This is a genomic window from Pseudonocardia adelaidensis, assembly GCF_039543345.1.
Taxonomy (GTDB): Bacteria; Actinomycetota; Actinomycetes; order Mycobacteriales; family Pseudonocardiaceae; genus Pseudonocardia; species Pseudonocardia adelaidensis.
Genome location: NZ_BAABJO010000015.1, coordinates 55645 through 167593, shown reverse-complemented (window position 1 = coordinate 167593; position 111949 = coordinate 55645). Strand labels below are relative to the sequence as shown.

114 protein-coding genes (2 of these 114 running past the window's edge) are annotated in these 111949 nt (G+C 73.3%); 49 read left to right on the top strand and 65 right to left on the bottom strand.

Annotated features, from left to right (window positions below; all coding sequences use genetic code 11):
• The 7 genes from ABEA81_RS21340 to ABEA81_RS21310 form a co-directional block, all read right to left on the bottom strand.
• Window positions 1–1996, bottom strand: the 5' portion of a protein-coding gene (locus ABEA81_RS21340) for an excinuclease ABC subunit UvrA (RefSeq protein ID WP_345607033.1). It extends 398 nt beyond the left edge of the window; only the first 1996 of its 2394 coding nucleotides appear in the window; it begins with the start codon at window positions 1994–1996; its stop codon lies beyond the left edge, outside the window.
• 83 nt (window positions 1997–2079) lie between these two features.
• Window positions 2080–2490 carry a VOC family protein gene (locus tag ABEA81_RS21335; RefSeq protein WP_345607011.1) on the bottom strand — a complete coding sequence of 137 codons (411 nt, stop codon included), beginning with the start codon at window positions 2488–2490 and terminating at the stop codon, window positions 2080–2082.
• A 5-nt stretch (window positions 2491–2495) separates the two neighbouring features.
• Window positions 2496–2945: a helix-turn-helix transcriptional regulator gene (locus ABEA81_RS21330; RefSeq protein WP_345607010.1), complete on the bottom strand. Its 450-nt coding sequence runs from the start codon at window positions 2943–2945 to the stop codon at window positions 2496–2498.
• Window positions 2946–2982: 37 nt separating this feature from the next.
• Window positions 2983–3864, bottom strand: a complete 882-nt coding sequence (locus ABEA81_RS21325) for an RNA polymerase sigma-70 factor (RefSeq protein WP_345607009.1) — start codon at window positions 3862–3864, stop codon at window positions 2983–2985.
• 18 nt (window positions 3865–3882) lie between these two features.
• A complete protein-coding gene (locus tag ABEA81_RS21320) occupies window positions 3883–4650 on the bottom strand; it encodes an isocitrate lyase/PEP mutase family protein (RefSeq protein WP_345607008.1) in 768 nt (255 codons plus the stop codon).
• Window positions 4651–4693: 43 nt separating this feature from the next.
• Window positions 4694–5563, bottom strand: coding sequence for an alpha/beta fold hydrolase (locus tag ABEA81_RS21315; protein WP_345607006.1), 870 nt, complete (start codon window positions 5561–5563; stop codon window positions 4694–4696).
• Window positions 5564–5607: 44 nt separating this feature from the next.
• Window positions 5608–6351, bottom strand: coding sequence for an SDR family oxidoreductase (locus tag ABEA81_RS21310; RefSeq protein ID WP_345607005.1), 744 nt, complete (start codon window positions 6349–6351; stop codon window positions 5608–5610).
• A gap of 57 nt (window positions 6352–6408) precedes the next feature.
• On the opposite strand from ABEA81_RS21310, the gene ABEA81_RS21305 reads away from it, so the two are divergent.
• Window positions 6409–6888 carry an RrF2 family transcriptional regulator gene (locus ABEA81_RS21305; protein WP_345607004.1) on the top strand — a complete coding sequence of 160 codons (480 nt, stop codon included), beginning with the start codon at window positions 6409–6411 and terminating at the stop codon, window positions 6886–6888.
• 108 nt (window positions 6889–6996) lie between these two features.
• Here the strand turns inward: ABEA81_RS21305 and ABEA81_RS21300 are convergent, their stop codons facing one another.
• Entirely contained in the window at window positions 6997–7779 is a 783-nt protein-coding gene (locus ABEA81_RS21300; protein WP_345607003.1) for an Fpg/Nei family DNA glycosylase, read from the bottom strand.
• A 9-nt stretch (window positions 7780–7788) separates the two neighbouring features.
• Complete coding sequence (locus ABEA81_RS21295; protein ID WP_345607002.1) at window positions 7789–8736, bottom strand: nucleoside hydrolase; 948 nt, start codon at window positions 8734–8736, stop codon at window positions 7789–7791.
• A 103-nt stretch (window positions 8737–8839) separates the two neighbouring features.
• Between ABEA81_RS21295 and ABEA81_RS21290 the strand changes: the two genes are divergently transcribed.
• A complete protein-coding gene (locus ABEA81_RS21290) occupies window positions 8840–10054 on the top strand; it encodes a cytochrome P450 (RefSeq protein WP_345607032.1) in 1215 nt (404 codons plus the stop codon).
• Complete coding sequence (locus ABEA81_RS21285; RefSeq protein ID WP_425570623.1) at window positions 10051–10722, top strand: TetR/AcrR family transcriptional regulator; 672 nt, start codon at window positions 10051–10053, stop codon at window positions 10720–10722. Before ABEA81_RS21290 ends, ABEA81_RS21285 begins: the two co-directional genes overlap by 4 nt.
• Here the strand turns inward: ABEA81_RS21285 and ABEA81_RS21280 are convergent.
• From ABEA81_RS21280 to ABEA81_RS21255, 6 genes are all read right to left on the bottom strand, one after another.
• On the bottom strand, window positions 10712–12469 hold the full coding sequence (locus ABEA81_RS21280) for a glycosyl transferase (protein ID WP_345607001.1): 1758 nt from the start codon (window positions 12467–12469) through the stop codon (window positions 10712–10714). The two genes, ABEA81_RS21285 and ABEA81_RS21280, sit on opposite strands and share 11 nt — an antisense overlap.
• 86 nt (window positions 12470–12555) lie before the next feature.
• Window positions 12556–13236 carry a GntR family transcriptional regulator gene (locus ABEA81_RS21275; protein ID WP_345607000.1) on the bottom strand — a complete coding sequence of 227 codons (681 nt, stop codon included), beginning with the start codon at window positions 13234–13236 and terminating at the stop codon, window positions 12556–12558.
• Window positions 13237–13268: 32 nt separating this feature from the next.
• Entirely contained in the window at window positions 13269–14252 is a 984-nt protein-coding gene (locus ABEA81_RS21270) for a VOC family protein (protein ID WP_345606998.1), read from the bottom strand.
• A 20-nt stretch (window positions 14253–14272) separates the two neighbouring features.
• A complete protein-coding gene (locus ABEA81_RS21265; RefSeq protein ID WP_345606997.1) occupies window positions 14273–15334 on the bottom strand; it encodes a PrpF domain-containing protein in 1062 nt (353 codons plus the stop codon).
• Window positions 15331–16017 carry a 4-carboxy-4-hydroxy-2-oxoadipate aldolase/oxaloacetate decarboxylase gene (locus ABEA81_RS21260; RefSeq protein ID WP_345606996.1) on the bottom strand — a complete coding sequence of 229 codons (687 nt, stop codon included), beginning with the start codon at window positions 16015–16017 and terminating at the stop codon, window positions 15331–15333. The genes ABEA81_RS21265 and ABEA81_RS21260 overlap by 4 nt, the downstream gene beginning before the upstream one ends.
• A complete protein-coding gene (locus ABEA81_RS21255; protein WP_345606995.1) occupies window positions 16014–16202 on the bottom strand; it encodes a PIG-L deacetylase family protein in 189 nt (62 codons plus the stop codon). The genes ABEA81_RS21260 and ABEA81_RS21255 overlap by 4 nt, the downstream gene beginning before the upstream one ends.
• Before the next feature lie 122 nt (window positions 16203–16324).
• Between ABEA81_RS21255 and ABEA81_RS21250 the strand changes: the two genes are divergently transcribed.
• Genes ABEA81_RS21250 through ABEA81_RS21240 form a run of 3 tightly spaced genes read left to right on the top strand, consistent with a single transcriptional unit; the run spans window position 16325 to window position 19420 of the window.
• Window positions 16325–17152: a methylenetetrahydrofolate reductase gene (locus ABEA81_RS21250; RefSeq protein WP_345606994.1), complete on the top strand. Its 828-nt coding sequence runs from the start codon at window positions 16325–16327 to the stop codon at window positions 17150–17152.
• A gap of 58 nt (window positions 17153–17210) precedes the next feature.
• Window positions 17211–18704, top strand: a complete 1494-nt coding sequence (locus ABEA81_RS21245; protein ID WP_345606993.1) for a hypothetical protein — start codon at window positions 17211–17213, stop codon at window positions 18702–18704.
• Window positions 18705–18736: 32 nt separating this feature from the next.
• A complete protein-coding gene (locus tag ABEA81_RS21240) occupies window positions 18737–19420 on the top strand; it encodes a hypothetical protein (protein WP_345606992.1) in 684 nt (227 codons plus the stop codon).
• Window positions 19421–19429: 9 nt separating this feature from the next.
• Here ABEA81_RS21240 and ABEA81_RS21235 read toward each other — a convergent pair whose 3' ends face one another.
• The 4 genes from ABEA81_RS21235 to ABEA81_RS21220 all read right to left on the bottom strand — a co-directional run bounded on the left by ABEA81_RS21235 (window position 19430) and on the right by ABEA81_RS21220 (window position 22762).
• The gene (locus tag ABEA81_RS21235) at window positions 19430–20530 is read right to left on the bottom strand and encodes a hypothetical protein (RefSeq protein WP_345606991.1); all 1101 of its coding nucleotides are present in this window, start codon (window positions 20528–20530) and stop codon (window positions 19430–19432) included.
• Window positions 20527–21402 carry an ABC transporter ATP-binding protein gene (locus tag ABEA81_RS21230; protein WP_345606990.1) on the bottom strand — a complete coding sequence of 292 codons (876 nt, stop codon included), beginning with the start codon at window positions 21400–21402 and terminating at the stop codon, window positions 20527–20529. Before ABEA81_RS21230 ends, ABEA81_RS21235 begins: the two co-directional genes overlap by 4 nt.
• Complete coding sequence (locus ABEA81_RS21225; RefSeq protein ID WP_345606989.1) at window positions 21396–22136, bottom strand: MBL fold metallo-hydrolase; 741 nt, start codon at window positions 22134–22136, stop codon at window positions 21396–21398. Before ABEA81_RS21225 ends, ABEA81_RS21230 begins: the two co-directional genes overlap by 7 nt.
• A 68-nt stretch (window positions 22137–22204) precedes the next feature.
• Window positions 22205–22762, bottom strand: coding sequence for a helix-turn-helix domain-containing protein (locus ABEA81_RS21220; protein ID WP_345606988.1), 558 nt, complete (start codon window positions 22760–22762; stop codon window positions 22205–22207).
• 40 nt (window positions 22763–22802) lie between these two features.
• Between ABEA81_RS21220 and ABEA81_RS21215 the strand changes: the two genes are divergently transcribed.
• Window positions 22803–23330, top strand: coding sequence for a GNAT family N-acetyltransferase (locus ABEA81_RS21215; RefSeq protein ID WP_345606987.1), 528 nt, complete (start codon window positions 22803–22805; stop codon window positions 23328–23330).
• 105 nt (window positions 23331–23435) lie between these two features.
• Here ABEA81_RS21215 and ABEA81_RS21210 read toward each other — a convergent pair whose 3' ends face one another.
• The gene (locus ABEA81_RS21210) at window positions 23436–23753 is read right to left on the bottom strand and encodes a hypothetical protein (protein WP_345606986.1); all 318 of its coding nucleotides are present in this window, start codon (window positions 23751–23753) and stop codon (window positions 23436–23438) included.
• 231 nt (window positions 23754–23984) lie between these two features.
• Between ABEA81_RS21210 and ABEA81_RS21205 the strand changes: the two genes are divergently transcribed.
• Window positions 23985–24254, top strand: coding sequence for a hypothetical protein (locus ABEA81_RS21205; RefSeq protein ID WP_345606985.1), 270 nt, complete (start codon window positions 23985–23987; stop codon window positions 24252–24254).
• 120 nt (window positions 24255–24374) lie between these two features.
• Window positions 24375–25187: a mechanosensitive ion channel family protein gene (locus ABEA81_RS21200; protein ID WP_345606984.1), complete on the top strand. Its 813-nt coding sequence runs from the start codon at window positions 24375–24377 to the stop codon at window positions 25185–25187.
• A 126-nt stretch (window positions 25188–25313) separates the two neighbouring features.
• Here the strand turns inward: ABEA81_RS21200 and ABEA81_RS21195 are convergent, their stop codons facing one another.
• The 3 genes from ABEA81_RS21195 to ABEA81_RS21185 are packed head-to-tail and all read right to left on the bottom strand — an operon-like array spanning window position 25314 to window position 29166.
• Entirely contained in the window at window positions 25314–27614 is a 2301-nt protein-coding gene (locus ABEA81_RS21195; protein ID WP_345606983.1) for a xanthine dehydrogenase family protein molybdopterin-binding subunit, read from the bottom strand.
• Entirely contained in the window at window positions 27611–28666 is a 1056-nt protein-coding gene (locus tag ABEA81_RS21190; RefSeq protein WP_345606982.1) for an FAD binding domain-containing protein, read from the bottom strand. The genes ABEA81_RS21195 and ABEA81_RS21190 overlap by 4 nt, the downstream gene beginning before the upstream one ends.
• On the bottom strand, window positions 28663–29166 hold the full coding sequence (locus ABEA81_RS21185) for a 2Fe-2S iron-sulfur cluster-binding protein (protein ID WP_345606981.1): 504 nt from the start codon (window positions 29164–29166) through the stop codon (window positions 28663–28665). The genes ABEA81_RS21190 and ABEA81_RS21185 overlap by 4 nt, the downstream gene beginning before the upstream one ends.
• Before the next feature lie 75 nt (window positions 29167–29241).
• On the opposite strand from ABEA81_RS21185, the gene ABEA81_RS21180 reads away from it, so the two are divergent.
• Complete coding sequence (locus tag ABEA81_RS21180) at window positions 29242–29895, top strand: TetR/AcrR family transcriptional regulator (protein WP_345606980.1); 654 nt, start codon at window positions 29242–29244, stop codon at window positions 29893–29895.
• Window positions 29896–29901: 6 nt separating this feature from the next.
• On the opposite strand, the gene ABEA81_RS21175 is transcribed toward ABEA81_RS21180, so the two are convergent.
• From ABEA81_RS21175 to ABEA81_RS21155, 5 genes are all read right to left on the bottom strand, one after another.
• Window positions 29902–30285: a DUF6401 family natural product biosynthesis protein gene (locus ABEA81_RS21175; protein ID WP_345606979.1), complete on the bottom strand. Its 384-nt coding sequence runs from the start codon at window positions 30283–30285 to the stop codon at window positions 29902–29904.
• A 97-nt stretch (window positions 30286–30382) separates the two neighbouring features.
• Window positions 30383–30673, bottom strand: a complete 291-nt coding sequence (locus tag ABEA81_RS21170; protein WP_345606978.1) for a hypothetical protein — start codon at window positions 30671–30673, stop codon at window positions 30383–30385.
• Between the two features lie 103 nt (window positions 30674–30776).
• Window positions 30777–31547 carry an IclR family transcriptional regulator gene (locus ABEA81_RS21165; protein ID WP_345606977.1) on the bottom strand — a complete coding sequence of 257 codons (771 nt, stop codon included), beginning with the start codon at window positions 31545–31547 and terminating at the stop codon, window positions 30777–30779.
• A 55-nt stretch (window positions 31548–31602) separates the two neighbouring features.
• Window positions 31603–32373: an enoyl-CoA hydratase gene (locus tag ABEA81_RS21160; RefSeq protein WP_345606976.1), complete on the bottom strand. Its 771-nt coding sequence runs from the start codon at window positions 32371–32373 to the stop codon at window positions 31603–31605.
• 2 nt (window positions 32374–32375) lie between these two features.
• On the bottom strand, window positions 32376–33725 hold the full coding sequence (locus tag ABEA81_RS21155) for an SLC13 family permease (RefSeq protein ID WP_345606975.1): 1350 nt from the start codon (window positions 33723–33725) through the stop codon (window positions 32376–32378).
• 119 nt (window positions 33726–33844) lie between these two features.
• Here ABEA81_RS21155 and ABEA81_RS21150 point away from each other — a divergent pair, with 119 nt between their 5' ends.
• Together ABEA81_RS21150 and ABEA81_RS21145 are read left to right on the top strand one after the other, a co-directional pair.
• A complete protein-coding gene (locus tag ABEA81_RS21150) occupies window positions 33845–35017 on the top strand; it encodes a pyridoxal-phosphate-dependent aminotransferase family protein (RefSeq protein ID WP_345606974.1) in 1173 nt (390 codons plus the stop codon).
• On the top strand, window positions 35014–37974 hold the full coding sequence (locus tag ABEA81_RS21145; RefSeq protein ID WP_345606973.1) for an FAD-binding and (Fe-S)-binding domain-containing protein: 2961 nt from the start codon (window positions 35014–35016) through the stop codon (window positions 37972–37974). Before ABEA81_RS21150 ends, ABEA81_RS21145 begins: the two co-directional genes overlap by 4 nt.
• 106 nt (window positions 37975–38080) lie before the next feature.
• On the opposite strand, the gene ABEA81_RS21140 is transcribed toward ABEA81_RS21145, so the two are convergent.
• On the bottom strand, window positions 38081–39028 hold the full coding sequence (locus ABEA81_RS21140; protein WP_345606972.1) for an asparaginase: 948 nt from the start codon (window positions 39026–39028) through the stop codon (window positions 38081–38083).
• Between the two features lie 108 nt (window positions 39029–39136).
• Here ABEA81_RS21140 and ABEA81_RS21135 point away from each other — a divergent pair, with 108 nt between their 5' ends.
• Window positions 39137–40288: a sensor histidine kinase gene (locus ABEA81_RS21135; protein ID WP_345606971.1), complete on the top strand. Its 1152-nt coding sequence runs from the start codon at window positions 39137–39139 to the stop codon at window positions 40286–40288.
• A complete protein-coding gene (locus ABEA81_RS21130; RefSeq protein ID WP_345606970.1) occupies window positions 40285–40962 on the top strand; it encodes a response regulator transcription factor in 678 nt (225 codons plus the stop codon). The genes ABEA81_RS21135 and ABEA81_RS21130 overlap by 4 nt, the downstream gene beginning before the upstream one ends.
• Before the next feature lie 9 nt (window positions 40963–40971).
• On the opposite strand, the gene ABEA81_RS21125 is transcribed toward ABEA81_RS21130, so the two are convergent.
• Window positions 40972–41634: a class I SAM-dependent methyltransferase gene (locus ABEA81_RS21125; protein WP_345606969.1), complete on the bottom strand. Its 663-nt coding sequence runs from the start codon at window positions 41632–41634 to the stop codon at window positions 40972–40974.
• 122 nt (window positions 41635–41756) lie between these two features.
• On the opposite strand from ABEA81_RS21125, the gene ABEA81_RS21120 reads away from it, so the two are divergent.
• Entirely contained in the window at window positions 41757–43046 is a 1290-nt protein-coding gene (locus ABEA81_RS21120) for an MFS transporter (RefSeq protein WP_345606968.1), read from the top strand.
• Here the strand turns inward: ABEA81_RS21120 and ABEA81_RS21115 are convergent.
• The 8 genes from ABEA81_RS21115 to ABEA81_RS21080 all read right to left on the bottom strand — a co-directional run bounded on the left by ABEA81_RS21115 (window position 43015) and on the right by ABEA81_RS21080 (window position 50917).
• On the bottom strand, window positions 43015–43908 hold the full coding sequence (locus ABEA81_RS21115) for a DMT family transporter (RefSeq protein ID WP_345606967.1): 894 nt from the start codon (window positions 43906–43908) through the stop codon (window positions 43015–43017). The two genes, ABEA81_RS21120 and ABEA81_RS21115, sit on opposite strands and share 32 nt — an antisense overlap.
• A gap of 53 nt (window positions 43909–43961) precedes the next feature.
• Entirely contained in the window at window positions 43962–44570 is a 609-nt protein-coding gene (locus ABEA81_RS21110; RefSeq protein WP_345606966.1) for a GNAT family N-acetyltransferase, read from the bottom strand.
• A 71-nt stretch (window positions 44571–44641) separates the two neighbouring features.
• Window positions 44642–45421 carry a creatininase family protein gene (locus ABEA81_RS21105; protein WP_345606965.1) on the bottom strand — a complete coding sequence of 260 codons (780 nt, stop codon included), beginning with the start codon at window positions 45419–45421 and terminating at the stop codon, window positions 44642–44644.
• Complete coding sequence (locus tag ABEA81_RS21100; RefSeq protein ID WP_345606964.1) at window positions 45421–46758, bottom strand: FAD-binding oxidoreductase; 1338 nt, start codon at window positions 46756–46758, stop codon at window positions 45421–45423. Before ABEA81_RS21100 ends, ABEA81_RS21105 begins: the two co-directional genes overlap by 1 nt.
• Window positions 46755–47930, bottom strand: coding sequence for an ABC transporter substrate-binding protein (locus ABEA81_RS21095; protein ID WP_345606963.1), 1176 nt, complete (start codon window positions 47928–47930; stop codon window positions 46755–46757). Before ABEA81_RS21095 ends, ABEA81_RS21100 begins: the two co-directional genes overlap by 4 nt.
• A gap of 25 nt (window positions 47931–47955) precedes the next feature.
• Window positions 47956–48804 carry an ABC transporter permease gene (locus ABEA81_RS21090; RefSeq protein ID WP_345606962.1) on the bottom strand — a complete coding sequence of 283 codons (849 nt, stop codon included), beginning with the start codon at window positions 48802–48804 and terminating at the stop codon, window positions 47956–47958.
• On the bottom strand, window positions 48801–49553 hold the full coding sequence (locus ABEA81_RS21085; protein WP_345606961.1) for an ABC transporter ATP-binding protein: 753 nt from the start codon (window positions 49551–49553) through the stop codon (window positions 48801–48803). Before ABEA81_RS21085 ends, ABEA81_RS21090 begins: the two co-directional genes overlap by 4 nt.
• Before the next feature lie 5 nt (window positions 49554–49558).
• Window positions 49559–50917: an amidohydrolase family protein gene (locus ABEA81_RS21080; RefSeq protein ID WP_345606960.1), complete on the bottom strand. Its 1359-nt coding sequence runs from the start codon at window positions 50915–50917 to the stop codon at window positions 49559–49561.
• Window positions 50918–51010: 93 nt separating this feature from the next.
• Here ABEA81_RS21080 and ABEA81_RS21075 point away from each other — a divergent pair, with 93 nt between their 5' ends.
• The gene (locus ABEA81_RS21075) at window positions 51011–51592 is read left to right on the top strand and encodes a helix-turn-helix domain-containing protein (protein WP_345606959.1); all 582 of its coding nucleotides are present in this window, start codon (window positions 51011–51013) and stop codon (window positions 51590–51592) included.
• A complete protein-coding gene (locus ABEA81_RS21070; RefSeq protein WP_345606958.1) occupies window positions 51585–52175 on the top strand; it encodes a pyridoxine/pyridoxamine 5'-phosphate oxidase in 591 nt (196 codons plus the stop codon). The genes ABEA81_RS21075 and ABEA81_RS21070 overlap by 8 nt, the downstream gene beginning before the upstream one ends.
• 276 nt (window positions 52176–52451) lie before the next feature.
• On the opposite strand, the gene ABEA81_RS21065 is transcribed toward ABEA81_RS21070, so the two are convergent.
• Both ABEA81_RS21065 and ABEA81_RS21060 read right to left on the bottom strand, forming a co-directional pair.
• The gene (locus ABEA81_RS21065) at window positions 52452–53726 is read right to left on the bottom strand and encodes an amidohydrolase family protein (protein WP_345606957.1); all 1275 of its coding nucleotides are present in this window, start codon (window positions 53724–53726) and stop codon (window positions 52452–52454) included.
• Between the two features lie 27 nt (window positions 53727–53753).
• Window positions 53754–55082: an aminotransferase-like domain-containing protein gene (locus ABEA81_RS21060; RefSeq protein WP_345606956.1), complete on the bottom strand. Its 1329-nt coding sequence runs from the start codon at window positions 55080–55082 to the stop codon at window positions 53754–53756.
• A gap of 94 nt (window positions 55083–55176) precedes the next feature.
• Between ABEA81_RS21060 and ABEA81_RS21055 the strand changes: the two genes are divergently transcribed.
• Entirely contained in the window at window positions 55177–55968 is a 792-nt protein-coding gene (locus tag ABEA81_RS21055; RefSeq protein ID WP_345606955.1) for an alpha/beta fold hydrolase, read from the top strand.
• A 296-nt stretch (window positions 55969–56264) separates the two neighbouring features.
• Here the strand turns inward: ABEA81_RS21055 and ABEA81_RS21050 are convergent, their stop codons facing one another.
• The 3 genes from ABEA81_RS21050 to ABEA81_RS21040 are packed head-to-tail and all read right to left on the bottom strand — an operon-like array spanning window position 56265 to window position 58346.
• A complete protein-coding gene (locus tag ABEA81_RS21050) occupies window positions 56265–56918 on the bottom strand; it encodes a hypothetical protein (protein ID WP_345606954.1) in 654 nt (217 codons plus the stop codon).
• Window positions 56915–57724, bottom strand: coding sequence for an ATP-binding cassette domain-containing protein (locus tag ABEA81_RS21045; protein ID WP_345606953.1), 810 nt, complete (start codon window positions 57722–57724; stop codon window positions 56915–56917). Before ABEA81_RS21045 ends, ABEA81_RS21050 begins: the two co-directional genes overlap by 4 nt.
• 4 nt (window positions 57725–57728) lie before the next feature.
• Window positions 57729–58346 (bottom strand): DedA family protein, encoded by a 618-nt coding sequence (locus ABEA81_RS21040; RefSeq protein ID WP_345606952.1) that lies wholly within the window; start codon window positions 58344–58346, stop codon window positions 57729–57731.
• 66 nt (window positions 58347–58412) lie between these two features.
• On the opposite strand from ABEA81_RS21040, the gene ABEA81_RS21035 reads away from it, so the two are divergent.
• Window positions 58413–59489: a carboxylate-amine ligase gene (locus ABEA81_RS21035; RefSeq protein WP_345606951.1), complete on the top strand. Its 1077-nt coding sequence runs from the start codon at window positions 58413–58415 to the stop codon at window positions 59487–59489.
• Between the two features lie 65 nt (window positions 59490–59554).
• Here the strand turns inward: ABEA81_RS21035 and ABEA81_RS21030 are convergent, their stop codons facing one another.
• Together ABEA81_RS21030 and ABEA81_RS21025 are read right to left on the bottom strand one after the other, a co-directional pair.
• Window positions 59555–61705 carry a 3-hydroxyacyl-CoA dehydrogenase NAD-binding domain-containing protein gene (locus tag ABEA81_RS21030; RefSeq protein WP_345607030.1) on the bottom strand — a complete coding sequence of 717 codons (2151 nt, stop codon included), beginning with the start codon at window positions 61703–61705 and terminating at the stop codon, window positions 59555–59557.
• 68 nt (window positions 61706–61773) lie between these two features.
• On the bottom strand, window positions 61774–62988 hold the full coding sequence (locus ABEA81_RS21025; protein WP_425570627.1) for an acetyl-CoA C-acetyltransferase: 1215 nt from the start codon (window positions 62986–62988) through the stop codon (window positions 61774–61776).
• A gap of 102 nt (window positions 62989–63090) precedes the next feature.
• On the opposite strand from ABEA81_RS21025, the gene ABEA81_RS21020 reads away from it, so the two are divergent.
• From ABEA81_RS21020 to ABEA81_RS21010, 3 genes are read left to right on the top strand one after another with little or no spacing between them, the layout of a single operon-like run.
• Window positions 63091–63822 (top strand): MerR family transcriptional regulator, encoded by a 732-nt coding sequence (locus tag ABEA81_RS21020; protein WP_345606949.1) that lies wholly within the window; start codon window positions 63091–63093, stop codon window positions 63820–63822.
• A gap of 17 nt (window positions 63823–63839) precedes the next feature.
• Window positions 63840–64643, top strand: coding sequence for an alpha/beta hydrolase (locus ABEA81_RS21015; protein WP_425570622.1), 804 nt, complete (start codon window positions 63840–63842; stop codon window positions 64641–64643).
• Between the two features lie 11 nt (window positions 64644–64654).
• Window positions 64655–65077: an acyl-CoA thioesterase gene (locus tag ABEA81_RS21010; RefSeq protein ID WP_345606946.1), complete on the top strand. Its 423-nt coding sequence runs from the start codon at window positions 64655–64657 to the stop codon at window positions 65075–65077.
• Between the two features lie 96 nt (window positions 65078–65173).
• On the opposite strand, the gene ABEA81_RS21005 is transcribed toward ABEA81_RS21010, so the two are convergent.
• Entirely contained in the window at window positions 65174–66106 is a 933-nt protein-coding gene (locus tag ABEA81_RS21005; protein ID WP_345606945.1) for a phosphotransferase family protein, read from the bottom strand.
• 9 nt (window positions 66107–66115) lie between these two features.
• The gene (locus ABEA81_RS21000) at window positions 66116–67081 is read right to left on the bottom strand and encodes a DUF2867 domain-containing protein (protein WP_345606944.1); all 966 of its coding nucleotides are present in this window, start codon (window positions 67079–67081) and stop codon (window positions 66116–66118) included.
• A 53-nt stretch (window positions 67082–67134) separates the two neighbouring features.
• On the opposite strand from ABEA81_RS21000, the gene ABEA81_RS20995 reads away from it, so the two are divergent.
• The 4 genes from ABEA81_RS20995 to ABEA81_RS20980 all read left to right on the top strand — a co-directional run bounded on the left by ABEA81_RS20995 (window position 67135) and on the right by ABEA81_RS20980 (window position 72032).
• On the top strand, window positions 67135–67707 hold the full coding sequence (locus tag ABEA81_RS20995) for a TetR/AcrR family transcriptional regulator (RefSeq protein WP_345606943.1): 573 nt from the start codon (window positions 67135–67137) through the stop codon (window positions 67705–67707).
• A 160-nt stretch (window positions 67708–67867) separates the two neighbouring features.
• Complete coding sequence (locus tag ABEA81_RS20990; RefSeq protein WP_345606942.1) at window positions 67868–68446, top strand: hypothetical protein; 579 nt, start codon at window positions 67868–67870, stop codon at window positions 68444–68446.
• A 105-nt stretch (window positions 68447–68551) separates the two neighbouring features.
• On the top strand, window positions 68552–71401 hold the full coding sequence (locus tag ABEA81_RS20985) for an AfsR/SARP family transcriptional regulator (protein WP_345606941.1): 2850 nt from the start codon (window positions 68552–68554) through the stop codon (window positions 71399–71401).
• 97 nt (window positions 71402–71498) lie between these two features.
• Window positions 71499–72032: a hypothetical protein gene (locus tag ABEA81_RS20980; RefSeq protein WP_345606940.1), complete on the top strand. Its 534-nt coding sequence runs from the start codon at window positions 71499–71501 to the stop codon at window positions 72030–72032.
• 65 nt (window positions 72033–72097) lie between these two features.
• Here the strand turns inward: ABEA81_RS20980 and ABEA81_RS20975 are convergent, their stop codons facing one another.
• The gene (locus ABEA81_RS20975; RefSeq protein ID WP_345606939.1) at window positions 72098–72886 is read right to left on the bottom strand and encodes an enoyl-CoA hydratase/isomerase family protein; all 789 of its coding nucleotides are present in this window, start codon (window positions 72884–72886) and stop codon (window positions 72098–72100) included.
• Window positions 72887–72965: 79 nt separating this feature from the next.
• Here ABEA81_RS20975 and ABEA81_RS20970 point away from each other — a divergent pair, with 79 nt between their 5' ends.
• Genes ABEA81_RS20970 through ABEA81_RS20955 form a run of 4 tightly spaced genes read left to right on the top strand, consistent with a single transcriptional unit; the run spans window position 72966 to window position 75474 of the window.
• Window positions 72966–74051, top strand: coding sequence for an S-(hydroxymethyl)mycothiol dehydrogenase (locus ABEA81_RS20970; RefSeq protein WP_345606938.1), 1086 nt, complete (start codon window positions 72966–72968; stop codon window positions 74049–74051).
• The gene (locus tag ABEA81_RS20965) at window positions 74051–74677 is read left to right on the top strand and encodes an MBL fold metallo-hydrolase (RefSeq protein WP_345606937.1); all 627 of its coding nucleotides are present in this window, start codon (window positions 74051–74053) and stop codon (window positions 74675–74677) included. Before ABEA81_RS20970 ends, ABEA81_RS20965 begins: the two co-directional genes overlap by 1 nt.
• A gap of 42 nt (window positions 74678–74719) precedes the next feature.
• Window positions 74720–75019, top strand: coding sequence for a type II toxin-antitoxin system Phd/YefM family antitoxin (locus ABEA81_RS20960; RefSeq protein WP_345606936.1), 300 nt, complete (start codon window positions 74720–74722; stop codon window positions 75017–75019).
• On the top strand, window positions 75016–75474 hold the full coding sequence (locus tag ABEA81_RS20955) for a type II toxin-antitoxin system VapC family toxin (protein ID WP_345606935.1): 459 nt from the start codon (window positions 75016–75018) through the stop codon (window positions 75472–75474). The genes ABEA81_RS20960 and ABEA81_RS20955 overlap by 4 nt, the downstream gene beginning before the upstream one ends.
• Here the strand turns inward: ABEA81_RS20955 and ABEA81_RS20950 are convergent.
• Window positions 75381–76553, bottom strand: a complete 1173-nt coding sequence (locus ABEA81_RS20950) for an MFS transporter (RefSeq protein WP_345606934.1) — start codon at window positions 76551–76553, stop codon at window positions 75381–75383. The two genes, ABEA81_RS20955 and ABEA81_RS20950, sit on opposite strands and share 94 nt — an antisense overlap.
• 89 nt (window positions 76554–76642) lie before the next feature.
• On the opposite strand from ABEA81_RS20950, the gene ABEA81_RS20945 reads away from it, so the two are divergent.
• The gene (locus ABEA81_RS20945) at window positions 76643–77683 is read left to right on the top strand and encodes a gamma-glutamylcyclotransferase family protein (RefSeq protein WP_345606933.1); all 1041 of its coding nucleotides are present in this window, start codon (window positions 76643–76645) and stop codon (window positions 77681–77683) included.
• On the opposite strand, the gene ABEA81_RS20940 is transcribed toward ABEA81_RS20945, so the two are convergent.
• Window positions 77680–79023: an MFS transporter gene (locus ABEA81_RS20940; protein WP_345606932.1), complete on the bottom strand. Its 1344-nt coding sequence runs from the start codon at window positions 79021–79023 to the stop codon at window positions 77680–77682. The genes ABEA81_RS20945 and ABEA81_RS20940 overlap by 4 nt on opposite strands.
• Before the next feature lie 86 nt (window positions 79024–79109).
• Between ABEA81_RS20940 and ABEA81_RS20935 the strand changes: the two genes are divergently transcribed.
• The gene (locus ABEA81_RS20935; RefSeq protein WP_345606930.1) at window positions 79110–80024 is read left to right on the top strand and encodes an ABC transporter ATP-binding protein; all 915 of its coding nucleotides are present in this window, start codon (window positions 79110–79112) and stop codon (window positions 80022–80024) included.
• Entirely contained in the window at window positions 80021–81211 is a 1191-nt protein-coding gene (locus ABEA81_RS20930; RefSeq protein WP_345606929.1) for an ABC transporter permease, read from the top strand. The genes ABEA81_RS20935 and ABEA81_RS20930 overlap by 4 nt, the downstream gene beginning before the upstream one ends.
• Before the next feature lie 15 nt (window positions 81212–81226).
• On the opposite strand, the gene ABEA81_RS20925 is transcribed toward ABEA81_RS20930, so the two are convergent.
• From ABEA81_RS20925 to pdxH, 4 genes are all read right to left on the bottom strand, one after another.
• Window positions 81227–81460, bottom strand: coding sequence for a hypothetical protein (locus tag ABEA81_RS20925; RefSeq protein ID WP_345606928.1), 234 nt, complete (start codon window positions 81458–81460; stop codon window positions 81227–81229).
• Window positions 81461–81552: 92 nt separating this feature from the next.
• The gene (locus tag ABEA81_RS20920) at window positions 81553–82854 is read right to left on the bottom strand and encodes a citrate synthase (RefSeq protein ID WP_345606927.1); all 1302 of its coding nucleotides are present in this window, start codon (window positions 82852–82854) and stop codon (window positions 81553–81555) included.
• A gap of 105 nt (window positions 82855–82959) precedes the next feature.
• Window positions 82960–84312: an MFS transporter gene (locus tag ABEA81_RS20915; RefSeq protein WP_345606926.1), complete on the bottom strand. Its 1353-nt coding sequence runs from the start codon at window positions 84310–84312 to the stop codon at window positions 82960–82962.
• A gap of 95 nt (window positions 84313–84407) precedes the next feature.
• The gene (pdxH, locus tag ABEA81_RS20910; RefSeq protein ID WP_345606925.1) at window positions 84408–85061 is read right to left on the bottom strand and encodes a pyridoxamine 5'-phosphate oxidase; all 654 of its coding nucleotides are present in this window, start codon (window positions 85059–85061) and stop codon (window positions 84408–84410) included.
• Window positions 85062–85311: 250 nt separating this feature from the next.
• Here pdxH and ABEA81_RS20905 point away from each other — a divergent pair, with 250 nt between their 5' ends.
• A complete protein-coding gene (locus tag ABEA81_RS20905) occupies window positions 85312–86394 on the top strand; it encodes a citrate synthase 2 (protein WP_345607029.1) in 1083 nt (360 codons plus the stop codon).
• A 24-nt stretch (window positions 86395–86418) separates the two neighbouring features.
• On the opposite strand, the gene ABEA81_RS20900 is transcribed toward ABEA81_RS20905, so the two are convergent.
• Entirely contained in the window at window positions 86419–87714 is a 1296-nt protein-coding gene (locus ABEA81_RS20900; protein ID WP_425570621.1) for an MFS transporter, read from the bottom strand.
• A 70-nt stretch (window positions 87715–87784) separates the two neighbouring features.
• On the opposite strand from ABEA81_RS20900, the gene ABEA81_RS20895 reads away from it, so the two are divergent.
• Window positions 87785–88747: a GlxA family transcriptional regulator gene (locus ABEA81_RS20895; RefSeq protein WP_345606924.1), complete on the top strand. Its 963-nt coding sequence runs from the start codon at window positions 87785–87787 to the stop codon at window positions 88745–88747.
• Here the strand turns inward: ABEA81_RS20895 and ABEA81_RS20890 are convergent.
• Entirely contained in the window at window positions 88726–90432 is a 1707-nt protein-coding gene (locus tag ABEA81_RS20890) for a hypothetical protein (RefSeq protein WP_345606923.1), read from the bottom strand. The genes ABEA81_RS20895 and ABEA81_RS20890 overlap by 22 nt on opposite strands.
• Before the next feature lie 248 nt (window positions 90433–90680).
• Here ABEA81_RS20890 and serC point away from each other — a divergent pair, with 248 nt between their 5' ends.
• Window positions 90681–91817, top strand: coding sequence for a phosphoserine transaminase (gene serC, locus ABEA81_RS20885; RefSeq protein ID WP_345606922.1), 1137 nt, complete (start codon window positions 90681–90683; stop codon window positions 91815–91817).
• A gap of 243 nt (window positions 91818–92060) precedes the next feature.
• Window positions 92061–93341, top strand: coding sequence for a septation protein SepH (sepH, locus tag ABEA81_RS20880; RefSeq protein WP_345606921.1), 1281 nt, complete (start codon window positions 92061–92063; stop codon window positions 93339–93341).
• A 28-nt stretch (window positions 93342–93369) separates the two neighbouring features.
• Here sepH and ABEA81_RS20875 read toward each other — a convergent pair whose 3' ends face one another.
• Together ABEA81_RS20875 and ABEA81_RS20870 are read right to left on the bottom strand one after the other, a co-directional pair.
• Entirely contained in the window at window positions 93370–93924 is a 555-nt protein-coding gene (locus ABEA81_RS20875; protein WP_345606920.1) for a DUF2537 domain-containing protein, read from the bottom strand.
• 55 nt (window positions 93925–93979) lie between these two features.
• The gene (locus ABEA81_RS20870) at window positions 93980–94792 is read right to left on the bottom strand and encodes a TrmH family RNA methyltransferase (protein WP_345606919.1); all 813 of its coding nucleotides are present in this window, start codon (window positions 94790–94792) and stop codon (window positions 93980–93982) included.
• A 185-nt stretch (window positions 94793–94977) separates the two neighbouring features.
• Here ABEA81_RS20870 and ABEA81_RS20865 point away from each other — a divergent pair, with 185 nt between their 5' ends.
• The 5 genes from ABEA81_RS20865 to ABEA81_RS20845 all read left to right on the top strand — a co-directional run bounded on the left by ABEA81_RS20865 (window position 94978) and on the right by ABEA81_RS20845 (window position 99207).
• Window positions 94978–96483, top strand: a complete 1506-nt coding sequence (locus ABEA81_RS20865) for a glutamate--cysteine ligase (RefSeq protein WP_345606918.1) — start codon at window positions 94978–94980, stop codon at window positions 96481–96483.
• A 220-nt stretch (window positions 96484–96703) separates the two neighbouring features.
• Window positions 96704–97501: a hypothetical protein gene (locus tag ABEA81_RS20860; protein ID WP_345606917.1), complete on the top strand. Its 798-nt coding sequence runs from the start codon at window positions 96704–96706 to the stop codon at window positions 97499–97501.
• 5 nt (window positions 97502–97506) lie between these two features.
• Entirely contained in the window at window positions 97507–98100 is a 594-nt protein-coding gene (locus ABEA81_RS20855) for a hypothetical protein (protein WP_345606916.1), read from the top strand.
• A 463-nt stretch (window positions 98101–98563) separates the two neighbouring features.
• A complete protein-coding gene (locus tag ABEA81_RS20850; protein WP_345606915.1) occupies window positions 98564–98704 on the top strand; it encodes a hypothetical protein in 141 nt (46 codons plus the stop codon).
• Complete coding sequence (locus ABEA81_RS20845; protein WP_345606914.1) at window positions 98701–99207, top strand: thioesterase family protein; 507 nt, start codon at window positions 98701–98703, stop codon at window positions 99205–99207. The genes ABEA81_RS20850 and ABEA81_RS20845 overlap by 4 nt, the downstream gene beginning before the upstream one ends.
• Window positions 99208–99389: 182 nt before the next feature.
• Here ABEA81_RS20845 and ABEA81_RS20840 read toward each other — a convergent pair whose 3' ends face one another.
• The gene (locus tag ABEA81_RS20840) at window positions 99390–100829 is read right to left on the bottom strand and encodes an NCS2 family permease (protein ID WP_345606913.1); all 1440 of its coding nucleotides are present in this window, start codon (window positions 100827–100829) and stop codon (window positions 99390–99392) included.
• A 53-nt stretch (window positions 100830–100882) separates the two neighbouring features.
• Between ABEA81_RS20840 and ABEA81_RS20835 the strand changes: the two genes are divergently transcribed.
• The 4 genes from ABEA81_RS20835 to ABEA81_RS20820 all read left to right on the top strand — a co-directional run bounded on the left by ABEA81_RS20835 (window position 100883) and on the right by ABEA81_RS20820 (window position 104212).
• Complete coding sequence (locus ABEA81_RS20835; RefSeq protein ID WP_345606912.1) at window positions 100883–101134, top strand: DUF2530 domain-containing protein; 252 nt, start codon at window positions 100883–100885, stop codon at window positions 101132–101134.
• Between the two features lie 19 nt (window positions 101135–101153).
• Window positions 101154–101891, top strand: coding sequence for an SDR family NAD(P)-dependent oxidoreductase (locus ABEA81_RS20830; protein WP_345606911.1), 738 nt, complete (start codon window positions 101154–101156; stop codon window positions 101889–101891).
• A gap of 89 nt (window positions 101892–101980) precedes the next feature.
• On the top strand, window positions 101981–103300 hold the full coding sequence (locus ABEA81_RS20825) for an MFS transporter (protein ID WP_345606909.1): 1320 nt from the start codon (window positions 101981–101983) through the stop codon (window positions 103298–103300).
• Window positions 103301–103303: 3 nt separating this feature from the next.
• The gene (locus tag ABEA81_RS20820) at window positions 103304–104212 is read left to right on the top strand and encodes an SMP-30/gluconolactonase/LRE family protein (protein ID WP_345606908.1); all 909 of its coding nucleotides are present in this window, start codon (window positions 103304–103306) and stop codon (window positions 104210–104212) included.
• Here the strand turns inward: ABEA81_RS20820 and ABEA81_RS20815 are convergent, their stop codons facing one another.
• The gene (locus ABEA81_RS20815) at window positions 104213–104425 is read right to left on the bottom strand and encodes a hypothetical protein (RefSeq protein WP_345606907.1); all 213 of its coding nucleotides are present in this window, start codon (window positions 104423–104425) and stop codon (window positions 104213–104215) included.
• Window positions 104426–104484: 59 nt separating this feature from the next.
• Here ABEA81_RS20815 and ABEA81_RS20810 point away from each other — a divergent pair, with 59 nt between their 5' ends.
• A complete protein-coding gene (locus ABEA81_RS20810; RefSeq protein WP_345606906.1) occupies window positions 104485–105438 on the top strand; it encodes an NAD-dependent epimerase/dehydratase family protein in 954 nt (317 codons plus the stop codon).
• A gap of 11 nt (window positions 105439–105449) precedes the next feature.
• Here the strand turns inward: ABEA81_RS20810 and ABEA81_RS20805 are convergent, their stop codons facing one another.
• Both ABEA81_RS20805 and ABEA81_RS20800 read right to left on the bottom strand, forming a co-directional pair.
• Window positions 105450–106628: a L,D-transpeptidase gene (locus tag ABEA81_RS20805; RefSeq protein WP_345606905.1), complete on the bottom strand. Its 1179-nt coding sequence runs from the start codon at window positions 106626–106628 to the stop codon at window positions 105450–105452.
• Window positions 106629–106724: 96 nt separating this feature from the next.
• Window positions 106725–107774, bottom strand: a complete 1050-nt coding sequence (locus ABEA81_RS20800; protein ID WP_345606904.1) for a UDP-N-acetylmuramate dehydrogenase — start codon at window positions 107772–107774, stop codon at window positions 106725–106727.
• Window positions 107775–107839: 65 nt separating this feature from the next.
• On the opposite strand from ABEA81_RS20800, the gene ABEA81_RS20795 reads away from it, so the two are divergent.
• Window positions 107840–108349, top strand: coding sequence for a DUF2505 domain-containing protein (locus ABEA81_RS20795; RefSeq protein WP_345606903.1), 510 nt, complete (start codon window positions 107840–107842; stop codon window positions 108347–108349).
• Between the two features lie 17 nt (window positions 108350–108366).
• Window positions 108367–109266 (top strand): formyltetrahydrofolate deformylase, encoded by a 900-nt coding sequence (purU, locus tag ABEA81_RS20790; RefSeq protein ID WP_345606902.1) that lies wholly within the window; start codon window positions 108367–108369, stop codon window positions 109264–109266.
• A gap of 55 nt (window positions 109267–109321) precedes the next feature.
• Here the strand turns inward: purU and ABEA81_RS20785 are convergent, their stop codons facing one another.
• The 3 genes from ABEA81_RS20785 to ABEA81_RS20775 all read right to left on the bottom strand — a co-directional run.
• The gene (locus ABEA81_RS20785; RefSeq protein WP_345606901.1) at window positions 109322–109744 is read right to left on the bottom strand and encodes a TIGR03667 family PPOX class F420-dependent oxidoreductase; all 423 of its coding nucleotides are present in this window, start codon (window positions 109742–109744) and stop codon (window positions 109322–109324) included.
• Between the two features lie 37 nt (window positions 109745–109781).
• Entirely contained in the window at window positions 109782–111170 is a 1389-nt protein-coding gene (locus ABEA81_RS20780; RefSeq protein ID WP_345606900.1) for an FAD-binding oxidoreductase, read from the bottom strand.
• Window positions 111171–111235: 65 nt separating this feature from the next.
• Window positions 111236–111949, bottom strand: partial view of an FAD-binding oxidoreductase gene (locus ABEA81_RS20775; protein WP_345606899.1) — the 3' portion only. 420 nt of this gene lie beyond the right edge of the window; 714 of the gene's 1134 nt are visible here — the last part of the coding sequence; its start codon lies beyond the right edge, outside the window; its stop codon occupies window positions 111236–111238.

Below are 111949 nucleotides of genomic sequence, written 5' to 3'. Positions count from 1 at the left end.
CGTGGGCGGCCGGCGTGCGGGCCTCGCCCGCGCCGAAGAACTCCTCGGCCTCGGCCACCGACATCGCGAGCACCTCGCTGATGTCCTTGCCGTTGTCCGGGCCCCCGAGGTGGTATTCCAGGACCGACGCCTGGAACCGCTTCCCCTCGCACTCCTCGCACGTGGTGGCGACCCCGGCCATCATCCCCAGGTCGGTGTAGATGACACCGGCGCCGTTGCAGTTGGGGCATGCGCCCTCGGAGTTGGCGCTGAAGAGGGCCGGCTTCACGCCGTTGGCCTTCGCGAACGCCTTGCGGATCGGGTCGAGCAGTCCCGTGTAGGTCGCGGGGTTGCTGCGCCGCGAGCCGCGGATCGGGGTCTGGTCGATCGCCACCACGCCGTCTCGCCCGGCCACCGAACCGTGGATGAGCGAGCTCTTGCCCGAGCCTGCCACCCCGGTGACGACGGTGAGCACGCCGAGTGGGATGTCCACGTCGACGCCCTGCAGGTTGTGGGTGCTTGCGCCGCGCACCTCCAACGCCCCCGACGGCGTGCGCACCGAGGGCTTGAGCGAGGCGCGGTCGTCCAGGTGCCGCCCGGTGAGCGTGCCGCTGGCCCGCAGCCCGTCGACGGTGCCCTCGAACACGACCTCGCCGCCCGCCGTTCCGGCGCCGGGGCCGAGGTCGACGACGTGGTCGGCGATCTCGATCGCCTCCGGCTCGTGCTCGACGACGAGCACGGTGTTGCCCTTGTCCCGCAGCTGCAGCAGCAGGTCGTTCATCCGCTGGACGTCGTGCGGGTGCAGGCCGGTGGTGGGCTCGTCGAAGACGTAGGTGACGTCGGTGAGCGACGAGCCGAGGTGCCGGATCATCTTGGTGCGCTGCGCCTCACCGCCGGAGAGGGTGCCCGACGGCCGGTCGAGCGAGAGGTAGCCCAGGCCGATCTCGACGAACGAGTCGAGCGTGTCCCCCAGCGCCGTGAGCAACGGCGCCACCGACGGCTCGTGCAGGCCCCGCACCCATCCGGCCAGGTCGCTGATCTGCATGGCGCACGCGTCGGCGATGCTGATCCCCGCGATCTTCGACGACCGCGCCGCCTCGGACAGGCGCGTGCCCTCGCACTCCGGGCACGTGCTGAAGACGACCGCGCGGTCGACGAACGCGCGGACGTGCGGCTGCATCGCCTCCCGGTCCTTGGAGAGGAACGACTTCTGGATCTGCGGGATCAGCCCCGCGTAGGTGAGGTTGACCCCCTCGACCTTGATCTTGGTGGGCTCCTTGTGGAGCAGGTCGTCGAGCTCACGCTTGCTGAACTCCCGGATCGGCTTGTCCGGGTCGAAGAACCCGCAGCCGCGGTAGATGCGGCCGTACCAGCCGTCCATGCTGTAGCCCGGCACCGTGATCGCGCCCTCGTTGAGCGACTTGGTGTCGTCGTACAGCGCGGTCAGGTCGAAGTCGGACACCGAACCCACGCCCTCGCAGCGCTGGCACATGCCGCCGATGCGGGAGAAGGTCACCTTCTCGGCCTTGCCCTCGCCCCGTTTGAACATCCCGCTCGCCGAGACCGAGGCCACGTTGAACGAGAACGCCTGCGGCGAGCCGATGTGCGGCTGCCCGAGCCGGCTGAACAGGATGCGCAACATCGCGTTGGAGTCGGTCACGGTGCCGACGGTCGAGCGGACGTTGGCCCCCAGCCGTTCCTGGTCGACGATGATCGCGGTCGTCAGCCCGTCGAGGACGTCGACATCGGGCCGCGCCAGCGTCGGCATGAAACCCTGCAGGAAGGCGCTGTAGGTCTCGTTGATCAGCCGCTGCGACTCCGCGGCGATCGTGCCGAACACCAGCGAGCTCTTGCCCGACCCGGAGACGCCCGTGAACACCGTCAGCCGGCGCTTCGGGAGCTCGACGCTGACGTCCTTGAGGTTGTTCTCGCGCGCGCCGTGCACGCGGATCAGGTCGTGGCTGTCGGCGGCGTGCAGCGCGGGCGACTGCATGCCGGTACTCGTGGCCGTGCTCATCATCTCTCCGTTGGTGTGGGTGGGGCGACGCCGTCAGCTCTCGAGAGCCGCGGGCCGTCCGCTGCGCCGCCTGGTGTTCGTGATCAGCGCACCTCGAAGATGCGGATCATGTTGCCCGCGGGGTCGCGGACGGCGCAGTCGCGGGTGCCCCACGGCTGCTCGGTGGGCTCCTGGACGACGTCAGCGTCGCCGGCCTGCAGCCGCTCGAAGGTGCCGTCGAGGTCCTTGGTGGCGAGGTTGATGCCGGCGTAGGTGCCCTTGGCCATCATCTCGGTGATGGTGCGGCGCTCGTCGTCGGTGATGCCGGGGTCGGCGGCAGGCGGGTGCAGGACGATCCCCGTGTCGGGCTGGCCGGGAGGGCCGACGGTGATCCAGTGCAGCCCGCCGTACTCGACCTCCTTGCGGACCTCGAACCCCAGCTTGTCGCGGTAGAAGGCCACAGCGGCCTCCGGGTCGTCGTGCGGGAGGTAGGCCTGGTGAATGGTGATGTCCATGGCGGTCACGTTAGGTGCGGCTCGGAGGCGCGTGCTTCTCGATTCCTGACCGGTCTGGTCACCTGCCTCGCCACGCAGGGCGACATCCCCGCCACCTCGCCCGCCGAGTCGCGCCGGTAGACGCTGGGCGGCACGCCGACCAGCTCGGTGAAGCGGGTGCTGAACGTGCCGAGCGACGAGCAGCCCACCGCGAAGCAGACCTCGGTGACGCTGACGTCGCCCCGGCGCAGCAGCGCCATCGCGCGCTCGATGCGCCGCGTCATCAGATAGGAGTAGGGCGACTCGCCGTACGCGAGCCGGAACTGGCGGCTGAGGTGGCCCGCCGACATGTTCACGCCGCGGGCGAGCGCCTCGACGTCGAGGGGCTGCGCGTACTCCCGGTCGATCCGGTCGCGGACCCGGCGCAGCCGTGCGAGGTCGCGCAGGCGCTCCACCTCGGCGGGTCTGCTGGTCACGCCCGCGATGGTGCCACGTCGCGCCCGTTTCGAGCAGCTACGGGGCGTCGGCCCGCACCGCGGCGGCGATCCGTTCCAGCTTCACCGGGTTCATGACCCAGTGGATCCGGTCGATGGCGTCCCCGGTACCGCTCACGGTGAGCCAGGCCACCGGCGCGCCGTGCCGGCTGACCAGCACCGACGAGCGGCCGTTGGCGTCGATCCAGTCGACCCGGACATCGGCCCAGAACCGCGTGGCGAACGCCGCAACGTACTTCGCGACCCGGACGCGGCCGAACACCGGGATGCGCGAGGCGCCCCGCACGGCACCTCCACCGTCCGTGTAGCTGGCGACGTCCGCGGCGAACAGCGACTCGAGCTCGGCGAGGTCACCGCCCCGGGCCGCGTCGAGGAACGCCGCGAGCAGCCGGCGCTGGTGGGTGGCGTCGACGGACCGCTGCCGCTGCGCCGCGACGGCCTGCCGCGCGCGGCTCAGCAGCTTGCGCGCGTTGCTCTCCCCGGTGTGCAGCACCTCGGCGATGCGGTCGTACGGGTAGTCGAACGCCTCCCGCAGTACGAACGCAGCGCGCTCGGTGGGAGTGAGCTTCTCCAGCAGCACGAGGACCGCGCTCTCGAGCGCCTCGCCCCGTTCCGCACCCAATGCCGGGTCGGCGCTGGTGTCGACGGGTTCCGGGAGCCACGGGCCCACATAGGTCTCCCGGCGCACGCGGGCGGTCTGGGTCGCGTTGATCGCCAGCCGGGTGGTCATCGTGACGAGGAAGCCGGTGGCGTCGCGGACCGAGGCGCGGTCCTGCCCCTGCCACTTCACCCAGGCGTCCTGCACGATGTCCTCGGCGTCGGCGATGCTGCCGAGCATCCGGTACGCGATCCCGAACAGGCGCGGCCGCACCTGGGCGAACTCGTCCGCGACCTGCGTCAACCCACCGCCCGGCATGGGTCAGGCGGCCGGGTAGGGGCTGCCACCGGCCGCGATCGCCTGGAGGGCGGCCTCGAAGTGGCCCTGCAGCAGCCGGAACAGCCCCGGCCCGAAGCTGATCCGGGCCACGCCCACCTCGGCGAGGTCGGCGAGCGACGGCCCGCCCGGCAGGAACGCGACGTTGACGGGGGCGCCGATCCCGTCGACGAACGTCCGCACGTCGGAGACGTCCAGCCGGTCGATGATGATCGGGTAGACGCAGTCGGCCCCGGCGTCCACGTACGCCCTGCCTCGGCGCACCGCCTCCTCGACCCGCTCCGGCCGTGCTCCCGAGCCCACCATGAACACGTCCACCCGGGCGTTGATCACCAGGTCGGGGCCGGCCGCCCGCACGGCTGCGATCAGCCGCGCCTGCTCCTCGACCGGCACCAGCTCACCGGTGCGGGCGTCGGAGTCCTCCAGGTTGCAGCCGACCGCGCCGGTGGCCGCCAGGCGCGCGTCGATCTCGTCGGGCGGCAGCCGGTAGCCCCGCTCGATGTCGGCGGTGACCGGTACGTCCACCGCACGGGCGATCCGGGCGACGGCCGCGAACATCTCGTCCGGCGGGGTGCCCTCGTGGTCGTCGTAGCCGAGCGCCGGGGCGATGGCCGCGCTCGCGGTGGCGACGGCCGGGAAACCGGCGGCCACCACCGCGCGTGCCCCGGCGGCATCCCACACGTTCGGCAGGACCAGCGGCGTCCCCGGCACGTGGAGCGCACGCAGCCGGGCCGCCGGGTTCTCGGTCGTCATGCCCCGACCCTAGGGCGGACGGCAACCTCGTTGCGGCGGTCGCCTACGACGTCGCGGCGAGCACCTCCCGCAGCCTGCGGGCGAACGCCTCGGGCTGACCGGCGTAGCCGAACTCGCCGCCCAGGAAGCCGCCGTGGTGGCTCGGGAAGACCGTGGCCTCCTGGCCGAGCAGCTCGGCCGTCGCCAGTGCGGTGCGCCCGGTGAAGGTGTCGCCGGTCTCCGCACCCACTGCGATCACCACCCTGGTCGGCGCGGCGGCGAGAGCGGCGACGTCGGGCCGGTAGCTGCTGACCGCCCAGGACCGGTCGGAGAGCAGCGGGTCGTCCCGGGTGCCGTCGTCCTCGGTGGGCAGGCCGAACGCGGCCGGGTCGGGCGCGGGCTGGGCGAAGAACTCGTCGGTGTACTCGCCCTGCCACGACGTCATCGCGATGAACGCCGCCATCCCGGCGCCGGATCCCTCGGCCTCGTACGCGTCCCGGAACCAGGCCCGGGCCCGCTCGGCAGCGGCGGCGTCGGGCAGGACCGGGATGAGTGGCGGCTCGTGCGCCACCAGCACCGTCACGTCCTCGGGGTGGGCCGCCACCAGCGCGAGCGCCGTCACGGCACCCCCGCTGCTCGCGAACACCTCGGCGGGGCCCGCGCCCAGGGCCTGGACGAGGGCGTGGATGTCGGCGGCCTGGACCTCCGGGGCGTGGTCGGTCCGGCCGTCCTTGCGGGTGCTGCGCCCGAGACCGCGGGGATCGTAGGTGATCACCGTGCGGTCCGGGAGGTGGGAGGCCAGCGTCGTGAAGCCGTCGGCCGTCATGGGCTGGCCGACCAGGACGAGCGGCCGGCGCCCGCCGGCGGGCGGGAGCGGGCCGCGGACGTCGTACACGAGGTCGACCTCGGGGGTTGCGAGCGTGTGGGTCGTCATGACCGGTGTGACTCGCCCGGGGCCGAGAACTCATCGACCGCCGCTCACGCCGACTTGGCGAGCCACTCCTCGAAGGTGGTGGGCGCGATGCGGGCGCCATCGCCGGGCAGCAGCACGTTGCCGGCCATCTCCGGCCCGAAGAGACCCGACCACGTCGGCACGAGCTTCACCACCCGGCCACTGGCCTCCAGGGTGCGCCGCGCCATGTCGACGAGGTCCTGCGGCTCGGGCCCCGCGACGTCGGCGTGGCGGCCCCGCGGCTCGCCCGTGACGACCTCGGCGAGGACGTCCGCCACGTCCGCGGGCGCGATCGGCTGCACGAGCAGCGGGGCGATCGTGGCGACGCCGTCCCGCTCGGTCCAGCTCGCGACCATCGCGGCGAAGTCGTGGAACTGCGTGGCCGGCACGATCGTCCACGGCATCGGGCCCGCGGAGACCAGGCGCTCCTGCTCACGCTTGCCGGCGTAGTGCGGGTTGCCCTTCACCCGGTGGAGCCCGGCGATCGAGAGCAGCACGTGGTGCCGCACGCCCGCCCGCTCCTCGGCGGCGAGCAGGTTCCGGGTGCTGGCGCCGAAGTACGCCACGGTCTCGGCCTCGTCGGTGGCGGGCCCGTTGCTGGCGTCGACGACGGCCTCGACGCCGGCCAGCGCCGCGTCGAGCCCCTCGCCGGTGGACAGGTCCACGCCGAGCGAGCGGCTGATCCGCACCACCTCGTGGCCGGCCCGTTCGAGGGCGGCGACGGTGAGTGCTCCGATGTTGCCGGTGGCACCGGCTACTGCGATCCGCATGCGGCCGAGATTATCTCGGACTTCATAGATCTGCAATATCTTCGATAAGCTGTGCGGGTGAAGCTGCCCGTGAGCACCGAGTGGGTCCTGCACTGCGCCACGACGCTGGCCCAGCTCGAGCCCGGCGACACCGCGTCGGCGAAACAGCTCGCGGAGTACTACGACCTGCCGGCGCCCTACCTCGCCAAGCAGCTCCAGGCGCTGGTCAAGGCCGGGCTGCTGGCCGCGACCACCGGCCCGCGCGGCGGGTTCCGCCTCGCCCGACCGACGTCCGAGATCACGTTGCTGCAGCTCGTGGAGGCCGTCGACGGCGCGGCCTCGCCCTACGAGTGCCGGGAGATCCGCCAGCAGGGGCGGGGCGCACTGCCGCCCGAGGACTGCCGCGACACCTGCATCCTCGCCCGCAAGATGGCCGAGGCCCACGACGCGTGGCGCCGGCAGCTCGACGCCACCACCCTCGCCGACATCCTCTCCGAGCTTCCCCCCACGGCACCGGCCCGCACCCGCTCCCGCATCGCGCCGCCTGCCGGGCGCTGAATGCCGTTCCGGCGGCATCTGATCACCGAGCTCGGGTGTTGGATCAAGCGGCCCGTTCGGAGGCATGCCTCGCCTGGCGGGCCGCGGATCGGCGCGGGCGCGACCGGGTCAGTCCGGCTGGCAGTGCGGGCACCACGTGGTGCCGCGCCCACCGGTCCGGCCGTGGGCCAGCGCCGCACCGCACCGCGGGCAGGAGCCGGGGCGGTCGTCGCGGTGCCCCGTCAGCCAGGAAGGCCGCGGTGGCACCCGTTCGGCCGCCACGGAGCGGCGGAGCACGCTGCGCATGCTGCGGTGCAGCCGCGCGAGATCGTCATCGGTGAGGACCGCGCAGGTCCGGCGCGGGTGGATCCGGGCGTGCCAGAGGATCTCGTCCGCGAGCAGGTTGCCCAGCCCGGCGAGCACCGACTGGTCCGCCAACGCCGGCTTGACCTGCCGCCGCCTCCCCCGGAGCAGCTCCCGCAACTGCGCACGGGTGACCGTCAACGCGTCGGGCCCCACGTCGCCCAGAACCTTCTCGACCTCGCCGTCGTCGGCGGCCAGCCGCAGTCCCTGCAGCTTGCGCATGTCCCGGTACCGCAGCTCGCCGCCGGGCAGCACGAACACCACGCGGTCGTGCCGATGCCGTTCCACGCCGTCGGGCGCCCATTCCAGCGAGCCCGTCATGCCGAAGTGCGCCAGCAGGACCGGCCCGTCCCGCACCGGGACGATGAGCCACTTCCCGTGCCGGCTCGGCTCCTCGAGCCGTCGCCCGCGCAACCGCTCGGCGAACGGCTTCGGGGCGATGCCGCGCAGCACGCCCCGGTCGAGGACGTCGACCCCCTGGACCGGCCGCCCGGCGCCGTGCTCGGCCAGCACCCGGCGGAAACCCTCGACGTCGGGCAGTTCGGGCACGAGCCCGGGCTACCCGCCCCCGCGGCGGCCATTCAGGCGGCCCAGCGCGGCCACGAGGCGGTCCCAGAACCGCGGGACGTCGAGCCCGACCGCCACCTTCGCGTTGGGGGCGTGGCCGAGGTAGCCGTGCAGGTCGACGACCGTTGCACCGCGGGTGTGCTCGCCCGCCACCTCGATCGCGACGTGCGCGTCGACGCACTCCACGAGCGCCGGGTCGATCACGCGCGCCACCGCGACCGGGTCGTGCAGCGGCGGCGCCTCGAAACCCCACAGCTCCCGGTAGGTGGAGGCGAAGAACGTCATGAGCTCCGCGCACACCGGGCCGAGCTCACCGCCGAGCGCCTCCAGCCGCGCCACGACATCGGGAGTGACGAGCGCCTGGTGCGTGACGTTGAGCCCGCACATCGTGACCGGCACCCCGCTGCCGAACACGATCGCCGCGGCCTCCGGGTCGACGAAGATGTTGAACTCCGCGTACGGGCCGACGTTGCCCCGCTCGGTCGAGCCACCCATCAGCACGATCTCGCGGATCCTCGCCGCGTCACCCGGGTAGCGGGTGAGCAGCAGGGCGATGTTCGTGAGCGGTCCGGTCGGGACGACGGTCACCGGCTCCGGGTGCTCATGCAGGACGCGGTGCACCAGGTCGACGGCGTGCTCGCCGACCGCCCGGACGGTGGGTTCCGCGAACCGCGGGCCGTCCAGCCCGGAGGCGCCGTGCACGTCCGCGGCGACCCGCAACGGCCTGGTCAGCGGGCGGGCGCACCCCGCGCCCACGGGCACGTCGCGGATCCCGGCCAGCGTGCACACCCGCAGCGCGTTGAGCGTGGTCTTCCCGAGCGTCTGGTTCCCGGCGACGGTGGTGATCGCCAGCAGGTCGACGGCTGAGTCGCCGGCGGCGAGCATGATCGCGATCGCGTCGTCGTGGCCGGGGTCGCAGTCGAGGAGGACGGGGGTCACGGCTCGCGACTCAACCACAACCGACGTTTAAAGCAGTCGCTTGACTTACTACTCCCCCGTGGGTTCACTGGGTGCGGACGGTGCCGACCCCGAGGAGGACCCGATGGGCGCCAGCAACGCGGAGGAGCTGCTCCCCTACCCGATCCCGAACGACGCGGCGTTGTCGCCACCCGCGGAGTGGGAGGAGCTGCGCGACCGGTGCCCCGTCGCCCACGTGCGCTTCCCCAGCGGCGACGAGGCGACCCTGCTCACGCGCTACGACGACGTCCGGCAGGTCCTGTCCGACCCGCGGTTCGGACGAGGTACCGAGGCGGAGGACGCGGCGCAGATGTCGGACTCCGGCGGCGTCTTCAACAGCATGCTCGCGATGGCGCTCCCCCAGACCGGCGAGGCCCACCGGCGGTGGCGTCGGCTGCTCAACCGGTGGTTCACCGCGCGGCGCATGGCCGCGCTGCGCCCGCGGATCGCAGAGATGGCCGAACGGCTCGTCGACGAGATGGTGGAGCAGGGGCGGCCCGCCGACCTGAAGGCGGCGCTCGGGTTCCCGCTGCCGGTGTGGGTGATCTGCGACATGCTCGGCGTGCCCGATGCGGATCGCGACCGGTTCGCCCACTGGTCCAACCTGCTGCTCAACCTCACCCGCTACACCCGGGAGGAGGTCGCGGCGGGCGAGGCCGAGTTCTTCGCCTACATGGGCGGCCACATCGCCGCCAAGCGGGCCCACCCGGGCGATGACGTGCTCAGCGAGCTCATCGCCGCGGGTGAGGCCGAGGCCGAACCGTGGTCCGACACCACGCTCATCGCCACGGGACTCGGGCTGCTGATCGCCGGGCACGAGACCACCGCGAACATGATCGGCAAGATGATCGCGATGCTGCTGTCCGACCGGCGTCGCTGGGAGCAGCTGCTCACCGACCCGTCCCGCGTGCGCGTGGCTGTGGAGGAGACGCTGCGGCTGGACACCAACGCCGGTTTCGGCATGGTCCGCTACGTCGACGAGGACACGGACGTGGCGGGCACCCGGATCGCGAAGGGCACCACCGTCGTCTGCAGCATGGCCGCGGCCAACCGGGACGAGCGCGCCTTCGAGCACGCGGACGAGCTGGACCTCACCCGCAGCCCCAACCCGCACCTCGCCTTCGGCGCCGGGCCGCACTCCTGCCTCGGGCAGGCCCTGGCCCGCACCGAGCTGCAGGTCACGCTCGAGGTGCTGCTGCGCAAGCTGCCCACCTTGGAACTGGCCGTCCCCCCGGAAGAGCTGCAGCGGGTCGAGGGGCTCGCCGTCGGCGGGCTTCGCGAGGTTCCGGTGAGGTGGTGACCGTGCCGCGGCAGGCCGTCCGGACCGAACGCGCGGACGCAACGCGCGAGGTGATCCTCGCGACGGCCGAGCGCCTGTTCGCCGAGCACGGCGTCTTCGCCGTCTCCAACCGGCAGGTCAGCGAGGCCGCCGGCCAGGGCAACAACGCCGCCGTCGGCTACCACTTCGGCACCAAGACCGACCTGGTGCGCGCGATCGTCCACCGGCACGACGAGCACGTCGAGCAGCTGCGCACGCAGATGCTGGCCGACGTCGGCGACTCGCGGGACGTGCGGGAGTGGGTGGCCTGCCTCGTCCGCCCGTCCACCGAGCACATCGCCGAACTGGGCAGCCCCACCTGGTACGCCCGGTTCATCGCGCAATGCATGACCGATCCCGGGCTCCGCCGGATCATCGTCGAGGAGACGTTGAGCTCGGAGACGCTCCGCGCGATCCGGGACGGCCTGGGCCGCTGCCTCGCCGACCTTCCCGAGGACGTGCGCGAGGAGCGCGCCGACATGTCCCGGCAGCTGATGGTGCACATGACCGCCGAACGCGAACGCGCCCTCGCCGAAGGCACCCACACCCCCCGGGCGAGTTGGTACGAGGCAGGCACCGGGTTGATCGACGCGATAGTGGCGATCTGGCAGGCCCCGGTCAGCGGAGCGGCGGCGTCCCTCAGCGGGTGATCGGCCGCACGTCCCACACCCACGCATCCGACGCCGGGCGGCCGGGGCCGAGGAGCGCGGAGAGGGTGGTCTGCAGCTCCCGCTGGTGCGGGCTGCCGTCGGTGAGGACCACGGAGTCGGCGCGCCAGAAGCGCAGGTCGGCCACCATGTGCGTCCGCTCGGCGTCGGAGACCGCGGGCACCTGCCCGGTGGCGGCCACGCCGTCGAGGAGCACCGAGCTGGGCCGCTTGGGTGCGCCGTAGGCGCCCAGCTGCTCCTCCCCCGCCGGACCGACGAAGTAGCCCTGCGGCAGCGCGAAGCCCATGCCGGCGTCCACCTGCCAGCGCAGGGCCTCCGCGTGGAGCGGTTCGGGCAGGGGGACCGGGACGATCGTGCCTCCCGGGTCGACCCATCTCGCCCACTCCCCGCCGGCGTAGAAGTCCGGGGTGGGTGCGCGGGTCATCGTCTCGTACGGCACCGGGGCCACCGGGAGCAGCGCCACCACTAGCACGCCTGCCCACGCCACCCGCACCGGCAGCGGACCGAACCGGCGGTCCCGCGGCGCGTCGAGGACCCGCTGGGTGGCGATCGCGAGCAGGCAACCGGCCGCGGGCACGCAGGCCAGCGCCATCCTGGACTCCAGCACCGACTCCAGCAGCCGGAGGTCGGCCAGCAGCGTCCACGGTCCCGGCACACCGGTCGGCCGCCCGTCGAGGGTGATCTCCGCGCCGAGGGACAGGACGGCCGCCACCCCGCACGCGGACGCGGCGATCCGCGCGGGCAGGTCGGCGCGCAGCCAGATCGCCAGCGCCGCGACGAGCACCACGAGCCCCCAGCCGAAGAAGGCGTTCTCCTCCGTGCCGTTGATCGCGAGGGCGCCGGGCCCACCGGTGAACAGGCCGCCGACCGACTGGCCGGAGTACGCGACGAACGCGGCGAGGGGGTTCCCGGTGGGGCCGTGCTCGATGCTGCGGTAGCTCTGCGGGCCCGCGAACTGCAGCCACAACGGGTAGACGATCAGCGCGCAGGAGACGACCGCCGCCGTCGCGACGCCGACGACCACCTGCCGGGGCAGGCGCCGCCTGCTCACGGCGAACCAGATCGCGTACGGCGCCACGGCCAGCACCCCGATCAGCAGGATCTCCTCCCCGATCAGGACCTGGAGCGCGCCGAGCAGGCCGAGCCCGACGCCGTGCAGGACGGGCCTGCGGGCGCCGGGGAGCCGGATCAACCAGATCGCGATCACCGGCAGGAGGAAGGTGGCGGCGAAGTTGGGGTGGGCCTTGGCGTGCGAGATCACCGGCGGTGCGAACCCGCAGAAGGCGGCGCCGACCGCCGCGGCCACCCGCGAGCGGACGACGTGCCGGGAGAAGAGCCAGTACCAGGCCGTTGCGGTGCCGGCGAGACCGCCGGTCAGGACGAGCGCCCACGTCACCGTCGGTCCGAAGGCGAGCGTCACGGGCGCCAGCGGCACCGCGAGGGCGGGCAGCGCCGTGTTGGCCATCAGGTTCACCCCGTACGGGGCGTTCTGCAGATCCGAGAACAGCGGGTTGTGGCCCTCCGCCACGGCGTGCGCCTGGGCGGCGAACAGCCACTCGAAGAGGTTCTGGTCCTGCATGCTCGCGACGAGGTACCCGCTGCCGAGGTGACGCCACAGCCCGCCGTAGAGCAGGACGGCCGCGAGCACGTAGGCCTCGACCACCAGGACGTCCCCCGGGCTGATCCCGGCCCACCGCGGGCGGACCAGAACGCGGGCGAGAGCCGTCACCCGAAGCTCCCCGCCCACGCGTCCGTCACGGACCCATGCCATCACGACCCGCATGGCGACGGCCAGTGCCCCCGGGGAGTGCGCCCCTAGAGGGCGTCGAAGCGGCGGGTGCGGGCGGCCTCCACCTCGGGGAGGGTGTCGATGACGCTCCGGATGTGGCGGCGCATCGCGGCCTCGGCCGCGCCGGCGTCGCCCGCGCAGATCGCCTCGATGATCTCGATGTGCTGCGGGAGGGAGATCGCGGGACGGCCGGGGTGCATGGCCAGCTGGAACTGGTGGCGGACGCTCTGCCCGCGCAACCGCTCGAGGATCGCGCCCGCGGTGCTCTGGCCCGCCAGCTCGAGGACGAGGCCGTGGAGCCGCCGGTTCAGCTCCGAGTAGCCCAGGAGGTCCCCGGAGGCGACGGCGGCGCGCATCGCGTCCCCGATTTCGCGGAGCCGTCCGGCGTCGGCGTCGGTGTGCCGCTCGGCGGCCTTGGCCGCGCACAGCCCTTCCAGGGCCATCCGGACCTCGGTGATCTCGACGGCCTCGGCGAGCGACACCGCGCGGACGCGGGCACCGCGGTTCTGCACCCGCTCGACGAGGCCCTCACCGGCGAGCTGCAGGAGCGCGGTGCGCACGCTCGTGCGGCTGGCCCCGAACCGCTCGGACAGGTCGGCCTCGACGAGGCGCTGGTTGGGGACGAACTCGCCGTCGGCGATGGCCGCCCGGAGGGCGTCGACGACGGGAACCGCGTCCAGCGACTGCGAACTCTCGGTTCCTGTCATCGTCGACGACCTCCGCGCTCAGATTGGCGCCCTCATTGTGCGGGATCGGCCACCGGCGGCGTGCCGTGGGTGTGGAAGGACGCGATGGTCTTCAACCCCCAGGCCTGGCCCTTGGCGCGTTCGGCCTCGGTCCACGTCACCGGCTCCCAGTCCGGAGCGAAGATCAGCCGCGCCGTGGGGTTGCACAGCTCGATGCGGTTGCCGCCGGGCTCGTAGACGTAGAGGAAGAAGGTCTGCTGGATCGCGTGCTTGTGCGGGCCGGTCTCGATGAACACGCCGTTGTCCAGGGAGATGTCGGCGGCGCGGAGGATGTCCTCGCGCGTGTCTGTGGCGAACGCGATGTGGTGCAGGCGGCCCGTCGATCCGGTCCAGTCGTTCGTGTAGACGAGGTCGTACGACTTCTGGGCGAAGTTGGTCCACTGGCCGGAGATCACCCCGCTGTCGAGCTGGATCTGCTCGGTGACGCGGCCGCCGAGGGCGTCGCAGATGAACCCGCCGTTGGCGGCGGCGTCCTTGGCGAGGTAGTTGACGTGATCGAGCCTGCGGACGCTGACGCCCCGACCGGGGTAGGCCTGGGCCTGGTTCTTCAGGGCGGGACGCAGGTGCTCCGGCGGCTGGTAGCGCTCGGTCTCCCAGTAGATCTCGATCTCGTGGCCGTCGGGGTCGCGGAAGAGGTAGGTCGGGCCGATCCCGGGATCACCGTCGACCCAGCCGATGCCGAGGCCGCGTTCCTCGACGGCCGCGACCCGCCGCTTCAGCGCGTCCTCGCTGGAGGCCCGCAGGGCGGTGCGGCCGACGCCCGACGTCTTCGCGGCGGTCAGCTTGAGGCTGTGGTGTTCGTAGTCGTCCCAGGTGCGCAGGAAGACCGAGTCGCCCTGGCTCCCGTTCTCGGTCAGCCCCAGCACCCGGACGAAGAAGTCCAGGCTGCGCTCCGGCTCCGGGGTGAAGAGCTCCACGTGGCCGAGGTGGGCGATCTCGTGCCGGGGGGACTTCTCGAGGGACTTCTCAGCGGACATCGTCGGCTCCAGACGTCGGGTCAGGGACGGGGGAAGGTGGTGCCGTCGAACAGCGGCCGTGCGGTGCGGATGACCGCGGAGCGGAGCGCCCGTGGCGCGCCACCGTTCTGGTCGACCCCCACGTCGACCTGCAGCGCACCGCTCGGATGCTCCACGTCGAACGGGTGGCCGTCCACCGGGCGGGCCAGCAGGTCGTGGCCGACCGCGCCGTCGAGCAGCGCGGCGGTGACCACGCTGATCGCCCCGAACACCCCGATGGAGGGGTGCGCGCGGACCGGGTCGAAGGCGTTGAACGTGCGGGTGCGGATCGCCCCGCCCGCCCGTGGGGCGGACACGAACGTGATCTTGGGGACGGCGGAGCCGGTGACGTCACCGAGCCCCATGAGCTTGCCGGCGTGCAGCCGCAGGGACTGGATGCGCTCGGGCTCCGGGTCCCCGTCGCCCGCGCGGGCGACGACGACGGGCATCCCGTTGTCGATGCAGGTCACCGGGAGGCCGTCGATCTCGTCGACGAGCCGTCCGGTCGGCAGCAGGCTGCCGCACACCGAGCCCTCCGTGCCGGAGAAGGCCAGCGAAACCGGGGCGGCCGTACCGGGAACGCCTGCGAGCGCGGTGTCGCCGGAGTAGTCGACGCGCCCGCCCGGCGTCGCGAACGTCGACTCCGCGCGGCCACCGGTGTTGACCATGCGGATCCGCACGCTCGTGCGTTCGGGCCCGGCCGCCACGAGGCCCCGTTCCGCGGCGAACTGGCCGATGCCGGCCAGCAGGTTGCCGCACGTCTGGCGGTCGGACACGGTGGCCGTGTCGATCCCGACCTGCAGGAACAGGTAGTCGACGTCGCAGTCCGGCTCCGTCGAGGGCGACACGACCGCCACCTTGCTGGTGACCGGCTGGGCACCGCCGAGCCCGTCGATCTGCGCAGGATCCGGGCTGCCCATGATCCGCAGCAACAGGTCGTCCCGTTCCGCGGGATCGGCGGGCAGGTCCGAGGCGAGGAAGTACGCCCCCTTCGAGGTGCCGCCGCGCATGAGCATGCAGCGGACCCCGGTCGCGGTGGTGGCGCTCCCGGCTGTTCTGTTCACTGCGCCGCCTTCACGTACTCCACCCCGAGCTCGGCCAGGGTGGCGCGCAGGCCGTAGCGGTCGAGGCCGAGCTCGCCCTCGCGGAACGCCCGCCGGGTGGCCTCCTCCTTGGCCAGCCGTGCCCGGCCGGCGGTGATGGCCTCACCGACCCGTTCCCGCGGCACGCACGCCACGCCGTCGTCGTCGGCGAGCACGGCGTCGCCGGGCCGCACCACCTGGCCGCGGACCACGATCGGGACGTTCACCGCCCCCGCCGTCGCCTTGACCGTGCCCTGAGCGCTGACCGCGGCGGACCAGGCCGGGAAGCCCATCGCGCGCAGGTCGGCCACGTCGCGCACCCCGGTGGTGGTGACGACCCCGCGCACCCCGCGATGGGCGAGCGCGGTGGCGAAGAGCTCCCCGAAGAGGCCGTCGGTGCAGGGCGAGGTGGTGGTGACGACCATCAGATCGCCAGGGCGGCACTGCTCGACCGCAGCGTGGATCATCAGGTTGTCGCCCGGCCAGCACAGCACGGTGACGGCCGTGCCGCCGACCCGCGCGCCCTGCTGGACCGGCCGCAGGTCCGGCCCGAGGTAGCAGGTGCGGCCCAGCGCCTCGTGCACGGTGGCCACGCCCATCTCGGCCAGCGCGTCGACGTCGGCGAGCTCGGCGCGCGGCGGGTCGGTGACGATCGTCGGCTTCATGCCAGCTCCTCCGTGACCTGCGGGTACAGCCGGACGAACGCCTCGCCCATCGTGGGGCACACCACCGTGGCCCGGTCACCGCGTTCTGCGGCAAGCGCGATCGCCCCGCCGGCACGCCACACGAAGTCGCCCGCGTGTGCGCTGACGACCAGCAGGCTGCGGCGCCCCGATCCCGACTCCGACATCGACTCCCCCGTCCGTGGTTGCCCACGCAGCATCGGCGCGGTTCGCACACATTGTAAACAATGTTGGCGACTATCTTGTGGTGAGTCATATGTCGCGTTCCGCTCGCCCGTAAGCTGCGGTCGTGGCCGATCTCGCAGAGGCGTTGCGCCGCGTCTCCTACGAGGTCCTGCCGATGAAGGGCACCGCGGATGCCGTCCTGGAGCACGTGCCGCGGGACCTGCCGCTGACCGTCAGCACGAGCCACGCCAAAGGCCCGGAGCCGACCGTCGACCTCGCGGTCCGGCTCGCCGGGCACGGCTACTCGGTGGCCCCGCACCTGGCCGCCCGGCAGATCCGGGACGGATCCCACCTCTCGGACCTCGTCGGACGGCTGCGCGCGGCCGGCGTGGACAGCGCCTTCGTCATCGGGGGCGACGCCCCCGAGCCTGCCGGCCCGTTCGCCGACGCCCTCACGCTGCTCGCGGCGCTCGACGCGCTCGGCCGCCCGTTCCGGCGGATCGGGATCGCGGGCTACCCGGAAGGACACGCCAGGATCGAGGCCGGTCTCCTCGACCGGGCGCTCGACGAGAAGGCCCCGCACGCCACGCACGTCATCACGCAGATCTGCTTCGACGCAGGTGCCACGGTCGGCTGGGCGAGGCAGGTGCGGGAGCGGGGCGTCGGGCTCCCGATCAGGGTGGGGTTGCCCGGGGTCGTGAGCCGGCAGAAGCTCGTCCGCATCTCGGCCGGGCTCGGCCTCGGCCAGTCGGCCCGGTTCCTGCTGAAGCAGCAGAGCTTGTTCTGGCGGTTCTTCCTCCCCGGCGGCTACCACCCCGGCCGCCTGGCGCGGCGGCTCGCGCCCCACGTCGAGCAGCCCGGCTCCCACCTGGACGGCTTCCACTTCTTCACGTTCAACGAGCTGGCCGGCACCGAGGCGTGGCGCCGGTCGATGCTCGCCCGGGCAGTCTGACCTGAGGGTTCCCCGACCCCGTTCCTCAGGCGGTGGTTCCCGGGCTAGCGTGCGGGTGGTGATGATCCGGGGGGCTGCGGCGGCGGTGGTCGTCGTGTTGGGGGCGCTGCTCACGGCGTGCGCGACGCCGATCGCGGGCACGCCGCACGCCGCCACCGGGACGGCAGTCCCTCCGGGCGGCGGGCTGCCGCTCGACCCCGAGCAGGCCCGCCTGGCCGAGCTGTTCGCGCAGGTCCGGTCGTGGGACATCTGCGCGATGCACGACATCGAGGCGGCGGGGCGCGCCACCGGTTTCGTCCCCGACGAGCTGCTGCCCTACCGCGAGCCCGGTATCTGCCGCCTCCTCATGAAGGAGCCGAGCGGCGTGCAGGAGTGGGAGCTGCAGATCGACGTGTTCCCCGTGATCCCCACCGACGGCGGCGGGCAGCCGCTCGACGTCGGCGGCGTGCAGCTGCAGCAGGTGCGCGACAGCGACGAGTCCCGCTGCGCCTACAGCTACCCGATCGGCACGCCCGGCACCGAGCCGTGGGGCATCGAGCTGTCCGTCTTCAGCATCGCGGGCAACAAGCCGCCCTGTGACGTCGCGCGCGAGTACGCCGGAGCGATCGCTCCGCGGATGGCGGACCCGCCGCTGCGCACCGCGGGCGGCACGACGCCCGCCCTCGACATCACCGCGTCCGATCCGTGCGCGGTGGCCGCCGCGATGGTGCCGGCGATGGCCGACGGGCAGGCGCTCGGACCCGCCGCCGTCGACGTGGGCGACCTCGAGCCGTACGGGTGCACCGTCGACGTGACGGCAGGCGACGGCCCGGACGCGCGGAGGCTGCGCGGGTCCGTCGAGTTCACGATCACGTCCGCATCCGACCTCGGGGGCGTCACCATCGGCGGGTTCCCGGGCACGAGCAACCAGCTCGGCATCAACTGCCAGGCGGAGTTCGCCCCGTCGGACGTGCGGCTCGCCGGCAACCCCGAGATCTCGCCGACCGTGCCGGTGGTCGAGGTCGTCGGGGAGTGCGACCGGATCGACGCGATCGCCACCGCCGCGGCCGGGGCCGTCGGCCCCCCGGCGGGCCACGCACCCCGCCGGGACGCGCAGGCGCTCGGTGACCTGGACCCGCCCCCGACGGCCGCGAGCGCCGGAGCGCCGTTCGACCCGTGCACGATCGCCGAGGGCTGGCGGGCCTACCCGGACGACGTGCAGCCGCCGACCCCGCGCGACCCGGTGCCGATGACCGTGCGCCCCCAGGACCCGTTCAAGGTCGGCTGCAAGTTCAACGCGGGCGACATGTTCTCGTCCCTGGTCTGGGGCCTGCCCACCGCTGACGGCTTCTCCGCCGATCCGTCGCAACGCAACGCCGGCGCGGTCGCCGCGCAGTTCGGGGGCAAGCCGGGCGTGGAGGAGACGAGCACCAACGCGGCGAACGGCCAGCCGACCTGCTACAGCGCCGTCCAGATCTCCCACGGGATCGCGGCCATGGTGACGACGCTGCCCGCCGAGCCGTGCCGGGTGAACCGCGCGGTGCTCGAGCAGGTGGCCCGGAAGGTGCCATGAGTGGTCGGTCCACGATGTGGTGCACTGAGCCGGTGAAGATCCGTCTCGCCGCCGCGTTGGTGGTCGCGCTGGCGGCGCTGGCCGGCTGCTCCACGCCGCCGGGTCCCGCGCCCGCGTCTCCTGCCCCGCCGCTCCCCGAGGACGCGATCGCCTACGACGACCTGCTCTCGACCGACCGGGAGTTCCCGTTCGACAACACGTGTGACCAGCTGGGCGCCGACTCGATCGACGAGGTGGGCGCCCGCGCCGCACGGGTGCTGCAGGGCATGGGCGGCCCGGTGGGGTGCGCGGTGGAGTTCGGCAGCGCCGAGCTCGACGAGCTGTGGATCGAGGCCGAGGGCCCGCCGAACCCGTCCGAACCGCGGTACTTCCCGCTCCTGTGGAACGGCGATGCCGGCACCGGCACGACCTACCACCGCAGGCTCCTGCTCGACGGGCGCTACTACGCGGTGGAGACCATCGACTTCTACGGCGGCCAGCCGGGCTGCTACCTCACGGTCGACACCGGCTCGCCGTACGCCCTGCAGTTCCGCGGGATCGTCCCGGAGGCGGTCGCGGCGACCTACGGCGAGCTGAACTCCTCCCTCACGAACTACGTCGTCGACCACGTCGGCACCGACCGGTTCATGACGGACAACTGCCCGGTGGTCGAGCGGACGGCGATCGTGCTGCTCGGCGACATCGACCCCGGAGGCGGGTCGCTGGCGACGAGCTAGCCGTAGCGGCTATGCCAGGTCGCGACGGGCGACGCGGTAGCACGCGAGGCCGAGCAGACCACCCCACAGCAGCAGGGAGACGACCACGGGCCCCGGGCCCTCCACCGGCGCCAGCGTGGCCAGTGCGGCCGTGGCGCTCGACGGATCGACCCAGGCGAAGACCTTCGGGGCCAGCCCGCTGATCGTGAGCATCACCGGCACCGTCGCGAAGTAGATCGCGAGCGCCCCCGCGGCGTTCGGCACCAGCATCGCGACGGTGAGCGCCACGAGGATCGTCAGCAGCGAGCCGAGCACGCACACGCCGACGACCCAGCCGGTCCGGTGGCCCAGCACGTACGTGGCTCCCACACCGCTCACCGCGCCGGGCGCCACCAGCAGCGTGGTGACGAGTTGCAGGGCGGCGGCGACCAGCCAGAGCATCAGCAGGACCGTGGCCTGCGCCAGGAAGTACCGGGCCCGCGACGGCTGGGCGAGCAACGTCGGCTGGGCGCTGCGGTGCTGCCACTCGCCTGCGATGAGCTTGATCAGCACGGCGTGCAGCAGCAGGTGACCCACCCGGACCGTGTAGAACGTCGGCGAGATCTGGTCCGCCGCCGACGCGTACGACGACGCGTAGTCCGTGCCGGTGTGGATCAACACGGTGACGCCGATCAGGACGATCGGGGCGAGCGCGAGCAGGATCCGGTCCGAGAGCGTGCCGGTGAGCTTGCGCAGCTCGACCAGCACCAGCATCGGGAACGGGGTGCGCCGCGACGCGGCGGCGAAGGGGCCGTCGCCGGCCGGAACGGGCCACGCCGGAACCGGAGCGGGCCCGGCGGGGTGCTGCAGCGGCGGTGCCACCACCGCCGCTCCAGGCGCATGGGGCGCGACCCGGCCGGGCGCCACGACGGCCGCCCCGGGGGGCTGCGCCGGGGCGCCGATGCCCGGCGCCTGCCCCATCGGGCCTGCCCACGGCCCGGCAGCGACCTGCCCCTGCCGGCTCCCACCCTGATGGACCCATCCCGGCTGCGCCGGGCGGTTCTGGGCGGGTGCAACCGGTCCCGGCGGCACCGGCCCCTGCGGAGCCCGGACCGGGTGCCCGTTCGTGCCCTGCCCCGTCGGGAAGGTCATCGTCCACCTCCGGACAGCCGGAAGAACAGCTCCTCGAGGTTCTGCTGGTGATCGCTGATGCCGTGGACCCGCACACCTGCTGCGAAGACGATGTCGGAGACCCGGTCGCTGGGCGCGTCGGCGAGGATCTGGCCGTCGGGGCTCGGCTGGATGCGCACCCCGGCCTGCATGAGCGCGTTCGCGAGCGCCTGCATGTCCGGCCCGCGCACCAGCGACCGGTGGGACGCGAGCAGCTCGCGGATCGGGCCGTCGGCCACCAGCCTGCCGTTGCCGATCATGACGATGCGGTCGGCCGTCTGGTCCACCTCGGACAACACGTGGCTCGACAGCAGCACGGTGCCGCCGCGCGCGGCGTGTGCGCGCAACAGCTCGCGCACCGCCCGGATCCCGACCGGGTCGAGACCGTTGATCGGCTCGTCGAGCATGAGCAGCGGCGGGTCGGTCAGCAGGGCGTGCGCGAGCCCGAGCCGCTGGCGCATGCCGAGGCTGTACTTGCCGATCTTCTTGCGGGTGGCGTCGCCGAGCCCGAGCCGGACCATCAGGTCGTCGGCCCGCCGGGCGGGCACGCCCATCAGGGCGGCCGCGTTGCGCAGGTGGGAGCCACCGGTGCGGCCCGGGTGCACGGCCGACGCGTCGAGCAGTACGCCCGCGACGTGCGCGGGGTTGGGCCAGTCGCGGAACGGCCTGCCCGCGATCCAGCTGCCACCCCGGGTGGGCGGCGTCAAGCCGGTGATCATCCGCATGGTGGTGGACTTGCCCGCGCCGTTCGGCCCCAGGAACGCGGTGACCGTGCCGGGCTGCAGGTCGAAGGAGACGTCCTCCACGGCCGGGCGACCAGCGTAGATCTTGGTCAGCCCCCGGACGCTCAGCACGGTCGGATGGTAGCGATCGGCCCGTGGGCCCCCGTCACCCGAGCGGGTCCGGCACCTCCACCTCGCCCGCGGCGGCCCTCAGCCGGTCGGCCCGGTCGGCGAGAGCGGGTCACCGTGGCCGAAGCACACGGTCGTGACGCCGGGCTCCGCCAGGCGCGGAAGGACTCCTTCGCCCGCTCCCGGTCGATGTTGAACGGCCCGAGGAACACCGCACCGTCGCGCTCGGCGGCCGTGTCGCCGGTGAACAGCACCCCGCGCTCGCCGTGCCGGAGTGCGATGCTGCCCGGGGTGTGCCCCGGCGTCCAGACCACCTCCAGCCCGTCGAGGACGTCCCCGTCGTCGAGGTCGAGGTCGACCCGTGCCCGCGGGACGTCGGGCGGGTCGGGCAGGCCCGCACCGACCACGGCGTACAGCCCCCGCTCGGCAGGCGTGAAGTCCGGCCACTCGCCCTTCGCCTCGCCCCGGACCACCCGCGCGTCGGTGTGGTGGGCGGCGACCTCGACGCCCGGCCACGCGCCCACCTCGCGCGCCGAGCCCGCGTGGTCGGCGTGGTAGTGCGTCAGGACCACGCGCCGCACCCGGCCCCACCCGTCGAGCGCGGCCGCGATCCGGTCCGCGGAGCCCGGCGGTCCGGTGTCGACGAGCGTGACGTCCCGCCCCTCCCGCAGCGCGTACGCCTGACCGGTGGGGAAGCGCAGCATGCGCAGGTCGGGAGCGAGGTCGATGATCTCCACGCGGTCCATCGTGCGCGACCGGCACCGCCAGGGGCGCGGGTGTTCACCGCGGGGGAACGGCCCGTCCTTCAGCGGCGGGTCAGGGCCACCACGTAGCGGCAGGCCCGGTCGGTCGGGTTCACGTACGCGCGCGCCACGGGTGGGCCGAACTGGAGGCAGTCGCCCGCGTCGAGCTCGTGGAGGACGTCGCCCTCGTGCAGCCGCAGGTGCCCGTCGAGCACCCAGACCTGCTGGTGGACATCCGGGTAGGCGTCGGCCGCGAACGCGACCCGTGCCCCGGCGGGCAGCTCGATCTCCACCAGCTCCAGCGGGCGTCCGCTGGCCGGCGACACCGTCCGCCGCCGGTAGCCGCTGGCGGGATCGGTCCAGACGGGCTGGTCGGCGGCACGCACGAGCCGGCCGCCGCCGTCCTCCGCGCGTGCCACGAGCTCCGAGAGCGTCATCCCCAGCGCGTTGGCGAGGCGGGCGAGCAGCACGGCCGTGGGCTGCGCCTCGCCCCGCTCGACCTTCGTGATCATCGCCCGGGAGACGCCCGCCCCGTCGGCGAGCGCGCTGACCGTCAGGCCGCGTGACCTGCGGGCCTCCTGCAGCGCGGCGGCGAGAGACGCGGTGAGGGTTTCGGACACAGCTGTCACTATAGTGGCGAAACTGCTTATCATCGTCGTCATGAAGGTCCGCGCAGCCACCGAGGGGGACGCCGCCGCGTGCGCGGCGATCTACGCGCCCTACGTCACCGACACCGCGATCACGTTCGAGCTCGAGCCGCCGACCATCGAGGAGATGGCCGAGCGGATCGCGGCGGCCGAGCGCGCCCACGCCTGGCTCGTGCTCGAGGACCTCGAGGACGACGGCCGCGTCGTCGGCTACGCGTACGGCGGCCCGTACAAGGCGCGCGCCGCCTACCGCTGGTCGTGTGAGGTCAGCATCTACCTGGAGGCCGGCCGGCGCCGCACCGGCGGCGGTCGCCAGCTCTACGAGGCGCTGTTCGCGCGGCTCGCCGAGCGGGGCTACCGCACGGCCGTCGCCGGCATGACGCTGCCGAACGAGGCGAGCGCAGGCCTGCACCGGGCGCTGGGCTTCGAACCGGTCGGCACCTACCGGCGGATCGGCTGGAAGCACGGCCGCTGGCACGACGTGGCCTGGATGCAGCGGACACTCGCCGAGGCCGCCGACCCCCCGGCGGAGCCGCGCTAGGCGGCGGTGACCGGCGGCGCTCGACGGTGGCGGCGGTGGCGGCGGTCGCGGCGACGTGCCGCTCGTTGCGGCCGGCGCTCGTGGGAGCCTCGGGGACCCGGGCGATCAGGCGCGCACACGCACGACGACCTCGGTGTCGGTGACCTGCTCGACCGCGACCGTGAACCCGCCGGCCTCGGTCTGACCGCCCACCGGCACGGTGACCTGCTGGCCTGCCACGGCGAGCTGCGCGGTGCCGTCCTGCACGCCGACGAGGCGGGCCTCGACCCCCAGGACCGAGACGGCGGCGTCGCCGCTGCGCGGGAACGTGACGGTGCAGCCGTCCAGCCCGCAGTCGACGTTCGAGCCACCGCCGCCACAGCCGGTGACGAGGACCAGCGCGGCAAGAACGGACATCACGGACAGAACGACACGACGGGTCACGAATCGCAGGGTACTGGACAGCGGTGACGGCGGCGCCGGTGCGGCATCACCGCCGATCCCGATCTCGGCGCACAGCGCGGTGGAACGAACGGACCGTGCGGGCAGATGCATTTGCAGAAGAAGGTTGCAGAACCCTCTTGCGGATGCAAGCAGAGAGCGACAGACTGGCTGCGGTGGGTGGTGTGCCCCGTGGGCGGCGGTCCGACGGGGACCTGTGACGGAGTGGGGGCCGTGAGCAGACCGCGAGGGCAGTCGGGGCCGACGGAGCTCGGCGGGAGCTCCACCATCGCCGTCACCTGCGTCATGGACGGCCGCTGCCATTCGGTCCCCGACGAGGAACTCGCGATCGGCATCACCCATCGAGGCGGCCAGTACTCCGCGGTCTGCGGCCACGTCGTCACGCCTGCGCCGATGGTCGCCCCCGACGGCGACCCCTGTCCCGTGTGCGCCGAGCGCGACGCGAGCCACCGCAGCAGAAGGGTTCGCCGTTTCCGGCGCTGACGTGGGGTTTCACCCCCCTTCGGTGTGACCGCCGGTAGTGCGGAAATTGCGTGAACAGGGTGTGGAGCGGGTTGGGATGGGCATCCGAAGGATGCGACATCCAACGACCTGGGAGTACCGATGTTCGACAACCTCGTCGCAGCGTTCGGCGACGCGATGCGCACGGTCGCGGTGTTCGTGCCGCAGCTGCTGCTGTTCCTGGTCATCCTGCTCATCGGGTGGCTGATCGCAAAAGCCCTGCGCAAGCTGACCAACACGGTTCTGGAGCGACTGCATTTCGACCGCGCGGTCGAGCGCGGCGGAATCGGGCAGGCGCTCGCCCGGTCGAAGTACGACGCCAGCGATCTGATCGCGATGGTCGTCTACTACGCGGTACTCCTGCTCACCCTGCAGCTCGCGTTCGGCGTGTGGGGGCCGAACCCGATCAGCGTGCTGCTGACCGGGATCGTCGCGTTCCTCCCGCGGATCGCGGTGGCGATCATCATCGTGGTGGTGGCCTCGGCGATCGCGGCCGCCGTCAAGGACCTCATCACGAGCGTCACGGGCGGGCTGTCCTACGGCAACGTCCTCGCGAACATCGCGTCGATCTTCATCATCGCCCTCGGCGTGATCGCCGCGCTGAGCCAGATCGGCGTCGCGATCGCCGTCACGATGCCGGTGCTGATCGCGGTGCTGGCCACGATCGCCGGCATCATGATCGTCGGCGTGGGTGGCGGCCTCATCCGGCCGATGCAGCAGCGCTGGGAGCGCTGGCTCGACCGGGCCGAGCAGGAGGCACCCCAGGCCCGGGCCCACGCCCAGGCGTACGCGCGCGGCCGCGAGGACGCCGCGCGTCCCACCCCGGGGGCGCACGCCGAAGTGACCGACCCCGTCGGCACCCGCATGGACGTCGACCCCGCGGCCGACCCCGCCGCGGACGTGCGCAAGTCGTAGGAGCTCCCTCCACAGCACCCGGCGGGGTCGGATGTCTGATGCGTAGGCCGGCCCCGCCGCGGCCCAGCTGGTTGCAGCCCGGACGCCGCAGTTCTAGAACGCCGCAGTTCTAGAACGCCGCAAGTTCTACAGGAGGCGGTCCGGCGTCAACGGGAGATCCCGGACGCGGACGCCCGTGGCGTGGTGCACGGCGTTGGCCACGGCGGCCGCGACCCCGGTGATGCCCACCTCCCCCACCCCGAGCAGGCCGAGCGGGGTGGTGGGGTCCGGCTCGTCGAGGTAGGAGACGTCGATCGCGGGGACGTCGGCCTGCACGGGCACGTGGTAATCCGCGAGGCTCGCGTTCATGATGCGGCCGCTGCCGGGGTCGACCTGCGTCTCCTCCGACAGCGCCGCTCCGATCCCCATCACGATCCCGCCGCGCAGCTGGCTGGTGGCGGTCTTCGGGTTGATCACCCGGCCGACGTCGAACACGGCCACCCAGCGCGTCACCCGGACCTCGCCGGTGTCCTCGTCGACCGCCACCTCGCAGAAATGTGCCCCCGTGGCCGCGCGGACCTGGCGCCGCTGGTCGTTGACCATGCCGGCGATGAAGCGGAGCTGGCCCGCGACCCGGCCGACCGACGTCCGGGCACCGACGCGGCCCTCGAGGGAGGGGCGCCCGGCGCGGGCGAGGATCTCCCCGTAGGTCTCGCCGGAGCCGTCCGCCGCGAAGAGGCCGCCGTCCCGCGCCGCGAGCTCGTCGATCCGCCGCCCGCGCAGCGGTGAGCCGGGCGAGCGGCGGGCGAGCGCGAGCGCCGAGCGCCTCAGCTCCTCGCAGGCCCGCAGCACGCTCGCCGCCGCGGTGGCGGTCTGCCCCGATCCCCCGGCCATCGGCCCGACGGGCAGCGCGGAGTCGCCGAGCTCGACCGTGACCGCCTCGACCGGGACGCCGAGCGCGTCCGCCGCGATCTGCGCCTGCACGGTCGCCGCACCCACACCGATCTCGTGCAGGGCACATCGCACCAGGACGGTGCCGTCCATCCCCAGCCGGACCGTGACGTCGGCGGTGAGCTGGATCGGCATGTGGAAGGCGGTGGCGACGCCCCAGCCGAGCAACCGCCGCCCGTCGCGCATGGACCGCGGCTCCGGCGGCCGGTCGGCCCAGCCGAACCGCTGCGCCCCGCGGGCGTAGGCGGCGCGCAGGTTGCGGCGGGTGAACGGCTTGCCGCCGAGCGGGTCGCGCTCCGGCTCGTTGCGCATGCGCAGTTCGACCGGGTCCATGCCGAGCTCGTAGGCCAGCGCGTCCATCCCGGACTCCAGCGCGAACGTGCCGACGGCCTCGCCCGGTGCCCGCATCGCGGAGTTCGGCAGCATGTCGAGCGTTGCGGCGCTGTGGCGGACGAGGATGGTGCGCGCCGCGTAGAGGTGCCCCGACTGGGATCCCACGCGCTCCGGCATCCCGCCGACCCGTCCCACCTGCGACACCCCGGTGTGCACGAGCGCGGTCAGCGCGCCGTCGCGTTCCGCGCCGAGCGCCACCCGCTGGACGGTGGGGGCACGCCCGCCGACCGTCCGGAAGACGGCCTCCCGCGACAACGCCAGCCGGACCGGGCGCTTCGCGACCCGGGCGGCCATCGCGCACAGGACGGTGCCGGCCCAGACGAACCCCTTCCCCCCGAACCCGCCGCCGACGTTGGGGGCGATCACCCGGACCGACTCGACCGGCACGCCGAAGCGCAGCGCGAGGTGCCGGCGCGCGAAGTCCATCGACTGGGTGCTGTCGTGGACGGTGAGCCGGTCGCCGTCCCACACGGCGGTGGTGGCGTGCGGCTCGATGGCGTTGTGGTTCTGGGGTGGGGTGGTGAAGCGCAGGTCGACCGAGACCGGAGCGGCGGCCAGTGCCTGCTCGGCGTCGCCCTTGCGGCCCCCGTCAGGGATGATCGGGAGCCCGCGCGCGGGCGCGGCCGAGTCCTGCGCACCGAGGAAGTCGGTGACGGCGGGCCCGGCGGCGTAGCTCACCCGCACCAGCCGGGCGGCCTCCACCGCAGTCTCGAGCGTCTCCGCGACGACGACCGCGACCGGCTCGCCGTTCCAGTGCACCTCGTCGCTGCCCAGGTAGTTCACCTTCGTCCCGGACGCCATGGTGCTCAGGTCGAGCGGGTTGATCCGGGCGGGCGGGGGTTTCAGCGGGGGCGCGTTGCGATGAGTGATCACGGCGAGGACACCGGTCAGGGCCTCGGCGGCGGCCGTGTCGATGGCGGTGATCCGCCCCCGCGCGATCGTGGCGTGCACGAGCGTGGCATGGGCGAGGTCCGGGTAGGGCCGGTCGGCCGTGTACTCGGACGCACCGGTGGTCTTGACCGCCCCGTCGAGGCGGTCGATCGGCCGCCCGACCGCGGGCGTGGTGGCCGTGGTGGGGCGCGTGCGCTCCGGTGCCTGGGTCATGCCGCACCCCCCTCGGTGCCGTCTGCTCGCTCCGCGGAGCTCCGCTCGGTGCCGTCTGCTCGCTCCGCGGAGCTCCGCTCGGTGGCCAGCTGGCGCAATGTCGCGACGACCGTGCGCTGCACCAGCTCGATCTTGAACGCGTTGTCGGGCCTCGCGACCGCGGGCGCCAGCTCGGCGGCGGCCGCGCGGCGGAACGTCTCGTCGGTGGCCGGGGCGCGCAGCAGGAGTCGCTCGGCCTCGCGCGCCCGCCACGGCGTGGTGGCGACGCCGCCCAGCGCGAGCCGCACATCGACGACCTCGCCGTCGCGGACCTCGAGCGCGGCCGCCACCGACACCAGCGCGAACGCGAACGAGGCGCGGTCGCGCACCTTGCGGTACCGCGACGTGCGGGCGACCGGCAGCGCGGGCAGCTCGACGGCGGTGATCAGCTCGTCCGCCGCGAGCCGGGTCTCCACGTGCGGGGTCTCGCCGGGCGGGCGGTGCAGCTCCGCGAGCGGGATGCGGCGGGTGCCGCGCACGCTCTGCACCTCGACCACCGCGTCGAGCGCGACCAGCGCCACCGCCATGTCCGACGGGTGAGCCGCGATGCAGTGCTCGCTGGTGCCGAGCACGGCCATGCCCCGGTGCAAGCCGCCGAGCGCGGCGCACCCCGAGCCCGGCTCCCGTTTGTTGCAGCTGGCCGCGTGGTCGCGGAAGTAGGGGCAGCGGGTGCGCTGCAGGAGGTTGCCGCCGACCGTCGCCATGTTGCGCAGCTGACCCGACGCGCCGGCGAGCAGGGCCTGGGCGAGCACCGGGTAGCGGGACCGGACCAGCCGGTCGGCGGCGAGGTGGCTGTTGCGCACCACGGCGCCGATCCGCAGACCACCCCCGGGCAGCTCGTCCATCCCCGCCAGGGGCAGCGCGGTGACGTCGACGAGCGTCTCGGGCCGCTCGACGTCCTCGCGCATGAGGTCCACGAGGTTGGTGCCACCGCCCAGCGGCCGGGCCCCGGCCGCGACCGCGTCCAGCGCCGTCGGGAGATCGGGCGCGCTGAGGTATCCGAAGGGCCTCATCGGGCCACCCGCTCGATCGCCCCGACGATGCCCTCGTAGGCACCGCAACGGCACAGGTTGCCGCTCATCCGCTCCTTGATCTCGGCCTCGGTCAGCGCGATCTCGGCGGCGTCCAGGTCCGGCGTGACCGCGCTCGGCATTCCCGCGCGGTGCTCGGCGAGCATCCCCAGCGCCGAGCAGATCTGGCCGGATGTGCAGAAGCCGCACTGGAACCCGTCCTCGCTGATGAACTGCTGCTGCAGCGGGTGCAGGTGCTCGGGCTGCCCGACGCCCTCGATCGTGGTGATGTCACGCCCGGCGTACTGCACGGCCAGCGCGAGGCAGGCGGCGATCCGCTCGCCGTCGACGAGCACCGTGCACGCGCCGCAGGCGCCCTGGTTGCACCCCTTCTTGGTGCCGGTCAGCCCCAGGTGCTCGCGCAGCGCGTCGAGCAGGCTGACCCGTGGATCGAGCGCCAGGAGCTCGGTCGTTCCGTTGACGCGGAGCTTCACGGGGATCACGCGGCCACAGTAAGGGAACGCCGTTGACTTAACAAGACAACGCCGTTGCCGTATCCGCGAGCTATGGTCGTCGCGATGACCACGAAGGCCGGCTTCCTGCGCGCGCGGCGGCCCGAGCAGAAGCAGCAGCGCTACGCCGCGATCCTCGACGCCGCGCGCGAGCTCGCCCTGCGCGACGGGGTGGGCGCGGTCAGCCTCGCCGGTATCGCGGCCGAGGTGGGCATGCACAAGTCGGCGCTGCTCAAGTACTTCGAGACGCGCGAGGAGATCTTCCTGCGGCTCGCCGAGACGGAGTTCCACGAGTGGGCCGCCGGAGCCCTCGCCGCACTCTCGACAGCGGGCCCCGAACCCCGCCAGGTGGCCGACGTCCTCGCGCACTCGGTGGCCGACCGGCCGCTGTTCTGCCAGCTGCTGCTGTACTCACCGCTCACCCTGGAGCGCAACGTGTCGCTGGAGGTCGTGCGCGCGTTCAAGCAGGCCGTCAACGCGTCGCTCCAGCAGGTGGTGCCCGCGCTGCAGCGGGCGCTTCCCGCGCTCGACGCGGAGGCGTGCTTCGACCTGTTCGCGATGTCGGGGATCGCGGCCGCCGGGCTCTGGCAGGCGGCGCACCCTTCACCGCAGGTGGCCGCCCTGCACGCGGAGGACCCCCACATGGCCCTCCACCCGGACTTCAGGGCCTCGCTCGTGCGGTTCGTCCGTACCTACCTCGCGGGCCTGCTGGCGAGGTGAGGCGGCTCAGGCCTCGAACAACGGGGCGGGCGAGCGGCGCCAGCGGTCGTCGCGGCTCAGCGCGCAGACGGCGAGCACGCGGACGGTGAGCCAGTCCGCCCTGTGCCAGCACTCCCCCACCGCGGCCCGCAGCCCGGCCGCGTCGGTGCCGGCCTGGTCGAGCAGGCCCTTGGCGTAACCGGCGAGGAGAACGGCCGCCGCGGCCGCAGCCGAGCCCTCGACGCCGAGCAGCAGGATGTCCCGCACGCCCGCGGCGTGCTGGTCCACCGCCGCCAGCAGCGCGGGAACGCCCGCCGCGGCGGCGAGCCCTGCGTCACCCACCTGGTCCATCAGGCCGGCCAGCCAGCGCTGTGCGTGGTGATCGGCGACGTGGTCGAAGAAGCCTGCCACGGTCGGGGAGGTTATCTCCCCTGATCGGTCGCCGGTTCATCCGGTGACCGAACACGCAGTAGTCGTCGTCCGGAAGTCGTCGTCCGGGCAGTCGTCGTCAGAGCCAGATGCCGGGCCCGCCGAACGGCCCGCGCGCCTCGCGGCCCGCGTCCCGTTCGCTGGGTTCCACGGCATCGGCCGTGCGCAACAACCACCAGACCGAACCGAACGCCGCGACCACGACCACGGCGAAGACCGAGCCCGTCAGCGCCACGAGCCCCAGCACGATCGAGATCATGGCCCACTCCGGCACCGTCGTCTCGCCGGGGCGGGCGCAGGGGTCCTCCCCGGCATCGTGCCGGCGCACGGCTTCGGCGAGCTGCTGATCGTCGTCAGCGGTCCACTCCATGCCGCTCACCTCCCTAGTCGGGGGTACCCGCAACGGCCTACCAGCCATGCGGCCGCTTCGCATCCGGCAACCGGGGGAGTAACCCAGAAGTGTTACCGCGTCTTCACGCCATCGCCCCACGGGCGGCCAGGTGCCCGGCGAGCGCGGCGGCCGCCGCCTGCAGCATCGGCACGATCCGCTCGACGGCCGCCCACGTCACCCGGGTGTCGGGACCGGAGACCGAGAGCGCGGTGGACGCCGGGCCGCCCGGCACCGCGACGGCCACGCAGCGCACGCCCAGCTCCTGCTCGGCGTCGTCGACGGCGTAGCCCTGCGCCCTGATGCGCTCCAACTCCCGCTCGAGCCGGTCCGGGTCGGTGATCGTGTGCGGGGTCTGGGCCGCCATCCCGGCCCGGGCCATCATCGCGCGGACCTCGCCGGACGGAAGCTGGGCCAGCAGCACCTTCCCGACGCCGGTGCAGTGCACCGGCACCCGCCTGCCGACCTCGGTGAACATCCGCATCGAGTGCCGCGACGGCACCTGAGCGACGTAGACGACGGCATCCCCGTCGAGCATCGCGAGGTTGGCCGTCTCACCGGCCTGGTCGACGAGCTCGGTGAGCTGCGGGCGCGCCCACTCACCGAGCATCCGGGACGCGGCCTCGCCGAGCCCGATCAGGCGCGGGCCGAGCGCGTACCGGCGCGACGGGAGCTGGCGGACGTACCCGGACGCCACCAGCGTGCGGACGATGCGGTGGATGGTCGGCAGCGGCAGCCCGGACCGGGTGGCCAGCTCCGAGAGCGCGACGGCCCCTCCGGCGTCGGCCATGTGCTCCAGGAGCGCGAACGCGCGGTCGAGGGACTGCACGCCACCGCTGCGGTCCGGCTGGCTCACTGCGCCCACCGTGCTCCTCCTGCCAGGTCCGGGCCTCCAGGTTAGGCCGTGGCGCTCACGCACCGGTCCAGGTGGCGCGCTCCTTCCGGGCGAAGGCGGCCACCGCCGACGCGAAGTCCGCGCTCCCGTACACGCGGGCGACGATGTCGTCGCCCTCCGGGAGGCCGGCCCGCCGCAGTCGCGCGACCGTCTGCTTGGTGGCCCACATCGACAGCGGCGCGTGCGACGCGAGCGTGGCGACTGTCTCGGCGAGCGCGGCGTCGAGCGCCGCGGAGTCGTCGACGAGCTGGGTGACGAACCCGGCGGCGTGCGCCTCCGCGGCGTCGAGCAGGCGGGCGCGCAGGAGCATGTCCAGGGCGCGCGAGCGACCGAGGTGCGCCATCAGCAGGGCGCACGTGTCCATCGACAGGCAGTTGCCCAGCGTCCGCGCGATCGGCACGCCGAACCGCGCTGCGGTGGTCGCGATCCGCAGGTCGCACGTCGCGGCGAGGGCGAGTCCGCCGCCGACGCAGTAGCCGTCCACCGCGGCGACGGTGGGGACCGCGGTGTCCTCCAGCCGGCGCAGCACCCGGGTCATCCGCTCCTCGTACGCGACGCCCGCCGCACCGTCGAATCCCGCGAACTGGGCGATGTCGGTGCCCGAGACGAACGACTTCCCGCCCGCCCCGCGCAGCACGAGCACCCGGATGTCCGGGTCGGCGTCGGCCTTCTCGCAGGCGTCGTGCACACCCTCGTACATCGCGAACGTGAGCGCGTTGTGCGCCTGCGGCCGGTTGAAGGTCACCCGCAGGACCGGGCCGTCCTGCTCGACGAGGAGATCAGTCATGCCTACAGCCAACCCGGAGCCACCAGGATCAACCAGGTCACGATGGGTGTGATCAGCACCATCGTGAAGCCCCACTGCATGAGCCTGCGGTAGACGTAGTCGCGCTCCGACTCCGGCGTGTTCGCCACGGTGAGCGCGCCCGACGTGGAGTACGGGCTGGAGTCGACGACGGACGACGAGATCGCCAGCGCGGTGACCACGCCGATGGCCCCGAGCTGGCCCCCGAGCAGCAGCGGGACGGCGAGCGGGATCAGCGCGGCGAGGATGCCGGTGGTGGAGGCGAACGCCGAGACCACCGCGCCGATGTAGCAGATCAGCAGCGCGGCGATCAGGGGGACGCCGACGCCCGCCACCGCCTCGCCCACGAAGTCGATCGTGCCGTTCTCCTGCATCAGGTTGACGTAGGTGACGATCCCGCAGACCAGCAGCACCGTCGGCCACGCGACCTGGGCGACCGCACCCTTGTACGAGTTCGGGGCCACCAGTGAGAGCACGACGGCGGCGGTGACGGCGAGCAGGCCCACGTCGAGCTGGAACGCCAGTGCGCCGATCGCCACGCCGAGCAGCGCCACGAGCGTGAGCGAACGGTTGAGGTCGAGCGTGGTGACCGTCCGGTGCTCGCCCTCGGTGAAGGCGGCCCCGGTCGCGCCCGTTGTGGCGCCCTTGGCCGCCCCCGGCCCACCCGCGGGCGAGACCTCGGTGGCGCCCACGCCGGCCGGCTCCTCGACCACGCGGCCCATGAGCTGCCGCCCGCCGAACAGGAAGAACATGACGACGTTGAGCACGATGTTGAACACGAGGCTGCCCAGGAAGAGGGTCACCGGACTCCCGGGCAGCCCGGCGCCCGCCACGACGCCGTTGGTGATCCCGCCGAAGATGCTGATCGGCGAGAAGCCGCCCGCCGTGGCCCCGTTGATGATCGACAGGCCCATGAGCACCGGGTTGATCCGGTGCTGCACCGCGAGGCTGAGCCCGATCGGCGCGATGATCGCGACGGCTGCCGGCACCACCGATCCGAAGGCGGTGAGCAACGCGGTGACCGCGAACATGATCCACGGGATGAGCCAGATGCGGCCGCGGACCCCCTGCACCGCTCTGTGGACCAGCCAGTCGACCGTGCCGTTCGCCCTGGCTATCGCGAACAGGAACGTGACGCCGACCAGCGTCACGAACAGGCTGCCCGGGAAGCCGTCGAAGATCCCGTCGGCGACGTCGTCGGGCGACCCTTCCAGGACGATCGAGCCGATGAGGAACGCCGCGACCAGCGCGATGGCGCCCAGGTTGATGGGGAGCAGGGTGGCGATCACGAACGCGACCACCAGGACGAGGATCGAGATCACGTGAATGGACATGGGCACTTCCTCACGGCAGCGTTGTCGGAGGGTGTTCCGTATCGCGGAAGTCAGATTCCGGCTGGAGTATGGTTCGGACCACTCGGAGCGTCAACCCGAGATGCGACTTGGAGGTCCGCGTGCACATCACCGGAGGGCGCCACTTCCTGCAGATCCCCGGGCCCACGAACGTGCCCGACCGGGTGCTGCGGGCGATGGCCGCGCCCACGATCGACCACCGCGGGCCGGAGTTCGCCGAGCTGACGAAGGCCGTGCTGGCCGCGCTCGGTCCGGTGTTCGGCACGTCGGGGCCCGTCGTGATCTACCCGTCGTCGGGCACGGGGGCGTGGGAGGCGGCGCTGGTCAACACGCTCAGCCCGGGCGACCGCGTCCTGATGAGCGAGACCGGGCACTTCTCCACGCTCTGGTCCGAGCTCGCCGGTCGGCTCGGGCTCCAGGTCGAGGTGATCCCCGGGGACTGGCGCCACGGGGCCGACCCCGCCGAGATCGGCCGCAGGCTCGCCGCCGACCGGGAGAACACGATCAAGGCCGTCTGCGTGGTGCACAACGAGACGTCGACCGGCGTCACCAGCCGCGTGCCCGACGTGCGCGCAGCGATCGACGAGGCGGGCCATCCGGCGCTGCTGCTCGTCGACACGATCTCCTCGCTCGCCTCGATCGACTACCGCCACGACGAGTGGGGCGTGGACGTCACCGTCGCCGGGTCCCAGAAGGGCCTGATACTGCCGCCGGGCCTCGGCTTCAACGCGGTCAGCGAGAAGGCGTTCGCCGCGTCGCGCTCGGCGGGCCTGCCCCGCTCGTACTGGGACTGGGCCCCGATGATCGAGGCCAACGCGCGCGGGTTCTTCCCGTACACGCCGGGCACCAACCTGCTCTACGGCCTGCGCGAGGCGTGCGCGATGCTCGCCGAGGAGGGGCTGCCCCGGGTCTTCGCCCGCCACCAGCGGCACGCCGCGGCCACCCGGGCCGCGGTGCGCGCGTGGGGTCTCGAGGTGCTGTGCGCCGACGAGCGCGAGCACTCCGGCTCCCTCACCGCCGTGCTCCTGCCCGACGGCTACGACGCCGACGAGGTGCGGCGGGTGATCCTCGAGAAGTTCGACATGTCCCTCGGCGCGGGGCTCGGCAGGCTCGCCGGCAAGATCTTCCGCATCGGCCATCTCGGCCATTTCAACGACCTGACGCTCGCCGGCACCCTCGGCGGGGTACAGATGGGCTTGCAGCTCGCCGGCGTTCCGATCAAGCCGGGCGGTGTGGAAGCGGCACTGGAACACCTGCGGGAGGCAGCGTCTTGAGGGACGTCTCGAGGGTCGGAACCGAGCTCCAGCAGGCTCTCGACCGCGAGCTCGACGGCGAGGTCCTGTTCGACGACTACACCCGCCACCTCTTCTCCCGCGACGCCAGCATGTACTCGATCACGCCGATCGGCGTGGTCGCGCCTCGGCACGCGGGCGACGTCGTCACCGCGGTGCGCCTCGCGGGCGAGCACGGCGTGCCCGTGCTCCCCCGTGGCGGCGGCACGAGCCTCGCCGGGCAGACCGTCGGCGAGGCGCTGGTGCTCGACTTCTCCCGGCACATGAGCGCGATCGTCGAGCTCGACCCGGAGGCCCGCACCGCGCGCGTGCAGCCCGGCGTGGTGCAGGACCAGCTCAACCGGGCCGCCGCCCCGCACGGGCTGATGTTCGGGCCGGACACGTCGACGTCCAACCGCGCCACGATCGGCGGGATGATCGGCAACAACTCGGCAGGCAGCGGCTCCGTCCGGTACGGGATGACGATCGACCACGTCCGAGAGCTGGACGTGGTGCTCTCCGACGCCTCCACCGCGCGGTTCGGGCCGGTCGACGACGCCGAGCGGGCCCGCCGCGCAGGTGCGGACACCCTCGAGGGGCGGCTCTACCGCGAGCTACCGGCCCTCGTCGACGCGCACCGGGACGCGATCGCCACCGGCTTCCCCAAGTTCTGGCGCCGGGCGGGCGGGTACCGGCTGGACCGGCTCACCGAACCGGCCGATGGGGCCTCGTTCGACCTGGCCCGGTTCGTCGTGGGCTCGGAGGGCACGCTCGTCGTCGCCACCGAGGCCGTGGTCGGGCTCGTGCCCAAGCCCGCGAAGACCGTGATCGCGGTGGGGCACTTCCGTTCCACCCAGTCCGCGATCAACGCCACCCATGACGCGCTGTCCTGCGAGCCGTCGGCCGTCGAGCTGATGGACCGCACCATCCTCGACCTGTCCCGCTCGAAGCTCGAGTACGCCGCGCTCGGCGAGATCCTGCAGGACGACCCGGAGGCGCTGCTCTTCGTCTCGTTCAGCGGCGACGACCCCGCGGAGCTGAGGGCCCAGCTGGAGCGGCTCGACGCGGTGTGGAAGCGCAACGGCCACGGCTACCACACGCTCCTCGCCGAGACCCCGGCGCAGCAGTCGGCACTGCTCAAGGTCCGCAAGGCGGGGCTCGGGCTGCTGATGGCCGCCAGCACCGGCGCCAACCGGCCCGCGGCGTTCGTCGAAGACACCGCCGTCGGCCCGGAACGGCTCGCCGAGTACAGCGAGCGGTTCGCGAAGGTGCTCGAGCGGCACGGCATGCGCGCCGGTTTCTACGGTCACGCGTCGGTGGGCTGCCTGCACGTGCGCCCGTTCGTCGACCTCTCCCGCCCCGAGGAGGTCGCGAAGATGCGAGCCGTGGCCGAGGAGATCCGCGACCTCGTCGCCGAGTTCGGCGGCGCCAACTCCTCCGAGCACGGCGACGGCCTCGCCCGCAGCGAGTTCAACCGGCACCTGTTCGGCGACGAGCTCTACGAGGCCATGCGCCGGGTCAAGGGGATCTTCGACCCGCACGGGCGGATGAACCCCGGCAAGATCGTCGATGCCCCGTCGATGACCGACAACCTGCGGGAGCCCGCGCTGCCGCCGGCCGGGCCGCTCACCACGATGCTCGACCTCACGGTCGTCGCCGGCGGGCAGCACGGGATGCGCGGCGCCGCCGACCGCTGCCAGAACATCGGGTTGTGCCGCAAGGACGACACCGGCGTGATGTGCCCGTCCTACATGGCCACCCACCGCGAGGAGGACGCCACCCGCGGCCGGGCCAACGCGCTGGTCAAGGCGCTGTCCGAGCCCGACCCGCACACCGCCCTCGGCGACGAGCGGCTGCACGAGGTGCTCGACCTGTGCCTCATGTGCAAGGCCTGCAAGAGCGAGTGCCCGCTCTCGGTGGACATGGCCACGCTCAAGGCCGAGGCCCTGCACCACAAGCACGAGACGACGGGCATCCCGCTCCGCTCCCGGGTGTTCGCCGGGATCCGGGGCCTCAACCGGCTGGGGGCCGCGAGCGCGCCGCTGGCCAACCTCCCCAACCGCGTGCCCGCCCTGCGCAAGGCCTTCGCGAAGGCGATCGGCATCGCCCCGGAACGCCCTCTCCCCACGTTCGCCCAGGAGACGCTCCTGACGTGGTTCCACGGCTCCCGTGGACGTCAGCAAAGCCACTTTCAGGACGCCACGCGTCAGCAAAGCCACTTTGCTGACACGGGGAGCCGGGGGCCCCTCACCTTCCTCGGCGACTCGTTCACCTCCTTCACCGAGCCCGCGATCGGCATCGCCGCCATCGAGCTGCTCGAGCGGGCCGGGTGGGACGTCCGGCTGGAGTCGAGCGGCTGCTGCGGGCGGGCCGCGTTCTCCAAGGGCATGCTCGACCAGGCCAAGCGGCAGGCGTCCGGACTGGTGGACGCACTGGCGGGCACCGAGGGCCCGATCGCGGGCGTCGAGCCGTCCTGCGTGCTGACCCTCGGCGACGAGCACCGCGCCCTGCTCGGCGCCGACGACCCCCGCGTCGCCGACGTGGCCGGCCGCGCCCGGCTCGTCGACGAGCTGCTGGTCGAGGCCATCGACGACGGTGCACTGCGCCTGCGCGAGGACGCCTGGCCGGCCGGGCACCGGATCCTCTACCACGGCCACTGCCACCAGAAGGCGGAGGTCGGCACCGCAGCCACGGTGGCCCTACTCTCCCGGATCCCGGGCGCCGAGGTCGTCGAGGTCGATGCGGGGTGCTGCGGGATGGCCGGCTCGTTCGGGTTCGAGGCCGAGCACTACGAGGTGTCGATGAAGGTGGGCGAGGACCGCCTCTTCCCCGCGGTCCGCGCCGAGCCCGGGGCCACGGTCATCGCGGCCACCGGTGTCTCGTGCCGCCAGCAGATCGCGCACGGAACGACGCGGAGGGCTCACCACCCGGTGGAGCTGATCCGCGCGGCCCTCGTCTGAGCGCAGAGCGGCTCGTCACACACCAACGGTGGTGCTCATACAGCAACTGCAGTTCGTGTGCGGGCGCAAGAGTTGGTGTGCGAGCAGTCGCTTCGCCACTCGCCGGTCAGAGGGCCGCTTCGACCTCGCCCACCGCTTCGCCGTGGCCCAGCACCGGGACGTGGCCGACGTCGGCCAACCCCGAGACGCCGAGCGTCCCCAGGAGCGTCGTGACCACCGCCGGCAGCGGACGCGGGGAGCCGTCGGCGATCTTCACCGCCAGCGCTCCCCCGCCGGGTAGCGCCGCGGCGAACACGCCCTCCGCACCGTCCTTCGCGACGAGCCCGGGCACGGCCTCGATCAGCCGGGTGGGGAAGCGGCCGGTGCCGCCGACCCACCACGGGTGCGTGCGCACGGCCGTCGCCACGCGCTGCTCCGGCGTGCCTTCCGGGGCGGTGGCGATCCGCGCGAACGCGCGGGCCAGGCCGGCCGGCGTGCAGGAGAAGAGCGGGGCGCCGCAGCCGTCCACGGTGACGTGGGCCGGTACGCCGTCGCCGGTCAGCGCGGCGACCGCGGCCCGGACCGCCCGCTGCAACGGGTGGTCCGGATCCCGGTAGCCGGCGCGGTCCCAGCCCGCGGCCACGCAGGTGGCGAGCATCGCGGCGTGCTTGCCCGAGCAGTTCTGGGTGAGCGGTGTGGGCTTGTTCCCCGCGAGCACCCACGCGGTCGCGGCATCGGCGTCGAGCGGGAGGGCGGGGGTGTTGTCGAGGTCGGCCTCGTCCAGGCCCACGCCCGCCAGGACGCGGCGCACGCCCGCGAGGTGGTCCGGCTCGCCGGAGTGGCTGGCGCACGCGAGCGCGAGCAGCTCGCCGTCGAGGTCGAGCCCGCTGCGCAGCATCGCAACGGCCTGCACGGGCTTGAGCGCCGACCGCGGGAGGAACGCCCCGTCCGGATCGCCGCGGCGCAGCAGTTCCGATCCGTCCGGCGCCAGCACGACCGCGTGCCCCCGGTGCACCGACTCCGTCACCCCGCCGCGCACCACGCGCGCCACGACCTGTGCCCCGTCCTCGATCACACCGGCACGCTACGTCGTGCCCGCCGCCGTGCCGTACGCCGCAGGCAGTAGGACGAGGCACTCCCGCGGACGGAGGTGCGCAGGGCGATCGCGGGTTAGCGTCGGCACATGCGAACCGGCGGGCGTCCGACCTGGTGGGCGGGGGTCCTGCCCACCGTGGTGCTCCCCGTCGCCGTCGCCGTGTTCACCCTCGTCGGCACGACGTTCGCCCAGGAGTTCGGCACCGGCTCGCGCCACCTCGACGTGCTCGGCAGGCTGCTGCTGCTCGCCGGGCCCGCCGCGCTGGTCTTCCGCCGGTGGAACCCACCCGCCGTGTTCGCCGGGACCGCCGGGGTGCTCCTGGTCTACCTCGCCGCCGGCTACCCGTTCGGGCCGGTGCCGCTCGCGTCGATCGTCGCGCTCGGCACCACCGTCGGCCGCGGCCACCGGCGCGCGGGATACGCGATCGCCGCCGTCACCTTCGCCGGTGTCCTGGTGGTGTACGTGCTGCGCCACCCGGAACAGGGGTTCCCGCTGCCCGGCGCGTCGGGGTGGCTGGCGTGGATCGCCGTGTTCGTCGCGGCCGCCGAGCTGTGGCGGGCCCGGCGCGAACGCCGCGAGCAGGCGAAGGCCGCGGCGGCCGAGGCAGAGCGCCGCCGCGGCAGCGAGGAGCGGCTGCAGATCGCGCGCGACCTGCACGACGTGCTCGGCCACCACATCTCGCTCATCAACGTGCAGGCCGGCGTGGCGCTCTACCTGATGGACGACGACCCCGAGCAGGCCCGCTCCGCGCTGACCGCGATCAAGCAGTCCAGCCGCGACCTGCTGCGCGAGATGCGCTCCACCCTCGGCGTGCTGCGCGGGGTGGACGAGGAGCCGCCGCACCAGCCCGTGGCCGGGCTCGCCCGGCTGGACGATCTCGTGGAGGCCACCCGGGCCGCCGGGCTGCCGGTCACCGTCGAGGTCGGCGGCGAGCCGCGGGAGCTGCCGCCGAGCGTCGACACGGCCGCGTACCGGATCATCCAGGAGGCGCTGACGAACGCCCGCAAGCACGCGGGGCCCGCGCGGGCGTCGGTGCTGCTGACCTACACCGAGGACGGGATCACGATGCGGATCGACGACGACGGCACGGGCCCCGCGGGGAGCGCGGGAGGCGGCAACGGGCTCCCCGGGATGCGCGAGCGCGCCGCGGCTCTCGGTGGCACGCTCACGGCGGGCCCACGCCCGGGTGGCGGGTTCCGGGTGGACGCTCACCTGCTCACGACGGGAGGTTGCCGGTGATCGGCGTGCTGCTGGTGGACGACCAGGCGCTGGTGCGCGCCGGGTTCCGCGCGCTGCTGCGTGCGCAGCCGGACATCGAGGTGGTCGGCGAGGCCGAGGACGGCGCCACCGCCGTCACGATGGCCCGCGACACCAAGCCGGACGTCGTGCTGATGGACATCCGCATGCCGGGCCGCAACGGCCTCGACGCCACCAAGGACATCGTGGCCGACCCGCGTCTCACGGGTGTGAAGGTCATCGTGCTGACGACGTTCGCCGAGGACGCGTACGTCTTCGACGCCATCCGCAACGGCGCGAGCGGCTTCCTGGTGAAGGACATCGAGCCGGTGGAGCTGGTGCACGCGATCCGCGTGGTGCACGGGGGCGACGCGCTGCTCTCCCCCGTGGTCACGCGGCGCCTGATCGAGGAGTTCGCGGCGCGGGCCAAGCCGCCGCAGCCGGCCAAGCAGATCACGGCGTTGCTGGACCAGCTCACCGACCGCGAGCGCGAGGTGGTGGCGCTGGTGGCCGCCGGCCTGTCCAACGACGAGATCGCCGAGCGCCTCGTCGTGAGCCCGGCGACGGCGAAGACGCACGTCAGCCGGGCCATGATCAAGCTGGCCGCGCGCGACCGCGCGCAGGTGGTGGTGCTCGCGTACGAGAGCGGTCTCGTGCGCCCCGGCTGGACCGGCTGACGGCGGCCGTCAGGCCGGGCTTCCTGCTCCCCAGTAGAACGGTCCGGTCGTCGTGGCCCGAACCTCCACCCGCCATCCGACCCGGGCCAGTCGCTCCTCGAGCTCGTCCGGCCGGTGGGGCACCTTGACGGCCCGGTGGGCAGACCCGTCGTTCAAGCGGCGGAGGATCGTCGAGGACGACTCACCTTCGACGAGCTCGTCGGGCGTGCGGTACGCGTCGTCGACGAAGAACACGCGCCCACCCGGCTCCAGGCAGTCGGCGACCAGCGACCAGAACGACGCGAACCGCTCCAGCGGCACGTGCGAGAGCCAGAAGCCGAAGAAGACCACGTCGTACCGGCGGTCCGGTTCCCAGTCGAAGATGTTCGCCTCGACGAACCGCACGCGTTCGCCCTTGATGCGGGCCGAAGCGATCCCGATCATCTCGGGTGACGCGTCCACGGCCGTGACCTCCGTGGCGTGGCGGAGGAGCTGTGCGGTCCAGATGCCCGGGCCGCAGGCGAGTTCGAGAACGCTGCCGGTCGGCCCGAACGCGTCGAGGGCCGCCGATAGCTCGTCGCCGGCGTCGAACGGCAAGGCGTGGTCCTCGTACTCCGGTGCGACAGCGCGGTAGTAGCCGACCTGTTCGGCGAGGAGTTGATCGAGGTCACCGGCGGGGCAACGCGCGCTCATGGTCACGATGATCGCGCTGGCCCCCGCACGCCGGCAACCACGGTGCCAACCCACGGTTGACGGCCAGGTCCACGCGCTAGATCGTGTGCGCAGCACAGGAGGAGGTGGCCGGGGTGGACCCGATGTCGAAGGTCGCTGCCGCGGAGGCGGGTTCGCGCCCGAACCAGCTGCGGCGGGTGGCGCTCGCGAGCGCGGTCGGCACGACCATCGAGTGGTACGACTACTTCATCTACTCCACCGCCGCCGCGTTGGTGTTCGGCTCGCAGTTCTTCACCACGCTGGAACCGGCGTCCGCCACGCTCGCCGCGTTCGCGACGCTCGGCGTCGGCTTCCTCGCCCGGCCGATCGGCGGCATCATCTGGGGCCATTTCGGCGACCGGGTCGGCCGCAAGGCGATGCTCATCGCATCGCTGCTGCTCATGGGACTCGCGACGGTCGGGGTCGGGCTGCTGCCCACCTACGACCAGATCGGCCTGCTCGCACCCGTGCTGCTGCTCGTGCTGCGGCTGCTCCAGGGCCTGTCGGCCGGTGGTGAGTGGGGCGGAGCCGCGCTCATGGCCGTCGAGCACGCGCCGGAGGGGAAGCGGGGCCTGTACGGCTCGTACTCGCAGATCGGGGTGCCGGCCGGGCTGATCCTCGCCCAGCTGGTGTTCGTGGCCGTCGGCGTGCTCGACGACGAGCAGTTCGCCAGCTGGGGCTGGCGGCTGCCGTTCCTGTTCAGCATCGTGCTCGTCGGCATCGGGCTGTTCATCCGGCTGCGCATCGAGGAGAGCCCGGTGTTCGCGGCGTTGCGCGACGAGAACGTCCGGGCCCGGGTGCCGATGATGGACGTGCTGCGCGAGCGGCCCCGCGAGCTGCTGCTGGCCTCGGTCAGCTTCATCGCCAACACCGCGATCGGCTACGTCTTCCTCGCCTACCTGCTCTCCTACGGCACGTCGGTGCTGAAGGTCGACCGCACCACGATGCTGATCGTCGTGATCATCGGCAGCGTCTCGTGGCTGGTGAGCATCATCGTGTCGGCGCAGTGGTCGGACCGGGTCGGCCGCAAGCCCGTGTACCTCGTCGGCTCGGTGCTGCTGGTGGTGTGGCCGGTGCCGTTCTTCCTGCTCGTCGACACGAAGTCGACCGCATTGATGATCGTCTCGGTGATCGTCCTGACGATCGGGCTCGGCGCATCGTACGGCCCGCAGTCGGCGCTCTTCTCCGAGATGTTCGAACCCCGCTACCGCTACAGCGGCGCCTCGTTCTCCTACGCGGTCGGCGCGGTGATCGGGGGTGGGTTCGCGCCGCTGATCGCCACCGCGCTGCAGACCTCCACCGGCACCTCGCTCGCGGTGTCGGGGTACATGGTGGTGGTCGCGGTGATCAGCCTGATCGCCGTCATCTGCATTCGGGAGACCCGACGGGTGTGACGGCCTTGCGCGCCCGCGGCGCCGTGGCCAGCACGGAGCCCGCGAGGATCAGCGCGAACGCCACGACGATCGACGCGGTGAGCGGCTCCCCGAGCACGAGCACGCCCGCCGTGACCGCCACCGCGGGGTTCACGTACGTGAACACGAGCGCCCGCGACGGCCCGACCTCCCGGATGAGGGCGAAGAACACGAGGAACGCCAGCGCCGTGCAGAGCACGGCGAGGCCGGCGAGCGCGGCGAGCACCCGGCTGTCGGGCAGCGCGGCCGGCCAGGTGAGGACGGCGGGCGTGGCGTAGACGAGCGCCGCCCCACCGAGGCACACGGCCGTCATGGGGAGCGTGGGCACGTCGGCCAGCCGCCGCGCGGCGATGATCGGTGCCGTGGCGTAGCAGACCGCCACCAGCAACACCTCGACGATCGCCCACGGGCTCCCGTCGCCCAGCGCGGGCCCGGCGAGCACGGCCACGCCCGCGAACCCGACCGCGAGGCCCGCCCACCGCGCCGTCCCGAGCCGCTCCGCATCTCCGGTGAGGCGGCCGATCAGCACGGCGACGATCGGCGAGGCCGCGATGAGCAGGCCCGTCATCGAGCTGGTGATGTGGCGCTCCGCGTCCGACAGCAGCCCCCACGGGATCATGATCTCGATCGTCGCGAAGGCGAGCAGCGGGAGCCAGCGCTCCCGCAGCCACGCCGGCCGACCCGCGCGCAGCGCCAGCGGCAGCAGGACCGCCGCGCCGACCGCGGTGCGCGCGAACACGAGCACCGGGACCGACACGCCCCCCACGGCCACCTTGATCATCAAGTACGGGATTCCCCACAGGATGCCCATCGCCGCGAACAGCACCCACCCGCGACCGCTCATCGCTCCCCCTCCGGGAGCACGATACGACGCTCGCTGCGCGAGCGGGGCCGGCGTTACGCGGTGATCGTGGCGCGGCCGAGGAACGCGCCGCTCGGGAAGCCCGCCACGGCGATCTCGTGGAACCCCATCCGGTCGTAGAACGCCCGCGCGCGGGTGTTGGCCGGGTCCATCTGGAGGTGCACCCGAGGCACCCCCATCCCGCCCAGCGCCCGCAGGAACGTGGTCATGAGGGCCCGGCCGTGTCCGGCCCCCTGGTACCCGGGCAGCAGGTCGATGTGCAGGTGCGCCGGGTGGTCGGCCACCTCGGGCACGAGCATCCGCTCCGGGTTGTGGAGCACGCCGACCAGCCACTCGAGCGGCGTGGCGGGCCGCTCCGGCAACGGGTAGCGCTCGCCGAACCGGGGCAGCCACTCCTCCCGGAACCACTTCACGAAGGCCGCGGTGTCGGCCGTGCCGAGCACGTACCCGACCGCGGTGCCACCGTCGTCGAGTACGAATGCGAGCTCGGGCTCGCGGTCGACGTAGGGCAGCGCGAAGACACTCGGCAGCAGGTCGGGGTCGGGGAACCGCTCGCGGGAGTCGCCTCCGGAGTCGCCGGTGAGCACGCAGATCTCGGCGACGGCGGCGCGGTCCCCCGGCCGGTAGGGACGGATCACGGGCACCCCCGAACGCTACCGGTGACGGCATGCCACCGAGGTCGTGAGCGCATCGATGCTCCGGTCGCTCCGCTCCCTCACGGGGCGGGGGTGGTGAAGCGGTGGGCCTCGACGATCACCTCGGTGAGCCGGCCCACCGCCCCCTCGAAGATCATCTTCCCGTGCTCGGCGCTGGCCCCCGTGGGGTCGCCGACGTGGCCGTCGGGTCCGAAGTCGGCGCTCGTCCAGCCGAACGACACCGGCTTGCCGAACCCGATGTGCTCGTAGTCGAGCAGCCCCTCGGGCACGTTCCGCCGCGCGTGCTCCATGTGCACCAGGTCGGGCCGCAGGTGCAGCATCAGCGACGTCTCGCCGTGGCCGCCGTGCACGCCCATCCCGAACTCGTTCTCCGCCGACGTCCGCCCGCCCTGGTCCGCCGGCACCGAGAGGTGCGCGAAGAACGTGCGCAGCCCGAACCGGATCCGGATCTCGCGGCACGCCACCTGGCCCAGCGCGGAGTTGCCGCCGTGCCCGTTGACGAACAGCAGCCGCGAGATGCCCGACGTCGAGAGCGACCGGCCGATGTCCACGAGGGTGCGCATCAGCGTGTCCCAGGACAGCCAGATCGTGCCGGCCGCCCAGTGGTGCTCGTCGGACTTCGTGTAGGCGAGGGCGGGCAGCAGCACCACCGGCGCGGTGCCGGCCTCGGCGACGGCCCGCACGGCCGCCTCCGCCGCCTCGCTCGCCGTCACGTAGTCGGTGGAGACCGGCAGGTGCGGCCCGTGCTGCTCGATCGCGCCGAGCGGGAGCACGGCCACGGTGTCCGGCGGCAGCGCGGCCACCTGCGGCGCGGTGAGGTCGATGAACCTGGGCACCATCACCGCACCCCGATGTTCACGCGCGTGTCCACGGGCGGGGTGGCCGTGAGCTTGCCCGGGTTGAGCAGCCCCTTCGGGTCGGTCAGACGGGCGACCTCGATGGCGAGCTCCACGTTGCGGTCGACGTACCACTGGTGCGGCGAGTGGACGCCCACCCCGATCGCGTCGAGCTTCGGGATGCCTGCGAGCAGGGCCTCCTCCCCCCGGTACTCGGCGACGATCATGGCGCCGGGGCCGTGGCCGAACAGTTCCAGGTGCAGGTGCACGGGCCCCTCGTACACCGCCCGCACGGCGTCCGGGTCGTCCCAGATCGGGGTGCCGCCGGACTCCATGTGGAAGTACGTTCGGCCCGGGTTGCCGCGCTGGAAGAACCAGACCGGGTGGTTGTAGGACATGCCCGAGAGGCGGTCGGTCTCGGCGTAGTCGGTGAGCGTGGCGACGTGCTCGCCGCCCGTGGCCATCCGCCGCTCCACCTCACCCGCGGTGGACGCCTCGGCGATCACCCGCAGGCTGTACCGCGTGGGGTCGAGCGGGAGCGGCGCGGTCAGCGTCGGCACGAGCGCGGGCTCGTCGGCCGACGCCAGCCGCGGCAGCTGCGGCAGGTCCAGCAACGAGCGGTGCACCGCCACCAGGTCGGCGTAGGAGCCGAAGCTCCCGTAGACCGCCACCCAGTCCCGCGCGGGGTCGGTGCGGATCTCGACGTCGACGAGGATGCCGGTGACGCCGTAGGTGTGGATGTACGCATCGAGCTCGTCGCCGGTGATCCGGCGCATCGTGCCGCTGCCGTCCATGGGCGCGACGAGCGCGGAGACGACGAAGCCGTCAGCCGTGGTCCGGTGCTCGATCGTGCCGGTGCCCGCGCTGCCGCCGCCGATGAACCCGCCGACCGTGGAGGTCTTCGTGGACGGGTACATCCAGATGTCACGCCCGGCCGCGCGACCCGCCTTGTCGATCGCGGTGAGCCGGGCGCCCGCGCCTGCCGTGATCGTGCCGCCCGGGTTCACCGTGATCGAGTCGAGGCCGCGCAGGTCGAGCAGGATGCCGCCGTCGAAGGGGGTGGCCTGCCCGTAGTTGCCGGTGCCGGCGCCGCGCGGCGTGACGGGCACGTCGTGCTCGAAGGCAACGCGCAGCAGCTCCGGCACGTGCTCCGGCCGCGTCGGGCGCACGACGGCGTCGGCGAGGTAGCGCCCGGCCGGCACCTTCTCCTGCAGCACCGGCGACATGCGCGACCAGTCCGACGAGACCTTCAGGATCAGCGCCGGGTCGACCGACACCGTGCCGACGCCGAGCCGCGCGATCTCGGCGACGGCTCCGGCGGTGCGCTCCGCGACGGTCACGGGCCCTCCATCTTGATGTCCGGGTCGATGAAGTCGTTGGTGTAGAGGCTCGCCGCGTCCGGGACGCTGGTGATCGTGCCCTGGGACTGCAGGATCGGCCCGAACGTGGACACGATCTCCTGCATGCGGTCCGGGTCGAGCTTCCCGAACACCCCCGACGCCGGGTCGTTCTTCACGAAGCCCTGTTCCACCTGGGCCTTCGCGGAGTACTCCGCGACGCCCGGCGAGTAGCTCCACCCGGTCTGGTAGGCCTCGACGAGCTCGACGATCAGGCGGTTGGTCGGGGCCGGGTCCTTCAGGTAGTCGATCTGGGACCGCTGCATGATCGGCACGAGCTTCTGCAGGCACGGCCGCAGCGCCTCGAGCTTGTCGGCGCGCACCGCGAGCGGCTCCGGGTAGATCGAGTAGCCGTAGTTCGCGAGCGGCTCGTAGCCGACCGGGCGACCCCACTCCTGGATCTCGTTCTGGTAGACGTACGGCTCGGCCGTCGCGAAGCCCTGCTGCAGGATCGTCGGGTCGGAGACGAACCGCGCGGGGGTGCCCTCGTAGCTGGTGTCGATCTGGCCCTTCTGGATGATGCCCTTCCCGGCCAGCAGGGCCGGGACGATGTCGCCGGAGGTGAGGACCGCCGCGCCGCTGGCGGCGACCTCGCGGATGGTGCTCATCCCCGGGTGGCTCTCCGGATCCCACATGAGGATCTGCGGGCTCACCGTCAGCTGCGAGGCGACGGCGACGGTCGGCTGGTCGGCGAACGCGGCGATCGCCGCGTCGCTGTTGACGGCGCCGAGCGTGATCGTGTCGTCCAGGTACATCAGGGCCGGCACCGGCTGGAACCCGACGTTCGGCCCGCCCGGCCGCACCTCGACGTCCACCCCGGTGTCCACGCCCTGCGTGACGAGCGAGCCGGTGACCGTCTTGGTGCTCGTGTCGATCTGGTAGTCGGGTCCGACGAGCGAGTACATCGAACCGTGCTCGGCCTCGGGCTGCCAGTCCTGCTGCAGCACCACCTTGGCGGGGCAGGCCCCGGTGAGGTCGAGCGGACCGCCGGCCTCCGCGGCGGGCGCGGCGGGGCCGGCCGCGGCGCCGGACTCGTCCCCTCCCCCACCGCAGGCGGACAGGACGAGCGCGACCGCGAGGACCGTCGCGGCGATGGGGCCGGATCTGCGGATCATGGGGAGCTCCAGTGGTGGGCGGGGGTCAGCGGGAGACTCGGCCGTACCAGCGGCCGACGACGGCACGGTCGAGCACGGCGAAGATCGTGAAGATCACGACGCCGAAGAGCGCGGTGAGCGTGACGGACGTGAGCAGCGCCTCCATCTGCAGGCGCTGGGTGTAGACGCGCAGCAGGCCACCGATCCCGGGCGAGCCCTGCTGGAAGAAGTAGTCACCGACGATCGCCCCGATCACCGAGAGGCCGGCCGCGTTGCGCAACCCGGTGAAGATCGACGGCACGGCGGCGGGGAACTGCAGCTTCATCAGCCGCTGCCACCGGGTGGCCTTGTTCAGCGTGAACAGGTCGTGCGCCGCGGCGCTCGCCGACTGCAGCCCGAACAGCGTGTTGGCGACCATCGGGAACAGCGCGATGATCACGCAGACCGCCACCCTGGCGAGGAAGGAGTAGCCGAGCCAGATCCCGATCAGGGGCACCAGGGCGAGGATCGGGATCGTCTGGAGGATCACCGCGTACGGGTAGAGGACCTTCTCGGCCCACGCCCACTGCGACATCACCACGGCGTAGGAGATGCCGAGCACCACCGCGGCCGCGAGCCCGATGAGCGCCACCGCGAAGCTGCGGGCCAGCGCCTCCATCATCGGGCCCATCAGCTGCGGATTGGAGAAGGCGCCGCCGTACACCTCGTGCGGGGGCGGCAGCAGGAAACGTTGCTTCGCCGGCAGCGCCAGGTAGGTGACCGCGTACCAGACCGCCACGAACCCCAGCAGCGCCCCGATGATCGGGGCGGAGCTCCGCAACGCCGACCGGGCTGCGGAGCGCGGCGGCCCGGCCTGCGGGGCAGGCGTCTCGAGCCGGGTCTCGACCGCGGTCATGAGTGCTCTCCCAGTGCCGTCGAAACGCGTCCGGTGATCTCGCCGAACTCGGCCGAGTACCGCAGGTCGGGCGAGCGCGGGTAGTCCCACGGGATCGGGATCTCCGCCACGATCCGGCCCGGCCGCCCGCTCATCACGAGCACGCGCGTGGACAGGTACACCGCCTCCGACACCGAGTGCGTGATGAACAGTCCGGCGAACCGCTCCTGCCGGAAGATCCGCTGCAGCTCGGTCTGCATCTGCAGGCGGGTGATCTCGTCGAGCGCACCGAACGGCTCGTCGAAGAGGGCCAGGTCGGGTTCCGCGACCAGCGCGCGGGCCAACGAGACCCGCATCCGCATGCCACCCGAGAGCTGCCGGGGGTGCTGGGCCTCGAACCCGGTGAGGCCCACGAGGTCGAGCGCGGCGCGGGCGCGGGACCGCCGTTCCTCCCGCGGGACGGAGCGCAGCTCCCCCACCAGCTCGACGTTGCGCAGTGCGCTGCGCCACTCCAGCAGCGTGGCGTCCTGGAACACGTAGCTGGTGGCGCGTGCGGCCACCTCGATCGTGCCCGCGGTGGCGCTCTCCAGGCCGGACGCGAGCCGCAGCAGGGTGGACTTGCCGCAGCCCGACGGCCCGACGACGGTGACGAACTCACCCGCTTCCAGGCTGAGGCTCACGTCGGTGAGCGCGACGGTGCCCGTCGGGAACCGCTTGGTCACCTCCCGTAGGTCCAGCGTGCGGGTGCGCTCTGCGATTTCGGTGGTCACGGTCGCTACCTCACATCGGTCAGCGGTCGGGGCGCAACATCGCGCTCGGCCATGGCCGGCAGGTCGAGGCTGCGGGCGGTCCGGGTGTCGGCGACCACCCGGCCGCCGGACACCACGACCCGCGCGTCCACCGCACCGGCGAGGACGTCCCCGAGATCGACGTCGGGGACCAATACGAGGTCGGCCGCGGCACCGGGCGCGGTGCCTGCGGGCGGCAGCCCCAGCACGGTGCGCGCGCCGGTGGTGACGGCGGCGAGCGCCTCCAGCGGGCGCAGGTGCGCGGCCGTCATCAGCAGGGAGGTGGTCTCGAACGGGTCTGCCCGCCCGGCCGGGTTGAACGGGTCGCGCAGGTTGTCTGCGCCCGCGGCGAGCGGGACGGCGGCGCCGAGGATCTGCCGCACGGCGGCGATCCCGCGCGGCGGCGCGTGCGTGGCGTCCCGCCCCTGCAGGTACAGGTTCGTGATCGGCAGCGTGACGATGCCGATGCCGGCCCGGGCGGCGAGCTCCAGTACCCGCGCGAGGCGCTCCGGCGGGAGCATGCCGAGGCGCACGCAGTGGCTCGCCGTCACCCGCTGCTGCAGCCCGCGGGCGAGCACCTGCTCGGCGAGGTCGACGATGTCGAGCCCGGCGTCCGACGGCGGGAGACCGGTCTGCTCGTCGGCGTGCAGGTCGACGGGCAGGTCGAGCCGCTCGGCGAGGTCGAGCATGCGCGCGATCTCGCGGTGCGGGTCGGGTGCGATGTGCGGGCAGCCGCCGATGACGTCGACGCCGCGGGCAGCGGCCTCGGCCAGCACCGCGTCCGGCGTGCCGTGCCCGGCGAGCATGCAGACCTGCAGCGTGACCCGCCCGCGCAGCTGTTCCCGCACGGCCACCAGCGCGTCGATGCCGCGCATCGGGTCGCCGGTGTCCGGGACGTCCACGTGCGAGCGGATCGCGGTGATCCCGTTGGCGACGTAGCGCCGCACGGCGGCGAGTGCCCGTTCGGCGATGTCGGCGGCGTCGATGTCGGCCACGAGCGCCTTCCACTGCGCGATCGCGGCGTGCAGGTCGTTGCCGACGGACGGGTCGACCCGGGGCGCGGTGAGCGCCTTGTCCAGGTGCGCGTGCGGCTCCACCGCGGACGGCAGGACCCGCCAGCCCGTGGCGTCGACGTCCACGCCCGGGTTGGCCTCCCGCGCCGGGTTCGAGCTGATGCGACCGTCCACCACGTGCAGGTCGGCGACCGTGCCGTCCAGCAATCGGACCCCGCGCACGGAGCGCAGCTGCACGCCCGAGAACCGCGCCGGAGCATCCGGCGCCCCGATCGAGTGGATCCGTTCCGCGTCGATAACTTCCTCCTTGGCCCGCTTTATACGACCCGCCATCTACCTGCACAATATTGATGGAGTCAACATCGGTGGACGCTAGGGAGCCCATGTTTCAGCGACGTTGCCGCGTCCGCGCGGCCGTGTGAAACAGTGCGGAGCGCGAGCGACCCCGAGCGAGCGGCGGACACCCGGCTGGGCCGCGCCATCCGCGCCGCGCGCCACGACCGCGGCATGACCCTCGCGCAGGTCGCGGCGCAGGCCGGGCTCTCCCAGCCGTTCCTGTCGCAGCTGGAGCTCGGCCGGACCCGTCCGTCCATGCGCTCACTGTTCCGGATCGCGACGGCGCTCGGCACCACCCAGCAGGCGCTCCTCGGCCGGGCCGCGGGCCGGCCGCGTGGTGAAGCCGTCCGCGCGGGCGACGCCGCGCTCGTCGAGGTGGAGCCGGGTGGGGCCCGGCTGCTGCTGCACGACCCGGACGGCGCCGACGTCACCGAGTTCGTCGGCGCCCCTCAGGAGTTCGGCGAGTTCTTCCGCCACGAGCGCCAGGAGCTGCTCTACGTGGCGGGCGGCACCGTCGAGCTGGAGCTGCGCGAGGACGGCACCAGCCGGTTCAGCACGCTCCACCCCCGCGACTCCATCGCATACCCTGGGCGCGTGGATCACCGGTTCCGCCAGGTCGGGCCGCAGCCGTGCATCGTGCTGCTGGTGCACTCGGGGGCCTCCGGTGCCTGAGGAGCTCTCCGGCGACCCGCTCGCCGTGCTGGCCCGGTGGGCGGAGGAGGCCCAGCAACGCACGATGACCTTCGCGACGGCCGACGCCGACGGCGTCCCGCACGCCCGCATCGTGCTCGTCACCCGGATCGATGCGGACGGGGTGCGCTTCCACTCCTCCACCCCCACCACGAAGACCCGCGACATCGCCGCCAACCCGCGCGCCGCCGCCGTCTTCCACTGGCCGGCCGCGGCCCGGCAGGTGGTGCTGGAGGGCCGCGCCGAGGAGCTCGACGCCGCGACCTCCCGCGCCGCCTACCGCACCCAGGCCCGCGAGCTGCAGGTCCTCGCCTGGGCCTACGAGGCCCTCCTCCCGCAGACGCGGCCGCCCGACCACGCCGTGCCCCCCGGCGCCGTCGAGCGGGCGTTCGACGCGGCCGCCGCCGACCCGGCATCCCGCGAGGCGCCGCCGAGCTGGACCACGATCCTGCTCCAACCGGAACGCGTCGACTTCTGGCAGGGCGGCACCGAGACCTCGCCGTCGTCGAAGACCCGGTTCGTCCGGGACGGGGAGGGGTGGCGGCACTTCCCGGTCCTGCCCTGAGCCGTGATCCCCGCCGTCATCGAGGTGATCTCGGCGGACGCGTGGACGGTCGCAACGGAGGCGCCGCGCATCGTTCGGGGCCGCCCCTCAGAGCGCAAGGGCGCCTTCGGCGTCGCCCCAGTCGACTCCACACACCCAGCACGGGCTTCACACAAGGCCGGCCTTGTGTGAAGTGGTCACTGGATGTGTGAAGTGGCCATCGGCGGGGCGAGTGGCGTGGACCGACAAGAGCACTTCTCGCAGCGATCTACCCCTTGATCGCCGCTGGCTGCCGACCTACCGGCGGCAGGCGAGCAGCGTCCGGAGGGCGTCTGCCACCTCCCGCTGCGGCCGCCCCACCAGCTCCCCGTCCCGCACGACGACCCGGCCGCCCACCACCACGTGCCGGGGCCGACGTCCGGGCGCGGCCCACAGGAGCCCGGCGAGCGGGTCGGCGACGCCCGCGTCGACGACGCCGGTGACGTCCCAGCAGGCGAGGTCGGCGGCGCAGCCCGGGTCCAGGCGGCCCAGCTCGGTCCGGCCGAGGCCGGCGGCCGAGCCCGCGGTCGACCACGTGAGCACCTCGCGTGCGGTGACGGGGCGGCCGGCGAGCGGCGCCACCTGCATCGCGAGGCGCGCGTCGGCGAGGAGGTGGCCCGCGTCGTTGCTGCCGCCACCGCTCGTGCCGAGCCCGACCGGCACGCCGGCGTCGGCGAGCGCGGCGGCGGGTGCGACGCCCCAGCCCATCGGCACGTCGCAGCCGGGGGCGTGGGTGGCGCTCGCGTCCGCCGCCGCCACCCGGGCGATCTCCTCCGCGGTGACGCCGCACAGGTGCGCGATCGTGACGTCCGGCGCGAGCCAGCCCCACTCCGCCAGCAGCTCGAGCGGGCGGCGGCCGTAGCGCTCCGCCGCGACCTCGACGTCCACCTGCTCGTTCGCCTGCGTCCGGCGCCGCAGGCCGTGCCGGCGCGCCACCTCGCCGAGCAGCGCGAACGTCTCCGGCCCGTCGCTGTGGACGCCGGCCGGTCCGACGGCGACCTGCACCATCCCGGTCGGGTCACCGGCGAACGCCGCCGCGATCGCATCCGCGGAGGCCGCCGCGTCCTGCGGGTCGTCGCGCGCGCTGCCGCGGACGAACACCAGCCGCGCGCCCAGCTCGGCCGCGGCCGCGGCAACCGCGCGGGCGATCCCCACCCCGTCACCCGCGGGCCAGGTGAGGTGGTGGTCGGCCACGGTCGTCACACCGCACAGCAGCGCCTCGGCCAGCCCCGCGGAGGCGGCGGCGTAGGCCAGCTCGTCGTCGACGCCGACCGCGGCGTAGGCGGCCGCCATCCGCGGGAGCCAGTCCCGCATCGGCACGCCGCGGGTGCCCGGCAGCGTGCGGAACGCGGTCTGCAGCAGGTGGTGGTGGGCGTTGACCAGCCCCGGTGTGACCACGCACCCGGAGGCGTCGAGCACCTCACCGTCGACCGGTCCGGAGGCGACCTTCCCGTCCGGCCCGCACGCGATCTCACCGCCCGGCAGCTCGGCGCTCCCCGTCCACACCAGCTCGGCACCCCGCACGATCAGCACGGGGGCAGTTCTACACCGGCCGTTCCGCTACTCCGTGCCGTCGTCGCCGGGAGCGCCGCGGCCCAGCGCGGCGAGCACGTCGAGTGCGACGGCGAGCGTGTCGAGCGGCGGCGTGGCCAGCGCCAGCCGGACCGCGCTCGGGGCGTGCCCGGCTCCGGCGGCGTACGACGCGGCGGGCGTCACCGCGATCCCGCTGCGCGCCGCCGCCGCGACGAACGTCTCCGCCCGCCACGGCGCCGGCAGCTCCCACCAGCAGTGGTAGGCAGCCGGGTCGGCGCGCACGGCGAACCCGGCCAGCCGCTGCGCCACCAGCGCCTGGCGCCGCGCCGCGTCCGCCCGCTTCAACCGCTGGATCTCCGCGACGACGCCGTCGGCCATCCAGCGGGTGCCTGCCTCCACGGCGAACATCTGCGCCAGCCAGCCACCGGTCCGGATCGCCGCCCGCACTCGCTGGTGGCGGGACATCGGCGGCACGACGAACCCGAGCGTGCACCCGGGCGCGACGCGTTTGGAGAGGCTGTCCACCACGACCGTGTGCTCCGGCGCGAACGCCGCGAGCGGCGGCGGGTCGTCGCGCAGGAACGAGTAGATGCGGTCCTCGATCGCCGGGACGCCCTGCTCGGCGAGCACCGCGGCCAGCTCCTGGCGGCGCGCCACGGGCATGGTGAGGCCGAGCGGGTTGTGCATCGTCGGCTGCACGAAGACGGCGTCGAGCCGGCCCGCCGCCCGCACGGCCTCCGGCGCGAGGCCGTCGCCGTCCACCGCGAGCGGCACCACCTCCACGCCGAGCCGCGCCGCGATCGTACGGGTCACCGGGTAGGTGAGCGCCTCGACGCCGAGCCGCCCGCCGACGGGCACGAGCGCGCCGATCGCCGCGGCGATGGCCTGCCGGCCGTTGCCGGCGAAGAGCACCTGCTCCGGCCGCGGCTCCCAGCCCTGGCAGGCCAACGTGGCCGCGGCCGCCCGCCGGGCCGCCTCCGTGCCCGCGGCACTGCCGGGCGCCATGCCTGCCCGCAGACCGTCGGCCCGCAGCAACCCGGACAACGCGGGCGCGAGCAGCGCGGCCTGCTCGTCGAGGATCGGGAAGTTCATCTCGAGGTCGACGGTGCCGGGGCGGTGCTCGGCGAGCGCCGGGACGGGTGGCGGCGGCGCAGCCCGGACGAACGTGCCCCGCCCCACCTCGCCTGCGACCAGCCCGCGGCGGGCGAGCTCCGCGTACGTGCGCGACGCGGTGGACACCGCGATGCCGCGGTCGCGGGCGAACCGCCGCTGGGTGGGGAGCCGGTCGCCCGCGCGGAGTCGGCCCGCCGCGATGTCCGCGGCGACGGCGTCGGCCAGCATCCGGTAGTCGTCCACGATTGCTCCGAGTTCATTGTCGCGCCGCAGGTGGATTGCTTTGGCGTTTTGTACCGAGCAGACTCGGGACGGTCAAACCGGAGAGGAGTCGGGGATGCGCACGATCGCACTGGAACGCACGGTTCTCGCGTACGAGGACGTCGGCCCGGACGGCGACGTCCCGCTCCTGCTCGTGCACGGCCACCCGTTCGACCGCTCCATGTGGGAGCCGCAGCTGCGGCGGTTCGGCGGCCACCGGCGCGTGATCGTGCCCGACCTGCGCGGGTACGGGGCGAGCGGCGGTGCGGTACCCGAGTGGTCGGCGTTCGTCGACGACCTCGCCGCGCTGCTGGACGGCCTGCGCGTGCCCCGCGCCGTCGTGGTGGGGCTGTCGATGGGCGGGCAGGTCGCACTGGAGCTCTGGGCGCGTCACCCGGACCGGGTGGCCGGCCTGCTGCTCGCGGACACGACGGCGGCGGGCGAGACCGGCGACTCCCGGGATGCGCGGATCGCGCAGGCGCAGCGCCTGCTGCGGGAGGGCATGGACCCGTACGCCGTCGAGGTGCTCTACCTGATGGTCGCGCCGGACGCACCGCCGGCGGTGGCGGAGCACGTGCTCACGATGATGCGTTCCACCGACCCGGCCGGTGCCGCGGCCGCCCAGCGCGCCCGCGCCCACCGGCCCGACCGGCGGGCCGACCTGTCCGCCGTCGCGGTGCCGACGACCGTGGTCGTCGGGAGCGAGGACACCTTCACCCCGCTCTCCGACGCGCGGGCGATCGCCGACCGCGTGCCGGGTGCGGAGCTGGTGGTCGTGGACGGCGCCGCGCACATGCCCAACCTCGAACGCCCGGACGCGTTCGACGCGGCGCTGCAGCGCCTCCTGGAGCGCGTCGCCGCGGATTGATCCGAGCTTGCTCCGACCAGGGCGAACCGGCCCACCGGGACATGGCCCGCTGGCAGCATCCCGTCCCGTGACCGGTGCCGTCGGCTCCCGCCCCACGTCGATGCACGTGTCCTGCGCGGTGCTGCTGGTCGCGATCCCGGGAAGGCGGGCGACCACGCAGCCGGCACCTGGCTGCAGGTGCGGGGCGTCCTGCTGGTGGGCAGCGCGACGGCCGCCACCGGGCACGTCCCTGCGCTGACGGCGACGGCGGCGACGGTCGTGCCGGCCCCACCGGACCCGTACGAGTACTGACGCCCTCAGGTCGTGCGGATCTCCCGCGCCCAGGAGACGAGGCCCGCGGCCACCACCAGCCCGACGCCCAACGCCGCCTCCACGAGCGGGAGCCCGCCCGACACGAGCGCCTCGACCGCAGAGCCGACGGGCGGCAGCCACGGCTGCACCGCCGTCACCATGACGACCGCGACGCCGATGCAGAACGACCAGCCGATCCGGGCGACCACCGGCCGGGCGACGAGCAGGCCGAGAGCGGTTCCCGTCGCCGCGCACGCGACGTGGGCGAGCGCGCCCGCCAGCAGCACCGGAGGCGGGTACGGGTAGCGGCTCACCAGCGCGGGCACCAGCACCGAGAGGGCGGCGAGGACGAGCCCGCCCACGAGCGCCACGAGCAGGGTGGCGGCCGTGACCCGGGACGGCCCGCCCGCCGAAGCGATCGTGACGGCACGCTGTTCGGCCGCCTCGGTGTTGGCGACGACCACGGCCAGCCACGCGGCGGCGGGGTAGACGGCGAGCGCCGACGCCGCCCACGGCCCCGGCGGGGGCCCGGGATCGCCGCCGAACAGCACGGCCAGCACGGCGCCGTGCGCCAGCAGCGGGAGCAGGAAGCGCTGCGAGCGGGCGACGTCGGCGGTGAGGTACCGGGCCACCGCGAGCGTCCGGGCGAGCACGGTCACGGGCGGGCCCCGTCACGCCGCACCGCCAGCACCGAGCAGCCGCGCGCGAGCGCCGCGGCCAGCAGCCCGTCGCCGCGTTCGACCGGCACCCGCACGGTCAGCGAACCCGCCCCGAGCCACGACTCCCGGACACCGGGCAGGACCCGGAGCAGCTCGGCCGGGTCGCCGGGGCACCGCAGCTCCACGACGGTGTGCACGGCGCCCGGCAGATCGACGGCTTCCGCCAGCACCCCGGCGACGATCCGGAACACCGCGGCGCCGGGCAGTGCCGCGGCGCGTCCGGTGTGGTCGGCCACCAGGAGCGCGGTGGTCGAGGCCGCCTCCACCAGCAGGCGGTCCAGCGCCGCGGCGGCCGCCGCGTCCAGGCCGGACCACGGCTCGTCCAGCACCACCAGGCCGGCGCCGCAGCCGAGCGCCTGCGCCAGGAGGATCTTCTGCACGTTGCCGGTGGACAGCCGCGCGACCGGCGCGTCGAGATCGCCGCTGAAGCCGAGGTCGTCGAGGAGCGCGGTGGGGTCGTGGCGCGTGCCGTGGACGGCGGCCATGTGCCACAGGTACGCCCGGGCGGGCATCCGGGTGGACGCCGGCACCCGGCCGGGGACGAACCCCACCGCCCCGGGCCGGCCGGTCACGCTCCCCGCGGTCGCGGCACTGGCGCCGGCGGCGACGCGCAGCAGCGTGGACTTGCCGGTGCCGTTCCCGCCCACCACCACGACCGGACGGCCAGGGGCGAGTTCGAGGTCGATCCCGGCGAGCACCTCGCGGCGCCGGTAGGACTTCCGCACGCCCGCGAGCCGCACCCCCACGACGTCATCGTGCCGTACCCGCCGCCGACCTCGACCGCAGGCGTCGCACGACCAGGACGACCAGCCCCACGGCGAGCAGCGCGAGCACCACGTAGCCGACCGGACCGATGAGGCCCTCCACCCGTTCCCAGTTCTCCCCGAGCGCCCAGCCGAGCGCGATGAACCCCGCGTTCCAGACCCCGCTGCCGATCGCGGTGAGCACGACGAAGCGCACCAGCGGCATGCCGGAGATCCCCGCCGGGATCGAGACCACGCTGCGCAGGAACGGGACGCACCGCGCGAGCAGCACCATCTTGCCGCCGTGGCGGTCGAAGGCCGCGTCCCCGCGCTCCAGGTCCCGCCTGCTCACGAACACGAACCACCGGCGCCCCGCGAGGCGGTGCAACCGCTCGTAGCCCAGCCACGCGCCGAGCCCGTAGAGCAGGAGCGCGCCGAGCACGGATCCCGCCGTGGCCGCAGGCCACACGGCCAGGACGTTCAGGGCGCCCGTGCGGGCGCGGAACCCGGCGAGCGGCAGGATCACCTCCGACGGGATCGGGGGGACCACGTTCTCGAGCAGGATGAGCAGCCCCACACCCAGTGAGCCGAGCCGGTCGACGACTCCGAACACCCACTCGGCCACGGTCTCCAGGGTGCCTCACTCGTCCGGTAGCGACCACCGCGTCGGGATCGCCGGGAGTGGGTACATGTGCGCGTGACCGTACGGACGGTGGGCGTCGAAGAAGAGTTCCTGCTGGTCGACTCGGAGACGGGGCGCGCGCGGGCGGTGGGACAGGCGGTGCTCGCCGCGGGCGGCGACCTGGCCGGGGAGCTGCAGCAGGAGCAGGTGGAGACCTGCACCAAGCCGTGCCACACGCTCGAGGAACTGGGGACGCAGGTGCGCGGGGCCCGCGCGACCGCGGCGGCCGCGGCGCACGAGGTCGGCGTCGCACTGGCGCCGCTGGCGACGTCACCGCTCCCCGTGGAGCCCACGGTCACCCCGAAGCTGCGGTACGCGGAGATGTGCCGCCGCTTCGGGCTCACCGCGGCCGAGCAGCTCACCTGCGGCTGCCACGTGCACGTCTCGATCAACTCGCCGGACGAGGGCGTCGAGGTGCTCGACCGGATCCGCCCGTGGCTCGCCCCGTTGCTCGCGGTCTCGGCCAACTCCCCGTTCTGGAACGGCGACGACTCCGGTTACCGCAGCTACCGCGCCCAGGTCTGGCAGCGCTGGCCGTCCGCGGGTCCGTACGCCCCGTTCCGGTCCGCCGCAGCGTACCGGGCGCTCATCGACACGGCGCTGGCCACCGAGACCCTCCTCGACGAAGGCATGATCTACCTCGACGCGCGGCTGTCGCGGCGGCACCCGACCGTGGAGGTGCGCGTGGCGGACGTCTGCCGCGAGCCCGACGAGGCGGTGCTCGTGGCCGGCCTCGTCAGGGCGCTCGTGCAGACCGCGGCCGACGCCGCGAAGCGGGGCTGCGCCCCCGACCCGGTGCGCACCGAGGTGCTGCGGCTCGCGGAGTGGCGGGCGAGCCGCTCCGGCCTCGAGGCCGAGCTGCTGGACCCGCGCACGTGGCGGCCCGCCCCGGCCGCCGAGGTGCTGGACGCGTTCGTGGAGCACGTGGCACCGGCGCTGGAGGAGTCCTGCGACCTCCACGTGGTGCGCCGGCTGATCGACGACCTGCTGCACCGGGGAACGGGCGCGCGGCGTCAGCGGGAGGTGCTGGGCCGCACCGGCGACCTGGCTGCAGTCGTCCGCGACGCCGTGCACCGGGCCCCCTGATTGCAGCAAAGCCACTTTCATGCAACGTGGCTGCGGGAAGGTGGCTTTGCTGCAACCCCCGTGGTCTACGCCGCGGCCTTCGCCCGGGCGCGGAGGCTCGCCGGCACCTCGAAGCGCGGGCCGTGGCGGCCCGCCAGCTCGTCGGCCCGCGCCACGAAGCCGGCGACGCCGCCCGGGTAGCCCTCGACGTACTGCACCACGCCCCCGGTCCACGCCGGGAAGCCGATGCCGAAGATCGAGCCGATGTTGGCGTCGGCGTCGCTGGTGAGCACACCCTCGTCGAAGCACTTCTGCGTCTCGATCGCCTCGACGAACAGCATGCGCTCGGAGAGCTCGTGCAGGTCCACGTCGTGGTTGGTGGCGCCCAGCTCGGTGCGCAGGCCGGGCCAGAGGCCCGCCCGCTTGCCGTCGGCGTACTCGTAGAACCCGGCGCCGCTGCTCTTCCCCTTGCGGTCGAACTCCCCGACCAGCCGGTCGATCACGGCTTCCGCCGGGTGCGGGTGCCAGGTGCCACCCGCCGCCTCGACGGCGGCCTTCGACTCGTTGCGGATCTTCTGCGGCAGCGTGAGCGTGAGCTCGTCCATCAGCTGCAGGACCGGCGCCGGGTACCCGGCCTGCGCCGACGCCTGCTCGATCGTCTGCGGGTCGATGCCCTCGGCGAGCATCGCGACGCCCTCGTTGAGGAACGTGCCGATGACCCGGCTGGTGAAGAAGCCACGGCTGTCGTTGACGACGATCGGGGTCTTCCTGATCCCGAGCGTGACGTCGAACGCCTTCGCGACGGTGGCGTCGGACGTGCGCTCACCGCGGATGATCTCGACGAGCGGCATCTTGTCGACCGGCGAGAAGAAGTGCAGGCCGATGACGTCGCCCTGGCGGTCCAGGCCCGCGGCGATCTCGGTGATCGGGAGCGTGGACGTGTTGGAGCAGAGCAGCGTGTCCGGCTCGACGACCTTCATCGCCTCGCGGAAGACCTCGTGCTTGAGCTGCATGGACTCGAACACCGCTTCGATGATCATGTCGCAGCCCGCGAGGTCGTTGTAGTCCGCGGTCGGGGTGATCCGCTCCAGGAGCGCCTCGCCCTTCTCGAGGGTGGTCCTCCCGCGCTCGACGCCCTTCGCGACGAGGCCCTCCGAGTAGCTCTTGCCCTTCTCGGCGGCTTCCAGCGAGACGTCCTTGAGCACGACCTCCCAGCCGGCGAGCGCGCACACGTAGGCGATGCCGGCGCCCATCATCCCGGCGCCGAGCACCGCGACCTTGGTGGGCTGCCACTTCTCGTACCCGCCCGGCCGGGACTTCCCGCCGTTGATGGCCTGCAGGTCGTAGAAGAAGGCTTTGGTCATGTTCTTCGAGGTCTGGCCGGTGGCCAGCTCGGTGAAGTAGCGGGCCTCGATGCGGAAGGCGGTGTCGACGTCGACCTGGGTGCTCTCGACGGCCGCGCACAGGATGTTGCGCGGGGCGGGCATCGGGGCGCCCTTGAGCTGCTTGCGCAGGTTGGCGGGGAACGCGGGCAGGATCGAGGCGAGCTTCGGGTGGGACGGCGTGCCGCCGGGGATCTTGTAGCCGGGCTGCTCCCACGGCTGCTTCGCCTCGGGGTTGGCGGCGATCCACGCCCTGGCCTTGTCCAGCATCTCCTCAGGCGTGGTGGCCAGCTCGTCGAGGATCCCGATCTCGAGCGCCTTGGCCGGCTTGTGCCGCTGGCCCTGCACGAGCACGTTCATCACGGCGTTCGCGATGCCGAGCATCCGCACCGTGCGCACGACGCCGCCCCCGCCGGGCAGGAGGCCGAGGGTGACCTCGGGCAGCCCGTACACCACGCCCTTCGCGTCGAGCCCGATCCGGTGGTGGCAGGCCAGCCCGATCTCGAGGCCGCCGCCGAGCGCGGTCCCGTTCATCGCGGCGACCACCGGCCTGCCCAGCGTCTCCAGCCGACGCAGCTGCTTCTTCACGGTCATGGACTTCTCCATGACCTGCGCAGCGTCGGCCGTGGTCGCCGTGCTCAGGGTGTCGAGGTCACCGCCGGCGAAGAAGGTCTTCTTCGCCGACGTGATGATCACGCCGGTGATGTTCTCCTTGTCCGCCGCCAGCGCGTCGACGCACTCGCCCATCGCCTCGACGTAGCGGTCGTTCATCGTGTTGGCGCTGCGGCCCGGGTCGTCGAGGGTGACGACGACGATCCCGTCCCCGCCCTTCTCCCAGCGGACTGGGGGACGCAAGTCGGCGGAGCCCGCGGAGCCGACGGGGCGGGTAGGACCGGCCTTCTGCTCAGACACAGGTATCCCTTTCAGGAGAGGCGCTCGACGACGGTGGCGATGCCCATGCCGCCGCCGACGCACAGCGTGGCGACGCCGAACCGCTGGTCGCGGCGTTCGAGCTCGTCGATCAGGGTGCCGAGGATCATGGCGCCGGTGGCGCCGAGCGGGTGGCCCATGGCGATGGCGCCCCCGTTGACGTTCACCTTCTCGTGCGACACGCCCATGTCCTTCATGAAGCGCAGCACGACGGCGGCGAAGGCCTCGTTCATCTCGAACAGGTCGATCTGGTCGGCGGTCATCCCGGCCCTGGCGAGCGCCTTGCGGGTGGCCGGTGCCGGGCCGGTCAGCATGATCGTCGGGTCGGCGCCGGACAGCGCGGTGGAGACGATCCGGGCCCGCGGGGTGAGCCCGGCGGCCGTGCCCGCCGCCTCGGTACCGATGAGCACCAGCGCGGCGCCGTCGACGATGCCGGACGAGTTGCCGGCGGTGTGCACGTGGTCGATCTTCTCGACCCAGTGGTAGCGCTGCAGGGCAACGGCGTCGAATCCGCCCTGGTCGCCGACCATCGCGAACGAGGGCTGCAGCCCGCCGAGCGCCTCCAGGGTGGTGCCGGCGCGGACGTGCTCGTCCCGGTCCAGCACGGTGAGGCCGTTGCGGTCCTTCACGGGGACGACCGAGCGGGCGAAGTACCCGTTGGCCCACGCCTTCGCGGCCCGGGTCTGCGACTCGAGCGCGTACGCGTCGACGTCGTCGCGGCTCCAACCCTCCAGGGTGGCGATGAGGTCGGCGCCGATGCCCTGTGGCACGAAGCCCGTCTCGTAGGAGGTCTCGGGATCCATCGCCCATGCGCCCCCGTCGGAGCCCATCGGCACCCGGGACATGCTCTCGACGCCGCCCGCGAGCACGAAGTCGGCCATGCCGGCGCGCACCTGGTGGGCGGCGCTGTTCACGGCGTCGAGCCCGGAGGCGCAGAACCGGTTGTGCTGGACGCCCGCGGTGGTCTCCGGGAGGCCCGCGAGGATCGCCGCCGTCTTGGCGATGTCGCCGCCCTGGTCGCCGATCGGGGAAACCACGCCGAGCACGACGTCGTCGATCGCCGCCGGGTCGAGCTCCGGGTAGCGGGCGCGCAGCTCGTGGATGAGGCCGACCACGAGCGAGACCGGCTTCGCCTCGTACAGCGAGCCGGAGGCCTTGCCCCGGCCACGAGGCGTGCGGATGGCGTCGTAGACGTACGCCTCGGGCATCTCTGCCATGGGAACCTCTTCCTCGACGACCGAGTCGGACCTTTCCCGCTTTGTTACAGCAGTACTGTCACATAGGTCAAGCGGTGCCGTAACCTGCGCCCCATGGCGGCACCATCGCTACCCGACCGGGGCGAGCTCCTCACCATCGACCAGCTGGCCGACCGGTCGGGCATCACGGTCCGCAACATCCGGTACTACGCCGCACGCGGGCTGCTCCCGCCGCCCCAGCTCCGCGGCCGTACCGGGCTCTACGGGCCGGACCACCTCGCCCGGCTGGAGCTGGTGAGCGAGCTGTCCGCGCTGGGCTTCACGCTCTCCGCGATCGAGAGCCACCTGGAACGCCTCCCGTCCCACGTGGGCCACGCCGAGCTGGCACTGCACCGCGCGCTGCTCACCCCGTGGGTGCCGGAGGAGATCGAGGAGGTCGACCGGGCCGAGCTGGAGAAGCGGGCCGGACGCACCCTCTCGGCCGAGGACGTCGACTCGCTGCGCGACCTCGGCGCCGTCACACCGCTGCCCGACGGCCGCCTGCAGCTGCACGGTGCCGGCGCGCTCGGCAGCGCGCTCGCCGTGCTCGACTCCGACCTGCCGACCGACGTGTGGCGCCGCGCGCACTCGCTCATCGAGAAACACACCGCGGCGCTGGCCGAGGAACTGATGGAGATGTTCCAGGATGAGGTGCTCCAGCCCTACCGCGACCGCGGCCACCGCTCCGACGAGCGGTACCGCCTCGCGGCGGCACTGTCCCGGCTCAAGCCGGTGACCGTGCTCGGACTGGTCACGGCGTTCGGCCGCGCGGTCAACCGGACGATCCGCGACCGGCTGGGCGAGTAGAGACGCTCGGGAAGGGGATGAGGGTGGCCGACTCGCAGGAATGGACCTTCGAGGGGCACGCGGGCGAGCTCGCCGCTCGCACCTGGCCACGGGAGAACGCGCGCTACATCGCGCTGCTCTGCCACGGTTACGGCGAGCACATCGGCCGGTACGAGCACGTCGCCGACGCACTCGTGCGCCACGGCGCGGTGGTGCACGGCGTCGACCACGTCGGCCACGGCAGGAGCGCCGGCGAACGGGTGCTGATCCCGGACTACGAGGCGGTGGTGGACGACTTCCACGAGCTCGCGACGAGGGTCCGCGACCCGAAGCCGCCCACCGTTCTCATCGGGCACTCGATGGGCGGGATGATCGCGGCGCGCTATGCACAGCGGTACGGCCACGAGCTCGCCGCGCTCGTGCTCTCCGGGCCGGTGCTCGGCCGCTGGGACGCCGCGACCAGCCTGCTCACCCTCGACGAGATCCCGGACACCCCGATCGACCCCGACACGCTCTCCCGCGACCCGGCGGTCGGCAAGGCGTACGCGGACGACCCGCTGGTCTGGCACGGCCGCTTCCGGCGCGCCACCCTCGAGGCGCTCGCCACCTGCCTCGACCGCATCCGCTCCCACGGCCCGCTCGGCGCGCTCCCCACCCTCTGGGTGCACGGCGGCGACGACCAGCTCGTCCCGATCGACGGCACCCGGGAAGGCATCGACGCCCTGCGCGGGGTGGTGTTCGAGGAGAAGGTCTACCCGGGCGCCCGGCACGAGATCTTCAACGAGACGAACAAGGACGAGGTCCTGGCGGACGTCACCCGCTTCATCGACCGAGCGCTCTGAGGAAGCGAGCGATGAGCGAGGTCTTCACCTTCCCCGTCACGGTGCGGTACATGGAGGTCGACGCCCAGGGCGTCGTGTTCAACGGCTGGTACCTGACCTACTTCGACGAGGCCATGTCGGCGTTCCTCACCGCACGCGGACTGCCGTACCAGAAGATGATCGAGGCGGGCTACGACGTGCAGCTGGTGCGGTCGGAGATCGACTGGCGCTCCGGGCTGCGCTGGCAGGACGCGGTGGAGGTCGCCGTCTCGACCGCGCGCATCGGGCGCACCAGCTTCGCCCTGGACTTCGAGGTGCGCCGCGACGGCCCCGAGGTCACCTGCGCGGGGCGCACCGTCTACGTCGTGGTCGCCACCGACGGCTCCGGCAAGCGCGAGATCCCGCCGCTGATCGCCGACGCGCTGGGCGACCCGGCCCCGCTGCGCGCCGACTGAGGGCACCGCACACACCTCGCACGGACGGCACATACGCCCGGGCATCTGTGCGGGCCCGACACGGTGTGTGCGGTCGTTCTCCCGGGCCGCCCGCCATCAGCGCAGCCGCGCCTCCACCCAGCGCAGCGCGGCCTCGCCCTGCGCACGCTGGAACTCCCGCACCCGTTCCAGGTTCTTGGGCGGTGGCAGCACGGACTGGTGCAGGAAGAATCCCGTCAGTGCGACGAGAACGGCCGTGACCGCGTCCGGGGCGGCGGCGCGCGCCGGCGGGTAGGCGGTCCAGACCTCCTCCGGGTCGGTGCCGGTGACCGCGGCGCTGGGCAGCAGGAACAGCAGGTCGAGCCACGGCGCACCGATCCTGGCGTGCGGCCAGTCGACGAAGACCACGCCGCGCGGCGTCAGCAGGATGTTGTCGGCACGCAGGTCGCCGTGCACCAGCGACGACCCCTCGGCAGCGGCGGTCCAGCCCTCCTCGATCGCGGCGAGCGCGTCGAGCCGGGCCGTCACGGCCGGGCCGAGCGGGGCGGCCATCGACGGTTCCGCGGCCATGGTGCGCCAGCCCCGGAACGCGTGCTCGTCCATCGTGGCGATCGACGGGCGCGCGACCGGGCTCGGGGTGAGCCGGTCGGCGAGCCCGGCCATGGCACCCACCACACTGGCGAGCTCGGCAGGGCGCCACGGCTCGACCGGCATCTCCCCCTCGACGTCCTCGACGACGAGCGCCACCCAGTCACCGTCGTCGTAGCTGCCCAGGAGAGCGGGCACGGGGAGGTCGGCCGGCAGGGCGGCGAGCACCTCCACCTCCCGCCGGTGGAACCGCGGGGTGTCGCGGTTGCGGTCGATCCCCGCGGCCTTGGCGAAGGCCCGCCGCCCGTCGGCGAGCACCAGGCGGGCGGCGAGGCCGGGCGAGAATCCGCCGGGCTGCGAGTGCGCCGCCACGACGGGCGCGCCGAGGATCTCCTCGATCGCCCCGCGCACGCGCTCGGGGATCTCGTCGATGCCCAGCCGGGCCCCGCCTCCGTTCGGCATGGGCCGAGGTCACCGCATTCGCACCGCCACGTCCAGCGGTTTCGGGTCCGAGAGCCGGCGCGCGGCGCGGTTCAACATCGCGCGCACGACGACCGGGTGCACCGGCCGCACCAGCGCCGAGTAGCCGCGCCCACGCCGGTTGTGCAGCTGCACGACGGAGGTGAGTACGACGCGCGTCGGCTCACGACGCACCGATACCCGGAAGTCGAGGTGGTTCGCGTCGGTGCCGAGCAGCACCTCGTCGTCGGTGCGGGCGAGGGTGTCGAAGGCACGACGGCCGGCGCGGTCGATCCCGACGAGGCCGACCAGCAGCTCGCGCAGCCCGAGCGCGGCCAGCACCCAGCGGGGCGGGTCGCGGAAGACCGCGTCCGCCCAGTCCTGCGGATCGGACGGGGTGCCGGGCAGCGCGGTGACGGCGTGCGCGTCGGTCCAGTCGACCCGGGGCAGGGCGCCGGCGAGCAACGCCGTGTGCGGCGGCCCGACGGGCCGGGCCCGCGGCGTGGCGAACCCGCGGATCAGCCGCACCCAGGCCGGCCGGCGGGCCGGGCGGGCCGGCTCGGCCCCGACCGCGCGCTCGGCGTTGTCGAGGATCTCCTCGAGCACCGCGTCGTGCGCCCAGCGGATACCGAGCGGCCAGGTCAGGCATGCCCGGCCGGTGACCCTGCCCTCGATCACGTGGCGCAACAGGGTGCGGTCCCGCCCGGCCGGTTCCGCCGTGAACGTGTGCGTGCCGTCGATCCCCATCCCCGGGGCGAACGTGAACTCGACCTCGCGGCCGGGGACGTACCCGGTGACGCGGTAGCGGATCGGACCGTGTCCGCCTGCCGCCCCCACCGCCACCGGCCCGTCCAGCACCATGGGCCGCCACGCGGGGGTCGGCCACAGCACGTCGTCCGGGCCGCCGAGCCGGTCGAGCAGCGGGCCGACCCGCTCGATCGGGGCGGGAACGATCCGCTCGTGGACGTTGCGCACCACGGGTCCACCTCCGTACGCCACCGTATGGAACAGCCGTACGGTACCGTACGGAGGTGGCGGAACGGAAGCGGCTGACGGCGCACGACTGGACGGCGGCCGCGCTCGCGGCCCTCGCCCGCGGCGGCATCGCGGCGGTCGCGGTCGAGCCGATCGCAGCCTCCCTCGGCACCACGAAGGGCAGCTTCTACTGGCACTTCGGCGGCCGGGACGCGCTCCTCGAGGCGGCGCTGCTGGAGTGGGAACGCACCGACACCGACGACGTGATCGCCTTCGTGGAGTCCGAACCCGACCTGATCCGCAGGCTGCGCAAGCTGCTCGCCGCCGCACTGGGCTCGGGCATCGAGCGACCGGGAGGGCGCGTCGAGCTCGCCCTGCAGGCCAGCGCGGACCACCCACTGGTCGCGCCCGTGCTGGCGCGGGTCACCGCCCGGCGCCTCGACTACCTCACCGAGCTGTTCGCCGCGCTCGGCTTCCCACCCGGCGCGGCCCGGCAACGGAGCCTGCTCGCCTACACCGCGTACCTCGGCCACGCGCAGCTCGCGCACGCCACGCCGGAGGCCGGGCCGAGCGCGGACGCGCTGCCCGCGTACGTGGACACGGTGATCGCCACCCTTACCGCCCGGTAGCCGTTCGCACATCGGCCCCACCATTGTGATCATGATGCACGAAGGTTGAATTCGCAGGTCAGGGGCCTGGTCACGATGCGTGACCGGGATCTGCACGGCTTCGTTGCACCGGGCGTCACCCGTCTGGGTGGCGACAGCTCCCCACGTACTTGGAGGATGAGTGGACTCGGCACGCAGCCGACGCAGAATCGCTCGAGCAGCCACCGTCGCCGTCGCGGCCACCACGGCCTGCCTCGGCGGGGCGGTCCTCGCCTCGCCCGCTTCCGCCGACGAGGATCACGTACTCGAGATCGACATCCACGAGCCGGAACCGGTGGCACCCGGGGCCTCCGGTCTCATCTCGTTCGACATGACGAACACCAGCGACAAGGCCATCAACGGCGTCCTGATGAACGTCTCGTTGCCGCCCTCCGTCACCCTGCACACGGACTCGCACTGCAAGCAGACCGGGCAGAACCCCGAGGGCGGCCAGCTGATCAGCTGCAGCTTCAGCGACGCGCAGGGGAAGTTCGCGCCCGGCGAGACGCGGTCCGGGACGAACGATTTCGCGGTCGCGGCGGACGCCCCGGCGTCGGCGGACCTCGGCAAGCTCGGCGCGCTCATCGTTCCGCTCGAGAACGGCGAGCCCACCGAGGACTGGGAGGACATCGAGGGCGACCACGTCGACTGGGTCGAGATCACGACCACAGAGGGGTCGGCGGGGGCCTGGGACCGGCTCAGGTCCGCCCTCGGGTTCTGATCCGCAGGTGACGGGAGGGGACCGGAGCGCCGGGGGCTCCGGTCCCGCTCGCTGCGGTGCCCGTGGGCGGGACCACTAGGCTCACCGGGCGGAGGAGGACCAGACGTGAGCGTGCGGTTCAGGCTGCTCGGCCCGGTGTCTGCTCAGCACGACGGCCACCCGGTCGACCTCGGACCCGCCCGGCAGCGGCACGTGCTGGCCGCCCTGCTGCTCGACGCCAACCGGATCGTCACGGCGGGCGAGCTCACCGAGCGGGTCTGGGGCCAGGATCCGCCCCCGCGCGCCGTCCCGACGTTGCGCACCTACCTGTCCCGGCTGAGGTCGACGCTCCCCGCGGCCGGCTGCGAGATCACCCGCCGGTCCGGCGGGTACGTCCTGCAGGTCGACGACGATGCGGTGGACGTGCACCGGTTCCGCAGGCTCGCCGCCGCGGCGCACGACGCCGCCGACGACGACGCGGCGGCCACCCTGTTCGGGGACGCGCTGGGACTGTGGCGGGGGGACCCCGTCGCCGGGCTGGACTCGCCGTGGGCGGCCCGCACCAGGGAGGCGCTGCACGCCGAGAAGCTCGCCGCCGAGCTCGACTTCTACGACGTGCAGCTGCGGCGCGGAGAACACGCCTCCGTCCTCGGCGAGCTCGCCGCCCGGACCGAGGAGCACCCGCTCGACGAGCGGCTGGCCCACCAGCTGCTCCTCGCCCTGTACCGCAGCGGGCGGCAGGCCGAGGCGCTGGAGCGCTACCAACGGATCCGGCTGTGCCTCGCCGACGAGCTCGGGGCGGACCCGAGCCCCGCCCTCCAGCTGCTGCACCAGCAGATGCTCGCGGCCGCCCCCGCGCTCGACGCGCCGGGCGCGGGCCCCGCGACCTCCGTCCCGGTCCCCCGTCAGCTGCCCTCCCCACCCGCCGGGTTCGTCGGCCGCGCCGCCGAGCTCGCACTGCTCGACGACGCGCTGGATCCGCTGCACGACCCCGGACTGCCGGTGGCGATCTCGGCGGTCGGCGGGTGCGGTGGTGTCGGCAAGACGTGGCTGGCGCTGCACTGGTCGCACCGCAACGTCGAGCGCTTTCCGGACGGGCAGCTGTACGCGAACCTGCGTGGCTTCGACGAGAGCGCCGAACCGCTCGCCCCCGAGACCGTGATCCGGGGCTTCCTGGACGCACTCGGCGTGGGCACGGCCGTTCCCGCAGGCCTCGACGCCCAGGCCGCCCTGTACCGCAGCCTCGTGGCCGGCAGGCGCATGCTGGTCGTGCTCGACAACGCGCGCGACACCAACCAGGTGGTCCCGCTGCTGCCCGGCAGCCCGACGTGCACGGTCGTCGTCACGAGCCGGCAGCAGCTCACCGGCCTCGTCACGACGCACGCCGCCCGGTCCGTCCCGCTCGACGTGCTCCCCGACGCCGAGTCCCGCGACCTCCTCGCCCGGCGGCTCGGTCCCGGCAGGCTGGACCGCGAGCCGGGCGCCGCTGCCGACCTCGTGCGCGCCTGCGCGGGGCTGCCCCTCGCCCTCAGCATCGTGGCCGCGCGGGCGAGCGCCCGGCCCGCGTTCCCGATCGCCGCCGTCGCGGCGGAGCTCGCGGGCGCCGCGACCGGGCTGGACTCGTTCGACGCCGGCGACCCGCAGGCCGACCTGCGCACGGTGTTCTCCTGGTCGTACCGCGCGCTGGGTACCGGCGCCGCCCGGGTGTTCCGGCTGCTCGGCCTGCACCCGGGACCCGACATCTCCCTGCCGGCCGCGGCGAGCCTCGCCGGCCTGACCGTTCGCGAGGTCCGGCCGTTGATGGCCGAGCTGACCCGCGCGAACCTGCTCACCGAGCACCGGCCCGGGCGGTTCGTGCTCCACGACCTGCTCCGCGCGTACGCCGCCGAGCGAAGCCGTCTCGATGACACCGAGGACGAGCAGCGCCGGTCGGTGCGCCGCGCCCTCGACCACTACCTGCACACCGGCCTCGCCGCGAACATGCTGTTGAGCCCGACCAGGAAGCCGATCACCGTGGCCCCGGCCGCGCCCGGGGTCACACCCGAACACCTCGCCGACATCGCCCGGGCGATGACGTGGTTCAGCGTCGAACGCCCCGTCTACCTCGCCGCCATCCGGCAGGCACCCGAGGCCGGGTTCGACGCGCATGCGTGGCAGCTGGAGTGGGCGGTGAGCAGCTTCCTCGACCGGAACGCGCACTGGCACGACTACGCCGAGGCCTGCACCACGGCGATCGGCGCGGCGCGTCGCCTCGGCGACCTCGACGTGGAGGCGCTGATGCTCCGCGGGCTCGCCAGGGCGCGCACCCGGCTCGGCGCCTACGCCGACGCCTACTCCCACCTCGAACGCGCGCGGGAGCTGTACGCGCAGCTGAACGACCCGAACGGCCAGGCCGCCATCCACCTGGCGTTCGGCCGCCTGCTCGAGCCGCAGGGCCACCAGGCCGAGGCGCTCTCCCACGCCGAGCGGGCGCTCGAGCTCTACCGGGCGGCAGGCAACGCCCCGGGACAGGTCCACGCCCTCAACGGGATCGGCTGGTGCCACGCCCAGCTGGGCCACTACCCGGAGACGATCGACTCGGCCACGGAGGCGCTGCGGCTGGCCGAGCGGATCGAAGGCATCGAGCACGCCGGCATCTGGGACACGCTCGGCTACGCGCACGAGCGCCTCGGCCGGCACCGCGAGGCGCTCGACTGCTACGGGCAGGCACTCGCGGCGGCGCGGGAGCAGCGCGACGTCACCTTCGAGATGGAGGCGCACACCCGCCTCGGTGACCTCCACGACCTCATGGGCGACGCCGGATCCGCCCGCGAGCACTGGAGCCGGGCGCTCGAGCTGTACCGCGCCCACGATCAGCAGCGGGAGGTGGCGGAGCTCGAACGCAAGCTCCGGAAGGTCGCCCCCGGCCCGGTGATGTTGACGCGCCGTTGCGCACGCGTTGAAACCGCTGGTCCCAGCGTTCCCCCGAAGGGGTGACCCGCTTCTCCCCGACTTCGTTGATCTTTTGTCGCCCCGTGCGACAGCTGCAGCGAAGAGAGGAAGAGGGGAAATGGCGGGACACCGCTTGAAGATCGTGGGTTCTCTGGTGGTCGTGGCGGCCGCGGCGGGCGCCGTGCTGACGACGAACGTGGCGGTCGCGGCCGAGCCCGCCACCGCCGTTGCCGTGTCGGCCCGGTCGCTCGATCACCAGAAGCCGTTGCTCGAGCTCGCCACGGCGGACAGCAAGGGCAGCTTCTACACGCTCGACCCGGCCGAGGCCGACCGCGCCCAGCGCGAGCACGGGTTCACGCCGAAGTACGACTCCACCGGGATCACGATGTTCGACGAGCAGGTCGACGGGAGCATCCCGGTGTACCGGCTCCGGCAGAAGGACGCATTCCAGACGTACCTGCTCAGCGTGAGCGAGGACGAGATCGACGGGCTGGGCGACCGGTTCGTGAACGAGGGCGTCGTCGGCTACGTGTGGTCCGGCGAGCGGGACGGCGCGATGGCGCTCGTGCGCTACAGCAAGGACAGCGACTGGCGGGTCGCGCGCGAGGGCCGGCTCGACCTGAAGCTCGCCGGCTTCACGGCCGACGGGGTCATGGGGTACGTCCCGGAGGGCTGAGGACGGCGGTGGGAGCGCCGCCTCGATGACGGCGGGCGGGTGGGACCGGTTCTCGGGGTTCGGTCTCAGCCGCCCGTCGCCGGCGAGCCCCGGCGACTGGTGACGGACGCCAGGTACCCCGCGACCCAACCGTCGGCGATGTGCCGCTTCCACAGCTGGGCCACCGGCTCGTCCTCATCGGCGTAGCGGTCGGTCCGCTCCAGGGCGGGCCGGCGCAGCTGGCCCTTGGTGGTGGCGAACGTGTCGGGCGGGACGTCGCGCGCCAGCGCCGCCGCCGCGGCGAGCGCCCGGGAACCCAGTTCGGCCGCCGGGACGACCTCGTGGACGAGCCCGAGCCGCGCGGCCCGTTCCGCGGGATGGGTCTGCGCGCCCATCACGAGCTCGCGCGCGCCGCGCTCGCCCACCGCGACGCCGAGCACCTCCAGCGCGATGCGCGGGAACGGCACCCCCACCCGGAGCTCCGGCACCCCGATGCGCCCGGCGCCCTCGGCCATCAGCACGACGTCGGCGCAGGCCGCGAGCACGCACCCGCCGGCGATCGCGTGTCCGTTCACCGCCGCGACGAGCGGCTTCGGCAGCTCGAACGCCGCCCGGAACGCCTCGCACAGCGCCGGGAGGAACTTCTCCACGTACGGATCGCCGCCGGCCGTGCAGCGTTTGAGGTCGACACCTGCCGAGAAGGTGTGGTCGGATCCGGTGAGGACCACCGCCCGGGCCGGATCGGCCGCGAGAGCGCGGAACCGCTCGGCAAGCCCCTGGCACAGCCCGAGGTCCATCGCGTTCACCGGCCCGTGCGCCATCCGCAGCACGGCCACCGGCACGCCCTCGACGTCGACGTCATCGCGTTCGAGCACACGGGGAACCTACCGACACGCGCATCGCATGGCAGGCTGCGCATGAGAACGCATCCGGACAACGAGGTGAGGGATAGCCATGCCGCAGCAGGTCCGCGGGGTCGTCGCGCACAAGAAGGGCGAACCCGTCTCGGTGGAGACGGTGATCGTGCCGGACCCGGGGCCCGGCGAGGCGGTGGTGAAGGTGCAGGCCTGCGGGGTCTGCCACACCGACCTGCACTACCGCGAGGGCGGGATCAACGACGAGTTCCCGTTCCTGCTCGGGCACGAGGCGGCCGGGCTCGTCGAGTCGGTCGGCGAGGGCGTCACCGACGTGCAACCCGGTGACTTCGTGGTCCTCAACTGGCGCGCTGTCGACGGTACGTGCCGCGCCTGCCGCCGCGGCGAGCCCTGGTACTGCTTCTCCACCCACAACGCGGCGCAGAAGATGACCCTCGAATCGGGCCAGGAGCTGTCGCCCGCGCTCGGCATCGGCGCGTTCGCGGAGAAGACCCTCGTCCACGCCGGGCAGTGCACGAAGGTGAACCCCGAGGCCAAGCCGGAGGTCGCCGGGCTGCTCGGCTGCGGGGTCATGGCCGGCATCGGCGCGGCCATCAACACCGGGAAGGTGGGCCGCGGGGACTCGATCGCCGTGATCGGCTGCGGCGGCGTCGGTGACGCGGCGATCGCGGGCGCCCGGCTCGCCGGCGCGTCCACGATCATCGCGGTCGACGTGGACGACCGGAAGCTCGCGTGGGCGAAGGAGTTCGGTGCCACCCACACGATCAACTCCCGCGAGCAGGACGTCGTCGAGGGCGTGCAGGCGCTCACCGACGGCAACGGCGCGAACGTGGTGGTGGAGGCGGTCGGCCGCCCGGAGACCTACAAGCAGGCGTTCTACGCCCGCGACCTCGCAGGCACCGTCGTGCTCGTCGGCGTGCCCACCCCCGACATGACGATCGACCTGCCCCTGATCGACGTGTTCGGCCGCGGCGGGTCGCTCAAGTCGTCCTGGTACGGCGACTGCCTCCCGTCGCGCGACTTCCCGATGCTCGTGGACCTGTACCTCCAGGGCAGGCTGCCCCTGGAGAAGTTCGTCAGCGAGACGATCGGGCTCGGCGACGTCGAGTCCGCGTTCGAGAAGATGCACAAGGGCGAGGTCCTGCGGTCGGTGGTGGTCTTCTGATGCCGCCGGTCGACCATCTCGTCACATCCGGCACGTTCTCACTGGACGGCGGCACCTGGGACGTCGACAACAACGTGTGGATCGTCGGCGACGAGCGCGAGGTGCTCGTCGTCGACGCACCGCACGACGCCGACGCCATCGCGGCGGCGGTCGGAGACCGGCGCCTGGTCGCCGTGGTCTGCACGCACGGCCACGACGACCACGTGCGCAAGGCGCCGGAGCTCGCCGACCGGTTCGGCGCGCCGATCCTGCTGCACCCCGCCGAGGCGCCGCTGTGGGAGATGACCCACCCCGACCGCAAGCCCGACCGCGAACTGGCCGACGGTGACACGGTGAGCGCCGGCGGCGTCCAGCTGCGCGTGCTGCACACCCCGGGCCACTCCCCCGGTTCGTGCTCGCTGTACGCGCCCGAGCTGGGCACGGTGTTCACCGGCGACACCCTGTTCCAGGGCGGGCCCGGCGCCACGGGCCGCTCCTTCTCGTCGTTCGACACGATCATCGACTCGATCCGCGGCAGGCTGCTCGCGCTGCCCGGCGACACGGTGGTCCGCACCGGACACGGCGACTCGACGACGATCGGCGCCGAGTCGCCGCACCTGGAGGAGTGGATCGCGCGGGGCCACTGAGGGAACCGCAACTCGGTAGCACATTTGTGCTACTTTCACCTCGTGGGTGAGCCGGAGAGCATCGGCATCCGCGAGCTGCGTCAGCACGCCTCGCGCTACGTCGCCATGGCCAAGCAAGGCAAGCGCGTCCCGGTGACCGATCGGGGCGAGCTGGTGGCCTACCTCGTGCCTGCGCACGAGCCGAGCACCACCTTCCAGCGCATGGTGGCGGCGGGTCAGGTTCGGCCTGCCAAGGGCAACCTCGCGGAGACCCTCGCGTCCCTCGAGCCGCTGAAGGCCGAACCGGGCGAGAAGACGTTGTCCGAGGTGCTCCGCGAGATGCGCGACGAGGAGCGGTATTGATCTACCTGGACACCTCGGCGCTGCTCAAGCTCGTCGAGGACGACGAAGCCGAGGGGCCCGCGCTCCGCGCTCACCTCGAAGGGAAGGCCGGGGTTGGGCTCGTGTCGAGCGCCCTGCTCGCCGTCGAGGCCCGGAGGGGAGTGCTCCGGATCCGGCCGGAGGGCCTGTCGAAGGTCGATCTCATCCTCTCCGAGGTCGCGCAGGTCAGCATCTCCGATGCGGTGATCGAGTCCGCGAGCCGCCTGCCCGACCCGCTGCTGCGCTCCCTCGACGCCATCCACCTCGCCACCGCCCTGCTGATCCGCGACGACGTCGAGACCGTCCTCACCTACGACCTGCGGCTCCGGCGCGCCGCGGAGGCTCACGGCCTCCCGGTCGCGGCCCCGGGCCTGGCCCGGGCCACCACCACCCCGACCCCCAGCAACACGGCCGCCGCCCCGAACGCAGCGGAGTAGCCGAAGGGCTCGGCCACCGCGCCGAGGCCGAGGGCGCCCACGCCCGTGCCCGCGTCGTAGGCGATGTTCCAGACCGCGCTCGCCGCGCCGTAGCCGCCGCTGCCGAACGCGGCGAACAGCACCGTCAGCGAGTCGTTCTGCACCATCCCGAACCCGAAGCCGACGGCCACGGCCCCGATCACGACGAGCGCGCCGGCGCCTGCGCCGAGGGAGACGACCTCGGCCATCAACCCGGCCGCGGTGAGCAGCATCCCCGGCACCAGCAGCCTGCCACCCCAGCCTCGCCGGTCCACCAGCTCACCCGCCACCAGCCTGCCGAGGAGCGAGCCCGCCGCCGTCCCCAGCAGGGCACCCGGCACGAGCAGCCCGGCGTCCGGCACGGCGAGCGGGAGGAAGGTGATCAGCCCACCCTGCGAGATCGAGCACGTGAGCATCGCGAGCACCGGGGTGAGCGCCGAGCGCACCGGGGGCCGCGGGGGCGGGCCTGCCGTCGTCGGGACGGTCGCGCCCGACATCCGGATCCCCGGCACGAGCAGCGCGCCCAGCACCGGCCCGGCCCCCGCCACGACGAACACCGCGGTGAAGCCGAACCGGTCGACCACGGCCACCCCCGCGGCGAGCAGGACGAGCTGGGGCACCCCGACCGCGAGCCCGTAGCGGCCGGCCGCCCGGCCGTGCTGCTCACGGGGCACGAGCTCCGCCACGAGCGCGCTCCCGGCCACCGTCGCCAGCCCGAAGCCGACGCCGCGCAGCGCGGAGAGCGCGAGCACGGGCGCGAGGTCGGCCGACAGCGCCAGGAACGGCGTGGGGGCGCCGAGCAGCACCGACCCGGCCGCGAGCACCCAGCGGTGGCCGATCCGCACGAGCAACCACGGCACCGCGAGCTGGGTGGCGACCGTGGTGGCCATCAGCACCGCGGTGGTGGCACCCGACCCGAACGCGCCCGACCCCCCGCGCTCCGCCCAGAGCGGCACGACCGGCAGCAGCAGCGCGTACCCGCTGAAGCAGAGCACGGTGGCGCCGAGCATGAACCGGAACGGTGCGCCGGCGATCCCGGCGGGAGCGCTGGTCCCGACCACACCCCGAGCCTAGGTGGCAGGCGCCCGGCGGCTCACCCGCCGCGGGCACGGGTTGACGCGGATGCCGGTGGTCGGGGCATCCTGATCGGGTGCCGCCGCTCCCCGACAGCGACTTCCCCGCGGACCCGTATCCCGGCGTCGTGCCGGACACGTCCTTCGCGCACGTCGACCGCGAGTCGCACCCGCTGCACCCCGACCCGCGCCACGGATGGACGGTCGACGGCACCCCCGTCGACGCCTGGCTCGCCGACCACGGCGCGGTGCCCTGCGCGCAGCGCGTACCGCTGCTCGCCTACGGCTCCAACCGGTGCCCCAGCAAGATCACCTGGCTGCGCGAGGCGCTCGGGATGGGAGACGACCCGGTCGTCGCGCTCCGGGTCCGCACCCGCGGCGTGGCCGCCGCGTGGGCAAACGGCCTGCGCAGGCGCGACGGCCAGCGCCCCGCGGTGCTCGCCGCCGCGCCCGGCGTCACCGAGGAGCACGTGGTGTGGCTCGCGACGGCCGAGCAGATCGCGGCGCTGGACCGCTGCGAGGGCCGGGACGAGCGGTTCCGGCTGGCCCGGCTGCGCACCGGCGAGGTGCGCACGGTCGACGGCGACGTGCGGATCACGCAGCCGTGGTGCTACGTCGCCCACGGCGCGATCCGCCGCCCCCTGCACGTGGACGGCGCGCCCGTCCACTGCGCCGCGCTGCCGCAGGATGCGGCGCTCACGCTCGTCGGCGAGCCCGGCGACGACGGGCTGAGGGCAGCGACCGTCGCCGGTGCCCCGCACCCGGACGAGTGGCCGGCCGCACTCTTCGTCTACGGGCTCCTGCAGCCGGGCGGGCCCTCGTGGTCGCTGGTGGCCCCGTACTGCGCGGGCGAGCCCCGCCGCGCCGGCGTGCACGGGGCCGTCTACGACACCGGGTCCGGCTACCCGGCCCTGCGCCGCGGTGCAGGAGGCCGCGCACCCGGCTGGCTGGTGCCGGTGCGCGACCCGGCGGCCCTCCTGCCCGTCCTCGACGAGTACGAGGGCAGCGAGTACCGCCGCGAGCGGGTCGTGACCACAGGTGGCACCGTCTGCTGGGCCTACGTCTGGGCCGCCCCGTCCGACGGCCTCCGCCCGCTGCCCGCCGGCTGGCCCGCCTAGGCGGTCGCGGCCCGCGGCGCCAGCAGCGACGCCGAGGTCCCCGGCAACGGCTTGCGGGCGCTCTCCGTCACCGCGATCACCGCGGCGAGCGAGATGATGGACGCGACGACGATGTAGAACCCCGGCATCGCGTTGTTGCCGGTGCTGAGCACCAGCGTCTCGAGGACGAACGGGGCGGTGCCACCGAAGATGGACGTCGACAGGTTGTAGCCGATGGAGAAGCCGCCGTACCGGACGTCGGTGCTGAACAGCGCCGGCAGCGTGGCCGACATCGTGCCGAGCAGCAGCACCAGCAGCAGGCCGAGGATGGCCAGCCCGGCGACGGTGCCGAGCACCGTGCCCAGCGCGAGCAACACGAACGCGGGGTAGCCGAGCACGATGAACCCGACGCACGCCGTGACGATCAGCGGCTTCCGACCGACCCGGTCGGACAGCGCACCGACGGGGATGATCACGAACATGATCATCAGCATCATGCCGAGGATGTAGAGCAGCGCCGGCGTGGACTCCAGTCCGAGCGTGGTCTGCAGGTAGGTCGGCATGTAGAAGAGGATCGTGTAGACGGCCACGTTGTAGAACAGCACCAGCCCCATGCAGACGAGCACGGGCTGCCAGTGGTGCACGAGCGTGTCCCTGAGCGGCGACTCCGACACCTGCTGCTTCTCCTCGAGCTCCAGGAACGCGGGAGTGTCCTCGAGCTTGCTCCGGAGGTAGAGCCCGATGAGCCCGAGCGGACCGGCGATCAGGAACGGGATCCGCCAACCCCACGCCGCCATGGCGTCCGGCGACAGCCCGACCTCGAGGAGCATCACCATGCCCGCCGCCAGCACGAACCCGCCCGTGGTCCCGAACTCGAGGAAGCTGCAGTAGAAGCCGCGCTTCTTGTCCGGCGCGTACTCCGCGATGAAGGCGGCGGCGCCCCCGTACTCGCCGCCCGTGGCGAAGCCCTGCACCAGCCGTGCGACCACCAGCAGGATCGGCGCCAACCACCCCACCGCGCCGAACGTCGGGAGGAGCCCGATCACGAAGCTCGCCCCCGACATCACCACGATCGTGAGCGCGAGCACCCGCTTGCGGCCGATCCGGTCGCCCAGGGGGCCCAGGATCGTGCCGCCGAGCGGGCGCACCAGGTAGGCGACCGCGAAGAGGGCGAACGTGAGCGCGACGTTCCCGCCCGTGTCCCCGCCGGGGAAGAAGCTCGACGCGATGTAGATCGCCACGTAGCTGTAGATGCCGTAGTCGAACCACTCGACGAGGTTGCCCATCGCGGCGGCCCCCACCGCCTTGCGCACGGTGCGCTCGTCGACCTCGTGTGATGGGTTCTTGTCCTGCGTGGCCATCGGCCCCCCTTACGTATTGCCCGCCGAACCTATGAGCGCTCGGAAGGGGCCGCAACACGAGGCGGTAGCCCCACTAGGGTCGGGACGTGCTGGAGATCGCGCGGATCAGCAAACGGTTCGGCACGCGGCAGGCCCTCGACGACGTCTCGTTCGCGGTCGAGCCGGGCGAGGTGTTCGGGTTCGTCGGCAGCAACGGTGCCGGCAAGACCACCACCATGCGCATCGTGCTCGGCGTGCTCTCCGCCGACGCGGGAGACGTGCGCTGGAAGGGCCGCCCGGTGGACGCCGACCTGCGGCGACGCATCGGGTACATGCCGGAGGAGCGGGGTCTCTACCCGAAGATGCGCGTCGGCGACCAGCTGCGCTACCTGGCCCGGCTGCACGGCCTCGCCGGGGCGGACGCCGCAGCGGCCGTCACGCGGTGGACCGAGCGGCTCGGCGTCGGCGCCCGGCTCGGCGACGAGGTGCAGAAGCTGTCGCTCGGCAACCAGCAGCGCGTGCAGCTGTGCGCCGCGCTCGTGCACGACCCGGAGGTGCTCGTGCTCGACGAGCCGTTCTCCGGGCTCGACCCCACCGCCGTCGAGGTGATGAGCAGCGTGCTGCGCGACAAGGCGCGGACCGGGGTCCCGGTGATCTTCTCCAGCCACCAGCTCGAGCTCGTGGAGCGGCTGTGCGACCGGATCGGGATCATCTCCGGTGGACGCATGGTGGCCGTCGGCAGCGTCGCCGACCTGCGCGAACGCGGCGGCGCGGGCGCGATCCTCGAGGTCGAGGGGCCACCGGCGGGATGGGCGGGCGCGCTGCCCGGCGTCGAGGTCCTCATGGACGACGGGAGGCGCACGCGGGTGCGCCTCGCCGCCGGCACCGACGACCAGGACGTGCTGCGGGCGGCGCTCGCCGCCGGGCCGGTGCGGGAGTTCCGCCGGTGGCGCCCGCCGCTCACCGAGCTCTACCGCGACGTCGTGCAGGAGGGCCCGGCGCCCGAGGAGCCCGCGGCATGAGTGCGCCGCTGCCCGCCCGCAGCGCGATCCTGCTCGTCGCGCGCCGCGAGTTCGTCATGCAGGTCCGCTCGCGCACCTTCGTGATCGGGCTCCTGATCACACTCCTGTTCTTCGGCGGGATCTTCCTGCTGGGCGCCTACATCAGCGGCCAGGCCTCCAGCCACACGCTCGGGGTGACGCCGCAGGCCGCGGGCCTCCGGCCGATCGTCGAGCAGACCGCACACCTGCAGGGCGTCGACCTCACCGTCCGCGAGGTCGACGACGCTCCAGGCCGCCAGCAGGTGCGGGACGACGACCTCGACGCCCTGCTCACCGGCGCACCGGGCGCGTACGAGCTGGTCGGCCACGACTCCGTGGACAGCGGCCTGCAGGCGATCGTGCAGACGGCGGTGGAGCAGCAGGCCGTCACGACGGCGCTCGCAGGCGCCGGCGTCGACCCCGCCCGGGTCGCCGACTCCTCGGCGCTCACCGTCTCCGCGCTCGAACCAGCCGACAGCGACAAGGGCCAGCGGCTCGCGCTCGCCTTCGTCGGCACGCTCCTGCTGTTCTTCTCCCTCAGCGGCTACGGCAGCCTGGTGGCCACCGGCGTCGTCGAGGAGAAGCAGAGCCGGGTGGTGGAGCTGCTGCTGGCCACGATCACACCGTGGCAGCTGATGGCGGGCAAGGTCGTCGGCCTCGGCGCGGTGGGGCTGTTGCAGCTGGTGATCCTCAGCGCGGTCGCGGGCGTGGGCGCAGGCGCGGCGGGGTTGCTGGCGCTCCCGGGCGCCGCGTTCGGCATGTTCCTGATGGTCCTGCTCTGGTACCTGCTCGGCTTCTTCCTGTACGCGTCGCTCTACGCGGCCGTCGGCTCCACGGTCTCGCGCCAGGAGGAGCTGCAGTCGGTGGTGGCGCCGATGATCTTCCTGCTGCTGATCCCGTTCATCCTCACGATGAACCTGCTGCCGAGCGATCCGCGCAACGGGATCACCACCGTGCTGTCGTTCATCCCGTTCTTCTCCCAGACCGTGATGCCCGCGCGCTACGCCCTCGGCGTGGCGTCGCTGTGGGAGGTGCTGGTGGCGGCGGCGCTCGCCGCCGCCGCCATCGTCGTGGTGGTGCGGGTCGCCGGGCGCGTCTACCGGAACTCGGTGTTGCGCACCGGCGCCCGCGTCGGCCTCCGCGAGGCCTTCACCAGCACGCCGTCCTGACCCGAGGAGCCGCGGTCAGGGCGTCGGAGCGGGGCGCGGCCGCGGCGACGGACGCCGGGGCGCGCCGCCGGGCTGCGGAGCGGGCGCGGTCGCCGTACCGGTGCCCACCGGCCGGGGCGGCCAGCCGCTGTCGGCGGCCGGCCGGGCCGCCCGCTGCGACCTGACCACCCACACCGCGATCGCCAGCAACACGGCGAGCACCAGCCAGCGACCGCGACGGCCCCGGTGCCCCTCGACGTTCTCCGCCATAGACCTGACCCTTCCGCCGGATGCGCACGAAGGGTAGGCCGTTCGTCCGGGATTCGCGCCGCGCCTCGCCGCACCCGGCGAGCGCTCCTGGGTCAGCGGTTGGACATCGGCACGTACGGGCGCTCGGTGGCACCGACGTACAGCTGGCGCGGCCGGCCGATCTTGGTGCTCGGGTCGTTGATCATCTCGCGCCAGTGGGCGATCCACCCCGGCAGGCGCCCGAGCGCGAACAGGACCGTGAACATCTTCGTCGGGAAGCCCATCGCCCGGTAGATCACGCCGGTGTAGAAGTCGACGTTCGGGTAGAGCTTGCGCTCGATGAAGTAGTCATCGGCCAGCGCGCGCTCCTCGAGCGCCTTGGCGATGTCGAGCAGCTGGTCGCTGACGCCGAGCTTCTTGAGGATCTCGTCGGCGCTCTGCTTCACGATCCGGGCGCGCGGGTCGTAGTTCTTGTAGACGCGGTGCCCGAAGCCCATGAGCCGGGCGCCGTGCTCCCGCTTCTTCACCCGCTCGACGAAGGCGTCGACGTTGCCCTCCTCGACGTCGCGGATTCGCTGCAGCATCTCCAGCACCGCCTGGTTGGCGCCGCCGTGCAGCGGCCCGAACAGGGCGTTGATGCCGGCGGAGATGCTCGCGAACAGGTTGGCCTGCGACGAGCCCACCATCCGCACCGTGGACGTGGAGCAGTTCTGCTCGTGGTCGGCGTGCAGGATCAGCAGCACGTCGAGGGCACGCACGAAGTCGGGGTCGATCTCGTACGGCTCGGCCGGGAAACCGAACGTCAGCCGCAGGAAGTTCTCGACCAGCCCGAGCGAGTTGTCCGGGTAGAGGAACGGCTGGCCGATCGACTTCTTGTACGCGTACGCCGCGATCGTCGGCACCTTGGCGAGCAGCCGGACGGTGGACAGCTCCACCGCGTCCTCGTCGAACGGGTCCAGGCTGTCCTGGTAGAAGGTCGAGAGCGCGCTGACGGCGCTGGAGAGCACCGGCATCGGGTGCGCGTCCCGCGGGAAGCCCTCGAAGAACCTTTTCAGGTCCTCGTGCAGCAGCGTGTGGCGGCTGATCCTGTTGGTGAAGGCGTCCAGCTCGGCCTGCGTCGGCAGCTCGCCGTAGATCAGCAGGTAGCTGACCTCCAGGAACGTGGAGTTCTCTGCGAGCTGGTCGATCGGGTACCCGCGGTAGCGCAGGATGCCCGCGTCACCGTCGATGTAGGTGATCGCCGAGGAACATGCTGCGGTGTTGCCGTACCCGGAGTCGAGCGTGGTCAGCCCCGTCGACGGCAGCAGCTTCGAGATGTCGAACGCGGATGCACCCTCGGTCGCGGGCCGGATCGCCATCTCGTACTCGCCGCCGGGGTGGTTCAGAACAGCAGCGCTGGTGGTCTCGTCGGCCATGTGGAGGTTCCCTCACACTCATGTTTTGCGTGGTTGGGCGCAACGCTAGTGCTCCGGATCAGGGTTGCGCCCGTCCTGGCGTTGACGCGTTCATCACGGCCGGCCTCACCCGCTGTGAACAGGGCGGTAACGCCAGAACGTCGGGAAGATCACCACCACGACCACGGCGCCGATGACCACGAGGACGCCGCCCACCGACGCCGCGGTGCCCGGGCCCCACCAGTCCGCGGCCGGGCCGTGCCACAGGTCGGCGACCCGAGGACCACCGGCGACCACCACCGCGAAGACGCCCTGCATGCGGCCGCGCATCTCGTCGGTGGCCACCGTCTGCAGGATCGACATCCGGTACACGCTGCTCACCAGGTCACCGGCGCCCGCCAGCGCGAGGCAGAGCACGGCCAGCCACAGCGACCCGGCGAGGCCGAACAGCGCGACGCCGAGGCCCCACAGGCAGATCGCGATCGTGACGGCGACCCCCTGCCGCCGGACCCGGTGCAGGCTGCCGGAGAACAGCCCGGCCACGACCATCCCGAGCGGGATCGCCGCGAACAAGAGCCCGTACGCGACGCCGCCGCCCGGCGGGTCGCCGAACACGGTCTGCGCCATCTCCGGGAACACCACCCGCGGCATGCCGAACGCCATGGCCACGATGTCCATGAGGAACGACACGAGGAGCACCGCGTGCAGCGCGGCGTACCGGAAGCCGTCGGCGATCTCGCGCAGCCCCGCGCGCCTGCGCGCGCCGCCCGTCTCCGGCGGCACCGGCGGCAGCCGCCAGGTGGCCCAGAGCGTGGCGAGCAGCGCCACCGCGTCGAACAGGTAGAGCGTGGGCAGCCCGACCACCGGGATCAGGACCCCGGCCAGCAGCGGCCCCGCGATCGCACCGGTCTGGAACACGGTCATGTTGAGCGTGTTCGCGGCGGGGATCTGGTCGACGGGCAGCAACCGCGGGATCACGGCGTTCCGCGCGGGCTGGTTGACGGCGAGGAACGCCGTCTGCACCGAGAACAGCCCCAGCACCAGCCAGACCCCGCCCACGCCGCTCGCCGCGGTGACCCACAGCGCCAGCGACGACAGCGCGATCCCCGACCCGCTGAACAGCAGCAGGGTGCGCCGGTCCATGGCGTCGGCGATCGCGCCGCCCCACAGCCCGAAGACGACGAGCGGCACGAGCCCGAACAGGCCCGTGAGCCCGACGTACGCCGACGAGCCGGTGAGCTCGTAGATCTGCGCGGGCACCGCCACCACGGAGAGCTGCGCGCCGATCACCGTGACGATGCCCGCCGTCCACAGCCTGCGGTAGGCGGGCGTGCGCAGGGGACGGGTGTCGGTGAGGACGCCGCGCACCGCCCGCGCGATGCGCCGGGTGGCGGGCTCAGGGGGCGCCGTCGGTCCGGTCGGCGCGTCCGGGCCGGTGGTGATCGGCTTCGTAGGGCCATCCGGACCGGACGTTGTCATGCGACAACGACTACCACCAGAGGCCGCCGGAGCGCGCCCCCGTTCGCACGTGGAGTGCCCGGCCTCACGATCGAATCCGGCGAATCGCCCCGGGGTCAGGGGGCGAGGCGGCGGACGCGCCAGGTGCGGCTGTGGGAGTCGACCTCGAAGCGGAGCCGGTCGTGCATGCGGTTGCTGCGCCCCTGCCAGAACTCCACCTGCTCCGGCAGGATGCGCCACCCGCCCCAGTGCGGCGGGGCGGGCACGGGCTCGTCGGCGGCGAAGCGCTGGGTGGCGGTGGCCAGCGCGTCGTCGAGCACCCGGCGGTCCCGCACCTCGACCGACTGCGCGGACGCCCACGCGCCGAGCTGGGAGCCGCGGGGGCGGGTGGCCCAGTAGGCCGCGTTCTCCGCCGGGGTGACCAGCTCGACGTGGCCGCGCACGTGCACCTGCCGGTGCTGGGCGTACCAGGGAAAGGTGGCCGATGCGTACCGGGTGGCGCGCAGCTGGTGGCTCTTGGCCGACGTGTAGTTCGTGTAGAAGACGATGCCGCGCGCGTCGAGGCCCTTGCACAGCACCGTGCGCGAGCTCGGCCTGCCGTCCTCGCCGGTGGTGGCCAGCACCATCGCGTTGGGCTCTGCGACGCCATCCGTGATGGCCTCGTCGAGCCACGCCGCGAGCTGCTCGTGCCACGTTGCGGCCAGATCGCCCACGTCGAGCTCGTCCGTGCGCGCGTAGTCCACGCGCATCGTCGCCAGCTGTTCGGCCATCGACGCCCTCCCCCGGTAGCGGACCCACCACGCTAAGTGGAACGACCCCGGATCCGCACCCCCGGTGACCGATCCCACCCGGTCGCCCGTTGCACCACCCCGGATGCAGCGGCAGGGTTGCGCCAACCACGACGAGGAGGACGCGGTGACCACTGCGCCGACCGCACCCGGATCCGGCAAGGGCCCCGACCAGGGCCCCGACCAGGGTGAGGAGGCGGTACCAGCGCCTCCCCCCGGCTTCACCCCCGGGCTGGAGGGCCACGTCGCCTTCCGCACGCACATCGCGGAACCCGACAAGGACGGCGGCTCGCTGCGCTACCGCGGGGTCGACATCGAGGACCTCGTCGGCAAGGTGACCTTCGGCAACGTCTGGGCGTTGCTCGTCGACGGGCGGTTCGGACCCGGCCTGCCGCCCGCGGATCCGTTCCCGATCCCCGCGCACACCGGCGACGTCCGGGTGGACGTGCAGGCAGCGCTCGCGATGCTCGCCCCCTACTGGGGTTACCGCCCCCTGCTGGACATCAGCGACGAGGAGGCCCGCGAGCAGCTCGCCAGGGCGTCGGTGATGGCGCTGTCGTACGTGGCGCAGTCGGCGCGCGGGATCGGCGTTCCCGCGGTGCCGCAGTCGCGCATCGACGAGTGCTCCACGATCACCGAGAGGTTCATGACGCGCTGGCGGGGCGAGCCGGACCCGGCGCACATCGCGGCCGTCGACGCGTACTGGGTGTCCGCGGCCGAGCACGGGATGAACGCCTCGACCTTCACGGCGCGGGTCATCGCCTCGACCGGCGCCGACGTCGCGGCGTCCCTCTCCGGCGCGATCGGCGCCATGTCCGGCCCGCTGCACGGCGGCGCGCCGGCCAGGGTGCTGCCGATGATCGAGGAGGTCGAGCGGACCGGGGACCCCGAGGGCCTGGTGACGGGCGTCCTCGACCGCAGGGAACGCCTGATGGGCTTCGGCCACCGCGTCTACCGGGCCGAGGACCCGCGCGCACGCGTGCTGCGCCGCACGTGCCTCGAGCTGAAAGCCCCCCGCTACGAGGCCGCCGCCGCGCTCGAGAAGGCGGCCCTCTCCGAGCTGCGCTCCCGCAGGCCGGACCACCCGATCGAGACGAACGTCGAGTTCTGGGCCGCCGTGATCCTCGACTTCGCCCAGGTGCCGCCGCACATGATGCCGGCGATGTTCACGAGCGCCCGCACAGCCGGCTGGTCGGCGCACATCATGGAGCAGAAGCACGAGGCCAAGCTCGTGCGCCCGAGCGCGCAGTACATCGGCCCCGGCCCGCGCCGCCCGGAGGACGTCGAGGGCTGGGCGGACATCGCGCACGGCTGACGGCCCCGCCGCAGCGGGGTGGCCTTACTCCGGTTGAACCGCGGCAAAGCCACCTCGCTCCGGTTCGGGACGGCGCACGCGGCCGCGGACCATCAGCGAGAGCAGGCCCGCCAGGACGCAGAGCGCGCCGCCGGTGTACCAGGCCACGTCGTAGGCGCCCAGCTCGTCGCGCACGATGCCGGCACCCAGCGCCATCGCCGCAGCGCCCACCTGGTGCGAGGCGAACACCCACCCGAAGACGACGGGCGCCGCCGCGCCGAAGAGCTCACGGCACAGGGCCATCGTGGGCGGGATCGTGGCCACCCAGTCGAGGCCGTAGAACACGATGAACGCCACCATGTTGGCCTTGATGTCCGGCCCGAAGAGCGCGGGCAGCGCCAGCAGGGACAGCCCGCGCAGGACGTAGTAGACGAGCAGCAGGTAGCGCGGGTCGACCCGGTCGGTGAGCCAGCCGGACGCGATGGTGCCGGCCACGTCGAAGATCCCGACGAGGGCGAGCAGCCCGGCGGCGACCGTCTGCGGCATGCCGTGGTCGTGCGCGGCGGGCACGAAGTGCGGCTGGATCAGGCCCATCGTCGTGGCGCCGCAGATCATCATGCCGGCGGCGAGGTACCAGAAGCCCTTCGTGCGCGCGGCGTCGACGAGCGCCCGGACGGCGAGCCGGGCGGCGCCGCTGCGCACCGGGTCGACGTCGTCGGCCGGGGTGCCGCCGTAGGGCGCCACGCCGACGTCGCGGGGCCGGTCGCGCAGCAGCCACATCACGAGCGGGGCGACGGCGAGCGCCGAGAAGGCCACCGCCAGCGCCGCGGGCCGCCAGCCGTACCCCTCCGCGAGCTGGGAGACGAGCGGGAGGAACACCAGCCCGCCCGCCGCGCCCGCGGCCGTCAGCACGCCCGAGACCAGGCCGCGCCGGGCCACGAACCAGCGCCCCGTCACCGTGGCCACGAGCGCGAGTGCCATGGCGCCGGTGCCCAGCCCGACCAGCACGCCCCAGCAGAGGATCAGCTGCCAGCTCGCCGTCATGAACACGGTGAGCCCGCTGCCCGCCGCGACGACGACGAGCGCCGCCGTCACCACGCGCCGGATCCCGAAGCTCTCCATCAGCGCCGCCGCGAACGGCGCGGTGAGGCCGTAGAGCGCCATGTTGACGGCGGCCGCGAGGGAGATCGTGCTGATGGACCAGCCGAACTCCTCGTGCAGCGGGTTCATCAGCACGCCGGGCACGGCGCGGAAGCCCGCGGCCCCGACGAGGGCGAGGAAGGTCACGGCCGCCACCCACCAGGCGGGGTGGATGCGTCGCGCGGTCTCGAGCTGCGTCACGGGAGGAGCATCGCTGCCCCGGATGTCGACCGACAGTGGCCCGACGGCCAATACATGAAAGGATTCGGCCATGAGGTCTCGCCACGAGGTCGCCGTGCTCGCGCTGCCCGACGTGGTGGCCTTCGAGCTCGGTCTGCCGCACAAGCTCATCGGCACGGCCGTCGACGACGCCGAGCGGCTGCTCTACCGGGTGCGCGTCGCCACGCTGGACGGCGGCCCGGTGCGCACGTCAGCGGGTTACAGCGTGCTCCCCGAGCACGACGCGTCGATCCTGCGCACGGCCGACACCGTGATCATCCCGGGCGTCTACAGCGGGCCGGCCACGGAGCGCGGCGTGCTCGAGCCGGAGCTCGCCGCGGCCCTCGACGGCCTGAGCGCCCGGATGGTCTCGATCTGCACCGGCGCCTTCGTGCTCGCGGCGGCCGGCCTGCTCGACGGCCGGCCCGCCACCACCCACTGGATGCACGCCGACACGTTCCGGGCGCTGTTCCCGCAGGTGAAGCTGGATCCGGACGTGTTGTACGTCGACGACGGCGACGTGCTCACCTCCGCCGGCAACGCCGCAGGAATCGACCTGTTGCTGCACGTCGTCCGGCGCGACCACGGCCCGGGCGTCGCCAACCGGGTGGCCCGGCGCAGCGTCGTCGCCCCGTGGCGCGAGGGCGGGCAGTCCCAGTTCATGGAGCCGGTGCCCGACCCCGACGGCCCCGGCACGGCGCCGACCAGGGCATGGGCCCTCGACCGGCTCCACGAACCGCTCACCCTCGCCGAGCTCGCCGCGCACTCCGCCATGAGCGTCCGGACCTTCACCCGCCGCTTCCGCCAGGAGACCGGCATGAGCCCGGCCCGGTGGCTCGTCCACCAGCGCGTGTCGACCGCGCGCCGGCTGCTGGAGACCACCGACCTGCCCGTGGAACGCATCGCCGCCGAGGCCGGGTTCGGCACGACCGCGTCGCTGCGCCAGCACCTGCATGCGGCGATCGGCGTGGCGCCGCTGGCGTACCGCCGCACCTACCGCGGGGTGGCCGGGTAGCCCGCCATGCGCGCGAGGTCGAGGTCGAGCCGCTCCTTGCGGATCCGCTGGTCGACGTAGAGGAGCCCGCCGACCCCCACGCCGAACGGCACGGCGAACGTGCCCACCACGACGACGGCGATCGCGGTGCGGATCATCTCCCCGGCATCCGGCACCCCGGTGTTGATCGCACCGAACAGGCCCATGACGACGACCACGGGAATGGCCACCACGAGCCAGCTGAGCAGCAGGGTGCCGAAGGCCCGCCACCAGGCACCCCGCAGCAGCCTCGCAGACCGCCGCAGCGCCGCCATGACCCCGATCGGCTCCAGCACGTACGCCGCGGGCGCCAGCGCCCACAGCACACCCAGGTAGACGGTGGCCGCGAACGCGATCAGGAACAGGGAGACCCCCAGCGCGATCCCCGCGCCGGAGCCCGTCGCGGCGGACAGGAGCGCGAGCAGCACGGGGATCATGAGGATCACCACGACGACCAGTGAGATGTACAACATCAACCCGATCAGGCCGGGTACGCGCGGCGCGACCACCTTCCACGCGTCGCGGGCGCCGATGCGCCGCCCGAGCACGGCCTGGCTGAGCACCACGAGCAGCAGGCCCGCGAGCACGGCGCTGAGCGCGACGGAGACGACCCCGGTCCCGAACATCCCGGTCGTCGAGGCGACCGCCCCGCCGGTCCGGCCCCTGGCCAGCGCGGCCGGGTTGATCCGGGGCAGGGCGAGCTCGACGATCAGCTGGAGCCCCTGGACCACGACCATCACGGCCGCACTCGCCGCGAGCGTCACGAGCGGGTTCGCCCTGATGTAGCGGACGGCACCCCCGATCACGTCCCCCACCGCGAGCGGGCCCAGCGGCACGACGCCGGGGTGGGCCGCCGGGGTGCCGGGCCCTCCGCCGGGGGGCGGTGGTCCGTAGCCCGGCGGCGGTCCGTAGCCGTACCCGGACGGGGGGCCGTAGCCGGGCGGCCCGTAGGCCGGCGATCCGTACGCCGGGGGTACGTACGCAGTCGGCCCGTACCCGGGTTGGCCGTACGCCGGCTGCTCGTGGCCGTACCCGGACGGAGGGCCGTACCCGGGTTGGCCGTACCCGGGCTGCGGCGGCACCGGCGCGGCGACGGTCGGCTGGTCGGCGGCGCCCGCCTCCGCGGGGCTCTCCTGCGTGGGACCCGTCTCGGCCGGACCCGTCTCGGCGGCACCCGCGTCCGCGGGGTCCTCCTGCGTGGGACCCGTCTCGGCGGGAACCGCCTCGGTCGGACCGGCGGCGCCGTCGGTGTCGCCGGTCGGCGGTGCCTCGCCGTCGGCACGCGGCCCGCTCCCGGACGCCGCACCGGGAGCGGGCGGCTGGTCCACGGCGCCTCCCGCGGCCGCGTCCCGGTCCACGGACCCGTCGGCGGTGCTCGCGGCGGATCCGGTCGCCGTGGGCTCGGTCGAGGCGGGCTCGGTCCCGGCGGGCTCCGCCGCTGTGGGCTCGGTCCCGGCGGGCTCCGTCGCCGTGGGCTCGGTCCCGGCGGGCTCCGTCGCCGTGGGCTCGGACGCCGTGCCCGCGGCCCCGGCGTCCGGTGGTCCCGCGTCGGGGCGGGTCTCGCCCCGCTCGGGTTCCGGACCGGTCGGCCGGTCGCCGGCCTGCGGCTCGGGCTCCTGCCCCTCGGCCCGCTCGCCCGGGTCCGGTCGGTCCGATGCGTTCGACATCTCCACTGCCCCTTCGGAAGACGATCTACGCACCATGGTGTCAGCGAACGGCCGCACGTGTGGGGCCGAACGGAGGTCGGGCTCCCCGTCGAAGGCGCGGTGCCGTGACTTCACACACTCCGTGCCAGCTTCACACAACGCCGGCCGTGTGTGATGTCCCCATTGGGTGTGTGAAGTGCGGTTTGTTCCGGACGGCGGGACGACCCCGCACCCGTTCGGGCCTAGCCGCGGCTGCGACACTGAGGACCGTGACCGTTTCCTCGTCCACCGACCTGCAGATCCCCGCCGACCTCAAGCCCGCCGACGGACGCTTCGGCTGCGGCCCCTCCAAGGTCCGCCCGGAGCAGCTCACGGCGCTCGCCGGGGCCGGTGCGGCGATCATGGGCACGTCACACCGCCAGAAGCCGGTGAAGTCGCTGGTCGGGCGGGTGCGCAGCGGGCTGCGGGAGCTGTTCTCGCTGCCCGAGGGCTACGAGGTCGTGCTCGGGAACGGCGGGTCCACGGCGTTCTGGGACGCCGCTGCGTTCGGGCTGGTGCGCGAGCGCGCGCTGCACCTCGCGTACGGCGAGTTCTCGTCCAAGTTCGCCGACTCCACCCGGGGCGCCCCGTTCCTCGCCGACCCGCTGGTGGTGGAGGCCGAGCCGGGCAGCGCGCCCGAGCCCACCGCCGACCCGTCGTGCGACGTGCTGGCGTGGGCGCACAACGAGACGTCCACCGGCGTGTCGGTGCCGGTCGTGCGCCCCGAGGGCGCCACGTCCGAGCAGCTCGTCCTGATCGACGCCACGTCCGGCGCCGCCGGACTGCCGGTGGACGTGAGCCAGGCCGACGCGTACTACTTCGCCCCGCAGAAGGGCTTCGCGTCCGACGGTGGCCTCTGGGCCGCGCTGATGAGCCCCGCCGCGCTGGAGCGCGTGGGCGAACTGGCCGCCACCGATCGCTGGATCCCGCCGTTCCTCTCGCTCGCCACGGCGGTCGACAACTCGGTGAAGGACCAGACCTACAACACGCCCGCCCTCGCCACGCTCTTCCTCATGGCGGAGCAGATCGACTGGATGCTCGGGCTCGGCGGCCTCGACGCGTGCGTCGCGCGCACGGCCGACTCGTCGGGGCGGCTCTACGCGTGGGCGGAGAAGTCGGAGTTCGCCACCCCGTTCGTGAGCGATCCGGCCCACCGGTCCCAGGTGGTCGGCACGATCGACTTCGTCGACGCCGTCGACGCCGCGGCCGTTGCGAAGGTGCTGCGTGCGAACGGCATCGTCGACACCGAGCCGTACCGCAAGCTGGGCCGCAACCAGCTTCGCATCGGGATGTTCCCGGCCGTGGAGCCCGCCGACGTCACCGCGCTCACGGCCTGCATCGACTGGGTCGTCGAGCGGCTGTCCTGAGAATGTGTCCGAGAAGCGCGGAGCGGGCCGCCCAGGGCAGTCGGGCCTGCTGGATCACCGGCGTCTGCGGCCCACATGCGGGCTTCTCGCACATATTCTGATCACCGCTGTGAGCGCTCCGTAGTCACACCAGTAACATGCGTCCCAGCTCGACCCTGGTGTCGTCGGCGCGCCTCCGACGCAGGGTGCGATCCGGCAACTAACGTCACCCGGACGGGGAGAACGAGAGCGGGAGGGCCGCTGATGCGGGCGCTGCGGGTCGTCGGGATCACCGAGGGTGGCGGTGAGTTCTCCGTCGTCCTCGAGGACCCGGTCCGACGCGAGCGCTTCACCGTGCCTGCGGACGAGCAGCTGCGTGCCGCTGCGAGGGGGGATCTCACCCGGCTCGGACAGATCTCGATCGAGTTGGAGAGCCAGTTGCGTCCACGTGAGATCCAGGCCCGGATCCGTGCCGGGGCGTCCGTGGAGCAGGTCGCCGCCGCGGCCGGCGTGCCCCTGCAGAAGATCGAGCGGTTCGCCTACCCCGTGCTGCTCGAACGCTCCCGCACCGCCGAGGTCGCGCAGCGGGCCCACCCCATGCGCGCCGACGGGCCCGACACCCGCACCCTCGGCGACGTGGTCGCCCACACCTTCGGCCTGCGCGGCCAGGAGTACGCCGACGCCGAGTGGGACTCGTGGAAGGGCGAGGACGGCAAGTGGGTGGTCGCCCTGTCCTGGCACGCGGGCCGCTCGGACAACCGCGCCCATTGGACGTTCCAGCCCGGCGCGCACGGCGGCACGGTCACCGCGGTCGACGAGCACGCCAGCGACCTGATCGAGGGTCTGCCCGCGCGGCCGCTGCGCACCGTCGGGCCGGTCATCGACATCGCCCGATCCGAGGACCCCGCGCCCGCCCCCGGCCCGGAGGAGGAGCTGCGGGCCGTCGCGTCCGACACCGTCCGCGGTTCGCGGATGGACCCGCCGCCCACCGCCGAGGCCCGCACGGCCGAGCGGAGCCCCGCCCGCACCGCCCCGGAGCCCCGCCGGCCGGTGGCACCCGCCCAGCGCCAGCCCCCGGCCGAGCCGCCGCGTGCCGAGCCGACCCGCCCCGAGCCCACGCGCCCGGAACCCGCCCGCCCCGAACCCGCGGCCGATGACCGCCCGGACCGGTCCGTGCAGAACGACGAGCCCGCAGGCGGCGCGCGTGCGCCGGAGCGCACCGGCAGCGCCAAGCCCGCCAAGCCGGACGTCGCGGACGCCCAACCGGCCAAGGGCGGCACCACGCGCGAACCCGCCGGTCGCCCCGAGCGCCGCCGTCCGGAGCCGCCCCGCACCGAGAAGGCGCCGAGCAGCACGGCGGCCACCGCTCCCGCGCCCACCACCCCCGCGGCGAGCACCGAACCCGCCCCCGCCGAGCCCCCGGCCCGCGACGAGCCTGCCGCTGCCGCGGCCCCGCAGCCCGCCGCGAGCAAGCGCACCAAGAAGGGCAAGCCGGTGATGCCGTCCTGGGACGAGGTGTTGCTCGGGGTGCGCGGCCAGCGCTGAGGCGCACCGCTGCCCGTAGCACTCGGCGTCAGCCGAGCAGCCCGAGCAGGAGCACCACCCACGCGGCCGCGAGGCCGGCCGCGGCGCCGAGCGCGGGCCAGCGCCAGAACGGCGTGCGCCGCAACAGGTGCAGCGAGGGCGCGAGCCCCAGGGCGACGAGGGTGTTCGCCGGCACCCAGAGCAGGCCGAACGCCTCGGCGAACGCGCGGCTGAGCGCCACGTCGCCGACCGCGACGACAACGGCCGTGAACGCGGACACGGCGAGGCCGGTGGCCCACGGCGTGGGCTCCGCATCGTCGGGCATGTGCGGGATCGGACCCGTGTTCGGAGCGGGAACGGCCACGACCCGGCCGGACACCGGATCGGTGTAGGTGACGGTGCGGCCGAGCGTGTCGGCGACGCGGACGGCGAGCTGGCGGCCCCTGCGCTGGAGCATGTCGCGCTCCGTCGGCCCGCCCGACCCGGAGACGGTGACGGCGAACGCCGCCCACTCGCGCAGCGCGTCCTCGAGGTCGACCGGCAGCGGCGGGTCGCCCGGCCTGCGCTCGCCGAGCAGTACCCGTCCCCCCGAGCCGAGCCGCACCTCGCCAGCCTAGGTCGCCTGCGCACCCGCAGCAGCGCGAGAACGGACCAATCGGTCACGGCCGACCGGCCGCTCCCAGTGCGTGGAACGCAACGGCCGCCGCCGTCGCCACGTTCAGCGAGTCGACGCCGGGCGCCATGGGGATGCGGACGCGCAGGTCCGCGGCGGCCAGTGCGTCCGCGGTGAGCCCGGGCCCCTCGGCGCCGAGCAGCACGGCGATGCGCTGGTCCGGCGCCACCGTGGAGAGAGGCCGGGCGTCGGCGGCGGGTGTGAGGGCGGCGACCCGCAGGCCCGCTGCCCGCAGGACCTCGAGCGAGGAAGGCCACGGGCCCGGCAGCTCGGCGAACGGGACGCGCAGCACGTGGCCCATAGAGACGCGGACGCTGCGCCGGTAGAGCGGGTCGGAGCAGCGCGGGCCGAGCAGCACGGCATCGACGCCGAGCGCGGCGGCGTTGCGGAAGAGCGCTCCGAGGTTCTCGTGGTCGTTCACACCCTCCAGCACCGCGACGAGCCGGGCGTGCCGCAGGAGCGCGGTGACGTCCGGTGGCACGGCCCGGTCGGCCACCGCGAGTACGCCCCGGTTGAGGTGGAAGCCCACGACGGCGGCCATCGTCTCGGCGTCCGCCGCGTAGGCGGGCACGGGGAGCCCGGCGAGGTCGTCGGCCAGCTCGTCGAACCGGCGGGGCACCCCGAGCAGCGACCGCACCGGGTACGGAGAGTCGATCATGCGGCGGACCACGACGACCCCTTCCGCGATCACGAGGCCGCGACCGCCCGGCCGGTCGGGACGGCGGTCGGCGGTGGTGAGGTCGCGGAAGTCGTCCACCCGGGGATCGGCCGGGTCGTCGACGCGAGTGATGGTCGCCACGACCGGTCATCGTCGCAGGCTGCGCTGCTCGGACCGCACCGGTCATCCGGTCGGCCGTAGCGAAGGGATCACCACGGGTGCCAAGGTGGACAGCCCGCGCGCGACGCGGCCGTTGCCGCGGCCGGTTCGCCCGCGAGCATCGAGCGAAGCTCCGGGCACGCCCGGGGTCGGGAGGCAGCGCACGCATGGGCCAGGACGTCGACCGACGGACGTTCAGTCGACGGGATCGCCAGCGCTACCGCACCAAGGTGCAGCGCTGTCTCGACGCGCTCGCGATCATGTTGCGGGAGCACCCGTTCGCCCGTGACGAGCCGATGACCGGGCTGGAGGTCGAGCTCAACCTCGTCGGCCACGACCTCGCCCCCTCGCTCGCCGGGGCCGACGTGCTGGACGCGATCGGCTCCACCCAGTTCCAGTCCGAGCTCGGGCGCTGGAACCTCGAGCTGAACCTGCCGCCGCGCCCGCTGCCCGGCGACGAGTGGCGCCACCTGGAGCGCCACCTGCTCGACGAGCTCGCCGTGGCCCGTGCCAAGGCGGTGGACTGTGGCGCACAGCTCGCCGTCATCGGGATCCTGCCCACGCTGCAGCGCCACCACCTCGTCGTCGAGGCGCTCTCGCCCGACCAGCGCTACGCCACGCTCAACGAGCAGATGCTGAGCGCCCGCGGCGAGCCGGTGCGCCTCGACATCGCGGGGGACGACCCGTCGGGCCGCCACGGCGTCGAGCCCGAACACCTGCAGGCCGACTTCGACTCCATCGCGCCAGAGGCCGCCTGCACGTCGATGCAGCTGCACCTCCAGGTGCACCCGGACTCGTTCGCCGGCTACTGGAACGCCGCGCAGTGCCTGTCCGGGGTGCAGCTCGCCGTGGGTGCGAACTCGCCGTTCCTGCTCGGCTCGCGGCTGTGGGCCGAGACCCGCGTCCCGCTGTTCGAGCAGTCCTGCGACGTGCGCACGCCGGAGCTGCGCAACCAGGGGGTACGCCCGCGGGTGTGGTTCGGCGAGCGCTGGATCACCTCGATCCTCGACCTCTTCTCCGAGAACGGCCGCTACTTCCCCGCGCTCATGCCCGTCACGGAGGACAGCGACCCCATGGCGGACCTCGAGGCCGGGCAGGTGCCGGGGCTCGACGAGCTGCGGCTGCACAACGGCACGATCTGGCGCTGGAACCGGCCGGTCTACGACGTCGCCGACGGGGTGCCGCACGTGCGCGTGGAGAACCGGGTGCTGCCGGCCGGCCCCACCGTGGTCGACATGGTGGCCAACGCGCTCTTCTTCTACGGCCTGCTCCGCACGCTCGTCGAGGCCGAGCGGCCGCTGTGGAGCATGATGTCGTTCGAGGCCGCGGAGGAGAACTTCATCACCGCCGCCCGGCACGGCCTCGAGGGCCCCCTGTACTGGCCGGGCACCGGCTGGATCCGCCCGGACGAGCTGGTGCTGCGCAAGCTGCTCCCGCAGGCCGCCGACGGCCTCGCCCGCTGGGGCGTCGAGGCGGAGGTCACCGACCGTTTCCTGTCGATCATCGAACAGCGCTGCGTCAACCGCCGTACGGGCGCGAGCTGGCAGCTCGACACGGTGGCCGCGCTCGAGGACGGTGGTGCCGACCGGACGGCCGCCCTGCACGGCATGCTCGGGCGCTACCTCGAGTGGTCGGCGGCCAACGAGCCGGTGCACACCTGGCCGGTCCCCTGAGCTGACGGGAGCGAACGCCGCGATCGCTCGCACCGTGAGCGCGAACGGACCGCTCGCTCCACGGCCTCGCCGCCGCAGCGTTCACACCTGCGAACGACTTCCCGGTTTCCGGCCCACGAGGCCGCTCCCGCTCCTACCGTCGTCGCGTGCCGCGCCCGACCGATGGGGGAACCATGTCCGATCCCGCCCGCCCCGGCCGCTCCACCGTCCCGCCCTCCCGGTGACCGCCGTGGCCGCGTTCCGGCTCTTCGGCCGGGCCCCGGAGCCGGCTCCCGGCGAACCGGCGGGAGAGCGGCCCCCGGAGGCGCTCCCGCCGCCGTACCCGGGCACCGCGTGGGGCCCCGCGGCGTGGCCGGAGAGCGGGCCGCCCGCGTGGGCGGGGCCACCGGTCCCCGAGCCGCCCACCGACCCGCGGGGGTTCCCGGCGGTGCCCGTGCCGCGGCCGGCGTGGCACTCCGGCCCCGCCCCGAGCCCCGACCCGGCCGAGGCCGCGGCGCTGGCAGGCGCGTTCGCGGTCGACTACCTGTCGTGGGACGAGGACGACCCCGCCCGCCGCGGCCGTGTTCTGCGCGACTACCTGGTGGTGCCGGGCGGCGACCCGGCCCGGATCGGGTGGAACGGCGAGGGCCGGCAGCGCGCGGACTTCGCGCTCCCGGGCCGCGTGCGCGGCGACGGCGAGGGGCGTGTGCTCGTCGACGTCCGGGTCCGGGTCACGCCGTACCGGTCGGTCGGCGAGCGCGAGGCACCCGGCTCCGCCGGGCACCCCGATCAGGAGCAGATGGGCGTGCCCGCGGTGGCACCCGCACCCACCGGACGCGGGTGGCGCAGCACGGCGGCACGCTGGGTGCGGCTGTCCGTTCCGGTGGTGTGGGACGGCGGGCGGCTGGCCGTCGACGCGTGGGAGGAGACCCTCGGCGAGGACGGACCGGCCCCGCCGGCCCCACCCGCTCCGGTCGGCCGCGAGCACGCGCTCGCCGAGGACGACCCGTTCGCCGAGCTGCCCCGGGGTGTGCGGTGAGGTCGGTGCGTCGGCCGGTGGTCACCGGGATCACCCGCGGCTGCGGCGCCAGCACCCTCGCCGCCGCACTGCACACGATCGACGGCGGGCTGCTCGCGCCCGGCCGCGCCGGCGAGGCCGACGTGCTGGTCTGCCGGCCCGACGGGCACTCCCTGCGGCAGGCCACGACGCTCGCCTGCGTCCCGTCCGGCCCCCGGCCGGTGCTCGTGCTCGCCGGGATCGCGCCGGGGATCCCCACACCCCCGGTGCCGCCAGGGCGCTTCGGGGCGGTGGTGGCGCTGCCGCACGTGCGCCGCTGGGTCGCCGCCGATCCGCGGACGGAGGCCGCCGCCGTGCTCGCCTACCCGCCCGAGCGCCTCCCGACCGACGTGCGCGGCTACGCCGCGGCGCTGCACCGCATCGTGTCCGCGCTCGTCGGGTCGGGCCAACTGCAGCGTGCGGTACCCCCGCTGGTGTCGCGTCCCGCCGCCGCCGCGTTGTGGCGCGGCCTGCGGCCGCCCGCGCGGACGGGCCCGCACCGGTCGCCGGGGCTCCCGCTGGCCGCGGAGCCGGACGACGAGGCGCTGGAGCGCGAGCCCGTGGCGGCCGGAACGCCGTAGGCGGCTCCCCCGGCAGGCGAACGAACACCGTGTCGACACGTCGGGGCCCGGTGGTGGTCCCCCGTCCGGGTGGAATGACCGCCTGGTTCGGCCGCTGGCGTGTCGCGCGCGGCCGCCGCAGCTCTACCTGATCGATCGCTTGGGAGACGTCTTATCGTCCGGGTTAGCCGGGCCCGGCACCGGCGCCTTCATGATCATAATGGGTTCCCGGTCGGTGGAGGCCCACCTCCCGAATGGGGTGAGCGGGGACGGGAGAGCCGTTCTGAATCGGTCATGCACACTGGGCGCCGCACACCCGAGAAGACGTCTCCCACCGACCCGGGAGCAAATCGATGGCGTGCGACGAGGGGCCGTGACATCGACGACGAATCCGGCCCGGTGCGCGGAATCCACACACCTGCGTCCACGACCGCCCCACCTTCTCGACGCTCCGGCGTCGAGTGCGCAATACCCAGGAGAGAAAGTGCATCTCGAACTGAGCGACTTCGACGGCGCAACGATCTGCGGCGACACCCTGCGTCCCATCTCCGACCAGGAATGGACCTGCGTCGGCCACCCCGCGCACGAGGACGACCACCTCGCGCTCGACGGAACCCGCTGGTGAGCACGTACCTCACGGTCGGCACCACCCAGGCCGTCACCTACCGGGTGGGCCGGGAGAACATGGTGCAACGACTGCTCCCAGGTGTCCCGGAGTTCCTCCACAAACCGGAGGTCATGGCGAGCGGATGGCTCCTCGGCGTCTGCGAATGGCCCGCGATGCTCGCCATCAGCAGATTCACGCGGGACGACGAGTGTTCCCTCGGAACGCGTTTCGAGCTCACCCACGTGGCACCCGTACCGGCCGGTGCGACATTGACCGTCGAGGCCCGGTGCACACTCGCCGAGGGCCGGTACAGCGAATGGCGGGTCGATGCCCGCGACGACGTGGAGTTGGTCGCCTCCGGCGTACTGGGTTTCTGCGTCGTCGGTCTCGAGCGGTTCACCACTCGACGACTGGACCCCAAATCGGCCCTGCTGCAGCAGCAGGGGGCGCTCGGCCGCCGGCCGCCACCGTCGGGGCCGGTCGAGCACGAGGCGCTCGCCTGCGCCGTCGCGATGGCATGACGCACGATGGGTGACACCCGCGGCCCGAACCGGTGACCCCGCAGGACCCGACGAGGGGCTGAACGCCGGTGGGCCCCGGCCGGTTGGCCGGGGCCCACTGGTTTCCCGAACTGACGCGCCGCTCCCACCACGAAGCGACGAGCTGAGGTTAGCCTACCCTCTCCTTCTCGCGCAACCCGGGGTCAGGCGACGCCGAACAACGCCTGCAGCGGCCCCACCGCGAAGTACCCCACGAACGCCAGCGCCACCACCCACATCAGCCAGTGCACCTCCCGCGCGCGGCCGGTCGCCGCCGCCAGCACGACGTAGGAGACGAACCCGGCCCCGATGCCGTTGGCGATCGAGTACGTGAACGGCATGACCACGATCGTCAGGAACGCCGGGAGCGCCACCCGGAAGTCGGCGAGGTCGATGTCGGTGATCTGCCGGACCATCAGCGCGCCGACGACCACCAGCGCGGGCGCCGCCGCCTCGATCGGCACCACGGAGTAGAGCGGGGTGAGGAACATCGCCAGCAGGAACAGCGCGCCCGTGAGCACGCTGGCGAGGCCGGTGCGCGCGCCCTCGGCGATCCCGGACGCCGACTCGACGAACACGGTGTTGGACGAGGACGACGCGGCGCCACCGGCCACCGCCCCGGCGGCGTCGACGATCAGCGCGGGCCCGACCCTGGGCAGCTGCCCGTCCTCACGGATGAACCCGGCCTGGCGGCCGAGCCCGGTGATCGTGCCCATCGTGTCGAAGAAGTCGGCCAGCACGAGGGTGAACACCAGCAGCACCACGGTCAGCAGGTCGACGTGGGTGAACGCACCGAACGAGAACGCGCCCACCAGGGAGAGGTCGGGGAGGCCGACGACGCTCTCCGGGAGCGTGGGCACCGAGAGGCCCCAGCCGCGCGGGTTCGTGCCGGCGGACGGCCCGACCTGCGCGATCGCCTCCACGCTGATCGCGATCACCGTGGTGATCGCGATCCCGATCAGGATCCCGCCCCGCACTCCGCGGGCCACGAGCGTGCCCGTCACGAGCAGCCCGACCACGAACACGAAGGTCGGCCAGGACGCGATCGAGTTCTCGATGCCGAGACCGACCGGCACGGTGGTGCCCGCCGCGTCGGGCACCCGGCGGACGAAACCGGCGTCCACCAGCCCGATGAAGGCGATGAACAACCCGATCCCCACGGCGATCGCGGCCTTGAGCGACGCCGGGACGATGTTGAAGATCATCGTGCGGAAGCCCGTGGCCGCGAGCACCACGACCAGGAGGCCCTCGACCACGATCAGACCCATGGCCTCCGGCCAGCTCATCAGCGGCGCGAGGGTCACCGCGACGAACGCGTTGATCCCGAGGCCGGTGGCGATCGCGAACGGGTAGTTCACGATCAGCCCGAACGCCAGCGTCATCACACCGGCCACGAGCGCCGTGACGGCCGCGACCTGCGGCACCGAGAGGACGTTGCCCAGCGCGTCCGGCTTGGCGCCCGGCCCGCCCGGCGTGAAGCTGCCGATGATCAAGGGGTTCAGCACGACGATGTAGGCCATCGTCACGAACGTCACGAGACCACCGCGCAGCTCGCGGCCGACCGTGGAGCCGCGTTCGGAGACGCGGAAGAGGCGTTCGATCACGCGCGCAGGGTAAGGGGAGCGTCTGGCCGGCGCACTCCCCTAGGCTCGGCGGCGTGATCTCGCCCCCGCCGCTCCCGCCCCGGCTCTCGCGGCCGGCGCTGGTCGCGGTCGTGGGCGCCGCGCTGTGGCTGGTGGCCGCCGCCGCGCTCCTCGTCGCCGCGCTCCTGGGCGTACGTCCGCTCGACATCTGGTTCACCGCCTGCCTCGCGGGCGCGTTCCTCGGCGCCGTGGGCTACGGGATCTTCGCCTGGCAGCGCGCGGCGGCCCGCCGCGGCTCCCGCACAGCCCAGCAAGGCCTCGAGTAGCCCGACATAGGGTTGCGGCATGACCGCTCGACCTACCGCCGTCGTCACCGGCGCCAGCTCCGGCATCGGCGCTGCCACCGCCCGCGCCCTGGCCAAGGCCGGCTTCCACGTCGTGCTGGGTGCGCGCCGGGTCGCTCGCTGCGCCGAGATCGCCTCCGAGATCGACGGCACCGCGATCCGGCTCGACGTCACGGACGGCGAGTCGGTGGCGGCGTTCGCCGCGGCCGTCCCGGACTGCCGGCTGCTGATCAACAACGCCGGGGGCGCGAAGGGACTCGAACCGGTCGCCGAGGCCGACGAGGACGCGTGGCGCTGGATGTTCGAGGCCAACGTGATGGGCACCCTGCGCGTCACGAAGGCGCTGCTCCCGGCGTTGGTGGCGTCCGGCGACGGGCACATCGTCACGGTCACCTCGATCGCGGCCGTCGAGATCTACGACAACGGCGCCGGGTACACGGGTGCGAAGCACGCGCAGTCGGTGCTGCACCGGACGCTGCGCGGCGAGCTGCTCGGGCAGCCGGTGCGGCTCACCGAGGTGCTGCCGGGCATGGTGGAGACCGAGTTCTCGCTGGTCCGCTTCGCCGGCGACGAGGAGCGGGCGGCGGGCGTCTACCGCGGGATCACCCCGCTCACCCCCGACGACGTGGCCGACGTGATCGCGTTCGCCGCCACCCGGCCGTCGAACGTGAACCTCGACCAGATCGTGGTGAAGCCGCGGGCACAGGCGAGCGCCACGCGAGCCCATCGAAACGTCTGATGAGTGGTTGACGACGGGGTGATCCGGAGCGGAGGATGGCGGCGCTGATCAGCAGCGCTCCCCTCCTCCGACGCGCCATCGAGGTCGCAATGTCCGACGAGCCGCTGGCCGCGCACGGCCGGTCCTGGGTCCCCCGCGCGCACCCGCTGTCCTGGGCGACCTTGGTCGTCACCACCGGCGCGATCCTGATGACCGCCGTGGACGGCGGCATCCTGCCCGCCGTCCTGCCGGCGATCCAGAAGGACTTCGGGCTCAACGCGGCCCAGGCCGGGCTGGTGAACTCGGTGTTCTTCGGCGGCCTGATCGTCGGAGCTCTGCTGTTCGGCTGGCTGTCGGACCGCATCGGCACCGGGTACCGCCGCTCCTGGACCTGGAACATCGCGATGCTGATCGGGATCCTCGGCGGTGCGCTGACGTTCGGCCTTGCCGGCAGCTTCGCGGCGTTCCTCCTGCTGCGCATCCCGATGGGGATCAGCCGCGGTGGCTCGGAGCCGGTGAACGTGGCGCTGGTGAGCGAGTGGTGGCCCAAGCAGTTCCGCGGCTTCGCGGTGGGCGTGCACCACACCGGTTTCCCGCTCGGGCAGTTCCTCACGGGCGCGCTGATCGCGGCCGTGCTCGGCTTCGCGGGCTGGCAGGAGGCGTTCCTGCTCATCCCGCTGCTCGGGATCCCGATCATGGTGCTCCAGGCGTTCATCGGCACCCGGCGCAACCAGCGACGCGTCTACGACTGGATCGACGCCCACGGGTACACGAAGCCCCTGCCCGAGCTGTCCACCCGTCCGAAGGGCCTCGGGCTCGGACCCGTCAAGGACGCCCTGGCCAGCCCGAACGTCCGCTGGTCGGTCGTGCTGATCTTCCTGTTCCTGTGGGCGGAGACCGCCGCGGTCACGTTCCTGACGGGGCAGCTCGTGAACCAGGGCATCGACCTCGGGCTCGCCGCCCTGCTCTCCGGTGCCTCCGGCCTCACCGGCTGGATCGGGCAGGTGGTGTGGGGCGCGTGGTCCGACCACGCGGGGCGCAAGTTCGCCATCCGGTTCCTGGTGATCGGCTGGGCCGCGAGCATGCTGGCGATGATCCTCATCACCAGCCCGGCGAGCGCGTGGATCGTGCTGCTCGCGTGGGGCCTGTTCCGCAACGCGCCGTTCCCCGTGGTGTACGCGCTGCTCATCGACTCGGTGCCGCGCGCGGCCGGCACCGCGATGGGGATCATGATCGGCATCGCGCTCGGCGTGTCCGGTGTGCTCGCCGCCCCGGTGGCCGGATTGATCATCGACAGCGGCGGGTTCACGGTGCACTACGTCGTGCTGGCCGTGATCTGCCTGCTGGGGCTGCTGCCGCTGGCCCGGATGACGGAGACCGTGGCGACCAGGACCGCGACGACGGGGGCCGCCGGCCCGACGGAGGTGTGAGAAGTGAGCGACCTGCTCGAAGCCGGCGCCGCGCTGGAGAAGGTGGCCACCGGCTCGATCTGGGCGGAGGGCCCGGTCTGGATCGCGGCCGACCGCACCGTGCGCTACAGCGACATCCCCAACAACCGCATCCTCCAGTTCACGGAGAGCAGCGGCGAGCTGAGCGTCTACCAGGAGAACGTCGAGTTCACCAACGGCCGCACGCTCGACCTGGACGGCTCGGTGATCCAGTGCTCCCACGGCAGGCGGCGGGTGGAGCGCGACCGCGACGGCGCCGTGGAGAGCGTCGTCGACCGGTGGGCGGGCGCCCGGTTCAACTCGCCCAACGACGTGGTCGTGAAGAGCGACGGCACGATCTGGTTCACCGACCCGTCGTACGGGATCATGAAGCCCACCGAGGGACACACCGGGGAGCTCGAGTACGGCGACCACTACGTCTTCCGCTTCGACCCGCGCGACGGCTCGGTGGTCCCCGCCGTGATCGACGTCGAGACGCCGAACGGCCTGGCCTTCTCCCCCGACGAGTCGCTGCTGTACGTCGCCGACTCCGGCATGTCCCCGCCGAGCGGGGAACGCGACCCGGCCCGTCCCGGTGGCCACTCCATCCACGTCTACGACGTGTTCGACGGCAGGCTGTGCAAGAACGGCCGCGAGTTCGTGGTGGTGGAGCCGGGCGTGCCCGACGGGTTCCGGGTGGACGAGCACGGCAACGTCTGGACGTCGAGCCACGACTCCGTGCAGGTATTCGACCCCGCAGGCACCCAGCTGCTCCGCATCCCGGTGCCTGAGAAGATCGCGAACCTGTGCTTCGGCGGCGACGACGGCCGCACCGCGTACGTCGCGGCCAGCACGAGCCTCTACCGCATCCGCACGACCGTCCGGGACGCGGCGGCTCTGCTCCGCGCCCGCTGATCAGGGGCCTGCCGTCTCCTCGGTGGGGCGGTTCTCCCGGGCCGCGTCCGCCGGGCGGGCACCCCTCGCCGCCTCGCCGATCCGCTGCTCGGAGTCGCGCAGGATCTCCCGCGCCTCGGCGCGGTGGTCCTCGCCACCCTCCTCCGCCCGCTCCTCCTCGGGCAGCGGCACGGCGCGGGTCTCGACCTGGTCGCTCAGCTCGTCGGGTCGCATGTCCGCGCGTACCCGGCCACCGCGTGGACTACCCCTCCGGAACGGAGCATGATCCAAGGATGCGGGTGGTGGTGGTCGGGGCGACCGGGCACATCGGTTCCTACCTGGTTCCCCGCCTCGTGCGCTGCGGCCACGAGGTCGTCGCACTGAGCCGCGGCACCCGGGAGCCCTATCACGCGACGCCCGAGTGGTCGCGCGTCGAGCGGGTCGTCGTGGACCGTGATGCCGAGGACGCGGCGGGCACGTTCGGGACCACGGTCGCGGCCATGGAACCCGACGTCGTCGTGGACCTGGTGTGCTTCACGCCGGAGTCGGCCGGACTGCTGGTGGAGGCACTGCGGCCCGTCCGCCCGCTGCTCCTGCACTGCGGCACGATCTGGGTGCACGGCCCCGTGCACCGGGTTCCGGTCACCGAGGACGAGCCGCGCACGCCGGTGGGCGACTACGGCACCGGCAAGGCCGCGATCGAGCGGCTGCTGCACCGGGAGACCCGCAGCGGAGGTGTCCCGAGCGTCGTGCTGCACCCAGGGCACATCAGCGGGCCCGGCTGGCCGGTCATCACCCCGGCGGGCAACCTCGACCCCGGCGTGTGGCGGGCTCTCGCGCAGGGCACGCCGCTGCCGCTGCCCGACCTCGGCCTCGGCGTCCTGCACCACGTGCACGCCGACGACGTGGCGCAGGCGTTCGAGCGAGCGCTGGCCCGCCCGGCGGCGATCGGGTCGAGCTTCCACGTCGTCGCGGAGCAGGCGATGACCTCACTGGGCCTTGCGCACGAGGTAGCGGGGTGGTTCGGGCGCGACCCCGTGCTCGACCTCGTGGACTGGCCGGAGTTCGAGTCGCGGGTCGCCGGGGAGTACGCCCGGCAGACCCGCGAGCACGTGTCCCGCTCGATCAGCGCCAGCATCGAGCGTGCCCGCGCGGTGCTGGGCTACACGCCCCGGTACACGGCCCAGGAGGCGCTGCGGGAAGCCCTGGACTGGCTCGTCGCGAACGGGCAGGTCGACCTGGGTTAGCAAGCCGTCGGTCAGCCGTCCAGAGCCGACAGGCCCTTCCACTCGTCCCAGGACAGCGTCCAGTCCCAGATGTCACCGTCCCGGGCCGACAGCTTGACGTTGGTGCCGGTGACCTCGACGGGGTCGCCGTACATCGCGGTGTCGTAGTAGGCCTTGGCGTTGTCGGTGGAGAGGTTGATGCAGCCGTGGCTGACGTTCGACGAGCCCTGCACCCCCACCGTGGCGGGCTGGGCGTGGAGGAACTCGCCGTTGTTGCTGATCCGGACGGCCCACTTCATGTTCACGTCGTAGCCGAACTGCTGGCTCACCATCCGCCGCTCCGGGAACTTCTCGGTGACGACGTGGACCCCGGTGCGGGTGTTGCGCCGCGGGTCGGAGTCGAGCCCGTAGCTCGCCGGGAAGTCGAACACCTTCTTGCCGTCGCGGATGACCTCCACCTCGTGGCTCGAGGCGTCGGCCTTGACGATCTGCGAGCGCCCGATCTGGAACGTGCTGCTGATGTCCGAAGACCCGTAGTTGCCCCCGCCGTAGGGCACGCCGAACAGGTCGGCCGTGACCGTGACCTTGGTGTTCGCCGGCCAGTACTCGCGCGGCCGCCAGTCCACCCGCGACCCGCCACCCTCGTCGGGCAGCCAGCCCCACCCGCCCTCGACCGGGACCGACGTCTCGACCGACAGCGCGCGCTCGACGGCCGCGCGGTCGTCGATGTGCTCGTCGAACTGGATCCGGATGGGCGCCCCGACGCCGACGGTGCGCCCGTCGCCGATGTTGATGACGCCGCGCACGGTGTTCTTCGGCGCCACCGTGGTGAAGGACCCCTGCAGGGGAACGGGCGTGCCGTCGCGGCCGGTGGCGCTGCCGCCCCAGGTGTAGGTGGTGCCGTACTCGAGCTCCGCGGTGGTGCTCCACTCGGTGCGGTCGGCGTTCGGCTCGCCCTCGACGGCCTTGCCGTTCGGGCCGGTCAACGTGACGGTGTCGAGCGTGCCGTCGGTGACGGACACCGTTGCCGACGCCCGCGGGTCGACACCCGACGCGTCCGCGCCGGGCGAGTACGCGAGCGTGGCCGGCGGTTCCAGCACCGGTGGCGCCACCGCGTCGCTCACGCGCCCCGAAGGGTCGGCCGTGGCGATCGTCACCACTCCGAGCAGGCCGACGAGAACGACCGCCAGTGCCAGCAGGATCCTGCGCAAAACCGAGTCCCCCTTGCCAGAGCTCCCCACTGCTACAGACGCGCCGAAGTGCCGAGGGTTGTCCGGCAGCGAGCCCTGAACCAGATTACGCGGGGGTCAGATCGTGCATCCCACGAGAACCGGTTCGGGCGACAGTGTCACTCCCCACTGTGACCGCACGCCGTCACGCACCTCGCGAGCCAGCGCGAGCAACCCGGCGGTGGTACCCCCACCGCGGTTGGTGAGCGCGAGCACGTGCTTGCCCGAGAGCGCCACCCGCCCACCGGGGCCGGGATGGCCGCGCCGGAAGCCCGCCCGCTCGATCAGCCAGGCCGCGGGCACCTTCGCCGTCCCCGGCGCGGCCGGGAAGCGCGGTGCGTCCGGCGGAACCCGATCGGCGGGCAGCACGGGGTTGGTGAAGAAGGAGCCCGCGCTCCACGTGTCGTGGTCGTCCGGGTCGAGCACCATGCCCTTGCCGCGGCGCAGGTCGAGCACCGCCTCCCGCGCCACCGCCGCCGGTACCTGCGCACCCGGCTCGACGCCCAGGGTCCGCGCGAGCTCGGGATACCGGACGGGCGCGCTGCTGGCGGTGCCGGGCAACGCGAACCGCACCCGCAGCACCACGGCGTCGTCGCGGCCCTTCAGCACGCTGGTGCGGTAGGCGAGGCCGAGGTCCGCCGCGGGCACGTGGGACCGGACCGCGCCGGTCCGCCGGTCGTACAGGTCGATGTCGACGAGCAGGTCGGCGACCTCCACCCCGTACGCGCCGACGTTCTGCACGGGCGTGGCCCCGGTGCGCCCCGGGATCCCGGACAGGCACTCGAGCCCACCCCACCCGTCGGCGACGCAGGCCGCGACCACGTCGTCCCAGTCGGTGCCCGCCTCCACCGTGAGCAGCACCGAGCCGTCCGGGCGCCGCTCGACCGTGCGCCCGGTGTTCGCGACGCGCACGACCGTGCCCGGCCAGCCCTCGTCGGCGATCACGACGTTGGAACCGCCGCCGAGCAGCAGCAGCGGCTCGCCTGCGGCGTCGGCGGCGCGCACCGCCCGTACCACCGCGTCCGCCGACGTCGCCTCGACGAACCTGCTCGCCGGACCGCCCAGCCGCAGGGTCGTCAGCGGCGCGAGCCGCTGAGTCGGCGGCGGGAGCACGTCGGGTACGGGCACGGGCGCCAACGGTAAGGCAGGTCGGCGAAGGGCGAACCCGTGCCCCCGACTAGTAGCCTCCGCTCATGTCCCGGCAGATCGACTACCGGTCCACCTATCCGCACACCGCGGACGAGGTCTACGCCACGATGGTCGACCCCGACTACCTGCGCGCCCGCCTGGAGCGGATCGGCGGGCCCCGGGCGAGCCTCCTGGAGCACTCGGCGGACGTCGGGGGTGCGCGCTACCGGCTGAGGCACGGCCTCGACGCCAAGGACCTGCCGTCCGTGGTGCGCACGGTCCTGCCCGGCGACATCACGATCGAGCGCAACGAGCGGTGGACCCGGCAGGACAGCGGCCGCTACCTGGGCGAGTTCGACGTCGCGATCCCCGGTGCACCCGGGTCCGCCGACGGCGCCATGCGGCTGCGGGACCTGCCGGACGGCGGCAGCGAGCTGAGCGTCCGCGCCGACGTGCGGATCGCGGTGCCGTTGATCGGCGGGAAGATCGAGGGCGTGGTCGGGGAGCAGGTGCAGGGTCTCCTCGCCGCGGAAGCGGCCTTCACCCACGAGTGGCTGGCCGAGAAGGCGCGGTGACCGGGCACCATCGTCTCGTGGACCCCGCAGCCGAGCACCGGTACGTCATCACGTTGAGCTGCCCGGACACCACGGGGATCGTCGCGCGCATCGCCACCTTCCTGGCCGACGCGGGCGGCTGGATCGTGGAGGCCGGCTACCACTCCGACCCCGGCACCGGCTGGTTCTTCACCCGGCAGGTCGTGCGGGCCGACTCGTTGCCGTTCGACGCGCGGGAGCTGCGCGAACGGTTCGCCTCGGTGGCCGCCAAGCTGGGCGGGGACACCACGTGGACGGTCACCGACACCCGTGAGCCGAAGCGCATCGTCCTGCTGGTGAGCGAGGAAGCCCACTGCATGCACGACATCCTCGGCCGCGTCGCCGCCGGGGAGCTCCCCGTCCGGCTGGCCGCGGTCATCGGCAACCACGACGGGCTCGGCCCGATCGTGCGCGCCCACGGCGTGCCCTTCCACCACGTGCCCTTCCCGCCGCCCGGTGGCGACCCGCAGGCCCGCACCGCCGCGAAGGCCGAAGCGTTCGCCGAGGTGGGCCGGCTCGTGGACCAGCACGACCCGCACGCCGTGGTGCTCGCCAGGTTCATGCAGATCCTGCCGCCCGAGCTGTGCCGCGCCTGGGCCGGGCGCGCGATCAACATCCACCACAGCTTCCTGCCGTCGTTCGTCGGCGCGCGGCCCTACCACCAGGCCTACGCGCGCGGTGTCAAGCTGATCGGCGCCACCTGCCACTACGTCACCCCGGAGCTCGACGCCGGCCCGATCATCGAGCAGGACGTGATCCGGGTCGACCACGGCGACACCGCCGCCGACATGGTCCGCCGCGGCCGCGACATCGAGCGCCTCGTCCTCGCCCGCGGGCTGCGCTGGCACCTGGAGGACAGGGTGCTCGTGCACGGCAACAAGACCGTGGTCTTCCCGTGACCAGGACCCGTGAGCGGATACGAGTGCTAGAGCACTCGTATCCGCTCACGACACCTCAATGCCCGCGCACCCGCTTCGGGTGGATGCGCACGGGCACCGAGTAGATCGACGCGAACTTCTCCGCGCTCCCCCAGCCCCCCGTGATGCGTTCGCCGTACTTCGCCAGGTACTCCGGGTTCTCGTGCACCGGCGGCGTGTCCTCGTCCACCGCCGCCTCGCCCGTGAGCACCACGACGTGCGCCGCGGCGTCCTCGCTGTCGAAGTGCAGCGCGACGCGCGGGTTGGCCCGCAGGTGCTCCAGCCGCTTGGCGGTGCCCATGCTGTAGACGAGGGCCGACGAGCCGTCCCACAAGAACCAGACGGGCGCGGGCTGCGGGGTGCCCGATGCGTCGACGAGCGTGAGCCAGGCGACGACGTCGTCGGTCAGGTGCCGGGCGGCGCGAGCGCCGAACTCGGTGTCCGGGAGTGCGAAGGTCATGCCCGGGAGAATGCCGCGCGGCACCCGTCCATTCCAGTCAGGCGGGCTTGATGTTGGCGTTCGCGTGCAGGACGTTGCGCGGGTCGTACACCGTCTTGATCAGCGACAGCCGCTCGTACTTCGCGCCGTACGACACGCGGACCCGGTCCTCGTCGAACTCGCTCATCATGTTCACGTAGGTGCCCGCGTCGGCGGCGAACGGCCGCACGGCCTCCCACGTGGACCGCGCCCACTGCCGCTCGGCATCGAACATGCCCGGCTCGGGCACGATGGCGTCGATCACCACAGCGAACTTCGCCGAGCGGCGCCCGCCGAAGGCCGTGGCCTCGTCGGGCACGTCGCCGAAGGCGCCACCCATCGGGAACAGCAGCAGCTGCGACATCGGCGACGACTTCGCCCTCAGGCGCGCGGCGACCACGTCGACCGCGTCGTCGGCCAGCTCGTCCAGGTAGAGGCCCTTGGTGTAGGCGTGCACACCCCACGGCGAGCCCTCGTCGAGCATCTGCTGCATCGCGACATAGGGCATGGGCGTGACGAGCTCGAACAGCGGCTCCGCCTCCCGCAGCGGCGCGATCATGCGCGCGTGCTCGTCCGCGGCGCCGAACCCGGCCACCACGAGCGCGACCCCGGGTGCGAAGTGGGCCTCCTCCGGGACGAACGGCGCGGGTGGCGCGTTCAGGCCGACGACGGCTCCGCCTGCATTGCGCGGGGCGTCGCCGAAGAACTTCCGGCCGAGCCGGATCGCCTCCTCGGCCCGGTCCAGCTCGAAGAAGAACATCCCGAGGTGGACCAGCGGGCCGACCGGGTGCAGCTGGAACTCGAACTCGGTGACCACCCCGAAGTTGCCGCCGCCCCCGCGCAGCGCCCAGAACAGGTCGGGGTGCTCGTGCGTGCTCGCCCGCACCACCCGCCCGTCGACGAGGACGACCTCCACCGAGATCAGGTTGTCGATCGTCAACCCGGCCATCGGCGACAGCCAGCCGAACCCACCACCGAGCGTCAGGCCTGCGACGCCGGTGTGGCTGATCGTGCCGGCCGGCACGGCGAGGCCGTGCTCCTGGCAGGCGGCGTCGAGCTGGGCGAGGGTCGCCCCACCGCCGCAGCGCGCCCGCCGCGCGAGCGGGTCGACGACGACGGTGGTGAGCAGGCCGAGGTCGATCGTCAACCCGCCGTCGATCACGGCGGCGCCCGAGACGTTGTGACCGCCGCCGCGCACCGCGATCTCGATGCCGCTCTCCTGCCCCCACTGCAATGCGGCGGCCACGTCGGCCGGTGACGCGCAGCGCGCGACGACCGCGGGCGACCGGTCGATGGCACCGTTCCAGATCAGGGCGGCCCGGTTGTAGTCCGGATCGCCCGGTTGCAGCACCTGCCCGGCCATCGCCGCACGCAGCGCATCGACCGCGCTGCCCACCGTGTTCGTCATCGACTCCCCCTGTTGGTCTGCACCAGTGGAGGAGCCGGCCCGACCTGGCCTGATACAGGCGACCGTCAGGCGGGCTTGATGTTCGCGTTGCGGTGGAAGAGGTTGCCCGGGTCGTAGATCGCCTTGATCTCGGCGAGGCGCTCGTACTTGCCCCGGCCGTACGAGTCGCGGATGCGGTCGTCGTCCTGCTCGGCGAGGGCGTTCACGTAGCTGCCCGTGTTCGTTGCGAGGGGGCGCAGGGCGTCCCACATCGTGCGGGCCCAGGTGCGGTCCGCCGCCAGCGTTTCGGCGTCCGTGGCGATGACGTCGATGACGAGCATGCACTCGGCGGACCGGCTGCCGCCGAAGGCCGTGTCGTCGTCACCGACCTCCGCGCAGGCCCCGGTGAACAGGAACATCGGCACGGCGGTCAGCGGAGAGCTCTTCCGCGGCAGGTGCTCGGCGAGCACGCTGATCGCGTCGTCGCTGAAGCGGTCGAAGTAGAGCCCCCGCGTGTACGCCTGGACGCCCCAGGCGAACGGAGCCTCGTCGAACATCTGCTGGAGCGCCGTGTAGGGCATCGGCGTGACGAACCGCACCGCAGGCGGCAACGCCTGCACGATCGGCTCGACGAGCGCGGCGTGCTCCTCCGCGGTCCCGAACCCGGCGACCAGGAACGCGCAGCCCAGTGCGCCGTGCAGCTCCTCGGGCACGAACGGGGCGGGGGGCGCGTTCAGCGCGAACGGGATCCCGGCCGAGTCGGGCGGGAGGCGGCGGGCCGTGTCGCGGCTCAGCTTCAG

What these genes read in the sequence shown, in the direction of transcription:
- ABEA81_RS21335 (WP_345607011.1), bottom strand. Translation starts at nt 2,490, where the DNA reads ATGGACATCACCATTCACCAGGCCTACCTCCCGCACGACGACCCGGAG.
- ABEA81_RS21320 (WP_345607008.1), bottom strand. Translation starts at nt 4,650, where the DNA reads ATGACGACCGAGAACCCGGCGGCCCGGCTGCGTGCGCTCCACGTGCCG.
- ABEA81_RS21315 (WP_345607006.1), bottom strand. Translation starts at nt 5,563, where the DNA reads ATGACGACCCACACGCTCGCAACCCCCGAGGTCGACCTCGTGTACGAC.
- ABEA81_RS21310 (WP_345607005.1), bottom strand. Translation starts at nt 6,351, where the DNA reads ATGCGGATCGCAGTAGCCGGTGCCACCGGCAACATCGGAGCACTCACC.
- ABEA81_RS21290 (WP_345607032.1), top strand. Translation starts at nt 8,840, where the DNA reads ATGGGCGCCAGCAACGCGGAGGAGCTGCTCCCCTACCCGATCCCGAAC.
- ABEA81_RS21275 (WP_345607000.1), bottom strand. Translation starts at nt 13,236, where the DNA reads ATGACAGGAACCGAGAGTTCGCAGTCGCTGGACGCGGTTCCCGTCGTC.
- ABEA81_RS21270 (WP_345606998.1), bottom strand. Translation starts at nt 14,252, where the DNA reads ATGTCCGCTGAGAAGTCCCTCGAGAAGTCCCCCCGGCACGAGATCGCC.
- ABEA81_RS21260 (WP_345606996.1), bottom strand. Translation starts at nt 16,017, where the DNA reads ATGAAGCCGACGATCGTCACCGACCCGCCGCGCGCCGAGCTCGCCGAC.
- ABEA81_RS21255 (WP_345606995.1), bottom strand. Translation starts at nt 16,202, where the DNA reads ATGTCGGAGTCGGGATCGGGGCGCCGCAGCCTGCTGGTCGTCAGCGCA.
- ABEA81_RS21235 (WP_345606991.1), bottom strand. Translation starts at nt 20,530, where the DNA reads ATGACCTTCCCGACGGGGCAGGGCACGAACGGGCACCCGGTCCGGGCT.
- ABEA81_RS21215 (WP_345606987.1), top strand. Translation starts at nt 22,803, where the DNA reads ATGAAGGTCCGCGCAGCCACCGAGGGGGACGCCGCCGCGTGCGCGGCG.
- ABEA81_RS21200 (WP_345606984.1), top strand. Translation starts at nt 24,375, where the DNA reads ATGTTCGACAACCTCGTCGCAGCGTTCGGCGACGCGATGCGCACGGTC.
- ABEA81_RS21195 (WP_345606983.1), bottom strand. Translation starts at nt 27,614, where the DNA reads ATGACCCAGGCACCGGAGCGCACGCGCCCCACCACGGCCACCACGCCC.
- ABEA81_RS21190 (WP_345606982.1), bottom strand. Translation starts at nt 28,666, where the DNA reads ATGAGGCCCTTCGGATACCTCAGCGCGCCCGATCTCCCGACGGCGCTG.
- ABEA81_RS21180 (WP_345606980.1), top strand. Translation starts at nt 29,242, where the DNA reads ATGACCACGAAGGCCGGCTTCCTGCGCGCGCGGCGGCCCGAGCAGAAG.
- ABEA81_RS21170 (WP_345606978.1), bottom strand. Translation starts at nt 30,673, where the DNA reads ATGGAGTGGACCGCTGACGACGATCAGCAGCTCGCCGAAGCCGTGCGC.
- ABEA81_RS21160 (WP_345606976.1), bottom strand. Translation starts at nt 32,373, where the DNA reads ATGACTGATCTCCTCGTCGAGCAGGACGGCCCGGTCCTGCGGGTGACC.
- ABEA81_RS21155 (WP_345606975.1), bottom strand. Translation starts at nt 33,725, where the DNA reads ATGTCCATTCACGTGATCTCGATCCTCGTCCTGGTGGTCGCGTTCGTG.
- ABEA81_RS21135 (WP_345606971.1), top strand. Translation starts at nt 39,137, where the DNA reads ATGCGAACCGGCGGGCGTCCGACCTGGTGGGCGGGGGTCCTGCCCACC.
- ABEA81_RS21125 (WP_345606969.1), bottom strand. Translation starts at nt 41,634, where the DNA reads ATGAGCGCGCGTTGCCCCGCCGGTGACCTCGATCAACTCCTCGCCGAA.
- ABEA81_RS21120 (WP_345606968.1), top strand. Translation starts at nt 41,757, where the DNA reads ATGTCGAAGGTCGCTGCCGCGGAGGCGGGTTCGCGCCCGAACCAGCTG.
- ABEA81_RS21115 (WP_345606967.1), bottom strand. Translation starts at nt 43,908, where the DNA reads ATGAGCGGTCGCGGGTGGGTGCTGTTCGCGGCGATGGGCATCCTGTGG.
- ABEA81_RS21105 (WP_345606965.1), bottom strand. Translation starts at nt 45,421, where the DNA reads ATGGTGCCCAGGTTCATCGACCTCACCGCGCCGCAGGTGGCCGCGCTG.
- ABEA81_RS21095 (WP_345606963.1), bottom strand. Translation starts at nt 47,930, where the DNA reads ATGATCCGCAGATCCGGCCCCATCGCCGCGACGGTCCTCGCGGTCGCG.
- ABEA81_RS21090 (WP_345606962.1), bottom strand. Translation starts at nt 48,804, where the DNA reads ATGACCGCGGTCGAGACCCGGCTCGAGACGCCTGCCCCGCAGGCCGGG.
- ABEA81_RS21080 (WP_345606960.1), bottom strand. Translation starts at nt 50,917, where the DNA reads ATGGCGGGTCGTATAAAGCGGGCCAAGGAGGAAGTTATCGACGCGGAA.
- ABEA81_RS21055 (WP_345606955.1), top strand. Translation starts at nt 55,177, where the DNA reads ATGCGCACGATCGCACTGGAACGCACGGTTCTCGCGTACGAGGACGTC.
- ABEA81_RS21025 (WP_425570627.1), bottom strand. Translation starts at nt 62,988, where the DNA reads ATGCCCGAGGCGTACGTCTACGACGCCATCCGCACGCCTCGTGGCCGG.
- ABEA81_RS21020 (WP_345606949.1), top strand. Translation starts at nt 63,091, where the DNA reads ATGGCGGCACCATCGCTACCCGACCGGGGCGAGCTCCTCACCATCGAC.
- ABEA81_RS21015 (WP_425570622.1), top strand. Translation starts at nt 63,840, where the DNA reads ATGAGGGTGGCCGACTCGCAGGAATGGACCTTCGAGGGGCACGCGGGC.
- ABEA81_RS21010 (WP_345606946.1), top strand. Translation starts at nt 64,655, where the DNA reads ATGAGCGAGGTCTTCACCTTCCCCGTCACGGTGCGGTACATGGAGGTC.
- ABEA81_RS21005 (WP_345606945.1), bottom strand. Translation starts at nt 66,106, where the DNA reads ATGCCGAACGGAGGCGGGGCCCGGCTGGGCATCGACGAGATCCCCGAG.
- ABEA81_RS20970 (WP_345606938.1), top strand. Translation starts at nt 72,966, where the DNA reads ATGCCGCAGCAGGTCCGCGGGGTCGTCGCGCACAAGAAGGGCGAACCC.
- ABEA81_RS20965 (WP_345606937.1), top strand. Translation starts at nt 74,051, where the DNA reads ATGCCGCCGGTCGACCATCTCGTCACATCCGGCACGTTCTCACTGGAC.
- ABEA81_RS20940 (WP_345606932.1), bottom strand. Translation starts at nt 79,023, where the DNA reads ATGGCCACGCAGGACAAGAACCCATCACACGAGGTCGACGAGCGCACC.
- ABEA81_RS20930 (WP_345606929.1), top strand. Translation starts at nt 80,021, where the DNA reads ATGAGTGCGCCGCTGCCCGCCCGCAGCGCGATCCTGCTCGTCGCGCGC.
- ABEA81_RS20925 (WP_345606928.1), bottom strand. Translation starts at nt 81,460, where the DNA reads ATGGCGGAGAACGTCGAGGGGCACCGGGGCCGTCGCGGTCGCTGGCTG.
- ABEA81_RS20920 (WP_345606927.1), bottom strand. Translation starts at nt 82,854, where the DNA reads ATGGCCGACGAGACCACCAGCGCTGCTGTTCTGAACCACCCCGGCGGC.
- ABEA81_RS20915 (WP_345606926.1), bottom strand. Translation starts at nt 84,312, where the DNA reads ATGACAACGTCCGGTCCGGATGGCCCTACGAAGCCGATCACCACCGGC.
- pdxH (WP_345606925.1), bottom strand. Translation starts at nt 85,061, where the DNA reads ATGGCCGAACAGCTGGCGACGATGCGCGTGGACTACGCGCGCACGGAC.
- ABEA81_RS20895 (WP_345606924.1), top strand. Translation starts at nt 87,785, where the DNA reads ATGAGGTCTCGCCACGAGGTCGCCGTGCTCGCGCTGCCCGACGTGGTG.
- ABEA81_RS20890 (WP_345606923.1), bottom strand. Translation starts at nt 90,432, where the DNA reads ATGTCGAACGCATCGGACCGACCGGACCCGGGCGAGCGGGCCGAGGGG.
- sepH (WP_345606921.1), top strand. Translation starts at nt 92,061, where the DNA reads ATGCGGGCGCTGCGGGTCGTCGGGATCACCGAGGGTGGCGGTGAGTTC.
- ABEA81_RS20865 (WP_345606918.1), top strand. Translation starts at nt 94,978, where the DNA reads ATGGGCCAGGACGTCGACCGACGGACGTTCAGTCGACGGGATCGCCAG.
- ABEA81_RS20830 (WP_345606911.1), top strand. Translation starts at nt 101,154, where the DNA reads ATGACCGCTCGACCTACCGCCGTCGTCACCGGCGCCAGCTCCGGCATC.
- ABEA81_RS20825 (WP_345606909.1), top strand. Translation starts at nt 101,981, where the DNA reads ATGTCCGACGAGCCGCTGGCCGCGCACGGCCGGTCCTGGGTCCCCCGC.
- ABEA81_RS20815 (WP_345606907.1), bottom strand. Translation starts at nt 104,425, where the DNA reads ATGCGACCCGACGAGCTGAGCGACCAGGTCGAGACCCGCGCCGTGCCG.
- ABEA81_RS20810 (WP_345606906.1), top strand. Translation starts at nt 104,485, where the DNA reads ATGCGGGTGGTGGTGGTCGGGGCGACCGGGCACATCGGTTCCTACCTG.
- ABEA81_RS20795 (WP_345606903.1), top strand. Translation starts at nt 107,840, where the DNA reads ATGTCCCGGCAGATCGACTACCGGTCCACCTATCCGCACACCGCGGAC.
- ABEA81_RS20785 (WP_345606901.1), bottom strand. Translation starts at nt 109,744, where the DNA reads ATGACCTTCGCACTCCCGGACACCGAGTTCGGCGCTCGCGCCGCCCGG.
- ABEA81_RS20780 (WP_345606900.1), bottom strand. Translation starts at nt 111,170, where the DNA reads ATGACGAACACGGTGGGCAGCGCGGTCGATGCGCTGCGTGCGGCGATG.